The 115,343-nt window shown below is 63.3% G+C and carries 92 protein-coding genes, 2 tRNA genes and 2 pseudogenes (2 of these 96 only partly in view); 59 read left to right on the top strand and 37 right to left on the bottom strand.

Annotated features, from left to right (window positions below; genetic code table 11):
* The 3 genes in view from PHR85_RS05155 to PHR85_RS05165 are tightly spaced (at most 4 nt apart) and all read right to left on the bottom strand, a layout consistent with a single transcriptional unit that may run on beyond the window.
* A protein-coding gene (locus PHR85_RS05155; RefSeq protein WP_300051335.1) for an alpha/beta hydrolase crosses the window boundary here: on the bottom strand, positions 1 to 76 show its 5' end (the start). Its footprint begins 902 nt before the window's first position; the window shows 76 of its 978 coding nt (coding positions 1-76); it begins with the start codon at positions 74 to 76; its stop codon lies beyond the left edge, outside the window.
* A gap of 3 nt (positions 77 to 79) precedes the next feature.
* Positions 80 to 544 carry a DUF1854 domain-containing protein gene (locus tag PHR85_RS05160; RefSeq protein ID WP_300051338.1) on the bottom strand — a complete coding sequence of 155 codons (465 nt, stop codon included), beginning with the start codon at positions 542 to 544 and terminating at the stop codon, positions 80 to 82.
* A 4-nt stretch (positions 545 to 548) separates the two neighbouring features.
* Positions 549 to 2,819, bottom strand: coding sequence for an ABC transporter ATP-binding protein (locus PHR85_RS05165; RefSeq protein WP_300051341.1), 2,271 nt, complete (start codon positions 2,817 to 2,819; stop codon positions 549 to 551).
* A 189-nt stretch (positions 2,820 to 3,008) separates the two neighbouring features.
* Between PHR85_RS05165 and cphA (PHR85_RS05170) the strand changes: the two genes are divergently transcribed.
* Both cphA (PHR85_RS05170) and cphA (PHR85_RS05175) read left to right on the top strand, forming a co-directional pair.
* Positions 3,009 to 5,171 carry a cyanophycin synthetase gene (gene cphA / locus PHR85_RS05170; RefSeq protein ID WP_300051344.1) on the top strand — a complete coding sequence of 721 codons (2,163 nt, stop codon included), beginning with the start codon at positions 3,009 to 3,011 and terminating at the stop codon, positions 5,169 to 5,171.
* 24 nt (positions 5,172 to 5,195) lie between these two features.
* A complete protein-coding gene (gene cphA / locus PHR85_RS05175; protein ID WP_300051347.1) occupies positions 5,196 to 7,772 on the top strand; it encodes a cyanophycin synthetase in 2,577 nt (858 codons plus the stop codon).
* 14 nt (positions 7,773 to 7,786) lie between these two features.
* Here the strand turns inward: cphA (PHR85_RS05175) and PHR85_RS05180 are convergent, their stop codons facing one another.
* Positions 7,787 to 8,713: an LD-carboxypeptidase gene (locus PHR85_RS05180; RefSeq protein ID WP_300051350.1), complete on the bottom strand. Its 927-nt coding sequence runs from the start codon at positions 8,711 to 8,713 to the stop codon at positions 7,787 to 7,789.
* Positions 8,714 to 8,720: 7 nt separating this feature from the next.
* On the bottom strand, positions 8,721 to 9,824 hold the full coding sequence (gene tadA / locus PHR85_RS05185) for a tRNA adenosine(34) deaminase TadA (RefSeq protein ID WP_300051352.1): 1,104 nt from the start codon (positions 9,822 to 9,824) through the stop codon (positions 8,721 to 8,723).
* 156 nt (positions 9,825 to 9,980) lie between these two features.
* On the opposite strand from tadA, the gene PHR85_RS05190 reads away from it, so the two are divergent.
* A complete protein-coding gene (locus tag PHR85_RS05190) occupies positions 9,981 to 10,253 on the top strand; it encodes a hypothetical protein (RefSeq protein WP_300051354.1) in 273 nt (90 codons plus the stop codon).
* Between the two features lie 36 nt (positions 10,254 to 10,289).
* Here PHR85_RS05190 and PHR85_RS05195 read toward each other — a convergent pair whose 3' ends face one another.
* The 8 genes and pseudogenes from PHR85_RS05195 to PHR85_RS05230 all read right to left on the bottom strand — a co-directional run.
* Positions 10,290 to 10,616 (bottom strand): YdbL family protein, encoded by a 327-nt coding sequence (locus PHR85_RS05195; RefSeq protein WP_300051356.1) that lies wholly within the window; start codon positions 10,614 to 10,616, stop codon positions 10,290 to 10,292.
* Between the two features lie 32 nt (positions 10,617 to 10,648).
* Positions 10,649 to 10,846 (bottom strand): YnbE family lipoprotein, encoded by a 198-nt coding sequence (locus PHR85_RS05200; RefSeq protein WP_300051357.1) that lies wholly within the window; start codon positions 10,844 to 10,846, stop codon positions 10,649 to 10,651.
* Positions 10,847 to 10,899: 53 nt separating this feature from the next.
* Positions 10,900 to 13,137 carry a YdbH domain-containing protein gene (locus PHR85_RS05205; RefSeq protein ID WP_300051359.1) on the bottom strand — a complete coding sequence of 746 codons (2,238 nt, stop codon included), beginning with the start codon at positions 13,135 to 13,137 and terminating at the stop codon, positions 10,900 to 10,902.
* Between the two features lie 36 nt (positions 13,138 to 13,173).
* Positions 13,174 to 13,881 carry an NTP transferase domain-containing protein gene (locus PHR85_RS05210; protein ID WP_300051361.1) on the bottom strand — a complete coding sequence of 236 codons (708 nt, stop codon included), beginning with the start codon at positions 13,879 to 13,881 and terminating at the stop codon, positions 13,174 to 13,176.
* On the bottom strand, positions 13,871 to 14,917 hold the full coding sequence (locus PHR85_RS05215; protein ID WP_300051363.1) for an XdhC family protein: 1,047 nt from the start codon (positions 14,915 to 14,917) through the stop codon (positions 13,871 to 13,873). The genes PHR85_RS05210 and PHR85_RS05215 overlap by 11 nt, the downstream gene beginning before the upstream one ends.
* A 13-nt stretch (positions 14,918 to 14,930) precedes the next feature.
* A complete protein-coding gene (locus tag PHR85_RS05220) occupies positions 14,931 to 17,165 on the bottom strand; it encodes a xanthine dehydrogenase family protein molybdopterin-binding subunit (RefSeq protein ID WP_300051365.1) in 2,235 nt (744 codons plus the stop codon).
* 16 nt (positions 17,166 to 17,181) lie between these two features.
* Positions 17,182 to 17,655 carry a (2Fe-2S)-binding protein gene (locus PHR85_RS05225; protein ID WP_300051368.1) on the bottom strand — a complete coding sequence of 158 codons (474 nt, stop codon included), beginning with the start codon at positions 17,653 to 17,655 and terminating at the stop codon, positions 17,182 to 17,184.
* Between the two features lie 221 nt (positions 17,656 to 17,876).
* Positions 17,877 to 18,737 (bottom strand): annotated as a pseudogene (locus PHR85_RS05230) (IS5 family transposase); the annotation flags it as partial.
* Between the two features lie 607 nt (positions 18,738 to 19,344).
* Between PHR85_RS05230 and PHR85_RS05235 the strand changes: the two are divergent.
* Entirely contained in the window at positions 19,345 to 20,259 is a 915-nt protein-coding gene (locus PHR85_RS05235) for a PEP-CTERM sorting domain-containing protein (protein WP_300051371.1), read from the top strand.
* 89 nt (positions 20,260 to 20,348) lie between these two features.
* On the opposite strand, the gene PHR85_RS05240 is transcribed toward PHR85_RS05235, so the two are convergent.
* Positions 20,349 to 21,719, bottom strand: a complete 1,371-nt coding sequence (locus PHR85_RS05240; protein ID WP_300051373.1) for a hypothetical protein — start codon at positions 21,717 to 21,719, stop codon at positions 20,349 to 20,351.
* 290 nt (positions 21,720 to 22,009) lie between these two features.
* Here PHR85_RS05240 and prsK point away from each other — a divergent pair, with 290 nt between their 5' ends.
* From prsK to PHR85_RS05265, 5 genes are all read left to right on the top strand, one after another.
* Positions 22,010 to 24,094, top strand: coding sequence for an XrtA/PEP-CTERM system histidine kinase PrsK (prsK, locus tag PHR85_RS05245; RefSeq protein ID WP_300051376.1), 2,085 nt, complete (start codon positions 22,010 to 22,012; stop codon positions 24,092 to 24,094).
* A gap of 44 nt (positions 24,095 to 24,138) precedes the next feature.
* Entirely contained in the window at positions 24,139 to 25,491 is a 1,353-nt protein-coding gene (prsR, locus tag PHR85_RS05250) for a PEP-CTERM-box response regulator transcription factor (RefSeq protein ID WP_300051380.1), read from the top strand.
* A 236-nt stretch (positions 25,492 to 25,727) separates the two neighbouring features.
* Entirely contained in the window at positions 25,728 to 26,702 is a 975-nt protein-coding gene (locus PHR85_RS05255; RefSeq protein WP_300051382.1) for an EDSAP-1 family PEP-CTERM protein, read from the top strand.
* A 150-nt stretch (positions 26,703 to 26,852) separates the two neighbouring features.
* A complete protein-coding gene (locus PHR85_RS05260; RefSeq protein WP_300051383.1) occupies positions 26,853 to 27,017 on the top strand; it encodes a hypothetical protein in 165 nt (54 codons plus the stop codon).
* A gap of 72 nt (positions 27,018 to 27,089) precedes the next feature.
* A complete protein-coding gene (locus PHR85_RS05265; protein ID WP_300051385.1) occupies positions 27,090 to 28,214 on the top strand; it encodes an RNA methyltransferase in 1,125 nt (374 codons plus the stop codon).
* On the opposite strand, the gene PHR85_RS05270 is transcribed toward PHR85_RS05265, so the two are convergent.
* Genes PHR85_RS05270 through PHR85_RS05295 form a run of 6 tightly spaced genes read right to left on the bottom strand, consistent with a single transcriptional unit; the run spans position 28,100 to position 34,295 of the window.
* Positions 28,100 to 28,645: a molybdenum cofactor biosynthesis protein MoaE gene (locus tag PHR85_RS05270; RefSeq protein WP_300051388.1), complete on the bottom strand. Its 546-nt coding sequence runs from the start codon at positions 28,643 to 28,645 to the stop codon at positions 28,100 to 28,102. The two genes, PHR85_RS05265 and PHR85_RS05270, sit on opposite strands and share 115 nt — an antisense overlap.
* 2 nt (positions 28,646 to 28,647) lie before the next feature.
* Positions 28,648 to 28,899: a MoaD/ThiS family protein gene (locus tag PHR85_RS05275; protein ID WP_300051391.1), complete on the bottom strand. Its 252-nt coding sequence runs from the start codon at positions 28,897 to 28,899 to the stop codon at positions 28,648 to 28,650.
* A 5-nt stretch (positions 28,900 to 28,904) separates the two neighbouring features.
* On the bottom strand, positions 28,905 to 30,245 hold the full coding sequence (gene glp, locus PHR85_RS05280) for a gephyrin-like molybdotransferase Glp (RefSeq protein ID WP_300051393.1): 1,341 nt from the start codon (positions 30,243 to 30,245) through the stop codon (positions 28,905 to 28,907).
* A gap of 19 nt (positions 30,246 to 30,264) precedes the next feature.
* The gene (gene thrC / locus PHR85_RS05285) at positions 30,265 to 31,695 is read right to left on the bottom strand and encodes a threonine synthase (protein ID WP_300051396.1); all 1,431 of its coding nucleotides are present in this window, start codon (positions 31,693 to 31,695) and stop codon (positions 30,265 to 30,267) included.
* Positions 31,695 to 33,017 (bottom strand): homoserine dehydrogenase, encoded by a 1,323-nt coding sequence (locus tag PHR85_RS05290; RefSeq protein WP_300051400.1) that lies wholly within the window; start codon positions 33,015 to 33,017, stop codon positions 31,695 to 31,697. The genes thrC and PHR85_RS05290 overlap by 1 nt, the downstream gene beginning before the upstream one ends.
* A gap of 36 nt (positions 33,018 to 33,053) precedes the next feature.
* On the bottom strand, positions 33,054 to 34,295 hold the full coding sequence (locus PHR85_RS05295) for a pyridoxal phosphate-dependent aminotransferase (protein ID WP_300051402.1): 1,242 nt from the start codon (positions 34,293 to 34,295) through the stop codon (positions 33,054 to 33,056).
* A gap of 53 nt (positions 34,296 to 34,348) precedes the next feature.
* Here PHR85_RS05295 and PHR85_RS05300 point away from each other — a divergent pair, with 53 nt between their 5' ends.
* The 4 genes from PHR85_RS05300 to PHR85_RS05315 all read left to right on the top strand — a co-directional run bounded on the left by PHR85_RS05300 (position 34,349) and on the right by PHR85_RS05315 (position 38,040).
* Entirely contained in the window at positions 34,349 to 34,723 is a 375-nt protein-coding gene (locus PHR85_RS05300) for an Mth938-like domain-containing protein (RefSeq protein WP_300051404.1), read from the top strand.
* A 158-nt stretch (positions 34,724 to 34,881) separates the two neighbouring features.
* A complete protein-coding gene (locus PHR85_RS05305) occupies positions 34,882 to 35,358 on the top strand; it encodes a peroxiredoxin (protein ID WP_300051406.1) in 477 nt (158 codons plus the stop codon).
* Positions 35,359 to 35,501: 143 nt separating this feature from the next.
* Positions 35,502 to 37,337, top strand: coding sequence for a PhoH family protein (locus PHR85_RS05310; protein WP_300051409.1), 1,836 nt, complete (start codon positions 35,502 to 35,504; stop codon positions 37,335 to 37,337).
* Positions 37,338 to 37,485: 148 nt separating this feature from the next.
* Positions 37,486 to 38,040: a transcription termination/antitermination NusG family protein gene (locus PHR85_RS05315; RefSeq protein WP_300051411.1), complete on the top strand. Its 555-nt coding sequence runs from the start codon at positions 37,486 to 37,488 to the stop codon at positions 38,038 to 38,040.
* A gap of 15 nt (positions 38,041 to 38,055) precedes the next feature.
* Here PHR85_RS05315 and PHR85_RS05320 read toward each other — a convergent pair whose 3' ends face one another.
* Positions 38,056 to 40,218 (bottom strand): YjbH domain-containing protein, encoded by a 2,163-nt coding sequence (locus PHR85_RS05320; protein WP_300051413.1) that lies wholly within the window; start codon positions 40,216 to 40,218, stop codon positions 38,056 to 38,058.
* Positions 40,219 to 40,496: 278 nt separating this feature from the next.
* Between PHR85_RS05320 and PHR85_RS05325 the strand changes: the two genes are divergently transcribed.
* From PHR85_RS05325 to PHR85_RS05485, 33 genes and pseudogenes are all read left to right on the top strand, one after another.
* Positions 40,497 to 41,741, top strand: a complete 1,245-nt coding sequence (locus PHR85_RS05325; RefSeq protein ID WP_300051416.1) for a polysaccharide biosynthesis/export family protein — start codon at positions 40,497 to 40,499, stop codon at positions 41,739 to 41,741.
* A 126-nt stretch (positions 41,742 to 41,867) separates the two neighbouring features.
* Positions 41,868 to 44,066 (top strand): polysaccharide biosynthesis tyrosine autokinase, encoded by a 2,199-nt coding sequence (locus PHR85_RS05330; protein WP_300051419.1) that lies wholly within the window; start codon positions 41,868 to 41,870, stop codon positions 44,064 to 44,066.
* 8 nt (positions 44,067 to 44,074) lie between these two features.
* Positions 44,075 to 45,352: a Vi polysaccharide biosynthesis UDP-N-acetylglucosamine C-6 dehydrogenase TviB gene (tviB, locus tag PHR85_RS05335; protein ID WP_300051422.1), complete on the top strand. Its 1,278-nt coding sequence runs from the start codon at positions 44,075 to 44,077 to the stop codon at positions 45,350 to 45,352.
* Between the two features lie 7 nt (positions 45,353 to 45,359).
* Positions 45,360 to 46,382, top strand: coding sequence for an NAD-dependent epimerase/dehydratase family protein (locus PHR85_RS05340; protein ID WP_300051425.1), 1,023 nt, complete (start codon positions 45,360 to 45,362; stop codon positions 46,380 to 46,382).
* 46 nt (positions 46,383 to 46,428) lie between these two features.
* Complete coding sequence (locus PHR85_RS05345) at positions 46,429 to 47,538, top strand: acyltransferase (RefSeq protein WP_300051428.1); 1,110 nt, start codon at positions 46,429 to 46,431, stop codon at positions 47,536 to 47,538.
* 61 nt (positions 47,539 to 47,599) lie between these two features.
* Positions 47,600 to 48,370 carry a glycosyltransferase family 2 protein gene (locus PHR85_RS05350; protein ID WP_300051431.1) on the top strand — a complete coding sequence of 257 codons (771 nt, stop codon included), beginning with the start codon at positions 47,600 to 47,602 and terminating at the stop codon, positions 48,368 to 48,370.
* 20 nt (positions 48,371 to 48,390) lie between these two features.
* Positions 48,391 to 49,251 carry a glycosyltransferase family 2 protein gene (locus PHR85_RS05355; RefSeq protein ID WP_300051434.1) on the top strand — a complete coding sequence of 287 codons (861 nt, stop codon included), beginning with the start codon at positions 48,391 to 48,393 and terminating at the stop codon, positions 49,249 to 49,251.
* Entirely contained in the window at positions 49,248 to 50,393 is a 1,146-nt protein-coding gene (locus PHR85_RS05360; RefSeq protein WP_300051437.1) for a glycosyltransferase family 4 protein, read from the top strand. Before PHR85_RS05355 ends, PHR85_RS05360 begins: the two co-directional genes overlap by 4 nt.
* Positions 50,390 to 51,451 carry a glycosyltransferase family 4 protein gene (locus PHR85_RS05365; RefSeq protein ID WP_300051440.1) on the top strand — a complete coding sequence of 354 codons (1,062 nt, stop codon included), beginning with the start codon at positions 50,390 to 50,392 and terminating at the stop codon, positions 51,449 to 51,451. Before PHR85_RS05360 ends, PHR85_RS05365 begins: the two co-directional genes overlap by 4 nt.
* Entirely contained in the window at positions 51,448 to 52,557 is a 1,110-nt protein-coding gene (locus PHR85_RS05370; RefSeq protein WP_300051442.1) for a glycosyltransferase, read from the top strand. Before PHR85_RS05365 ends, PHR85_RS05370 begins: the two co-directional genes overlap by 4 nt.
* Positions 52,554 to 54,317 carry an ABC transporter ATP-binding protein gene (locus tag PHR85_RS05375; protein WP_300051444.1) on the top strand — a complete coding sequence of 588 codons (1,764 nt, stop codon included), beginning with the start codon at positions 52,554 to 52,556 and terminating at the stop codon, positions 54,315 to 54,317. The genes PHR85_RS05370 and PHR85_RS05375 overlap by 4 nt, the downstream gene beginning before the upstream one ends.
* Positions 54,318 to 54,320: 3 nt before the next feature.
* Positions 54,321 to 55,088, top strand: coding sequence for a glycosyltransferase family 2 protein (locus PHR85_RS05380; protein WP_300051447.1), 768 nt, complete (start codon positions 54,321 to 54,323; stop codon positions 55,086 to 55,088).
* The gene (locus PHR85_RS05385; protein WP_300051450.1) at positions 55,081 to 55,950 is read left to right on the top strand and encodes a hypothetical protein; all 870 of its coding nucleotides are present in this window, start codon (positions 55,081 to 55,083) and stop codon (positions 55,948 to 55,950) included. The genes PHR85_RS05380 and PHR85_RS05385 overlap by 8 nt, the downstream gene beginning before the upstream one ends.
* Positions 55,947 to 56,876: a polysaccharide deacetylase family protein gene (locus PHR85_RS05390; protein WP_300051452.1), complete on the top strand. Its 930-nt coding sequence runs from the start codon at positions 55,947 to 55,949 to the stop codon at positions 56,874 to 56,876. Before PHR85_RS05385 ends, PHR85_RS05390 begins: the two co-directional genes overlap by 4 nt.
* Before the next feature lie 14 nt (positions 56,877 to 56,890).
* Positions 56,891 to 58,057: a glycosyltransferase family 4 protein gene (locus PHR85_RS05395; RefSeq protein WP_300051454.1), complete on the top strand. Its 1,167-nt coding sequence runs from the start codon at positions 56,891 to 56,893 to the stop codon at positions 58,055 to 58,057.
* Positions 58,035 to 59,138 (top strand): glycosyltransferase family 4 protein, encoded by a 1,104-nt coding sequence (locus tag PHR85_RS05400; RefSeq protein WP_300051456.1) that lies wholly within the window; start codon positions 58,035 to 58,037, stop codon positions 59,136 to 59,138. Before PHR85_RS05395 ends, PHR85_RS05400 begins: the two co-directional genes overlap by 23 nt.
* On the top strand, positions 59,132 to 60,403 hold the full coding sequence (locus PHR85_RS05405; protein ID WP_300051458.1) for a hypothetical protein: 1,272 nt from the start codon (positions 59,132 to 59,134) through the stop codon (positions 60,401 to 60,403). The genes PHR85_RS05400 and PHR85_RS05405 overlap by 7 nt, the downstream gene beginning before the upstream one ends.
* Complete coding sequence (locus tag PHR85_RS05410; RefSeq protein WP_300051463.1) at positions 60,400 to 61,215, top strand: polysaccharide deacetylase family protein; 816 nt, start codon at positions 60,400 to 60,402, stop codon at positions 61,213 to 61,215. The genes PHR85_RS05405 and PHR85_RS05410 overlap by 4 nt, the downstream gene beginning before the upstream one ends.
* Positions 61,212 to 62,177, top strand: coding sequence for a GNAT family N-acetyltransferase (locus PHR85_RS05415; protein ID WP_300051466.1), 966 nt, complete (start codon positions 61,212 to 61,214; stop codon positions 62,175 to 62,177). Before PHR85_RS05410 ends, PHR85_RS05415 begins: the two co-directional genes overlap by 4 nt.
* Positions 62,174 to 64,234: an acyltransferase family protein gene (locus PHR85_RS05420; protein ID WP_300051468.1), complete on the top strand. Its 2,061-nt coding sequence runs from the start codon at positions 62,174 to 62,176 to the stop codon at positions 64,232 to 64,234. Before PHR85_RS05415 ends, PHR85_RS05420 begins: the two co-directional genes overlap by 4 nt.
* Positions 64,231 to 65,310 (top strand): glycosyltransferase family 4 protein, encoded by a 1,080-nt coding sequence (locus PHR85_RS05425; RefSeq protein ID WP_300051470.1) that lies wholly within the window; start codon positions 64,231 to 64,233, stop codon positions 65,308 to 65,310. Before PHR85_RS05420 ends, PHR85_RS05425 begins: the two co-directional genes overlap by 4 nt.
* Entirely contained in the window at positions 65,310 to 67,253 is a 1,944-nt protein-coding gene (asnB, locus tag PHR85_RS05430) for an asparagine synthase (glutamine-hydrolyzing) (protein WP_300051472.1), read from the top strand. Before PHR85_RS05425 ends, asnB begins: the two co-directional genes overlap by 1 nt.
* Complete coding sequence (locus tag PHR85_RS05435; protein WP_300051474.1) at positions 67,232 to 68,023, top strand: transglutaminase domain-containing protein; 792 nt, start codon at positions 67,232 to 67,234, stop codon at positions 68,021 to 68,023. Before asnB ends, PHR85_RS05435 begins: the two co-directional genes overlap by 22 nt.
* A 68-nt stretch (positions 68,024 to 68,091) precedes the next feature.
* Positions 68,092 to 69,219, top strand: coding sequence for a glycosyltransferase family 4 protein (locus PHR85_RS05440; RefSeq protein ID WP_300051477.1), 1,128 nt, complete (start codon positions 68,092 to 68,094; stop codon positions 69,217 to 69,219).
* Entirely contained in the window at positions 69,216 to 69,809 is a 594-nt protein-coding gene (locus PHR85_RS05445; RefSeq protein WP_300051480.1) for a sugar transferase, read from the top strand. Before PHR85_RS05440 ends, PHR85_RS05445 begins: the two co-directional genes overlap by 4 nt.
* Positions 69,806 to 70,432, top strand: a complete 627-nt coding sequence (locus PHR85_RS05450) for an acetyltransferase (protein WP_300051485.1) — start codon at positions 69,806 to 69,808, stop codon at positions 70,430 to 70,432. Before PHR85_RS05445 ends, PHR85_RS05450 begins: the two co-directional genes overlap by 4 nt.
* A 49-nt stretch (positions 70,433 to 70,481) precedes the next feature.
* On the top strand, positions 70,482 to 71,729 hold the full coding sequence (locus PHR85_RS05455) for a DegT/DnrJ/EryC1/StrS aminotransferase family protein (protein ID WP_300051488.1): 1,248 nt from the start codon (positions 70,482 to 70,484) through the stop codon (positions 71,727 to 71,729).
* A 4-nt stretch (positions 71,730 to 71,733) separates the two neighbouring features.
* Entirely contained in the window at positions 71,734 to 72,519 is a 786-nt protein-coding gene (locus tag PHR85_RS05460; protein WP_300051491.1) for a YdcF family protein, read from the top strand.
* 136 nt (positions 72,520 to 72,655) lie between these two features.
* Complete coding sequence (locus tag PHR85_RS05465) at positions 72,656 to 74,647, top strand: nucleoside-diphosphate sugar epimerase/dehydratase (protein WP_300051500.1); 1,992 nt, start codon at positions 72,656 to 72,658, stop codon at positions 74,645 to 74,647.
* Positions 74,648 to 74,683: 36 nt separating this feature from the next.
* Positions 74,684 to 75,601: an archaeosortase/exosortase family protein gene (locus tag PHR85_RS05470; protein ID WP_300051501.1), complete on the top strand. Its 918-nt coding sequence runs from the start codon at positions 74,684 to 74,686 to the stop codon at positions 75,599 to 75,601.
* Complete coding sequence (locus tag PHR85_RS05475; RefSeq protein ID WP_300051503.1) at positions 75,594 to 76,274, top strand: hypothetical protein; 681 nt, start codon at positions 75,594 to 75,596, stop codon at positions 76,272 to 76,274. Before PHR85_RS05470 ends, PHR85_RS05475 begins: the two co-directional genes overlap by 8 nt.
* A gap of 86 nt (positions 76,275 to 76,360) precedes the next feature.
* Complete coding sequence (locus PHR85_RS05480; RefSeq protein ID WP_300051505.1) at positions 76,361 to 77,806, top strand: hypothetical protein; 1,446 nt, start codon at positions 76,361 to 76,363, stop codon at positions 77,804 to 77,806.
* Positions 77,807 to 77,914: 108 nt separating this feature from the next.
* A pseudogene (locus tag PHR85_RS05485) lies at positions 77,915 to 79,102 on the top strand (ISAs1 family transposase); the annotation flags it as partial.
* Between the two features lie 131 nt (positions 79,103 to 79,233).
* Here the strand turns inward: PHR85_RS05485 and guaA are convergent.
* Positions 79,234 to 80,853, bottom strand: coding sequence for a glutamine-hydrolyzing GMP synthase (gene guaA, locus PHR85_RS05490; RefSeq protein ID WP_300051507.1), 1,620 nt, complete (start codon positions 80,851 to 80,853; stop codon positions 79,234 to 79,236).
* A gap of 85 nt (positions 80,854 to 80,938) precedes the next feature.
* Positions 80,939 to 82,408: an IMP dehydrogenase gene (gene guaB / locus PHR85_RS05495; protein ID WP_300051509.1), complete on the bottom strand. Its 1,470-nt coding sequence runs from the start codon at positions 82,406 to 82,408 to the stop codon at positions 80,939 to 80,941.
* 77 nt (positions 82,409 to 82,485) lie between these two features.
* On the opposite strand from guaB, the gene PHR85_RS05500 reads away from it, so the two are divergent.
* Positions 82,486 to 83,067: a hypothetical protein gene (locus PHR85_RS05500; protein WP_300051511.1), complete on the top strand. Its 582-nt coding sequence runs from the start codon at positions 82,486 to 82,488 to the stop codon at positions 83,065 to 83,067.
* Here PHR85_RS05500 and PHR85_RS05505 read toward each other — a convergent pair.
* Positions 83,061 to 83,393 (bottom strand): RnfH family protein, encoded by a 333-nt coding sequence (locus tag PHR85_RS05505; RefSeq protein ID WP_300051512.1) that lies wholly within the window; start codon positions 83,391 to 83,393, stop codon positions 83,061 to 83,063. The two genes, PHR85_RS05500 and PHR85_RS05505, sit on opposite strands and share 7 nt — an antisense overlap.
* 3 nt (positions 83,394 to 83,396) lie before the next feature.
* Positions 83,397 to 83,843, bottom strand: coding sequence for a type II toxin-antitoxin system RatA family toxin (locus tag PHR85_RS05510; protein WP_300051513.1), 447 nt, complete (start codon positions 83,841 to 83,843; stop codon positions 83,397 to 83,399).
* Positions 83,844 to 83,899: 56 nt separating this feature from the next.
* Here PHR85_RS05510 and smpB point away from each other — a divergent pair, with 56 nt between their 5' ends.
* Positions 83,900 to 84,385, top strand: coding sequence for an SsrA-binding protein SmpB (gene smpB / locus PHR85_RS05515; protein WP_300051514.1), 486 nt, complete (start codon positions 83,900 to 83,902; stop codon positions 84,383 to 84,385).
* 108 nt (positions 84,386 to 84,493) lie between these two features.
* Here the strand turns inward: smpB and typA are convergent, their stop codons facing one another.
* The 6 genes from typA to rimP are packed head-to-tail and all read right to left on the bottom strand — an operon-like array spanning position 84,494 to position 92,680.
* Positions 84,494 to 86,317, bottom strand: coding sequence for a translational GTPase TypA (gene typA, locus PHR85_RS05520; RefSeq protein ID WP_300051516.1), 1,824 nt, complete (start codon positions 86,315 to 86,317; stop codon positions 84,494 to 84,496).
* Positions 86,314 to 87,285, bottom strand: a complete 972-nt coding sequence (gene truB, locus PHR85_RS05525; protein WP_300051518.1) for a tRNA pseudouridine(55) synthase TruB — start codon at positions 87,283 to 87,285, stop codon at positions 86,314 to 86,316. The genes typA and truB overlap by 4 nt, the downstream gene beginning before the upstream one ends.
* A 1-nt stretch (position 87,286) precedes the next feature.
* On the bottom strand, positions 87,287 to 87,655 hold the full coding sequence (gene rbfA, locus PHR85_RS05530; RefSeq protein ID WP_300051520.1) for a 30S ribosome-binding factor RbfA: 369 nt from the start codon (positions 87,653 to 87,655) through the stop codon (positions 87,287 to 87,289).
* A 3-nt stretch (positions 87,656 to 87,658) separates the two neighbouring features.
* Positions 87,659 to 90,532, bottom strand: coding sequence for a translation initiation factor IF-2 (gene infB, locus PHR85_RS05535; RefSeq protein WP_300051521.1), 2,874 nt, complete (start codon positions 90,530 to 90,532; stop codon positions 87,659 to 87,661).
* A gap of 29 nt (positions 90,533 to 90,561) precedes the next feature.
* Positions 90,562 to 92,061 (bottom strand): transcription termination factor NusA, encoded by a 1,500-nt coding sequence (gene nusA / locus PHR85_RS05540; protein ID WP_300051523.1) that lies wholly within the window; start codon positions 92,059 to 92,061, stop codon positions 90,562 to 90,564.
* Position 92,062: 1 nt separating this feature from the next.
* Complete coding sequence (rimP, locus tag PHR85_RS05545) at positions 92,063 to 92,680, bottom strand: ribosome maturation factor RimP (protein WP_300051526.1); 618 nt, start codon at positions 92,678 to 92,680, stop codon at positions 92,063 to 92,065.
* A gap of 287 nt (positions 92,681 to 92,967) precedes the next feature.
* Here rimP and PHR85_RS05550 point away from each other — a divergent pair.
* The 5 genes from PHR85_RS05550 to PHR85_RS05570 all read left to right on the top strand — a co-directional run bounded on the left by PHR85_RS05550 (position 92,968) and on the right by PHR85_RS05570 (position 94,143).
* A tRNA-Pro gene (locus PHR85_RS05550) sits at positions 92,968 to 93,044 on the top strand.
* A gap of 45 nt (positions 93,045 to 93,089) precedes the next feature.
* Positions 93,090 to 93,166: transfer RNA gene (locus PHR85_RS05555), tRNA-Arg, on the top strand.
* 246 nt (positions 93,167 to 93,412) lie between these two features.
* A complete protein-coding gene (locus PHR85_RS05560; RefSeq protein WP_300051529.1) occupies positions 93,413 to 93,715 on the top strand; it encodes a collagen-like protein in 303 nt (100 codons plus the stop codon).
* A gap of 30 nt (positions 93,716 to 93,745) precedes the next feature.
* The gene (locus PHR85_RS05565; protein ID WP_300051531.1) at positions 93,746 to 93,904 is read left to right on the top strand and encodes a DUF3309 family protein; all 159 of its coding nucleotides are present in this window, start codon (positions 93,746 to 93,748) and stop codon (positions 93,902 to 93,904) included.
* Positions 93,905 to 93,927: 23 nt separating this feature from the next.
* Positions 93,928 to 94,143 carry a glycine zipper 2TM domain-containing protein gene (locus tag PHR85_RS05570; protein ID WP_300051533.1) on the top strand — a complete coding sequence of 72 codons (216 nt, stop codon included), beginning with the start codon at positions 93,928 to 93,930 and terminating at the stop codon, positions 94,141 to 94,143.
* A gap of 66 nt (positions 94,144 to 94,209) precedes the next feature.
* Here PHR85_RS05570 and PHR85_RS05575 read toward each other — a convergent pair whose 3' ends face one another.
* Together PHR85_RS05575 and PHR85_RS05580 are read right to left on the bottom strand one after the other, a co-directional pair.
* Positions 94,210 to 102,888, bottom strand: coding sequence for a glucoamylase family protein (locus PHR85_RS05575; protein ID WP_300051535.1), 8,679 nt, complete (start codon positions 102,886 to 102,888; stop codon positions 94,210 to 94,212).
* 3 nt (positions 102,889 to 102,891) lie between these two features.
* Positions 102,892 to 103,152 (bottom strand): hypothetical protein, encoded by a 261-nt coding sequence (locus PHR85_RS05580; protein ID WP_300051537.1) that lies wholly within the window; start codon positions 103,150 to 103,152, stop codon positions 102,892 to 102,894.
* Between the two features lie 266 nt (positions 103,153 to 103,418).
* Here PHR85_RS05580 and map point away from each other — a divergent pair, with 266 nt between their 5' ends.
* On the top strand, positions 103,419 to 104,234 hold the full coding sequence (map, locus tag PHR85_RS05585) for a type I methionyl aminopeptidase (RefSeq protein ID WP_300051540.1): 816 nt from the start codon (positions 103,419 to 103,421) through the stop codon (positions 104,232 to 104,234).
* 22 nt (positions 104,235 to 104,256) lie between these two features.
* On the top strand, positions 104,257 to 106,905 hold the full coding sequence (locus PHR85_RS05590; protein ID WP_300051542.1) for a [protein-PII] uridylyltransferase: 2,649 nt from the start codon (positions 104,257 to 104,259) through the stop codon (positions 106,903 to 106,905).
* A 25-nt stretch (positions 106,906 to 106,930) separates the two neighbouring features.
* Here PHR85_RS05590 and def read toward each other — a convergent pair whose 3' ends face one another.
* Positions 106,931 to 107,470 (bottom strand): peptide deformylase, encoded by a 540-nt coding sequence (gene def, locus PHR85_RS05595; RefSeq protein ID WP_300051544.1) that lies wholly within the window; start codon positions 107,468 to 107,470, stop codon positions 106,931 to 106,933.
* Between the two features lie 49 nt (positions 107,471 to 107,519).
* Entirely contained in the window at positions 107,520 to 109,802 is a 2,283-nt protein-coding gene (ligA, locus tag PHR85_RS05600) for an NAD-dependent DNA ligase LigA (protein WP_300051546.1), read from the bottom strand.
* 177 nt (positions 109,803 to 109,979) lie between these two features.
* Between ligA and PHR85_RS05605 the strand changes: the two genes are divergently transcribed.
* The 4 genes from PHR85_RS05605 to phnE all read left to right on the top strand — a co-directional run bounded on the left by PHR85_RS05605 (position 109,980) and on the right by phnE (position 113,332).
* A complete protein-coding gene (locus PHR85_RS05605) occupies positions 109,980 to 110,849 on the top strand; it encodes a putative selenate ABC transporter substrate-binding protein (RefSeq protein WP_300051549.1) in 870 nt (289 codons plus the stop codon).
* A gap of 17 nt (positions 110,850 to 110,866) precedes the next feature.
* Positions 110,867 to 111,694: a phosphonate ABC transporter ATP-binding protein gene (locus PHR85_RS05610; RefSeq protein ID WP_300051552.1), complete on the top strand. Its 828-nt coding sequence runs from the start codon at positions 110,867 to 110,869 to the stop codon at positions 111,692 to 111,694.
* Positions 111,688 to 112,500: an ABC transporter permease gene (locus PHR85_RS05615; RefSeq protein ID WP_300051554.1), complete on the top strand. Its 813-nt coding sequence runs from the start codon at positions 111,688 to 111,690 to the stop codon at positions 112,498 to 112,500. The genes PHR85_RS05610 and PHR85_RS05615 overlap by 7 nt, the downstream gene beginning before the upstream one ends.
* A gap of 73 nt (positions 112,501 to 112,573) precedes the next feature.
* Entirely contained in the window at positions 112,574 to 113,332 is a 759-nt protein-coding gene (gene phnE, locus PHR85_RS05620) for a phosphonate ABC transporter, permease protein PhnE (RefSeq protein WP_300051610.1), read from the top strand.
* Positions 113,333 to 113,354: 22 nt separating this feature from the next.
* Here the strand turns inward: phnE and mnmH are convergent, their stop codons facing one another.
* Positions 113,355 to 114,470 carry a tRNA 2-selenouridine(34) synthase MnmH gene (mnmH, locus tag PHR85_RS05625; RefSeq protein WP_300051557.1) on the bottom strand — a complete coding sequence of 372 codons (1,116 nt, stop codon included), beginning with the start codon at positions 114,468 to 114,470 and terminating at the stop codon, positions 113,355 to 113,357.
* On the bottom strand, positions 114,470 to 115,343 hold the 3' portion of the coding sequence (gene selD, locus PHR85_RS05630) for a selenide, water dikinase SelD (RefSeq protein WP_300051560.1). It continues 161 nt past the right edge of the window; 874 of the gene's 1,035 nt are visible here — the last part of the coding sequence; its start codon lies off the right edge, out of view; its stop codon occupies positions 114,470 to 114,472. The genes mnmH and selD overlap by 1 nt, the downstream gene beginning before the upstream one ends.

Below are 115,343 nucleotides of genomic sequence, written 5' to 3' on the forward strand. Positions count from 1 at the left end.
GGTTGGCGCGCGCGATGCGGTCGAGCACGCCGCGCATCGCCGGCTTGAGCAAGGTCCGGGGATTGTGGTGGTTCATGACTCAGAGGAAGCGGTCGAGCAGCTTGCGGCTGGCCTTGTCGAGCGACAGCGGGTCGCGGATCATGAACTGCACCCCATGGCTGTCGTGCACCAGCAGGGTGGTCGGATTCAGGCGCCGGATGTCCTCCTCCCCCTTGAGCACGAACTGGCAGCGGCCGCGATCGGTCTCCACCGTCCAGGTGCTGGGCGTGGCGAAGGAGCTGACTTCGAGCAGGCGCTGGATCAGCGGCATGAACTCGCGCTGGTGCAGTTCCTGTTCGAGCAAGGCGCGCTGCTCGGGCGGCAGTTCGGCCAGGTCGGCAATCCAGGCGACCTCGTGGCCGCTGGGTCCCACCAGCGAGATGTTGGCCGCTGGCGTCTGGATCGGGAAGGCGCGCACGGCCGTGACCGGCTCGTGGACGGTGCCGTCCGGCGTATGGACCTTGAGTCGGCCCAGCGGGTTGCGTTGAATGCGTAGGGTGGGCATGGGTTCAATCCTCCGGCAGCATGTCGCGATTGGCCTCGGCCTGGCGCTGCTGCGCCTGGTAGAGACGGAAATAGGCGCCTTCGCGCGCGATCAGCTCGTCGTGCGTGCCCTCCTCGACCTTGATCCCCTTGTCCATCACGACCAGGCGGTCGGCCTTGCGCAGGGTGGACAGGCGGTGCGCGATGGCGATCGTGGTGCGGCCCTTGACCAGGTTGTCCAGCGCCTTCTGGATCTCCTTCTCGGTCTCGGTGTCGACGGCGGAAGTCGCCTCGTCGAGGATCAGGATGCGCGGGTCGATCAGCAGCGCGCGCGCGATCGAGATGCGCTGGCGTTCGCCGCCCGACAGGCCCTGGCCGCGCTCGCCGACCAGCGAATCGTAGCCCAGCGGCAGCCGCAGGATGAAGTCGTGCGCGTGCGCCGCGCGGGCCGCCGCGACGATCTCCTCGCGGGTTGCGTCGGGCTTGCCATAGGCGATGTTCTCGGCGATGGTGCCAAAGAACAGGAAGGGCTCCTGCAGCACCAGGCCGATGTGGCGCCGGTAGTCGGCAATGCCCATCTGGCGGATGTCGGTGCCGTCGACCAGGATCGCGCCTTCAGCCAGGTCATAGAAGCGGCAGATCAGGTTGACCAGCGTGCTTTTTCCCGAACCGCTGTGGCCGACCAAGCCGACCATCTCGCCCTCGTTGAGGGTGAGGTCGAGGTCGCGGATCACCGCGCGGTTGCCGTAGCGGAAACCCGCGCCGCGCAGCTCGATCTTGCCGCGCATCCTGGGCAGCACCACCGGCTGGGCCGGCTCGGGCACGCTGGAGACATGGTCGAGGATGTCGAAGATGCGCTTGGCGCCGGAAGCGGCCTTCTGCGTCACCGAGACGATGCGGCTCATCGAGTCGAGCCTGGTGTAGAAGCGGCCGATGTAGGCGATGAAGGCCGTCAGCACGCCGACCGAGATGCTGTCCTTGGACACCAGCCAGATGCCAAAGCCCCAGACCATCAGCAGGCCGATCTCGGTCATCAGCGACACGGTCGGAGAAAACAGCGACCACAGGCGGTTCAGCCGGTCGTTGACTTCCAGGTTGTAGCGGTTGGCATCGCGGAAACGCTGCGCCTCGCGGTCCTCCTGGGCGAAGGCCTTGACCACGCGGATGCCGGGAATGGTATCGGCCAGCACGCTGGTGACCTCGGACCAGACCCGGTCGATCTTCTCGAAGCCGGTGCGCAGTCGGTCGCGCACGGCGTGGATCAGCCAGCCGATGAAAGGCAACGGCAGCAGGGTCGCCAGCGCCAGCGTCGGATTGATCGAGAACAGGATGCTGGCCGTCATCAAGATCATCAGCACGTCGGTCGCGAAGTCCAGCAGGTGCAGCGACAGGAAGACGTTGATGCGGTCGGTCTCGTTGCCGATGCGCGCCATCAGGTCCCCGGTGCGCCGTCCGCCGAAGTATTCGAGCGAGAGCTTGAGCAGGTGCTCGTAGGTGGTCGTGCGCAGGTCGGCACCGATGCGCTCGGACACCAACGCCAGGATGTAGGTCTTGATCCAGCCCAGCGCCCAGGCCAGCACGGCCGAGCCGAGCAGGCCGCCGAGCAGCAAGGTGACCAGTCCGGTGTCGATCGGCTGGCCGTTCTGGTACGGAATCAGCACCTTGTCCATCAGTGGCATGGTCAGGTAGGGCGGCACCAGCGTCGCGGCGGTCGAGGCCAGCGTCAGCAGGAAGCCCGTCAGCAGCTGCCAGCGATAGGGATGCGCGAAGCGCCACAGCCGCAGCAGGGTCCAGGTCGACGGCGGCGTGTGGATCACCCGGGCACAGATCTCGCACTCGTCGAGTTCGGGGTCGAGCGGCGACTGGCATTGCGGACACAGACTCAGCGGTGCCAGCTGCATCGGCTTGCCGTGCAGCAGGAACTCGCGCCTGGCCTCGAACTGCTCAAGCAGCCGATTCGCCTGCACATGGGCGCCCAGCGTGTAGCGCCAGGTGCCGATGCGCTCGTCACCCTGCACCAGTTCCAGCAGACCGATCCCGTTGTGGTCGCTGCACAGCAGCTTGAGGTCCTGATCCAGCGCCCAGTGACGCAGGACAGGCTGCGCGGTGCCACCTTCCAGCGCCCACAGTTCGTCGGCCGTGACCAGCAGCAAGCCGGCACCGAAGCGCAGCTGCTCGTCGAGGTCGAGCTCCAGCCAGGCCTGGATCGGGACGCGGCCCAGGCTGGCCGTGACCACGGAGCGCCAGGCCAGCGGGAAACCCGATGGCAGTTCAGCCTGTTCCTTGTGTGACGTCATGTTGCAATAAATTTTTAGGGACTGTTCGCGAAGGAGACGAAGTGAGTGGAAAATCCAGCGCAGAAGGCTGATCCGCCGGACTGGTTGACCGACTAATCCCAAGACCAGCCTGATTCAGTTTGTTCAGATTGTAAAGCTGAGCCGATTCAGAAAATCCGCCCACATCAGCGCATTGCATCCGGCCTCGACATGAAGCATCAACCCATACAGATCCTGCGAACCAATCACCTGCGCGGCCCCAGCATCTGGACCTACCACCAGGCCGTCGAAGTCCTGATAGACATTGGCGAGCTGGAGGATTGCCCCTCCCACACCCTGCCCGGCTTCACCGACCGGCTGCTGGCCTGGCTGCCCGGACTCCATGAGCACCACTGCGGCCTGGGCTATCGCGGCGGTTTTGTCGAGCGCCTGCGCGACGGCACCTGGCCGGGCCACATCATGGAGCATGTCTCGATCGAGCTGCAGAACCTGGCCGGGCTGCCCTCGGCCTTCGGCAAGGCCCGCTCGACCGACCAGCGCGGCGTCTACAAGGTGGTGGTGCGCACGGGCCAGAAGGAAGTCGGCATCCGGGCGCTCAATGACGCCCGCGACCTGGTGATGGCCGCCATCAACGATGAGCCCTTCGACGTCGCCGCCTGCGTGCAGCAGCTCAAGACCCTGATCGAGCTGCACGCCCTGGGCCCGAGCACGCGCGCCATCGTCGAGGCCGCCACCCAGCGCAAGATTCCGCATATCCGCCTGATCGACGACGGCAACCTGGTCCAGCTCGGTTACGGCGCCAAGCAGCGCCGCATCTGGACCGCCGAGACTGACCGCACCAGCGCCATCGCCGAAGGCATCTCCAAGGACAAGGAACTGACCAAGGAGCTGCTCAAGTCCTGCGGCGTGCCGATTCCCGCAGGCCAGGAGGTCGACAACGCCGAGGAGGCCTGGGAAGCGGCGCAGGAGATCGGTTTTCCGGTGGTGGTCAAGCCGTCGGACGCCAACCGCGGCCGCGGCGTGGTGCTGGACCTGCACACCCGCGAGCAGGTCATGGCCGCCTACGAGATCGCGGCCAAGGTCAGCTCCTACGTCATGGTCGAGCGCATGGTCGAGGGCGAGGAGCACCGGCTGCTGATCGTCGGCAACAAGCTGGTGGCCGCCGTGCGCGGCGAGCTGTCCTACATCACGGCCGACGGCCGGTCCAGCGTCGCGCAGCTGGTCGACGCCCAGATCAATTCCGATCCGCGCCGTGGCGTCGAGGAGCATTTCCCGCTCAACCCGGTGCTGTTGCCGGCCAACCGCAAGGTCATGCTTGAGCTGCAGCGCCAGGGACTGACGCCCGAATCCATCCCCGAAGCCGGCCGCCAGATCCTGCTGGAGCGCAACGGCGTGCTGAACCAGGACATCACCGATCTGGTCCATCCTTCGATCGCCGAACTCGCCGCCCTGGCCGCGCGCATCGTCGGCCTGGACATCGCCGGCGTCGATGTGGTCGCAAACGACATCTCGCGCCCGCTCGAATCCCAGGGTGGCGCCATCATCGAGGTCAATGCCGGCCCAGGCCTGCTGATGCACCTTGAGCCCGCCGTGGGCCAGCCTCGCCCGGTCGGCGAGGCCATCGTCGAGCACCTGATGGGCACCGAGGACAGCGGCCGCATCCCGGTGGTTGGCATCAGCGGGGTCGAGCACACCACGGCGGTCGCCATGCTGACCGGCTGGCTGCTCTACCGGGCGGGGTATGTGACGGGCCTGGCCTGCAACGCCGGCCTGTACCTGCAGATGGACAGGATCGAGACCGCCTCCCCCGGCGAGTGGGAATCCGGCCAGCGCATCCTGATGAACCGCACCACCACGGCGGCGGTGATCGAAAGTTCGCCGCGCAGCATCCTCGAAAACGGCCTGGCCTATGACCGTTGCCAGGTTGGTGTCGTCACGGGTCTGCCACTGCCCGACGGGCTGGAAGACCACCACATCCGCACCCATGAGCAGATGCGCAATGTGTTGCGCACCCAGGTCGACGTCGTGCTGCCTGGTGGCTGCGCCGTGCTCAACGCCGATGACGAGGCTTGCGCCGGCTTGACCGAACTCTGCGACGGCAAGGTGCTGTTCTACACCATCCATGCCGACCACGAGCTGCTGGCCGAGCATTGCGCCGAGGAAGGCGGTCGATTCCTGGTCGTGCGCGACCAGCGCATCGTGCTGCTCGATCACCGCAGTGACACCACCGTGATGGACCTGCGTCATCCGGTGGTCGAGCGGCTGTTGCAGCAGCACCTGCCCTTGCCCGCCCTGCTGGCCGCCGTCGGTGCCGCGCTGGCGCTCGAGATGGACCCGGCCCTGGTTCGCGCCGGGGTCGAGACCGCCGAATAAACCTTTTCTGGTTGATCAAGCAAGATGGAAGTTTCCCGCATCAGGGCCCTGCGCGGCCCCAACCTCTGGTCCCGCCATACCGCGATCGAGGCCGTAGTCAAGCTGGAGCCACAGGAGTGCAATCTCGCGCTGCTGCCTGGCTTCGTTGACCGCCTGCGCCAGCGCTTCCCGCAACTCGGCGCCCTGCCCCATCCGGGTGGAGCGTCCGGCCTGTCGCTGGCGCACGCGCTCGAGCGCGCTACGCTGGCGCTGCAGGCCGAAGCTGGCTGCAAGGTCAGCTTCGGCCGCACGTCCAAGGCGCCCGACACGGGCGTCTACCAGATCGTGATCGAATACACCGAGGAAGCCGTCGGGCGCATGGCGCTCGACCTCGCGATCGAACTGGTCGAGGCCGCGCTGGAAGAAAAACCCTTCGATCTGGTCGAGGCGATCGCGCGCCTGCGAACCACCGACGAGGATGTGCGCCTGGGCCCTTCGACTGGCTCCATCGTCGACGCGGCGGTCGCGCGCGGCATTCCCTATCGCCGTCTGACCCAGGGCAGCCTGGTCCAGTTCGGCTGGGGCAGCAAGCAGCGCCGCATCCAGGCAGCCGAGGTCGACCGCACCAGCGCGATCGCCGAGGGCATTGCCCAGGACAAGGACCTGACCAAGAAACTGCTGCACTCGGCCGGCGTGCCGGTGCCGCTGGGCCGTCCGGTCAAGGACGAGGAAGACGCCTGGGCGGCCGCGCAGGAACTCGGTGGCCCGGTGGTGGTCAAGCCGCTGGACGGCAACCAGGGCAAGGGCGTGACCGTCAACGTCGAGACGCGCGAGCAGGTCATGGCCGGCTACCGCAACGCGCGCCACTACCGCGAGGAAATCTTGGTCGAGCGCTTCCTGCCCGGCATCGACTACCGTTTCCTGGTGGTGGGTGACAAGCTGGTGGCAGCGGCCAGGCGCGACCCGCCCTTGGTGATCGGCGACAGCTCGCATACCGTGCGCGAACTGGTCGAGATCGTCAACCGGGACCCCAAGCGCGGTGACGGCCACGCCACCCCTCTGACCAAGATCCGGCTCGACGACATCGCGGTCGATCGCCTGCGCGAGCAGGAGCTGACGCCCGAATCGGTGCCGGCGCTGGGCCAGCGCGTCGTGCTGCGCAACAACGCCAACCTTTCGACCGGCGGCAGTGCGACCGACGTCACCGACGAGGTCCACCCCGATGTGGCCGCGCGCGCCGTTGCTGCGGCCCAGATGGTGGGACTCGACATCTGCGGCGTCGACGTCGTGTGCCAGAACGTGATCGAGCCGCTTGAGCAGCAGTCCGGCGGCGTGGTGGAAGTCAATGCCGCGCCCGGCCTGCGCATGCACCTGAGCCCGAGCTTCGGCAAGGGCCGCAACGTGGGCGAGGCGGTCATCAATCACATGTACCCGGGCGGCGACGACGGCCGCATTCCGATCGTGGCGGTCACCGGCACCAACGGCAAGACCACCACCGTGCGCCTGACCGCCCATCTGCTCAAGGGCAATGGCCTGCGCGTCGGCATGACCAACACCGATGGCGTCTACGTCAACGGCCGCCAGACCGACAGCGGCGACTGCAGCGGTCCGCGCAGCGCGCGCAACGTGCTGATGCACCCGGACTGTGACGCGGCCGTGTTCGAGACCGCGCGCGGCGGCCTGCTGCGCGAGGGCCTGGCTTACGACCGCTGCCAGGTCGCGGTTGTGACCAATATCGGCGCCGGCGACCACCTGGGTCTGAATTTCATCACCACGCTCGAAGACCTGCGCGTGCTCAAGCGCGTGATCGTGCTCAACGTCGCACCCAGCGGCATGGCGGTGCTCAACGGCACCGACCCCGAAGTCGTCAAGATGGCCAGGCACTGCCCGGGCCAGATCACCTACTTCGGCTACGACCCGCACCACCCTGTGATCGCCACCCATCGCGCCTTGGGCAAGCGCACGCTGTTCGTTGACCAGGGCGACATCGTCGCGGCCGAAGGCGGCCGTGAAATCCGCCTCCCGCTGTCGGGGGTGCCGATCACCGCCAATGGCGCGATCCGCTTCCAGGTCGACAACGCGATGGCCGCCATCGGCGCTGCCTGGGCGCTGGACATACCCTGGGAGCGCATCCAGGCCAGCCTGGCCACCTTCGTGAGCGATGCCCAGGCCGTGCCAGGTCGCTTCAACCTGTTCGACTACAAGGGCGCCACGCTGATCGCCGATTACGGTCACAACCCGGACGCGATCCAGGCCCTGTGCGATGCGGTGGTCAACATGCCGGCTCAAGAGCGTGTGGTGGTGATCAGCGGCGCGGGCGACCGCCGCGACGAGGACATCCGCGACCAGACCAAGATCCTGGGCCGGGTCTTCGATGAGGTCATCCTGTATCAGGACGCCTGCCAGCGCGGCCGCGCCGATGGCGAGGTGCTGGCGCTGCTGCGCGAAGGCCTGGTCGGTGCGAGCAAGACCCAGCGCGTGCAGGAGATCCAGGGTGAGTTCGTCGCCATCGACACCGCGCTGGCCGCGCTCAAGCCCGGCGACCTCTGCCTGATCCTGATCGACCAGGTCGAGGAAGCGCTGGCGCATATCGCCCAGCGCTGCGAGCAAGCCAAGGCCTGATCAGGCGCGCGAGGTCAGTCCCAGAACAGGATGGCCTCGCGCCCGCTGACCATCAGGTCCAGCTTGGCTCCAACCGGCAGCAGCACCTTGGTCGGCACATGGCCGAAAGGCAGGCCGGTCAGCACCGGGACCGGCAATTGGCAGCGCAACCATTCCACCACCGAAGTGAGCTTGAAGCCCTTGTCGTGTGGCACCAGTTGGAAGCGGTTGAACTGGCCCAGCACCACGGCCTTCTGACGTCCCAGCACGCCTGCATGCAGCAGCTGCGTCAGCATGCGCTCGATCCGATAGGGATGCTCGCCCACGTCCTCCAGGAACAGGATGCCGCCCTCGACCTGCGGGAAGTAAGGCGTGCCCAGCAGGGATACCAGCACCGACAGATTGCCGCCCCAGAGCATGCCCTGCTCGACGCCCCAGCCTTCCTCGCCGCTGAGCTCGGGGTGGGCGCGCAGGTCGGACAGTGGCAGGCGCCAGCCCGTGCCCTCGCCCTGGCCGACCAGCAGGTCATCGAAACAGGCCTGCATGATCTCGTCGGGTTCTTCTTGCACACCAAAGTCCGCCAGCAGCGCGGGACCAGCCCAGGTCTGGCTGCCGGTCTGCGCCAGCAGGGCCAGCTGCAGCGCGGTGAAGTCGCTCAGGCCCACGAACTGGGTCCCGCGCTCGACCGCCTGCTGCAAGGCGGCGTAAGGCAGGCGTGGCAGCAGGCGCGTGAGGCCGTAGCCGCCGCGCGAGATCAACGCGACCTGCGCGCCGCTGGCGGTGGCACGCGCAATCGCCGCCAGGCGCGTCTCGTCGTCGCCTGCGAAACGCTGATGGCTGCTCAGTGCATCCGGGTCGAGCTCGACCTCGTGCCCCTGGGCCTGCAGGCGTTTGACGCCGCGACGGAAGGCGGCCTTGTCGCGCACCGCGCCGCTCGGTGAATAGATGTAGATATGGGCCATGGGCCGATTATCGGGCGTCCCAGCCATGAGCCCGCCAGGCCCGCCGTCCCGCCTCGTGTCCCGCATCGGGATAAGGCGCTTTTGCCAGTTCAGGTGTCCAGGGGGCCAGATCAGTTTCACCCAAGGACCGAAATTGCTTGATTCGTTGCGGCGCAAGCTCCAGCAGCCGCTGCGCCAGCACCCGCTGTCCTGGCGCGTAAGCGACGTCGAACTGCCCGACTCCACGTGACTCCAGCCAGGCCAGCAGCAGGGCCGCGTGCTGGTCGAGCCGGTGCCAGGCCGTTCTCTTAGGTTTGTCACTCTGGCCAAAGCCGATCAGGTCGGGCAGCAACACGCGCGCGCCCTGCCCGGCCCTCGCAGTCGCCCACGCCGCCAGCTGCGGCCACCAGGCATCAGGCCCGTGCAGCGCCAGCCATTGGCTGTCCGCCTCCCTTGGCCCCAGGTCCAGGCCATGCAGGCGCAGGCCCTGCAGTTCGGGCAATGCCTGCTCGTGATTCGATGCCTCGTGCAGTTTTGGCCAGATTTTCCAGGCCGACTCGAAGCGGCGTTCTGGCGTGCGCAGCGCATCGTCGCGCAAGGGAATGGCGGACTTTTTCGCGGCGCGGCGTCGCCCAGCGAAGAAATCCTGCATCAGCGCGCCGCACTCCTCGGCAAGCACCCCACCCACGACCTCGGTCTGGTGGTTGAGTTCGCGGTAGGCAAACAGGTCCAGCACCGAACCCGCCGCGCCAGTCTTGGGCTCGCGCGCGCCATAGACCACCCGCTTGATGCGCGCGTGCAGCATGGCCTGCGCGCACATGGCGCAGGGCTCCAGCGTGACATAGAGCTCGCAGTCGTCGAGCCGGTAATTGCCCAGTTGGCGGGCCGCCTCGCGCAAGGCCAGCATCTCGGCGTGCGCCGTCGGGTCGTGCAGGCCGATGGGCTGGTTGTGCGTGCAAGCGAGCAACTCGCTGACAGCAACGGTGTCTATCCCGGGTCTTGCACGCACCAGTACCGCACCGACGGGAACTTCGCCCTGCTGCGCGGACCGGCGCGCCGCATCGAGTGCCCAATGCATGAACTCGACATCGCGATCCTGGGCCGATGACGCCGATTCATTGTGGGGCGGCATGGAAATGATTGGATGCGCAGGCATGACATGGGGAGCGTCCAGGCGACTGACGCAGCAATATAGTGATCAACGGGATTATCCCTCCTGCGCTGACCAGCAGACATGAGCGAAAATCCCGGCTCTCCCCGCCATCCAACGATTCACACAGGACAAGCCATGGCCAGTGCCCTGCCCCCTACCCTCGCCCTCAAGCTGCCCGAAGAGCATGTCTTCGAGGACCTCAAGCTGCGCCGCTGCGCCGACGATGCGATCGACCTTGACATGGATCTGGTCAGGAAGGTCTGCCAGCTCAACGGACTGGACTTCGACAAGGTCCAGTCCAACCCGGGGCCGGTGGTCAGCACCATCCTGACCGTCTGGTACAAGAGCCACCTGGCCGAGGGCGGCTCGCCCGACCCGGTGATGGAGCAGCTCAAGCAGGGCCGCTGACCAGAATAGATCCGGTTGCTGCTGGTGCGGCTGGCCTCACTTCTTCATCCAGTCATTCTGCCCCTGGATGTAGTTGCCCGGCTGGGTGCGCTGCGCCGCTTCGCGCGCAAAAACGGCCGCAGCCTCATCGACCGAGATGCCATTGCGTGACGCGATCTGCTCGAACTGGGTACGGCGCTGGCGGTTGACCTGCTCCAACAGCTGCCTGGCTTCTGGCGGCACATCGGTCCTGACCAACCCTAGGTAACCGTCACGCTGCTCGCCCAGCCAGCCCTGTGATTTGGCCCCTGCCAGGTCCAGCGCGTGCACGACGCCAGCGAGCAATGCGAGTCCCAGGATGGCGGCCTTGATGGTGTTTTTCATGCTCGATGTCCTTTCTGTGTGGCGACGGCGGATCAGAACAGCCCCTTGTCGGATTGGAACAGCTGCTGCACGTCCTTCTCGACCTTGAGCAGGATCTCGTGCTTGATGTTGACGTTCATGTTGATCTCGATCGGCTTGTCGGGGGCCTGCAGCTTGACCGTAGGGGAACAAGCTTCCAGCACCAGAATCGGCAACACCGCCATCCAGGTAATATGTAAATATTTGTTCATTGACGATTCCTCCGTGATCTTGCAGTGTAGAAGCCGCAGTGGCAGCTTCTACCTTACTGCAGTTTTCCTTGCTGCAGTTGTTTCAACAGGTAAGCACTGAAGTCGCCTGAAAGCAAAGCACCCTGGAACAGACCAGGCAAGGCCCCATTTATATTCACTTTGAATTCGATTGGGTGGCCACTGTAGAGTTGGGGGTTGTGGCCGTCTAGCTTTAGCACGAGTCGATACTTGCCAGCGGCGTCGTAGTTCACCCCGAGGTCGAGCCGGCTGTAGCGGAAGTCGCGCAGCGCTTGCAGCCCGATGTTGTCACTGACGGGCGTGGACGGCTGGTAGCGCAACTGCCCCGCGATCGTGGATTGCAGCTGTCCATCAAGGACTACGACCTGGCTATTGGTCCAGGATACCGGCAGCCTGCCCGTTAGCCTACCCGTGCCAGCGAGACCCGGTAGATCGATCATGGTCAGCAGGCGTTCCAGGTCCACCTGCTTGACATTGAGCACCACCGTACCGCTGCGTGGCGGCATCGGCAGTGTTGCGGGCTCGCTCACTATGCTTCCGTCCAGCAAGCCAGCTTGGAACTCGCGCAAGCCTAGGCGGTTGTTGGCTAGATCCAGCTTCAGCTGGACCGGGCTCAGTTGCAGGCCGGCGGCGAGCTCGACCCGTTCCAGCTCGGCCGAGAGCGAGCCTTTCCGCCCTTGCAGGTCATCGATGCGCAGCTTGAGATCAAGACCCGACGCAAGGGTCTTGGCCCAGCCCAGCTTGCCCTGGCGGATTTCGAACTCTCCGGAAAGGCTGATTGCCCTGTTCGTCCCCGAGCAGTAACGCCCAGTCAGCCGGCCCTCGCTGCTGCCCGACTGCAGCGTCAATGGCATCAGGGCGGCAGGCCTGGTGTGCAGCAAGCCATTGAGCTGCGACAGTTGGCCAGCATGCTTGAGCTCGAAATTCGCGCATCCACTCTTGCTGGCATAGTCACCGCGCCAGTCAGCCAGCACCAGCTGGTCTTGGGATGCCAGCTTGCCGTCAACCTTACCGTCCGCCTTGAGTTGACCAGCATGCCAGCGCCAGTTGGCCGAGATCCCCACTTGTGGCCAGTCAGGGTGGAAACTGCTGGGCAGCATGCGCAGTTGTCCGCTGGCCTCGAATTGAGCGGGGTTTTCAATATTGAGCAGCCTGAGGCGTTCAATGACGAACTTGAGCGGCTTGGCTGCTCCCAGCCACAGCGTCATGGGAAGCTTGTCTTGGCTGGCACCTGAATGCAGCGTATAGACCTGGTCCAGCTTGAGTCTGGCCTGCCAAGACTTGGCCTTGGCTGCTGGGTCTGTCTTGATGACGGTGATGGCCAGCCCAGGCTTGAGCCTGGCTGACCAGGCTGGCTTGGCCGCCGCCATCCGGTTGATCTCGATACTCAGATTCCCATCGATCTGCAATGCGGTCTTGCCTGAATCCTTGAACTGAACTTGTACGTCGCTCGTTTTCAACTCTGCAGCCAAGCTGTTCCACTCGCCGAGCTGGTTTCCTAGTATTGCTTTGGCATTCAGATTTATCTTGCCTTTTGCTCCAACAAATGATCGAGCTGGGAAAATTCTATTGAGCAGCACTGCCGTGCTTTCCAGATCAATTTTTCCTGACACCTTGATTCTTTTTGATTCTGTTTTACAATTTGAATTGTTTTTAATTGCGTAAGTTACATTTAAAACGGAATCGACGGAACCAATCTGGGTCGGCCAGCTCAGCTCGGCTGCGGTCGACTCACCCGTCTGCAGCTTGGTCTGGACGGGCTGACCAGCGACCTCGAACGTCACCACATGGCGTCCCACCGAGGACTGCTCCAGCTGCACCGGGGTCGAGAAGATCCATTGCCTGCCGTCGGCCAGATCAACGCGCAGGTCCAGCGTATCGACCTGGAGGCGATCCAGGGGCAGGGCGATGGCCGGCAGTTCGGGCCATGAAGCTGGGGCACTGGTCCTGGCCTGCTGCCAGTGCAGGCCAACCCGATTGGTCTGGAGCAGGCTCAGGCGGCGGCTTCGCCATGAAAACTCTGCCTTGACATCGCGCAGATCCACCGCGATGGTGGAGCCCCCCTCCCCGGCCCGGCGCAGGACCAGGCTGTCGAGAGCGAGTTGTCGCAAGCCTGTCCGAGGCCCCTGCATGGATACCAGCTGCCAACCCTGCTCGGCCAGCAGGCGCATCAGCCCCTGCTGAAGCAGCTTCGGCCAGGAAATGACCAGGAAAACCACGAGCGACAGGACGAGCGAAGCGGCCAGCCACCAGAGATATGATCTTGCTTTCATCCAAACAACTTGCCGGGCAAATGCCCTGGCCACAGTCTAGCGGTCTTCAGGCTGTGCGCATGGGCTGGGCCAAAGTACTGGCAACGGATGGACCTGCTGCTGCAAGCGGATCACATCGTCGGGTGTGTCCAGGTCGGTGACATAGGCCGGGTTGGCCATGGACAAGGGTTGGACGGCCCCAGGGTTCTGCTTCATCCAGTCCCGGACACCCAGGTGACGCGGCATGGCAGCCACCTGCGCCACGGCATGGCGGGACAGCAGCAGCGGATGGCCGCGCGTGCCGTCGACCAGCGGCATCAGCGCATGCACCGAAGTCGCACGCTGGTGCCAGGCCGACACCAGCGGCGCCATGTCTGAGGCGCCCAGCAGCGGCAGGTCAGCCAGTACCAGCAGCAGGTCATGGCTGCCGAAGCGGGTCTGGTGCATGTCCAGCGCCAGCCGCTGCGAATCGATCAGGCTGGGGCTGGCCAGGCGATGCGTCAGCGCCAGCGCCCCACTGCGCTCGATGAGGGGCAACAGCTGCTCGCGGTAGGGGCCGATCACCACGCTCTCCGCTGCCATGCCGGCCTGCTGCAGTGCCGACACCAGCCGCTCCAACAGGCTCATACCGTCAATCTGCAGCGTCGCCTTGGCGCGCCAGCCCAGCCTCTGCCCCAGTCCAGCCGCCAGGATGGTCGCGGCCAGCGGAGGTGGCGCTACACCGGATGTATTGCCCTTCTGCGCCGGACCCAAATCAGACTCCACAGGTCGGCGCGGTGAAAGCCGACGCCCCCGGCTGCGGCTGGCGGGACTTGCCCGTGGCAACCGGAACGGGCTCGCGCACGGGGACACCGTTCTTCACCGCGACGACCTCGGCCATGATCGACAGCGCGATCTCGGCTGGCGTCTTGCTGCCGATGTACAGCCCGGCAGGACCGCGCAGTCGCTGCAGATCCGCCTGTGACAGGTTGAAGTGGGTGCGTAGCCGCTCGCGCCGCAGTTCACTGTGCCGGCGCGAGCCGATGGCGCCGACGTAGAAGGCTTCGGACTGCAAGGCATCGATCAGCGCCAGATCATCGAGCTTGGGGTCATGGGTGAGCGCGACCAAGGCGGTGCGGGTATCGGGCTGGAGACGCAGGATCAGGTCGTCGGGCATCTCATGGCTCAGCTGCACCCCCTCCAGCTTCCAGCTGGCCCGCTGCTCCTCGCGCGGGTCGCAGACGATGACCTCGAAGCCCAGACCCAGGGCCATCTGGCTCATGAAATGCGAGAGATCGCCGGCACCGATCAGGATCAGGCGGGCCTGGGGCCCCAGGTAGGTGATCAGCTGCGCGTCGGTGAGTCGCGGCACGCCGTCGCACCGGCCGCTGCGCAGATCGACCTGACCGGTCTGCAGGTCCAGGCAGCGCTCGCTGCTGTGGCGCTGCTGGCAGGCCAGCAACAGCTCCTGCAGCCGGCTGCGCGCCGATACGGGTTCGAGCACCAGCTCCACCGTACCGCCGCATGGCAGACCGAAACGATGCGCCTCGTCGGCCGAGATGCCGTAACGCAGCACGGCCGGTGCGCCGCTGGCACAGACGGCTGGCACGCCACCGGCGCGGATGCGCTCGATCAGGTCGTCCTCGATGCAGCCGCCCGAGACCGAGCCCACCGTGTCGCCCTGGCCGTTGATGGCCATGAGCGAGCCCGGCGGACGGGGGGATGAGCCCCAGGTCCGGGCCACGGTAACCAACAGCACCGGCAGGCCTTGGGCTTGCCAGCCCGAGGCGGCGCGCAAGACCTGGGTATCAAGGTCTTCCATGGTCGAGCCCGGTTCAAGCCAGCTGGAACGGCAGCGCGCGCAGCGGCTTGCCGCTGAGCTGCGCGATGGCGTTGGCAAACGCGGGCGCCAGCGGTGGCAGCCCCGGCTCGCCCATGCCGGTGGGGGCATCGGCGCTGGGCACGATATGCACCGAAAACTCGGGCATGTCGCTGATGCGCGGGATGGCAAAGTCACCGAAGTTGCTCTGCTGGACCACGCCATTCTTGAGCGTGATGGCGGCACCGGGCAGGCACATCGACAAGCCCATCAGGGCGGCACCCTGGATCTGGGCTTCCACGCTGCGCGGGTTGATCGCCAGGTTGCAGTGCACGCCTGCGGTGACCTGATGCAGCACGGGACGACCGTCCTGCAGCGACGCTTCCACCACATAGGCCACCACGGAGTCGAAAGACTGGTGCACGGCCACACCCCAGGCGCGACCTGCCGGCAGTGAACGCTTGCCATAGCCGCTGCGGTCCACCGCCAGTTGCAGCGCTGCGCGGTGGCGCGGGTGCTGGTCCCCGAACAGACTCATGCGGTAGGCCACCGGGTCCTGCCGGATGGTGCGGGCGATCTCGTCGAGCAGCGTCTCCATCACGTAGGCGGTATGGGTGGAGCCCACGCTGCGCCACCACAGCACCGGCACGTTGAGCCGGGGATGGTGCACGCTCAGCCGCATCGGGATCGGATACGGCTCGCGCATGCCTTCGGTGGCGGTGGAATCCACGCCGTTCTTGATCATGCCTTCGAACAGGGTGCCGGCAGCGATCGACTGGCCGACCAGCACATGGTCCCAGGCCAGCACCTGGCCGCGCTCATCAAAGCCGATGCGCGCGCGGTGCAGGTGCATGGGGCGGTAGTAGCCACCTTGGATGTCGTCCTCGCGGCTCCAGACGGTCTGAATCGGAACCTGCAGGCCAGCGGTGCGCGCAACCTTGGCCACCTCGCAGGCCAGCACCACGAAGTCGCTGCTAGGCACGCCACGGCGGCCGAAGCCACCACCGGCCATCTGCACGTTTACCTTCACCTGCTCGGGCTGCAAGGCCAGCACACGGGCCGCCGCCATGCCATCCAATCCGGGGAGCTGGGTGCCGGCCCAGATGTCGGCGCGGCTCTCGCTCAGCTGCACGGTGCAGTTCAGTGGCTCCATGGGCGCATGAGCCAGGTAGGGAAAAACGAATTCCGCCTCGATCCGGTGCGGGGCACTGGCCAGCGGACCCATGTCGGCATCGAAGGCCAGCGCGCCCGGTTGATCGGCCAGCTGGCGGTACTGCGCCAGCTGTCGTTCGCTATCGACTTTTTCCACGGCGGCGCTGTCCCATTGCAGCTTGAGGGCGTCGCGCCCCTGCTTGGCGGGCCAGTAGCCGTCGGCAATCACCGCCACGCCCACGGCCCCACGCTCCAGCGGCACCCGCAACACCGCCTTGACGCCGGCAATCGCACGGGCGGCACGGTCATCGACCGATATCAGCCTGGCACCAAAGACCGGCGGCCGGGCCACCACGGCCGTGAGCTGACCGGGCAGCCGCAGGTCGAGACCGAAGTCCTGGCGACCGCTGCTCTTGACGCGGGCATCCAGGCGAGTGGTCGGACGGCCGATGATGCGGAAATCCTTCGGATCCTTGAGGGTGACTTGCTCGGGCACTGGTTGCGCCATCGCGGCCTCGGCCAGTTCGCCGTAGCCGGCCTTGCGACCGTTGGGCCCCAGCACTTGCCCTGCTTCGGTGCGCAACGCCGATACATCGACCTTCCAGCGCTGGGCCGCGGCCGACAGCAGCATGGCGCGCGCGCGGGCGCCGAGCTCGCGGTACTGCATGAAGCTGTGCTTGATCGAGTTGGATCCCCCGGTCAGGTGCATGCCGTAGCGCGGGTCGACGTAGGCTGGGTCGTTGCTGCCGTGGCGGCTGCGCACCAGGCTCCAGTCGGCGTCGAGTTCCTCGGCCAGGATCATCGGCAGGCCCGTTTCCACGCCCTGGCCAAACTCCAGCCGGTTGATGGTGACGGTGACTTCGCCGTTGGGTGCGATCTGGACAAAGGCCGAGGGCTGCTCGGTCGGCTTGACCGCGTTGGCCGCAGGAGCGGCTGCCGCCTGAGCCGTGGCCAGCTGCGGAAAGGCGCCGAGCGCCAGGCCACTGACACCGGCCAGCTTGAGGAAACTGCGGCGCGGCATGGGCGCCTTGGCATCGGAGTTGCCCTGCAGGTGCTGGATGGCGCGCGGGACTTCAATGCCGTGGGGGGCAATCAACATGATGGGATTCCTTCCTTCAGGCAATGGTGCGGGCGGCTTCGGCCACAGCGGCACGGATGCGGGCATAGGTGCCACAACGGCAGAGATTGCCGGCCATCGCCGCGTCGATTTCGTCGGTGCCGGGCTGCTTGCCACGCGGCAAGGACTTGATGAAAGCGGTGGCGCTCATGATCTGTCCGCTCTGGCAGTAGCCGCATTGCGCCACATCGTGCTTGACCCAGGCAGCATGCACGGCAGCGCCGACCGGATCGGCCCCAGCGGTGACGGATTCGATCGTGACGATCTTCTTGCCACTGGCGGCCGCGATGGGCGTGACACAGGAGCGGACGGCTTGGCCGTCGATATGCACGGTGCAGGCGCCGCACAGCGCGACACCACAGCCGAACTTGGTGCCGGTCAGGCCCAGCGCATCGCGCAGGGCCCAGAGGATGGGGGTGCCGGAATCGACGTTGACCCGGTGGTCACGCCCGTTGACGTTCAAGGTGTTCATGTTGTGGGGGTCTCCTTCGGGTTTGAATTGATCAGCTTAACCCACCATAGCCGCAAGCGCATGCCCATTTCAGTGGTGCAGCCCACCGTGGGTGACACGAAGCATGGATCACCGAATGGGGCAACACCTTGGATATCGGCATAGGTGGCAGCCATATTGGCTGCGCCCCTGCCACACCACCCAGCATGCGGGTCCGCACCGGGCGGTTCGAGAGTTTGAGGACGGTCGAAGTCCCGAGCCATGACACGCTCGTCCATCAGCTTGACGCAGCGCATCTTGGTCTCGACCAGGCGACGTCGGTGATATCCACTCCAGCGCTTCCAGATCGCTCGACCCAGTCGCTGCGTCGCGCGCAAGATTTCGTTGCGCGCGATCGCTCCAGGCCGATTCTCCTTCCAGGGCTTGCTGGCGTTCTTCCGTACCGGGATGATCCCCTGGGCCTTGCGCAGCGCAATCGCCTCGTGGCAGGCCTTGGTGTCGTAGGCACCGTCGCCGCTGACCGACAGCAGCGCTTCGTCTGGATCGATCTGCCCGAGCAGACTGGACAGCACCGGTGCATCGCCCACCGAGTTGGGCGTGACCTCGATAGCCCGGATCTCCAGCATCTGCGCATCAAGCCCCAGGTGCAGCTTGCGCCACTGGCGCCGGTACTCCGCACCATGCTTCTTCCTCTTCCACTCGCCTTCACCCATCATCTTCAGGCCCGTGCTGTCGACCAGCAGGTGTAGCCCTTGTGCAGCTGGCCGATAGGGAATGCGGACCTTGAGCGTCTTTCGGCGCCTGCAGACCGTGCTGTAGTCAGGCTCCTGCCATGACAGGCCAGCGAGCTTGAGCAGGCTTTCGACCATCCCCATTGCCTGCCTCAAGGCCAGACCGAACAGGCCCTTGATCGTCAGACAAAACTGGATCGCCGCGTCCGAGAACAATGACGGGCGGCCGCGTTCGCCGTTGGCCAGGCCTGACCACTGCAGGTCTCGATCCAGCCAGATCATGAGCGCACCGCGCGCCTTCAGGGCCTGGTTGTAGCGCCTCCAGTTGGTCGTCTTGTACTTGGCGGGCTCTGGCCTGACGCGGTCACTCATCGCAGAAGCTTACCGCAGCACGCCAGCGACTTCGTTTGGCAATTTGATTTCTGCAACAAAGCCTTTTGCTGTCGATGAATTTTTCAGTCAATTAAATTAACTTTTTTAATTTCATTTCAATTTAAATAAAATACAATAAAAACAACAACTTAAAAAAATTTGAAAAGTTTGAGTCGTGGAATGGATCGTGCTTTCTTCTGCTGGTCAAATCGCTATTGGTAATTAAATGATGAAATTAAATAAGATATGAAAAGTATTTAGCATATTGCGCCGGAGGCAGTGCGGCAGCTGAGGCTCTGGCAGTCTTGTCCAATCTGTCGGGATGCGGTTCGGCTTGGGTCGGGGGCGTGGCATGACGTCCTGCCAGGATTTTGCCGGTCCGACTGTTGAAAAATTTGTCATTGGCTGCTGGTCTGATTCCGGGTCCGGCAGCGATCTACTTGAATGACATTTAAAAACAATGGCTTGCCGATGAGCTTTCCACTTTCATGATGATTGGCACGAGTTGTGCTTGCTTGCGGGATGCGGCCTGAGATACATCAGTGGTGGCATGTCTGACAAGACAGAGGGGGCTGCATCATTAATCAATTAACGCAAGGAGTTCGAAGTGAACATCTCATACGCAACATTCAGGAAACCCCTGCTGGGCTCTGCCTTGGCACTGGCGGGTCTGGGTGCGGTTGGGCAGGCGCATGCAACCGCCTATTCATTTGCCCATGTTGAATTGAAGGACTTCAAGGTGGTATTCGACCCCACCTTGACCACACCAACCTTGAATCGTACCCGTGACACCTATTCGGCAGCAAGTTACAGCGGGTATCTGCCGGCCTCTGACACCGATCCACAGAGGTTGTTCGTCACCTCTGATGCGTTCCAGTCTTTTTCTGGTCCCGGCACGGCCCCCGCCGAAAACACATGGACTCCATTCCTGACAGGCACCAACTATGGGGCGCGAGCAGATGCCTACTCCGTCACCAACCTGTCGCAACTCGCCAGCGTTGCCGAAAGCAATGTTGTCAATAAAGCAGCGGCACTGGAGTCGGGGGCTGAATCTGCCAACAACACCGGTCTCATTACCTTCAGTCTCGCTACCGGACAAAAAGCGAAGGTGGCTTTCAACATGCAAAAATTCTGGGACCTTGCTGCCAACGTCACCCAGCCTGATGATTTTGCCAGTGCCTCGGGTTCTGCTTTCTTCATCTTGAGCAAGACAGCGGGCGGCATCACTACCAATTTGTTCAGGTTTGATGCATTAGATGTATCTTGTGCATCGGGTGCTGGCGATTCCACGTCTTGTGTCAATCAATCAGGTGGTTTCCTGACCGCTGACAGTGGTTGGAGCCCTGAGATCGGCGCTGGTACCTATCGCATCAATTTGAGGTTGGAGGCCACGGGCAGCGAGACAGCACTGCCAGCGGATGCGCCCGAGCCCGCCACCATCTCCCTGCTGGGCGCTGGCCTGGTCGGCCTGGTGGCAGCACGCCGCCGCAAGGCCAAGGCCGATACCGAAGCCCAGGCTTGATCAGCTGTCAGGCAAGCTCGTTGGAGTTGAACCAGCAGTCTCCAGCAAAAAGCCCCCGCACCGCACCGGGGGCTTTTAAACAAGGCCGATCAGCGCAGTATCATGCCAGTAGCCAAGGCGCCTGCGGTCAACAGTCCCAGAATGGGAACTGGCAGCCAGCGCCGATCTTGACCCAGTTGCGCCAGCTTGCTGTGCCGCCAGACCCAGGCCAGTGCCAGACCGAATGCCAGTCCAGCCGCTCCAGCCAGCGCCATCACCCATTGCGGCAGTCGACTCAATGCCTCCACGGACTGCAGCCATATCAGCGCCAGGCAGCCTACCAGACACAGCAGCACCAGTAATTTTCCATGCCACGCTGCGCCAGTATTTTCCAGCTTCGGGGAAGCGGCTGCCAGCGCCTGTGCCAAGGCCTCTCCTGCTGGCTGGGGCGGCACCAGCTGGTTGAGCAGCGGAATGCGTTGCAGCCAATCCGGTGCATCAGATCGGTGTGAGTTGCCCGTCCAGTAGCGCCAACTCGTCATCAAAAGTAACACCAGCAGTGTGCTGGCGGCCGCAACGCCAGCTGCAATCGCTATCTTTTGACTGCGGCTGATAGGTGCCGAGTAGATTGAGCTGCCCAGCAGTTCCGCGTCCAGGCTGGTTTGGCCACCTGATTCAACGCCCTGGTAGACGCCGAAATAATTGACCTTGGCCGCATTGACGAATGCATTGATGCTGTTCACTCGGGTGGCTTGCAATTGTCTGCGCTGCAGCAGCTGGCCTGCGACGTTGACCGCCTCGTTGCCGGTCAGAGGCGCAGGTGTTGCCGAGCGCACCAGCATCACCATACCACGCTGCTTGTCATCATCAAATTTGATCACCGCTGTCTTGAAGGGTTTGCTGGTCAAGGCATTCTGCAATTCGGCTGGCAGTGTCTCGCTGGTAGTCTGCAACACCCGGCGCTGCGAATTTCCTTTGGCTTCACGTACCAGGCGTTCCATTTTCTCGAAGCTGGAGCCATCGTTCGAGGCCTGGTCCAGACGGACAAGCAGTTTCTCATCTGGTGTGCTCAGGTTCATCACCTCCAGCGTCAGCAACTGGCGCTCCGCAAACAGGCGCGGGTTGGCATTGACAAAATCCAGCGCCTGTTGTGCGGTAATGCGCTGTGCACTGCCCAGGATCTGCTGTTCGACCTTGCCAGCCAGCATGGACCTCTTGGCCAAGGCCATTTCCAGCTCGAAATCGGGAGACTGGTCCAGCTTGTTTGTCGCGGCCCTTTGTGCCAGCACCTCGGCGCGCACCAGCTCGGACAGGATGGCACGCTTGCGAGCCAGGACGACTTCTGCTGGCAGGTTGGGCGGGGCGGGTTGCCGACTGTACAGGTAGTCCACCTCCTTGCGCAGGATCTTGACGCCGTTGACTTCGGCTGCCACCGGGTGGGTGTTGGCATCCGTTTGCGCGAGTGGGGCGTCTTGGGCCAAGGTTGTGAGTGCGAAAATTGTCAAAAACAGTCCGGCCCAGTATGATTTATTTTTGTATTGCGTTAATGGTAATCGTGACATACCAAAAAACCTCCCTTATCTGATTTGAATGAAAAAATCGCTTTGAGTGGACGGATAGGTTCTTGGTCCGAATTTATCCTGCTCGCACCCGATAACCAGTGTACTGACCCGTGACGGCTAGAATTCAACAATATTTGTCAATTGTCAAATTTTTTGGTGAGGCAGAACAATACGATGCTTGGGCTATTCGCTGCTCCTAGGAGCCACGCTTGACTGAATCTGTGCTGACGGCGCAGTCGTTGTCGCTGGCCGGAATGGCGCTGACCGCGCTGGTGCATCTGGCATTAAGCGTCGGGTTGAGCTGGCAGCTGCTGCGCCGCCAAGTTGCCTCTCGGCCAGCCTGGTTTGTCCTGCTGGCCGCCCTGTTGACGGTGCTTTGGTCGGTGGGGTCGCTGTTGCCATTGCCACAGGAACGCCGCTTGGCTACTGTGTTGCTTGTGCACGTGGTTGATGTACTGCGTTATGGCGCCTGGTTTGGCTTTTTCTGGGCAGCGTTGGTGCAAGGGCTCGATCAGGCCGTGGCCAGCCGCAGGCCGCGCTGGATGCTGCCGCTCTCGCTGCTGCTGACCCTGTTTGCGCTGGGCGGGGGTTTTCTGGGCATGCTGCTGCTGCCCCTGCTCGGACTGATCCTGCTGGAGCAGTGGTTCCGCAACCTGCCCGATGACAGCCGCTGGCAGGCGCGCGCCCTGTGTCTGGGGCTGTTGGGTGTCTTCCTGTTCGACAGCTATCTGTTCTCGCAGGCCGTGCTGTTCCAGGGTATCGAAGCCCAGGATATTGCAGCCCGTCCCATCGTGCACGGTGTCATGGGCCTGCTGCTGCTGGCCGCTACTTGCCTGCGTGTCGACTGGTTGCCTCGGGTGCGCGTTTCGCGCCGGCTCGTTTTCCATGGGGCCAGCTTGTTGCTGGCCGGCGCTTACCTGCTGCTGATCTCCGCTGCCGGTTACTACGTGCGTTACTTCGGAGGAGATTGGGGACAGGTGTTGCAGGTGGCGCTGGTCTTCATCGCCATCATTGTGTTGGCGGCGCTGGCCAGCTCGCGCCGGCTGCGTGGGCAGCTCAGGGTGGTGCTCGCCAAGCACCTGTTCCACTACCGTTATGACTATCGGGATGAATGGCAGAAATTCACCCGTGCGCTCGCCAGACACCAGCGACCCGAGGATCTCAATCTGAGCGTTATCCGCAGCCTGGCCGACATGGTCGAAAGCTCGGCCGGCAGCCTTTGGTGGAGTCGGCCGCAGCGCGAAAAGGACCCACAAGACGAGCAACCATTTCACCAGATTGCGAGCTGGAACCAGCCTCCGATCACTGCAGTCGAGCCCTTTGCTTCGCCCTGGATGCGCTTCATGCGCGAGCGCGCCTGGGTAATGAATCTGCAGGAGTTCCGTCAGCATCCGGAACGCTACGCCCACCATTGTCAGCCCGACTGGTTGACGCAATTGCCTCAGGTCTGGCTCATGGTGCCGCTGTTTGTCGGCTCGGAGATGAAAGGCTTTGTGCTGCTGGATCAGTCACGCATCAAGCTCGACATCAACTGGGAAGTGCACGACCTGCTCAAGACCGCCGCACGCCAGGCAGCCAGCTTCCTGGCGCAGGCACAGGCGACCGAGGCGCTGCTGGAAGCCCGCAAGTTCGAAGCCTTCAACCGCATGTCAGCCTTCGTGGTGCACGACCTCAAGAACATCGTCACCCAGCTGTCGCTGATGGCCAAGAATGCGCGCCGCCACGGACATGACCCCGAATTCCAGGCCGACATGCTGATGACGGTCGAGAACTCGCTCGAGCGCATGCGCCAGCTGATGGCGCAACTGCGTGAAGGGGCCGCACCCGCGGGCCAGACCGTGGGCGTCGACCTCGCCGCGCTGGCGCGCGAACTGTCACGCCAGGCGCAGGCGCGCGGCCGTCGGGTCGAACTGCTGCTGGCAGCTGATCTGCACACGCGTGGCCAGCCCGAGCGGCTGCAGCGCATCATCGGCCACTTGGTGCACAACGCGCTTGATGCCACCGAGTCCGGTCAGGGCAGGGTCTGGATCGAAACCAGCCGCCACGGTAGTCAGGCCGTACTGACCGTGGGCGATCAGGGCATGGGCATGAGTCCTGACTTCATCCGCGAGCGCCTGTTCAAGCCTTTCCAGTCGACCAAGGCGGCTGGCATGGGAATCGGCTTGTACGAATGCCTGCAGTATGTGCAGGAGCTCGGTGGCAAGATCGAAGTCGAGAGCCAGCCCGGCCAGGGAACGCGCATGATTCTGCTACTTCCCGCCATGGACGCCATCCACACCTCCGATTTGCAATAGACTACTTACTGATAAATAAATCTGATATTCAGGCAGGAGGTAACTTGGACAAGCCCCAAACGCTGCTGGTGGTCGAAGACGACCCAGCACTGCAAAAGCAGATCAAATGGTCGCTCGACCGCTTCGAGGTCGTTACCGCCACCGACCGCGAATCCGCCTTGGTACAGATGCGCCGCCACGCGCCCGCCGTGGTCACGATGGACCTGGGCCTGCCGCCCGACGCTGACTCGGTCTCGGAAGGCTTCGCGCTGCTCGAGCAGATCTTGGCCGACCAGCCCGACACCAAGGTCATCGTGCTGACCGGCCAGAACGGGCAGGACAACGCGCTGCGCGCGGTCGCTCTGGGCGCCTACGACTTCCTGGCCAAGCCCTTCGAGCCCGAGGCGCTCAACCTCATCGTCGAGCGCGCCTTGCGCCTGGCCGAACTGCAAGCCGAAAACCGCCGCCTGCGCGAGATCCAGCCGCCCGATGCCTTCCTGGGCCTGATCACGCGCGACCCCGGCATGCTGCGCGTCTGCCGAACTGTCGAAAAAGTTGCCAACTCCAACGCCACCGTGCTGCTGCTGGGCGAGAGCGGCACCGGCAAGGAAGTGCTGGCGCGCGGCCTGCACCAGGCCAGCCCCCGCGCCAAGGGACGTTTCGTGGCCATCAACTGCGCCGCCATTCCCGATAATCTGCTCGAAAGCGAACTGTTCGGCTATGAGAAGGGCGCTTTCACCGGCGCGGCCAAGACCACGCCCGGCAAGATCGAGTCGGCTCATGGCGGCACGCTGATGCTCGACGAGATCGGTGACCTGCCGCACTCCCTGCAGGCCAAGCTGCTGCGCTTCCTGCAGGAGCGCGTGATCGAGCGCCTGGGTGGCCGGCAGGAAATCCCGGTCGACGTGCGCATCTGCTGCGCCACGCACCAGGACCTCAAGCGTCTGATCGGCGAAGGACGCTTCCGCGAGGACCTCTACTACCGTCTGGCCGAGATCGTGATCGACATCCCGCCGCTGCGCGACCGTGTCGGCGATGCCGCGCTGCTCGCGCACGCCTTCGCGCGCAAGTTCGGTCAGGAGCAGGGCGGCGCCTGCCTCTTGTCAAGCGACGCCGTGCGCGCGATTGAATCGCACCTCTGGCCGGGCAACATCCGCGAGCTGGAAAACTGCCTCAAGCGCGCCTGCATCATGGCCGACGGCAAGCAGATCACGGCCCAAGACCTGGGCCTGAACCCCAGCGATCCGCCAGACCCGGATCGCACGCTGGACCTGAGACAGGTGCGTGACGAAGCGGAAAAGAAAGCCGTGATCGCCGCCCTCGCGCGCGTCAACGGCAACGTGCTGAAAGCCGCCGAACTGCTGGGCGTGAGCCGGCCGACGCTCTACGACCTCATGTACCGGCTGGGGCTCAAGTAGCGCATGTCGGGTGTTTTTACAGTGGCGGGCCTTTGAGAGATGGGCGCCATCTGCCAGATTGTTGATTGCAGAAAAAACCAATAAAAATCAATGGTATAGAATTTTTACCCTGAAATTTCTTTACCTGGCACGCATCATGCTTGCTTGCTGAGTGCGGTTAGGGAGGTGTGGGATTCACTGAATTCCGTGCCAATAGGTAGGCCGCAAGCTCTTCAACAATCATCTCGGAGTGCAACATGAACATCTCACGCACAACATTCGGCAAGCCGCTGCTGGCTTCCGCGCTGGCGATGGCGGGTCTGGGTCTGGCAGGTCAGGCGCATGCCGTTGCGGTAGCTTACTCATCGGTTCAGCTGTTTGAGTTCCAGGTACTACCGCAAAACGGAGCAACCTTCACGCCGACCCCCAACGCCCGTCAGACTTCTAGCAACGCTTCTTATCCTGGTTATCCGTCTATTTCTAACACGGTGGGACCGAACCTTCCTGGTGGGGGATCCGATGTGCCACAAGCAAAGTCGGGTCCTGGTTTGTTTCCTGCCGAAAACACCTACTCACCTTCCCCAGTTACTAATGCGGCTTCCTTGACCATCACCATGGCCGGTGCTCGTGGCGATGCCCGAACCGCTGATATTGTCGGTGACACGCCTGATCGTGGTCTGTTAGTTCAAAACGTCAGCGAAGTCAAGCTCGACAATATCTCTGGATCTACCCAAGGCGGTAGCGCTAACACCAACTCCGGGACTTTGGGTATCCTGAGTCTGACTGCACCTGCAGATACGCTGAATCTCTCCTTTGATGCTCTGGTCCGGCGTTATGCCAGCACCACGGAAGCTGGTGAGTATGCCTTTGCTTCGACAAACGTGAGCTTTACCCTGACACCTACGGGTGGTGGTGTTGCAACTCCAATGCAGATGTCGGGTACAGACTACGCCAGGTTGACGGGGCAGTGTGATTCTTCAGCAGGCGAAGGTTCACTAAACTGTGACAGTATGGTGGATCTTTCTTCCGCTGGTCAGTATTTCACTTTGACACCGCTAACTGCTCTGGCTGTGGGTGATTATTCCTTGAGCCTGAATATTGCCAGTAGCGCCAATGCCCGCGATGTGCCCGAGCCGGCCACCATGTCGCTGCTCGGCGCAGGTCTGATGGGCTTGGCTGCCGCCCGCCGCCGCAAGGCCAAGGTCAAGGAGCAAGAACAGGTTCAAGCCTGACAGCGCTTAGCAAAAAACCCGCGCAAGCCCAATGCCAGTCAGTTGATTCTGACTGGCTTTTTTTGTGTGCGCCCAACATGGGCGCACACCTGCGGGTGCAAGTCCCGCCACGCCACCGACCGTTTCAAGTTTTTCAGCTACTAGGAACTGATGGCCCGTGACAAAGCCAGTCTAGACATCTTCTGGCTGAAGGACGAGAGCCTGGATAACCTCGACGATTTGCCGCCGCCAGATGTGCTGCAGCAGGAGATCATTGAGCATCTCGAAGCGGCATTGGCTGCATTCCGAGACGTGGCGGTTGGACTGCGCAACTGAACCCTGTTTGCAATTTATACCGATTTCACTTGATGGGCACAGGCATCCAGTCAGTGCTAGCATTCCCGCTCCATGCAGATCCAAAACATCAGGCAGCGCCTGCGCGCGCTCGCCGCCCGCCCCGTCCACGAAGACCGCATCCTGCGCGCCTGGCTGCAGGCGCGCCCGCTCGACCAGCGCACCAAGCGCCAGTCCGAGCATTACTATCCCGTCAGCCTGCGCGAAGGCCTGCCCGCGCTGCAGGCCGATCTCGATGCACTCGCACGCATCCGCAGCCTGCACCCCGGCAGTGACGGCTCGGCCCGGCTGCTGGTCGAGCTGTCGGATGGCCAGACGGTCGAGAGCGTGCTGCTGCCGCGCGGCGGCGTCTGCGTCTCGACCCAGGTCGGCTGCGCGGTCGGCTGCCAGTTCTGCATGACGGGCCAGAGCGGCCTGCTGCGTCAGATCAGCTCGGCCGAGATCGTGGCCCAGGTCGTGCTCGCGCGCAGCCAGCGCCAGGTGGACAAGGTCGTTTTCATGGGCATGGGCGAGCCCTCGCACAACCTGGACAATGTGCTGGCGGCGATCGAGCTGCTCGCCAGCCATGGCGCGATCGGCCACAAGAACCTGGTGTTCTCGACCGTCGGCGACCCGCGCGCTTTCGAGCGCCTGCCGCAAGGCAGCGTCAAGCCAGCGCTCGCCGTGTCACTGCACACCACCGATGCCAGCTTGCGCGAGCGCCTGCTGCCGCGCGCCCCGCGCATCAGCCCGGCCGAACTGGTCGAGCAGGCCGAGGCCTACGCGCGCGCCACCGGCTACCCCATCCAGTACCAGTGGACGCTGCTCGAAGGCGTCAACGATGGCGACGAGGAAATCGAACGCCTGGTGCCGCTGCTGCAGGGCAAGCTCGCGATGATGAACTTCATCCCCTTCAACTCGGTCGAGGGTTCGGGCTTCCAGCGCCCGAGCGAGGAACGCGCCTGGGAGATGACCCAGGCCCTGCGCCGCCATGGCATCATCGCCTGCCTGCGCGACTCGGCCGGCCAGGACGTGGATGGCGGCTGCGGCCAACTGCGCGCCCGCGCGTTGGGCCAGCAGCCGGATCAGGCGTTGCCGATGGCAATGCCCCAGCGCGCCAACGCGGCGTCGTCGCTCACGCGCGCATCGACCCAGCGCGCGCCCTCGGGCGTGACTTCCTTCTTCCAGAACGGCGCCTGAGTCTTGAGGTAATCCATCAGGAACTCGCAGGCCTGGAAGCTCTCGCCGCGGTGCATCGAGCTCACCGCCACCAGCACGATCTGGTCCTGCGGCTGCAGCAGCCCCACGCGGTGCACCACGCGCGCGCCCAGGATGTCGAAGCGGGTAAAAGCCTGTTCGATCATCGCCTCGATGGAGCGCTCGGTCATGCCAGGATAATGCTCCAGCTCCATCGTCGCGACCGATGCGCCCTCGTTGCGGTCGCGCATCGTGCCGACGAAGGCACAGACCGCACCCACGGTCGGCTCGCCACGGCGCAAAGCTTGCACCTCGGCACTCAGGTCAAAGTCCTCATGCCGGATGCTGACGCTGGCGCGGCGCCCATCCAAGCCGGTACCGCCCCCTTCAACATCGCTGGAGGCATCGGTCTGGGTTGCCGACGGCGTACTCATGCTCAGCCCCCCGTCACCGGCGGGAAGAATGCCACCTCGGCGCCTTCGCGCAAGGCGGCCTCGTCGCCGACCATGTGCTGATCGAGCGAGGCCCGCACGGCGCGGCCACGCGCCAGCGCCTCGGCCCAGACGCCACCGCGCGCGATCAACTCGTCGCGCAGTGCGCCCACCGACGCGGCCTCGGTCTGCCAGCTCAGGCTGGCCAGGTCCAGCGCCTCGCGGATGGAGGCAAAGAATCGGAGCTCGATCTGCATGTGATTCAGCCCAGCAGGGCCGCCAAGGAAATGAAATTGACGCTGTCGCCACGCGCGACGGTGCGACCCGCCGGCAGATCGACCAGCCCGTCGCACCAGGCGACCGAAGTCAGCACGCCCGAGCTCTGATTCGGGAACAGGTCCAGCCCGCCCGCCGCATTGCGGCGCGCGCGCAGGAACTCGCGCCGGCGGTCGGCGCGCGGCCAGTCGAAATGCGCCGGCAAGGCCAGCCCGGGCGGCAGGCCGTCGGCGCCGGGCTGGGCTTGCACGCCCTGCCCTGCGCTGATGCCCTGCAGTCGCAGCAGCAAGGGCCGCACCAGCAACAGGAAGGTTACGAAACTCGACACCGGGTTGCCCGGCAAGCCGACGAAATGGCAGCGGCCCGCCGCATCACCCGGGTCGCCAGTCTGGTCCGATGGGTCCGCCTGGCCCGAACGGGCAATCCAGCCATGCGCAAAAGGCTTGCCCGGCTTGATGGCGATCTGCCACAGGTCCAGGCCGCCGAGCTGCTGCACCGCTGGCTTGACATGGTCCTCCTCGCCGACCGAGACGCCGCCGCTGGTCACGATCAGGTCATGCGCCTCGGCGGCAGCGCGCAACGCCTCCAGCGTGGCCTCGCGCCGGTCCGGCACGATGCCCAGATCACTGACCTCGCAGCCCAGGCGCCGCAGCAGCACGCTCAGGAAATAGCGGTTGGAGTTGTAGATGGCGCCGGGCGCCATGTCTTCAGGTGCCACCTCGCCCGGCATGACCAGCTCGTCGCCGGTCGAAAACAGCGCCACGCGCACGCGCGGGCGCACCGGCAATGCCGCCAGACCCAGGCTGGCGGCCAGGCCCAGCTCGGCCGGCCCGAGCCGGGTGCCGGCGGGCAGCACCGTGTCGCCCTGGCGCATGTCCTCGCCACGGCGGCGGATGAACTGACCAACGGCGGGCGCTTGCTGGAAGCGCACCGATCCGTCAGCCTGGGGTTCAGCCTCCTCCTGCATCACCACCGCGTCGGCACCAGCAGGCAGCGGCGCGCCGGTGAAGATGCGCGCCACGCTGCCGGGCTGCAGCACCAAGCCGAAATGGCCGGCCGGGATGCGCTGCGACACCGCCAGGGCCTGGCCGGCCGCGATCGCAGCCGCCACCTCGGCGCTGTTGACCGCGTAGCCATCCATCGACGAGTTGTCGAAGCCCGGCACGTCCAGCCCGGACCGGATGTCCTGCGCCAGCACGCGGCCGTCGGCCTCCAGCGTGGCCACCGACTCCTGGCCCGCCAGCGGCTGCGCCGCGCCCAGCAGCTGGGCCAGCGCATCCTCCAGGCTCATCAGGCCAGTACGGCGGGGGGCTTCGGTGTGGCTCATGATGATGACGGCTCCGCGCTCAGTCGGCGCAATGTTCGGCGATATAGGCCTTGACCTGCGCGACATCGGCCGGCATCACCAGCACGCGCTTCGGCAGCGCCTCGATGCCCTCGAACTTCGCGGGACGGTTGGGCTCCTGGCCCAGCGCCTCGACGATGGTGGCGGCAAACTTGATCGGCAGCGCCGTTTCCAGCACGATCATCGGCACGCCCGCCGTCAGATGCTCGCGCGCCACCTTGACGCCATCGGCGGTGTGGGTGTCGATCATCTGGCCGAAACACTCGTGGGTATCACGGATGGTGTCCAGCCGGTTCGCGTGCGTGCTCTTGCCGCTGACAAAGCCGTAGCGCTGGGCAGCCTGCGCGAACTGTGGGTCGGCGCTCAGGTCGAAGCGGCCGTCGCGGTTCAGCGCGTCGCCAAACAACGCCTTGACGCGCGCGCCATCGCGGCCCAGCAGGTCGAACACGAAGCGCTCGAAGTTGCTCGCCTTGGAGATGTCCATCGACGGGCTCGAGGTCTCGAAGGTGTCGGCGCTGCCGCGCACGCGGTAGACCCCGGTGCGGAAGAACTCGTCGAGCACGTCGTTCTCGTTGGTCGCGACCACCAGCTGGTGGATCGGCAGGCCCATCATGCGCGCGACATGTCCGGCGCAGACGTTGCCGAAGTTGCCGCTCGGCACCGCGAAGCTGACCTGCTGCGCGTTCGATTCGGTCGCGTACAGGTAGCCGGCAAAGTAGTACACCACCTGGGCCAGCAGGCGCGCCCAGTTGATCGAGTTGACCGTGCCGATGCGGTACTGGCGCTTGAACTCCAGGTCGTTCGAGACCGCCTTGACGATGTCCTGGCAGTCGTCGAACACGCCGTCGATCGCGATGTTGTGGATGTTCGCGTCGAGCAGGCTGAACATCTGCGCCTGCTGGAACGGGCTCATGCGTCCGTTCGGGCTGGTCATGAAGACGCGCACGCCCTGCTTGCCACGCATCGCGTACTCGGCCGCGCTGCCGGTGTCCCCGCTGGTGGCGCCCAGGATGTTGAGCTGCTCGCCGCGCCGGCCCAGTTCGTACTCGAACAGGTTGCCCAGCAGCTGCATCGCCATGTCCTTGAAGGCCAGGGTCGGGCCGTTGGACAGGGCTTCGATCAGCACGCCGTCTTCAAGCTGGCGCAGCGGGACGATTTCCTTCGTGCCGAACACCGCCTCGGTGTAGGTCTTGGCGCAGAGCGCGCGCAGGTCGTCGGCCGGGATGTCGTCGATGTAGAGCGACAGCACTTCGAACGCCAGCGCGGCATAGCCCTGCTCGCGCAGGATCTTGCGCCAGGCATCGAGCATCGCGCCATCGACCTGCGGATAGGACTCGGGCAGATACAGGCCGCCATCGGGCGCCAGGCCCTCCAGCAGGATTTCGCAGAACCGCTTGCGCTCGGCGTGGCCTCGGGTGGAGAGATAACGCATCAGGCCAGTTCCTCCTTGCGGATGCGAGCGATCGGCGCCAGCACCGTGGGCAGCGCCTGGATCTGGGCCAGGGCGTCGTTCATCGTGCCTTCGCGCGTGTCGTGGGTCAGGATGATCAGGTCGGTCTGGGTCGCGCCCTCGCCGGCCACCTCGTCGGCCTCGCGCTGCAGCACCGCGTCGATGCTGATGCCCAGGCCGGCCAGGATGCCGGTCACCTGGGCCAGCACGCCGGCCTTGTCGGCCACGCGCAGGCGCAGGTAGTAGCTGGTCACGACTTCGCTCATCGGCAGCACCGGCAGGTCGCTCAACTCGCTGGGCTGGAAGGCCAGGTGCGGCACGCGGTTCAGCGGGTCGGCGGTGTGCAGGCGGGTGATGTCGACCAGGTCGGCGATCACGGCGCTGGCGGTCGGCTCGCTGCCAGCGCCCTTGCCGTAGTACAGCGTGGTGCCGACGGCATCGCCCTGCACCACCACCGCGTTCATCGCGCCCTCTACATTGGCGATCAGGCGCTTGGCCGGCACCAGGGTCGGGTGCACGCGCAGCTCCACGCCCCCCTCGACGCGCTTGGTGATGCCCAGCAGCTTGATGCGGTAGCCCAGCTGCTCGGCATACTTGATGTCGGCCGCGCCCAGCTTGGTGATGCCTTCGACATAGGCCTTGTCGAACTGGACCGGGATGCCGTAGGCGATCGCGCTCATGATGGTCGCCTTGTGCGCCGCGTCCACGCCCTCGATGTCGAAGGTCGGGTCGGCCTCGGCGTAACCCAGACGCTGCGCTTCCTTGAGCACCACCTCGAAGTCCAGGCCCTTGTCGCGCATCTCGGACAGGATGAAGTTGGTGGTGCCGTTGATGATGCCGGCCACCCACTGGATGCGGTTGGCGGTCAGACCCTCGCGCAGCGCCTTGATGATCGGGATGCCACCGGCGACGGCGGCCTCGAAGGCCACCATCACGCCCTTGGCCTGCGCGGCGGCAAAGATCTCGGTGCCATGCACGGCCAGCAGCGCCTTGTTGGCGGTGACCACATGCTTGCCGGCGGCAATCGCTTCGAGCACCAGCGCCTTGGCGATGCCGTAGCCGCCGATCAGCTCGACCACGATGTCGATCTCGGGGTTGGCGATCACGGCCCGCGCATCATTGACCACCTGCACGCCCTCGCCCACCACCGAGCGGGCGCGCTCGACATCGAGGTCGGCGACCATGGTGATCTGGATGCCACGGCCAGCACGGCGGGTGATCTCTTCCTGGTTGCGCTTGAGCACGTTGAACGTGCCGCTGCCCACGGTGCCTATGCCCAGCAGGCCGACTTGGATCGGTTTCATTGAATATGTTCCAGTTTCAAAAATCAAAAAAGGGGATCAGGCGCGGTCAGTGCCGTGGCGCTTGCGGAAATTGGCCAGGAAGCGCCCGATGCGGCCGACCGCATCGGTCAGGTCATTCTCGTGCGGCAGGAAGACCAGGCGGAAATGGTCCGGCGTCGGGAAGTTGAAGCCGGTGCCCTGCACGATCAGCACCTTCTCCTCGGCCAGCAGCTCGTAGGCGAACTGCTGGTCGTCGGTGATGGGATAGATCTCGGGGTCGAGCCGCGGGAACATGTACAGCGCCGCCTTGGGCTTGACGCAGCTCACGCCCGGAATCTCGGTCAGCAGCTGGTGCGCCAGGTCGCGCTGGCGGCACAGGCGCCCGCTCGGCGCCACCAGATCATCGATGCTCTGGTAGCCGCCCAGCGCGGTCTGGATCGCCAGCTGACCCGGGGTGTTGGCGCACAGCCGCATCGACGCCAGCATGTTCAGGCCCTCGATGTAGTCGCTGATGCGGCGCTTGTCGCCCGAGATGACCATCCAGCCGGCGCGGTAGCCGCAGCTGCGGTAGTTCTTGGACAGGCCGTTGAAGGTCACGAACGGCACGTCATCGGCCAGCGAGGCAATCGAGGTGTGGACGTTGCCATCGTACAGCACCTTGTCGTAGATCTCATCGGCGAACACGATCAGGCCGTGACGGCGCGCGATCTCGACGATCTGCAGCAGCACCGCGTCCGGGTACAGCGCGCCGGTCGGGTTGTTCGGGTTGATGATCACGATGCCCTTGGTGTGGGGCGTGATCTTGCGCTCGATGTCGGCCAGGTCCGGATTCCAGTCCGACTGCTCGTCGCACAGATAGTGCACCGGCGTGCCGCCCGACAGGGAAATCGACGCGGTCCACAACGGGTAGTCCGGCGCCGGCACCAGGATCTCGTCGCCCGGGTTCAGCAGCGCGTTCATCGACATCGCGATCAGCTCGCTGGCGCCGTTGCCGAGGTAGACATCGTCGACCGTGACGCCGGCAATGCGCTTTTCCTGGCAGTAATGCACGACCGACTTGCGCGGAGCGAACAGGCCCTTGCTGTCGGTGTAGCCGGCGGCCTGCGGCAGGTTGCGGATCATGTCCTGCACGATCTCCTCGGGCGGCTCCAGCCCGAACACCGCCAGGTTGCCGATGTTGAGCTTGATGATCTTGTGGCCGTCTTCCTCCATGGCGCGCGCCTTGTCCAGCACGGGTCCACGGATGTCGTAGCAAACGTTGGCCAGCTTGGCCGATTTCTGGATATGAGGGGCGGGCATGGATCTCGACCTTGGTGAAACCTATAATTTCACCACATTTTCGAGCCCCTCCCATGAAACTGCAGCCCGACCGCTTCGACACCCTGTTCATCAATGCCTACGCAGAGGACTGGATCGCCGTCAGCGGCGAGAAAAAACACCACAGCGTGGTGGTCAGCTCGCAGGGCCAGTGCAGCGACTGGTCATGCCGCAGCTTCGCCGAGCTCAGCCAGGACCATTTCGACCGCCTGGCGGCCGACCGGCCTGAAGTCGTGATCTTTGGCAGCGGCGCCAAGCTGCGCTTCGTCTCGCCCGCGCTGCTGCGCGGCCTGATCGAACGCGGCATCGGCGTCGAGACCATGGACACCGCCGCCGCCTGCCGCACCTACAACATCCTGGCCCAGGAAGGCCGGCGCGTGGTCGGCGCCCTGCTGCTCGCATCGGCCTGAAGCAAAGCAGAGCCCTTACCCCCGGGGGATGGTCCGCTTCGGGGTAAAATGGCGGGCTGATTCCCGTAGCCGTGCACATGCGCCGGACCCCAGACAAGGTCCGTCCACCTGTGCACGGCGGCATGTTACCTTACTCGATCCAAGCAGGGAGCCGAACAATGGCCGTTGTCGTCAATAAACTTATTCCTGAATTCGAAGCCAACGCGACCGGAGGCGTCAAGGTCACCAACCAGTCGCACAATGGCCAGGTCATGGTGCTGTACTTCTACCCCAAGGACAACACTCCCGGCTGCACCACCGAAGCCCTGCAGTTCCGCGACCACTACCCGCTGTTCGTCGAAGAAGGCGCCGTCGTCTTCGGCGTCTCGCGCGACAACATGAACTCGCACAACGAGTTCAAGCAAAAGCTGGAACTGCCGTTCGAGCTGATCGCCGACACCGAAGAGAAGATGTGCCACATGTTCGGCGTGGTCAAGAACAAGATCATGTACGGCAAGAAGGTCAAGGGCATCGAACGCAGCACCTTCCTGATTGGCGCCGACGGCCAACTCAAGCAGGAGTGGCGCGGCCTCAAGGTCCCCGGCCATGTCGAGGAAGTGCTCGCCGCCGTCAAGGCACTCAAGCAGCCGGCCTGAACCCGCTGCCGACGGCTGCCAGCCGTCACGGTGCTGGTGCATAATGGTTCGCATGCTTCAAGGCGTAGTACCCAGCTTTTTTGCCACCCCACCCTCCCTAGCCGCCCGGTGATCCTGGCGGCTTTTTGCTTTCTGGTCCGACCATGCCCCTGCCCCCCGCTCCCTCCCGCAAAGCCGCCCGCGTCCCCACCGAGGCCTTCGAGATCAAGGCCAGCCGCAAGGCCGTGGCCAGCGCCAAGACAAACGCCAGGTCCAGCGCCACCGACGAGCTCGACGCCAGCCCTGAAGTCCTGGACAGCGCCGTGCTGACAGCCACCAGTCCGGCCCCCAAGCCCGCGCGCAAGACGGCGGCACGCAAGAAATCCGCTGTCGTGGCGGATATCGTGGCTGTCTTGCCCGCAGCGGAGGTCGCGGCACCGGTGGCAGCCGAGCCGGTCACGCTGGTCGTGGCGGCAGAACCAACCGAACCGGCCGCCCCCGTCAAGCCCGTCAGATCCGCACGCCCGGTCGCGGCCAAGACCAAAGCCGGCCAGGCCAGCGCCCAGCACGCCGTCTCCGACGCGCCCCAGGCCACCCCGCGCCAGGGCCGCGCCGCCTCCTGCCTGTTCGTGCTCGACACCAATGTGCTGATGCATGACCCGATGTCGCTGTTCCGCTTCGAGGAGCACGACATCTACCTGCCGATGGTCGTGCTCGAAGAGCTCGACGGTCACAAGAAGGGCATGACCGAAGTCGCCCGCAACGCGCGCCAGGTCAGCCGCTCGCTCGACCAGCTCGCCGCCAAGAGCGGGGGCGACATCGCGCTGGGCCTGCCCCTGGCCGCCATCGGACACAAGGAAGCCACCGGCCTGCTGCTGTTCCAGACCGAGCCGCTCGACGTCACGCTGCCTGCGCTGCCGCAGGGCAAGGCCGACAACCAGATCCTCGGTGTGGTACAGGCCCTCATGAAGCGCTACCCCGAGCGCGGCGTGGTGCTGGTGTCCAAGGACATCAACATGCGCGTCAAGGCCCGCGCGCTCGGCATGCAGGCCGAGGACTACGAAAACGACAAGGTCCTGGGCGACGACGAACTGCTGTACTCGGGCGCGCTGGCGCTGCCAGCCGACTTCTGGACCCACCAGAGCAAGAAAGTCGAAAGCTGGGCCCAGGGCCCCTATACCTTCTACCGCATCAGCGGTCCAGTCGCCGAGCAGATGAACCTCAACCAGTTCGTCTACTTCGAAGCCCCTGGCGAACCCTCGCTGTACGCCCGCGTGACCGAGGTACGCGGCAAGACCGCCGTGCTGCGCACGCTCAAGGACTTCGGCCACCTCAAGCATGCCGTCTGGGGCGTGACCAGCCGCAACCGCGAGCAGAACTTCGCGCTCAACCTGCTGATGGACCCGGAAGTCGACTTCGTCACGCTGGCCGGCACGGCAGGCACCGGCAAGACGCTGATGGCGCTGGCCGCCGGCCTGACCCAGGTGCTCGACGAGCGCCGCTACACCGAAATCATCATGACCCGCGCCACCGTCAGCGTGGGCGAGGACATCGGTTTCCTGCCCGGCACCGAGGAAGAGAAGATGGGTCCCTGGATGGGCGCGCTCGACGACAACCTCGAATTCCTGGCCAAGGGTGAAGGCGGCAACGCTGGCGAATGGGGCCGCTCGGCGACCAACGAGCTGATCCGCAGCCGCATCAAGATCAAGAGCCTGAACTTCATGCGCGGGCGCACCTTCATGAACAAGTACGTGATCATCGACGAGGCGCAGAACCTGACCCCGAAGCAGATGAAGACGCTGATCACCCGCGCCGGCCCCGGCACCAAGATCATCTGCATGGGCAACCTGGCGCAGATCGACACCCCCTACCTGACCGAAGGCAGCTCGGGCCTGACCTACGCGGTCGACCGCTTCAAGGGCTGGCCGCATGGCGGCCACATCACGCTCGCGCGCGGCGAACGCTCGCGACTGGCCGACTACGCCAGCGACGTGCTCTGAACAGAGCACTCATTCCACGAAATTGCACAACCCGGGTCCCCCCGGGTTTTTTTCGCCTGGCCGGCCAGGGTCATGACTGCGATGACGGCGACCCGCGAGACCGTAGAATCACGGCTCAGAGTGACACCCATGCCACCGCAGGAAGGCCATGACAGACAGCAAGACGCAACACCCCGTCCTCGATGCGACACAAGAGACGGACTGGTTCCTCGCCTACAGCAAGCCCCAACTGGAGGATGTCGCCCTCGAGAACCTGCTCAAGCAAGGCTTCGAAGCCTGGTGCCCCAGCATCAAGAAGGTCGCCGGCAAGCGCCGCAGCCAGGCCGCAGCTCAGCTGTTCGACCAAGAGGTTCTCTTTCCGCGCTACATCTTCTTTCGCCCGGCACACGCGCGGCAGTCGATCACCACCGTGCGTTCGACGATCGGCGTGAACAACCTGGTGCGTTTCGGCATCGAATTCGCTCATCTATCGCACGCCAAGGCAGTCCAGATCGCGCGCTGGGTCCAGCAACAACAGGGCCTGGGTGCGGCCGAACTCATGGGCCTCAAGCCCGGCTCGCAGGTCAAGGTCAACGCCGGCCCGCTCAAGGGCCTGGACGCGCTGGTGCGCATGACCGCGCAGGACCGCGTCGTCGTGCTGCTGCAACTGCTGGGCAAGGACCACGAGGTCGCCATTCCTTACACCGATCTGACTCCCCGGTAAGCCCGGAGAATCCGTTCAACGCTGCGTCGCCAGCTGTTCGCTCAGCACGGCGCGCAAGCGACGGTACTGCGCCAGCAAGTCGGACTGACCATTGCGGTCATGGTCGCTCACGTCACTCATCACGCCATGGCGTACGCGCGGAATTTCACCGTAGCCATAGGCCAGGCTGTTGTCATTCTCGCCCACCTTGGTCTCAAGACCCAGCACCAGCCGGTCGGCACCGCGCACGGTGACCGGACCAACCGCATAAGCCGCCTTTGGCCCCAGAGGAAAGCTGAGGCTGAAGCCCACGAACTTGCGCTGCGCCGCCTGGGGCGTACTACCGGCATCAATCTGGCTGTCACGGTAGTAGAGCTTGAACAAGGTGTCGCCAAACCAGTGATTGGACGCCAGCCGGTAACCCTTGTCGCCCCCCAGGAAGCGGCCCGCCGTGGCCTCCAGCTGCCAGACCCCTGGCACCAGGCTCCAGCGTGCGCTGCCCAGCAAGGGATTCTGACGCTCGTGGGTCGTATCGTGCTGGAAAGCGCCAGCCGTCGCGCTCAGGCGTAGCCGACCGTCATCATTCATCCACACCGCATCGACCATGCCCCCCTTGTAGCGGCGGTCTATGTAGCCCGCGCTGGCCTGTGCCGCCACGCCATGGGGCAGCGGTTTCCACCAGCTCAACAGGCTGCTATCCAGACCCAGCTTGGGATGACGATTAGCTGCAAACGGCTCACCATCGTCATAGTCGTCAGAATGCGCCACTGGCGTCGACAGCACGCCCTGCCAGAACAGGCCCGGGGCCAGGTTCACCTCGGCGCCCACTTCCAGCGCCGCCGAATAGTCCAGCAAACCCAGCTCGGTGCCCACGTTGTAGCGCAAGCCAGGGCCGATCTCGAACTGCGGCATCCAGGCCGGGCCGCCATTGGCTCGCGCTTGCGCGTCTGATGCCTGGCGCATGCGCGCCTCGACGCCGGCCAGTCTCGGACCCAGCCCTTCACGATCACGGCTCAATTGCAGCGCCCGGCCATAGGCCAGGCCGGACTGCGGGCCCAGCTCACAGCGGGTCCAGCCCTCGCGCCAGCCCTCCAGGCAGCGTGCGCTGGTGTAGGCGTGCAGTACCGGCTCGCGCTGCCAAGTCAGGGTCAGCAGCAGCTCGTCAGCCGGGCGGCTGCCACTGGCCTCCCCCCCCTGCTGCCTGAGCCAGGCAGCCAAGGCCACCCCCATCGCCTCGATCTGGCTCTGGCGCCAGCGACGGGACTCGGCGCGCACGCTCCATAGCGCGGGCTGCATCGCCGTCGCAGCCCAATACCGCACCTCGACCTGAGCAAAACCGCGCTCGACCAGCCCCTGAGCCACCGATTCGGCCGTGGGGACCGCCACAGGCACTGTCGCCAGCTCAGCGGAAGGCGCAACAGATGCGGAGGTGTCAGCCGACAGCGGTGCCGCCGATGCCAGGGGCGCGCTGGCCTGTGTGGACACAGGTGTGGATGCCGATACCGATGCGAAAGCCGGCGCGACCCTCGGTGCCGACTCGGCCACACGGCCCAGGCTCACATTCAGGACCGCCGAGGCCTGCCAGCGCTTGAGTTCGGTGTCCTGGCTCAAGAGACGGCTCACACCCAGCTGCAACACAGCATCCCGGAACACCGGCAGGCTGTAGTGCAGGCCGGCGCGCGCGTTGCGCGAATCATGCTCGAGCGCGGCACTCCAGCGATCACTCACGCGCAGTGCCACGCTGCCAAACGGCCCATCCATCAGCGCATCAGGCGCGCGCGCGCGGCTGTAACCCAGGCTCAGATCCAGCGGGCCCCAGGTCGAGGTCGCCGCGCCATAGAGCTGCCTGAACTTGGCCGTTGGCCCCCCATAGTCCGTGAAACCCACAGCCACCCGGGTATCAAAAGGCAAGGCCATTGGCAGCTGGTACTTGCCACTCAGCGACAGGTCACGCAAACCATGGCGGCATGCTGGATCGAAGGTACTGCAGTCCACCTCCCCTTCATAAGCCAGCCGACCCACCAGTTCGAGCCCCGGAAGCAAACCGAAACCCGCATTCATGCTACCGAAATGGCCCGCTGCAATCGTGCGTTTCTGCTCCGGATTGTTGTTGCTCAGGCCAAAACTGGCGCCGCCCCAGGGCACGACATCGGCCGTCGGCGTGTTGATCGCGCCGATGTAGCCCGATGGCGAAAGCACGGCGGTCGGCCAGGGTTCGGCACCGGACCAGGCCAAAACAGGCAGCCCTGACAAAGTCAGCACAGTCACAAGCGATTTCAGCATATGAGTTGATTCATTCTGAGTGTTTTTTTCAAGCGAAAAAAGATCATTTATATGATTCATACTATGGGACAAGTGGGGCTAGAATGCGGTTCATGGAACAGCAATTTAACCACGCTGACCATGCGGTAGCCATGGAGAAGGACGTTCATGATGTCCTACCAACAGGCCATAACACCGATCAAATTTAAGCACTTATGTCCCACATATCCGGCGACAGCCAAGAGCCCCAGTTCCAGCGCAGCGCCCAAGGTCTGGGCTTGAGCCTCCTGATCGCAGCCACGCTGAGCGGATGCGCCTGGGCTCCCGGCCTGCACATGTCGGGCGCGGCCGACCAGGAAGCTGGCAGGCGCACCACCCTGCTCACGCTGTTGAACCAGCCGGCGGAAGACGACACCCCGCCACCCGGCGCGCTGACCGAGATCACGCCGCAACTCATCCGCCAGCAACGGGCCATCCAGGAAATCCACTCCGTCGAGCAGGTCAAGCACCTGTTCGGCAAACCACAGCCCTACCGAATAGGCCCGGGCGACGTACTCAACATCGTGGTCTGGGGCCACCCCGAATTCGCCATGGCTTCGGCAGCGGGCGCAACACCCGGCGGCATGGGCGCTCCCGCCTATCAGCCAGGCGTCACGGGAGCGCCCGAGACCGGCGCCACTTCCCTGGGCGGCCAGTACGTCAGCGCCGAAGGCACGATCCAGTTCCCCTATGTCGGCAGCCTGGAGGTCAAGGACCTGAGCGAAGCCGAGGCCCGCGATGCCCTGGTCAAGAAGCTGTCGCGCTACATCAAGGACCCGCAAGTCACGCTGCGCATCCAGGCCTATCGCAGCAACCGCATCTACATCGAAGGCGATGTGCGCGTTCCCGGCCTGGTCGCGCTCAACGACCTGCCGATGACCCTGCCCGAGGCACTGGCGCGCGCCGGCGGCCTGCTGCCCTCGGCCGATCGGTCGGCCATCAGCATCACGCGCGGCGACAAGACCACCGTCGTCAACCTGCAGAAGCTGACCGAGGAAAACATCAACCCCAACCAGATCCTGCTGGCTGCCGGCGACATGGTGCGGGTGCTGGGACGCGAAGACGCCAAGGTCTACGTGCTCGGCGAAGTCACCGCGCCCAGGCCAGTGCCGATGCGCTACGGCAAGCTCACGCTCAACGAGGCACTGGGCGAAGCCATCGGCATGAGCCAGATCAGCAGCGACCCGAGCCAGATCTACGTCATGCGCAACGAAAAAGGCGACCAGCCCGAGATCTACCACCTCAACGCCTCAACGCCTTACAACTACATCCTGGCCGAAGGTTTCCAGCTCAGGCCACGTGACGTGGTCTACGTCGATCCGGCATCCATCGTGCGCTGGAACCGCGTAATCAGCCTGCTGCTGCCCAGCGCCGGCGCCCTCACCACCACGCGCAGCGCCGTCAACCCGACCAATCGATGATGCGCATCCTCACGCTCTGCGTGGGCAGTGTGACCGACCGCTCCCATCGCATCCGGAAACTCAGCTGAGACATCCCACCAAATGACCTCGATTCAAGCGGCTCAAGCCCCTGTTCCCGCCGCCCCCATGGCCGAAGAAAGCAGCTTCAACCCGATCGAACTGCTCGACTTGGTGCTTGAGCAGAAATGGGTGATTGCCGCTGTCACGGCCGTCGGCCTGGCCGCCGGCTTCGTTCAATCCAAGCTGGCCGTGCCGATCTACGAAGCCAGCACCCTGATGCAGATCGAGGAACAGGGCAGCAGTCTGGGGCCGATGTTCGGCGGCGAGGGGAAAAATTCGACGGCGACCGAAATCGAGATCATGCGCTCGCGCTCAGTGATAGGCCAAGCCGTCAACAACCTGGTACTGGACCTCAGCGTGCAACCCAAGTATCTGCCGGTGGTGGGCAACTGGCTGTCGCGCATTTCCAGTCAACCCTCCAGCCCGGGTTTTCTGGGTTTCAACGGCTATGTGCATGGCAATGAAAAGCTTGAAATCGAACAACTTGAACTGCCCCCCTCTTTCATCGGCCAAAGCCTTGTCGTGCGCCTGACCGGCAAGGGCTATCTGCTGCTGCGCGAAGACGGAGGACAAATCGGCCAGGGCGAAATCGGCAAGCCGCTGAGCTTCGACTATCTTGGCGAGCGCGGCACCCTGCTGGTCAAGTCGGTCATCGGGCGGCCCGGCGCCGAGTTCATCGTCAAGCGCGAATCCCATCTGGCGGTGACCCAGGAGATCCAGAACAACCTGCGAGTCGTCGAAGTGCGCAGCGGCACCGGCATCATCACGGCGAACCTGGAAGACCCCGATCCCGCAAAAGCCGCCAAGGTGCTCAACGAGATCGCCAGCATCTTCGTCAGCAACAGCACCAAGCGCAAAGCCGCCGAAGCCGAGAAATCGGTCGAGTTCCTCGGCGAATTGCTGCCACAACTGCGCAAGGAAGTCGAAGCCAACGAAGACAAGCTCAACAAATACCGCATCGAACGCGGCATCTTCGAACTCAGCGAAGACGCCAAGGACCTGATGCAGCGAAGTGCCAGCCAACGCATCCTCCTAGTCCAACTGCAGCAAAAACGCAAGGAACTGGAAAAGCTCTACACCGATGAGCACCCGGCCATGCAGACGCTGGACAACAAGATCAAGGAATTGTCCGCCCAGATCGGCAAGATCGAATCCGCCGCCAGGAACCTTCCCGCCGTGCAGCAGGAAATGCTGACGCTCGAGCGCGAAGTCAAGATCAGCGACGGCATCTACACCCGCCTGCTCGAAACCTATCACCAGCTGCGCCTGACCAAGGAAGGCAAGCTCGGCAACGTGCGCGTGGTCGACCCGGCACTCAAGCCGCAAACATCGAGCAAACCCAACCGCCCGGCCATGATAGGCATCGGCGCCGCCATCGGGCTGGCACTGGGCCTGGGCCTGGCATTCCTGCGCCACCGCCTGCGCCCCGGGATACAGCACGCCGACGAACTCGAGCAAAAACTGGGCCTCAATGTTTTCGCCACCGTCCCCTTCAGCCCGATCCAGGGCCTGCTGGCACAGGCGATCAAAGCCAAGCAACCCGGCCAGCACCTGCTGGCGCTGACCAAGCCGGACGACCCAGCGGTCGAAAGCCTGCGCAGCCTGCGCACCGCCTTGCAGTTCGCGATGCTGGATGCGCCCAACAACATCGTGCTGCTGACCAGCCCGACGCCGGGCATAGGCAAGTCCTTCACCAGCGCCAACTTCTCGACCGTGCTGGCCGCTGCCGGCAGGCGCGTGCTGCTGATCGATGCGGACATGCGCAAGGGCCATATGCACAACATCTTCGGCCAGCCGCGCGGCGTGGGCCTGAGCGAACTGATCGCTGGCAGCCAGACGCTGCAACAGGTACTCAGGCAGAACGCCACCCCCGGCCTGGATTTCATCTCCGCCGGCACCCTGCCGCCTAACCCGGCAGAGCTGCTGATGTCCCCGACCACCGTCGAACTGCTCAAAGCCTTGTCGGCCCAGTATGACGTCGTCATCATGGACACGCCGCCGGTGCTGGCGGTCTCCGACACCGCCGTGCTGGCACCGCAAGCAGGCACGGTGTTCCTGTTGGCGCGCGCCGAAGTCACCACGCTGCCCGAAATGCAGGAATCGATCAAACGACTCGAGCAGTCCGGCGCCAGCTTGCGCGGGGTGATCTTCAACGGTCTGGACCTGTCACGCCGGACCAACCGCTACGGCTACCAGTACGGCCACAAGTACGGGCGCTACCGCTACCAGTACAAGGCCTACGACTACAACTCCCCATCGACATGAACCACCCCATGCAACTTGACCATGCCACCCTCGCCATCATCGGCCTCGGCTATGTCGGACTGCCACTGGCAGTCGAGTTCGGCAGACATCGCCCAGTCATAGGCTTCGACATCAACTCGGAACGCATCGCCGAACTGCAGTCGGGCCAGGACCATACGCTGGAATGCAGCCACGATGAGCTGCAGGCCGCCAAGCAGCTGCGCTTCAGCAGCCGACTGGATGATCTGAAGGAGGCAAGAATCTTCATCGTGACCGTGCCGACTCCGGTCGGCCAGGCCAATCGGCCCCTGTTCACACCGCTGGTCAAGGCCAGCGAAACAGTGGGCAAGGTCCTGAAGGCGGGCGACGTGGTGATCTACGAATCCACTGTCTACCCCGGTGCCACCGAAGAAATCTGCGTGCCGGTGCTGGAAAAGCTCAGCGGCCTCAAGTTCAACCAGGACTTCTTCTGCGGCTACAGCCCCGAGCGCATCAACCCCGGCGACAAGGAACACCGCCTGCCCTCGATCAAGAAGGTCACCAGCGGCAGCACGCCCGAGGCTGCCGAGGCCGTCGACCAGCTCTACCGCCAGATCATCGTCGCCGGCACGCACAAGGCCAGCAGCATCAAGGTCGCGGAAGCCGCCAAGGTGATCGAGAACATCCAGCGCGACATCAACATCGCGCTGATGAACGAGCTGTCGCTGATCTTCCACAAGCTCGACATCGACACGCACGAAGTCCTCAGCGCATCGGGAACCAAATGGAACTTCCTGCCCTTCCGTCCCGGACTGGTCGGTGGCCACTGCATCGGGGTGGACCCCTACTACCTCACCTACAAGGCGCAGCAAGTCGGCTACCACCCCGAAGTCATCCTGGCCGGGCGACGCATCAACGACAGCATGGGCTCACATGTGGCTGACAAAACGGTCAAGCTCATGCTGAGCAAGGGACATGCCCCCACCGACAGCCGGGTACTGATACTGGGATTGTCGTTCAAGGAGAACTGTCCCGACGTGCGCAATACCAAGGTCATCGACATCGTCAACACCCTGCGCAGCTACCACACGGAAGTCGACATTTACGACCCCTGGATCGATATCGATGAAGCCCGCCGCGAATACGATATCGAGTGCATCAAGGAGATCCCGGCAGCAGGCCAGTACAACGCGATCGTGATCGCGGTCGCGCACCGGCAATTCATCGAACTGGGCGAGACCGGCATCCGGTCGTTCGGAGCCCCCGATTCGGTCGTGTTCGATGTCAAGGGCATCTTGCCCATGGGGACAGCGGATGGAAGACTGTAAAACCCCCATGAACCGCTTTGAACAAGTCCAGGCCGAACTGCGCCTGACCCCCAAGACCTGGCTTGTCACCGGCGTGGCCGGCTTCATCGGCAGCAACCTGCTGGAGGCCGTGCTCAAGCTCGACCAGCGCGTGGTCGGACTGGACAATTTCGCCACCGGGCATCAGCGCAACCTGGACGAAGTCCAGACCCTGGTCACGCCCGAGCAGTGGATGCGTTTTCGCTTCATCCAAGGCGACATCCGCGCGCTGGACGACTGCCACCAGGCCTGTGAAGGCGTGGACCATGTGCTGCACCAGGCCGCGCTCGGCAGCGTGCCGCGCAGCCTGGCCGACCCCATCACCACCAACTCGGCCAACATCACGGGCTTCTTGAACATGCTGGTGGCAGCGCGTGACGCCCAGGTACAAAGCTTCACCTACGCGGCCAGCAGTTCCACCTACGGCGACCACCCCGCCCTGCCCAAGGTGGAGCAAAACATCGGCAAGCCGCTGTCACCCTACGCCGTCACCAAATACGTCAACGAACTCTATGCCGACGTGTTCGCGCGCAGCTACGGCTTCAACTGCATCGGGCTGCGCTACTTCAACGTCTTTGGCAAGCGCCAGGACCCCAACGGCGCCTACGCGGCGGTCATCCCCAAGTGGACGGCGGCCATGATCGCCGGCGAAGACGTCCACATCAACGGCGACGGCCAGACCAGCCGCGACTTCTGCTTCGTCGACAACGCCGTGCAGGCCAACTTGCTGGCCGCCACCAGCACCGACCCGGCGGCGCGCAACCAAGTCTACAACGTCGCTGTCGGCGACCGTACCAGCCTGAACCAGTTGTTCGACGCACTGAAGCAGGCACTGGCCGCCAATGGCATTGCCTACGGCAAGAACGCCCTGCATCGAGACTTTCGCGCGGGCGACGTGCGGCACAGCCAGGCGGACATCGGCAAAGCCGAGCGCCTGCTGGGCTATGTGCCCAGATTCGATATCAACCGTGGAATTCTGGCGGCCATGAATTGGTACATCTCAAGAAAATAACCTGATCCAAAAATCCGGCAAAAAGTCAGCAACAAATCACTTAGACATGACAGCAAGTAGATACACATTCCTGGATGGAATTCGAGGCTTGGCTGCAATTTTTGTCGTGACAAGACATACCACTGACCTATGGGAATTCTCATTCTTTAGAAGCTATCTCGCCGTTGATCTGTTTTTTATATTGAGTGGATTTGTTATTGCAAACGCATACGAGGAAAAGTTAAGCTCCAAATCCATTTCAACAAAATCATTCATTATCATAAGATTGATTAGGTTATATCCAATTTATCTACTCTCGCTTCTGATCTGTTCGATATTGTATCTAGCAAACATCACAGACACTCAGAATTCAAGCGGAACAACATCCAACCTGATATTAAGCATTGCCCTCGCAACTGCAATGCTACCGTCGAAAATTCCTGGTTCGCCATCGCTATTCCCAATGAACGGACCATACTGGTCACTTTTCTTCGAACTCATCATCAATTTAGTTTACGCAGCAATACGACCGATTTTATCAAGAAACATTCTGGTAGCGTTGATTGCAATTTTTGGGATTTTAGTTTCTGGAGCATCCTTGCTTCGCGGAGATCTGGATGTTGGTCATACATGGGGCACTGGCTCCATCGCCGCTGGATTTTCAAGAGCAGGATTTGGAGTCTTCCTCGGGGTATTTATCTTCAGAAATATTGATTCATTTGCAATGAGGTTTCAAAGAATTAAATTTCCATGGATTGCAACGATATTAGCCATTGGAATATTGGCATCCCCATCTTTCGGACGACTTGATCCGATAATTGACATAATATCCGTAATCGCAATATTTCCCATGCTACTTATTGTTGCATCCCAGGGCAAAAGCAGCAAGGCAGAAAAAATTCTCACTACTCTAGGTTCAGCAAGCTACCCGATTTATGTACTCCACCTTCCCCTAGGGTTGATTTTCTCTTCATACCTAAAAGAACAAGGGATCCAGATAGCTCCAACTAGCGGCATCATTTTCTTAATTATACTGATACCCATTGCATTGGCATCGGAAAAAATCTACGACATCCCGGTGCGCAAATGGCTCATAAATAAATTTATCAAAAATAATCCGCATCACTCAAGCCACCCACAAAAGATAAAACAAGAAGAATCCGTCAATCTCAATTAAATATTTACACCGAGGCATTAGATAACCTAAAAACCACAGCTACCGCAACAAATAATTCATCATGCCAAATTCAATCTCACATAAAATATCCGTAATAACAATAAATCTCAACAACAAAAATGGACTGGAAAAAACCATACAAAGCATCACTAAACAAACCTATGATTATTTTGAATACATCGTAGTAGATGGACTATCCACCGATGGCAGCCTTGATGTAATAGAAGACCACAAACACAAAATAACAAAGAAAATAATAGAAAAAGACTCTGGAATATACGACGCAATGAACAAAGGAATAAGAATGGCAACAGGCGAATACTTGCTATTCATCAATAGTGGCGACTGGCTTGTGTCAGAGGACACTCTAGCGCTTCTAGTCTCTTACACGAATGATGACACCGACATCATCTACGGAAACCTTTCTTTCCACGACCCTTCCAATGGATCAGAAACCATTGGCAGCTATCCGGAAAAATTAACTTTCAAATATTTCACCCACAGATCATTACCGCATCAGGCCACCCTTATAAAGAGCATCCTATTTGAAGAAGTAGGCCTCTACGACACCTCTTACAAGATAGTCTCAGACTGGGGATTTTTTTGCCTGGCAATTTGCAAACATCAGAAATCATACAAAAAGATCCCACTGACTGTATCTAATTTCCCGCTTGATGGAATAGGATCAACCCAAGTCAATCTACGATCACAGGAAAGAAAAGACTTCCTTGAAAAGCATTTCAAATTATTCATAGATGATTATGCCACCCATAAAAATCTACTACTATCCCCCCCGGTAAGAATCATCAACAAGATATTTAAAATTGCGTAACAGCAAGATTTTGCAGTCTCATGCTTAAAAGATTCATATCAAAGATTAGATTCAACTGGCTCATTGATAAAGAGCTAAAAAGAGTCTCAGAAAGCCTGTATTTCCCCCAAAAAAACCATGCGGATGGCACTTGGGCCGTCACCATGGTTCGGAATGAATCCACTACCTTGCCTGCAATCGTCGAGCATTTTCGTCAACAAGGCATTTCGCGCGTACTGGTAGTCAACCATCTTTCCACCGATGACACTGTCGAGTCTCTCGCCCCCTTCGGTGACTTCGTTCAGATTGCCCAATACGACCATGCGGCTTATGAGCAACGGGCTGTCATGACCCTTGCTTCACGCTTTGCGACAGAATGTGGCGCAAGCTGGATCATCCCTTTCGATGCCGATGAAATCTGGTGGCCTACCCATGGAGCCACGATCGCAGAACTACTGGAATCCAGCACGGCGGACAAGATACCGGCCCCCCACTATGACTTTCTTCCGCCCAGCAATCCACTAGCAAAATTCTCCCCGAAAGCTTTTCATCTTCGTCGACTCCAACCCAACCCAATGCCCAAAACGGCTTTCCGCGCTTACCCAAAAGCGATTGTTCTGATGGGAAATCACTGGGTACAACGTCCTGGCAGCAATGGTGACGGATTGGCAGTCGCACATTACCCCTACCGGACCAAGGATCAACTTCGAAAAAAGGTGAAAGAAGGAGCTCTGGCCATAGATGCCCTGGGTAATTCGAAAGGCTTGGGTACACACTGGCAGCAGTGGAACGCCATGAGCGATGAAGACTTCGACATGTTCTGGAGTTCCATTCAATCAAGTTCCGATGTCGTGGAAGACCCGGGACTTCGCTCACTTCGTGCAGACAAGAGGCAGTCGTGAAAATTCGGGCTCTCGATTTCGTCGGTCGATTGAGCCAGCAAGGCGGCATTCAAACGGTCGTCCGTCAACTCTTGCGAGGACTCGACACAGAAGAGTTTGAAAGTCATGTTTGCACCATACGGAGTCACAGCCCGGATGAAGGACTTCCTTCCTTAGGCCAGCATCAACTGCACAGCTTGCGAATTGATGGTCCATTAAAATCATGGAACCGCTTGCTTGTGATCTTCCATTTGCGCCGTCTTATGCTTCGCGTACGTCCGGATGTGATGCATATTCATAGTGGACAAGCTTGGTACGCATTCATCGCCGGAATCGGGTTGGGCATACCCTATGTCCTGGAAATGCACTACGCCCCAGGCAGCAAGCAGGCTTCTCGTGCAATAGACTGGATCGAGCAGAAAATGGCAAGGACTTCATCCGTCCTGACGGTGGTACATTCAAGCGAGGTTAAGGAACGCACATATTCATTCCTCCCAAATCCGCCCAATCGAATGAAATTGATGCCTCTGGCGATAAATTTTTCTGACTTTAATAATTATCTAATCGCACCCCATGCGTGGCGTGAAAAAATCAACCTTCCAATAAAATCCACCCTGGTATTTTGTGCTGCCCGGCTAGTTCCAATAAAAAATTTCCGCATATTTCTTGATACAGCAAAACTTGTCATCAATGATTCCCCCGATACGATATTCGTGATCGCAGGATCTGGACCTGAGCTTACGGAACTTGAAAATCATGCGCGACAGCTAGACATAACTGGTAATGTGCATTGGCTTGGCCCACTCCACGGCAAGGAGTTGGTAGATGCCTACCATGCTGCTGACGTATTCCTCTCGACTTCTGACTACGAAGGCTTCGGCCTGACGCTGGTGGAAGCCATGGCAGCGGGCAAGCCGGTGGTCAGCACTGCGGTGGGGGGTACCGTCGATATCGTGGTCGATGGAGGAACAGGACGACTATGCCCGGCAGGTAATGCGGAGTCCTTGGCCGCTGCGGTGCTGGAACTACTGAACGATCCCGTCAAGGCCAAAACCTGGGGCCAATGCGGGCAGGAGCGGGCACGCGCACGCTTCGACCTGCCGGCATTTCAAGAAGGTTTTCAATCGATCTACAGGCAGGCTGCTGGTCGATCAGGAAAATGACACTTCACGCTCTGCGCCTGCACTGGCTCAAGACCGAACCATCCGACAGTCCCGCTGCCATGCCCTATGGCGCCCAGCATGCTGTCGTTCAGGGCGTCATCTGGACCGAATCGCCACGCTGGGCCTACCAACTTTTGAAATGGTGGCAACACTGTCGTCGTGTCAGTAACGGTCGCCTGCCACACCTGCACGGACCCACCTTGCATACGCTGGCCAGTTTGTGGCTGATCTGGCGCGCTGATGCCACGCTGGCATTGTTCGAAAGCGAAGGCCACGCCTTGGCAGCACTCAGGACTTGGCTGCCGCCACTTCGTCGCAAGCCCCTGGTCATCGTCGCCTGCTGGTTGGCCCAGGATCTGAAGACGACCACGCCAGCACGTCGCGACCGCTTGCGTCGCTTATATCGTCAAGTCACCCGGGTCGTGGTGTTTTCCCGCAACCAACGGACGATTTTGCAGGAATATCTGGGCCTGTGCGACGATCAGATCGCGGTCGTGCACTTCGGCATTGACACCGACAAAGCCGACCAACTGCTTCCCAATGAATCGGATAGCGGTGCCTGGCTCAGCGTGGGCCGCGATCTGGGCCGCGACTGGCATACCCTGGTCGATGCCATGGCCCTGACAGGCCTGCCCTGTCATGTCATCGCGAGGCCTGGCGTGCTGCCGCAAGCGCTGCCGTCCAACATCACCCCTTTGCCGGCCATGCCGGAATCCGAATACTGGCAGCGTTTGGTCTCTTGTCGCGGTCTGGTACTGGCCGTGCACGAACTGGCTTATCCCAGCGGCCAGACGGTGCTGCTGCAAGCCATGGCGCTGGGTAAACCCTGCGTGATTACGGCCACCCCTGCCCTGGCTGACTATCTGCCGTCGGACGCCGTAATGACCACACCGCCAGGCGACGCCAAGGCAATGGCCGACGCGGTACGGCGACTCGATGCTGATGAAGCATTGCGCCAGCGATTAGGGCGGGCAGCCAGAAAATTCGTGCGCCAACAATGCGATGAAAAAATGATGTGGGCCGGAATTGCCCGCGCGGTGAGAGGGGTGTCCAGATGACAGACTGGGACGTGATGCTGGTCAGCCACGAGGCCAGTCGAACCGGTGCGCCACGGGTGGCGGTCGAACTCGCCAAGGGCTTTGTGGATGCCGGCTTGCGTGTATTGGTGGTCCTGCGCTGGGATGGACCCTTGCATACCGATTTCGAATCCACTGGCGCGACGGTGGTGACAGAACCTGGTAGCCATCTGAGAGTGCTGTTGCGACGATTCAGGGCTGGCAAACGCTGGGCACTCAGTTGGGAAAATCTGATGGCGCGCTGGGCCATACGACGTTATCGTCCCGGAACCGTCTACCTGAACACGGCCTTGTCCATTGCTTACGCTGTACCGGCCATCGACATGAAACTGCCAGTCGCAGTGCATTTGCACGAAGTCGACGACTGGTTGCTCCATGCTCTGGCCCGCTACGCCCTGACACAGGAACAAGCCAAGGCCATACGGTGGGCACACTGCGCGCAGCGCAGCGCAGACTTGTTAAATGAGCGCTATCCCAAGGTACATAGCCTATTCATTCCTTCGGGGATAGATGCCGATAGGGTACGCGAAGCCGCAATCGAACCCAGCCATGAGAACCTGCCAAGGCGATACATCGTCAACTGTGCGACGGCAGATCATCGCAAGGGTGTCGATATCTGGTTGCGCTTGTGCGAGGCGCTTTACGCAACCTCGAACTGGCCCGATCTGCACTTCGTTTGGGTGGGAAAGATCACGCAAAACGACTTGATTGAGCCCTTCCGCAAACAGCAATTTTTCAAAAAGGTTCACTTTGTAGGCGAGATGGCCAACCCCCATCCGCTACTGAATCGGGCAAAAATGATGGTTTTTCCTTCCAGGCAAGACGCCTACCCTCTGGTAATCCTGGAAGCTCAAGCGCTGGGCGTTCCGGTCGTGGCATTCGACGTCGGGGACATCAAGGATCAGGTTCCGCCTCATCACTTGGTTCGCGCCGAAAACGAGTCCGAACTGCTGGCAACGGTGCTGCAGGTTTTGCATGAGCAACCACCCGCGCTGGCCTTCGACAACAGCCGTCATGGCATTGCCGTGGCACGCCAGCGTGCACTGGACTTGCTTGCCCTGACACCCAACCAAAGGATTAATGCGTGATTTCCGAAGCCAGAAAGATCCTGTCTGTCCTGCCTCCTCGCCTACGTCGCCTGCTGCTGGCTCTAGCCTTGCTGATGCTGTTGGGCACGGTAGCCGAAGTGATTTCCCTAGGGGCCATTGTTCCCTTCCTGGCCGTGCTGGTCGATCCGCAGGGTGCGGCGCGCCTTCCCATGATCGGTGCTTGGCTGTCCGCTCAGCCCTTGCTTGAGCAGCGCCTATGGGTGGGCGGGAGTTTTCTGCTGGGATTGGGCCTTGCAGCCATGATGCGGATCATCCTGCTCTCGGCCAACATCCGCTTCACCCATGCAGCGGGCTTCGCCCTGTCCCGCGCGGCTTTCGGCAAGACGTTTTCGCAGTCATACGACTGGCACACGCAACACAACAGCAGCGATCACATCGCCAATCTGGAGCGTGTCAACAGCTTCGTCGGCCGCAACATCGGCCCGATGCTGAACCTGCTGACAGCGGTAGTCCTGGGCTGCGGGATTCTGACCCTGCTGTTCCTGACGCATCCTGAGATCATGCTGGTCTTGCTGCTAGGCGTCTCTGCATTTTATGCATTGGTCGTCCATGTGACCCGGCGTCGCCTGCTGCAAAACGGACAAGCCATCAATCGTGCCGCAAGTGAAAGGGTACGCGTACTGCAGGAAAGCTTGGGGGGCATCCGCGATGTGATTCTAGACGACTCTTATGCGGTGCACCAGAAACGCTTCGAACGGGAGGAAATGGCTCTCCGTGCAGCCATGCGACAGAATGAATGGGTCAGCCAGTTGCCGCGCTACCTGCTGGAATTCATCGGCATGACCACCATCGTGGCGGTTGCCACCACAATTGCAGCCACGCAAAAGGAAGGCGCACTGACCACCTTGGGCCTCATTGCCTTCGGCAGCCAGAAACTGCTGCCGCTGGCACAGCAGATTTATTATGCCTGGGGTACGCTGAAGACCGCAGGCCCTGCACGCGCAGACGTGCTGAGAGTGTTGTCGTTGCCTGGTCGCAGCGAATCGGCCATCAAAAAAGGGCTGTCTTTCGAATCCGGAATTGAACTGTCCGATGTCACCTACGCTTACCCTGGGCACAAGAAGAAAGTGCTCAATCACATCAAGCTGCAGATTCCGCGCGGTGCCAGAATAGGTTTCGTCGGCCCGTCCGGCGGTGGAAAATCTACATTGATCGACCTCATCATGGGCCTTTTGACACCCAGTGGAGGTGAAATGCGTGTTGACGGTGTGTCCCTGACGGAGAAAAACATAGCGCAGTGGCGAAAACATGTCGCTCATGTACCGCAGAGCATCTATCTGCTTGACGCCAGCGTGCGAGAAAATATCGCTTTTGGCATTGCACCCCATGAAATCGACGAGGCCCGCATCCAGCGCTGCATCGCGATGGCGCAACTGACCGAGACCATGGCGGGCCTGCCCGAAGGCCTGGATACGGTCATTGGCGAGCGCGGCGTGCTGCTGTCCGGCGGACAGAGGCAGCGCATTGGCATAGCACGCGCGCTCTACCGCCAAGCCGACATCCTGGTGTTGGACGAAGCCACGAGTGCCCTGGATAATGCCACCGAACAACGCGTCATCAGAGCGCTGCAAGAGATCGGCCCCGGTGTCACCGTTCTGATGGTTGCGCACCGCCTGACCACATTGGCGCAATGCGATCGCATCGTTCACATTGAAAACGGGCGTATCACGCGACAGGAGAGCTACTCTGAGCTCATGGGCAGATCCGAGGAAGTCAGCCATGCAATGTCCGCGAGGTAAACCTTGAGCCTGGCCGTCATCATCGCTTCGTGCAATCGTGAGGAGCGTGCATTCGCCACGGCACAGTCCCTGCTGGATGCAGAAATGGGAGAGGTCATCATCATCGATGATGATAGTCTGGTGCCGTATCAGAGTCGAAACAGCCAGGCAGGACTTAAGCTCTTTCGACTACCGGTGAACAGCGGCCCCTCTGCCGCCAGAAACCATGGGGTTCGTAACAGCCATGCCGAATGGCTGATATTTCTCGACGATGACGACAGTCTGGAACCCTGCCTGATTGACTGGATACGGGCCCACGCGAACACTGGCCTCAACGACCTTGATCTGGTGCATTTTGGCCATAAAACAGTAGACCAGAACACCAAGGCGAGTTCTGCCATCACCCTCAGCAGCAATGAGCAACCCACCGTCCTGGCAGGATCATGGATGATGCGTCGCGCATTCTTCTTGAACCTTGGCGGCTACGAAGATCGATTGAGGTACAGCGAAAATAGTGATCTGATCGAGCGAGCCGCCCTTGCAGGTGCTAGGACGCTTCACGCCGGCTTCCCTACACTTTGCTATACGGTCGGACGCCCCAAGAGGAGAGAGGAAATGGCGGCACGCCGTGCTGAAGCCTGTGTTTTCTACCTGAGAAACAGGTCGCATTGCAACCGGAACCAGACCTTGAAAATCGGCCTGATGAACAGTTGGTGGGACAAGAATCCACTGCTTGCATTTCGACTCGTTGCTGCTTTCTTTGCGACTCGTCGCGATGCGAACCATGTCTGACGTTTTCATGCGCCCGAAAATCAAGAAAGACACCATGACGCCACTCAAAATCCTGATCGATTCTCCACTGAATTTCAGGCAGCTTCGAGCCCAGGATAACCTCCAGATCTCCCAGTGGCACAAGCTACTCCAAAGTGAACTAGGCTACGCTCACCCGGCATCTGAATTGAAAAAAAAACACTTTGGCTCTCCTCTTGGGGAATCAGTTGTCTTCGCAGCCCTGAACGAATCCGGTGACCTGATGGCGGTCAGCAGCTTCTTCAGGATGCCCGGAAACCTAAGGACGAAACAAGCAGTTTGGCAACCAGGCGATATTGTCACATCCCCCGCAGCAAGAGGAAAGGGTCTATTCGCCGAGGTCAACCAAAGAATTCTGAATGAACTATCAAGGGAAGATCTTGTCATCGGGTTTCCGAATAGTGCAGCCCTTAATCCCTGGAAAAAACTGGGTTGGCCAGTTTTGATGGAAACCATGACCGTGCGTGGATTCGGCTGGCGACCATCCAGACGCCTGAAGCTGGAAGCCTTGTCCAGCCTTTATGGCGCGAGCGACTCAGGACTGATTGCATACATCCAGCATCGCTTCAATCAGCCAGACTACAGATTTTCCGTTCACCCAGAATATTTTTTTGTGCATAGGGGGCAGCTGTGTGGCGTGTTCTCACGCCACGGTGCTGCGACTTCCCGGGCGCCCATGCCTCTAGGCTACAGAATAGTCTTGGCGCCTGCGCAAGATCGGCCCATGCTGCCTCGCTACTCACGGCCAAGCGGCCATGTGATCGGCCGCCCAGGCCAGACATATGAACAGACGCTGGTGGTGCTGAACCAGATCAGCCCTCTGGCCTTCCTTGACACGCTATGACCAAAGTCTTTCTGGCCGCACAGGCGTTAAGGATACTGGGCACTCTGCACGACTGGCTGTTTGGGACCTCGTTTCGCGTCCTCTGCTACCACACCATCAGCAATGCCCAACGTTTCAGCCAGCATCTGGCCGTTCTGAATATATCCGCGGAGGTATTGGGATTGGGACAACTGCTAACGCAGAAGGACAAGCGTTACAGTCTATCGACCAAGCCCCGGGTACTCATTACCTTTGACGATGGTGATCCGTCCGTTCTTGACCGGGCAGCACCGGTTCTCGCGTCTCATGGCATGCCGTCAGCCTTGTTCGTGGTCACAGACTGGGTTACGTCTGAAACCGAACCTTGGTGGGTGACCAGCAGCCGTGCATGGCAACATAACTCAAACCTCGAAATTCACGGGGAACGGTTTTCCAGCAACCAGGCACTTATAGCCAGACTGAAGACGCTACCCGACACTGATCGGAAAGCCTTTGTTTCAGAACATTTCTCTGCGGCTCGCCCAGCCAGGAATCCCGAATGGAGCGAATTGAGTGCAGCGATGAAGCAGGGCATGGAGATCGGCGCACACAGCGCCAGCCACCCTTGTTTGGACATGTGCTCGCCAGAGCAGGTGCAGCGCGAGGTCAGCAGCAGCATCGCTACGGTACAGAAACGACTTGGCCTTGCACAGGTAGCCTTTGCCTTGCCCAACGGCAATGGCAATCCAGATGCCTTGCAGGCGGCGGCCGATTTCCAGGCCTCCTCTGTTCTGCTGTTCGACCATCGCACCATGCCAGCCTCACGGCTCAATGTCAGCATGCCCTTGATCTCGCGACTTCGCATAGATGACTACGCCTCGGTCTGGCGCTTCGTCTTTATCGCCTCGGGCTGGCACAGCCGCATCTATCACCTCATTCGTCGCGACACCCAGTCGCGCACACTCTAGAACAACTGACAACCGTGAAAATCTGCTTGCTGATTGATGGTCTCGGCCCGGGTGGAGCCGAACGCTCGACCGCACATCTCTCCGTTTGGCTAAAGAAGCATGGGCACGATGTCCACGTCGCCATGCTCCACGATCGACGCCCTGGCTTTGCCGATGAAGTCGTCAGCCAAGGAATACCGATGATTTACCTAGGAAATACTTGGTGGCAGCGGTTTTATGGGCTAAAGAAGTTGTTAACCAACGGCGATTTCGACTTATTGCACAGTTGCCTCCTTTCCAGCGACCTGTTAATGCGTATCGTCTCGCTTTTGTCGTGGGGCCATAGGTGGAATCTTTCATTCAGCATCGTCAGCAACTCATATGGATCGCATCGATACAAAGATGCATCAATCAAGCCTTGGAAGCTGCGTGTCGTGCAATGGATAGATGCGATTTCCCTTAAGCTGTCATCACCTTTGGCTCATGCCGTCACCCAATCGGCCAAGCTAAACGCCATCGAACATTTAGGAATAAATCCTGGTTATGTCACTGTCGTATACCGCGGCAGACCAGAGGTCCTACCAGTCGAGTCCCGCCAAAAGTACCGCCAGATACTGAATTTACGTGCGGAAGCACGGGTTTTTGTCCATGTGGGCCGACAGGAGTATGCAAAAAACCACATCGGCTTGATCGCCGCATTCGAGCAGGTCTGGCAAAAACACCCGGTGGCACGACTGCTGCTAGTCGGCCGTGAAGGCAACACCAGCGCCGAGGTTCAGCAACGACTTGGAGTCAGTCCGGCGCGCGATGCCATCCTGTGCCTGGGTCACCGCAGTGACGTGTCTGAGCTGCTGCGCTGTGCCGATGTCTTTGTGCTGCCTTCCCACTACGAGGGCCTGAGTGGCGCCATGATCGAGGCCATGGAGGCTGGGCTGCCGGTGATCTGCTCCGACCTCGACGGCTTGCGCGAAGGCTGCGAGCCCGATCGCAGCGCACTGCTCTGCGACCCCAAGCGTCCCGAGACCGTTGCCGCCGCCATGAATCGGATGCTGGATGAACCGGATCTGGCCCAGCGCCTGGGGGCCCGGGGTCGCGAGATATTCTTGCAGCGCTTCACGCTCGAGGCATCCTGCCAGGGCATGCTGGCATTCTTTGAATCTGTCGTCGCCAAGAGCAGTCGTGCAGGTCATACAGCTCATTAACCACCGCGAACGGCGTGGCGCTGAACTGTTTGCCGCCCGCCTGGCGGAAGAACTGCCCCGCCACGGCGAGCCTGCGGCACCCGTTGATGTGCAACTGGTCGCCTTGGCAGAGGGTCGCGGGGAATTGCCCGTTGATGCCTGCCTGCTGCAAGGCCGCTCGCTGTCGCTGCCACGCTGTCTGCTGGCGGCGACCCGCCTGGCAGCTCGCTTGGCCGCATTGCCGGCTAGCGAATCTCTGATCCTGCAGGCCAATGCCGGTCGCACCCTGTGGGTCGCGGTATTCACCGCCTGGCTGCTGCGCTTGCGCGGTCGCCACGCCGCCATCGTCTACAGACAGGCCAGCCTGGCCTCGCCTTGGCTACGCGATCGCAGAGTCGTCACTGCCGTGCAGGATTTCTTTCTGAATCGCTGCCAGGCGGTTGCCTCGATTGCGCAGGCTTGCGCGGACGACCTGCGTTCCATGCACCCCGGCTTGCTGCCTCCCATCGAAGTCATTCCCAATATCGTACCGCTCGTCTCGGGTGACGTCAGACCGTGGCACGAACGCCCCCAGGTGCTGCTGATGGTAGGCGCCTTCACGCCGGAAAAGGACCATGGCCTGGCCCTACAGGCTGTTGGCCCCTTGCTGGCCAGGAATCCTGCATTACTCCTATTTTTTCTAGGGGATGGACCAGAAAGAATTAGATGGAATAGCGTGTTAGCATCCTATTCATGGGCATCGCAAGTAGCATTTGTTGGCAATGTATCGGCGGACACCGTGGCTGAACACATGCAGCGCGCGCGCGCCTTGGTCCTGAGCAGCCGCATTGAAGGCCAGCCCGGTGTCATCGTCGAGGCACTGGGCGCCGGCCTGCCGGTCGTGGCTACCGGCGTCGGTGGCGTGCCCGAACTGCTGGCCGACAACCGCGGCATGTCAGTAGCTGCGGGCGATGCCGATGCATTGCGCGCAGCGCTCGACCGGGTGCTGGCGGGCGAGCTGCCCGACCTGCATGCGGCGCGCGACTATGCCAGCCAGACTTTTTCCCCAGCTGTCGTGGCCGCTCAGTTCGCCCAACTCTATCGAAGGCTTGCCGCTTGCTGATACTGCTTTTTTCCCTGACCTTGCTGGTGGCACTGGCCTTCGGCATGCGCTATCCGACGATCCGGGGCGTCATGCTGACGGCCTGGGCCGTGCGGATGCTGCTGCTGCTGATCCACCATCAGATCTTCGTGCTGCTGCCTGGGCGCGGCGACGCCAGAACCTTTTTCATGGAGGCGCAGAACTTTTCCCGCTTGGGCTTCGACGGTGCACTGGCTGAATTCACCGTCACGCACAGCACCGGTTTCAGCGCCCTGATGGGGGCCATGCTGTCGCTGTTCGGCAACTCCATCCTGGTGATGGAACTGATCAACATCAGCATGGGCTTGGCAATCGTGGCCCTGGCCTATCGCCTGGCGCTCAACTGCGGTGCCGACAGAGGGCAAGCCAAACGGGCCGCACTGATCATGGCCCTGGTGCCTTCGACCGCGCAATATTCGATCGTGGCGCTGCGCGAGATGATCCTGGTGCTGCCCTTCATGCTAGGCTTGGTCGCCTTGACTGCCCAGCGCAGTCACGCCACCGCCACGGGCATGTTGCTGTTCACGTTCTGGTGCAGCGTGGCGGCCATGTTCCATGGCGGCATGATCGTCGGCATTGGCGGGCTGGGGGCTGGTGTCTTTGTGTTCCAGATGTTCGCGAGCCGCCTTCCGGGCCAGCCCAGGCCCAACATGATCTGGAACCTGGTGCTGCTGGCCTTGTTCTTGGCCTTGGTCAGCATGGCCGGAGGCTTGGTTGGCGAAGTCGGTCTGAACAAGGTGAGCGAGGTCGGCAGCGGCAATCTGGTCAACCAGCTCAACACCGCTTCGCTACAGGCAGCAAGAGGCGGCTCTGCCTACTTGCAGGATTTCGCCGTTGAGGGCTACGGCGATGTGGCGGCCAGCGTGCCGCTGCGCCTGCTCTACTTCTTCTTCTCGCCACTGCCTTGGGACATCCGATCGGCGGGGCATGTGCTGGGTTTTCTGGATGTGCTGCTGTACGCCTTCTGTTTCCGGGAATTGTGGCGCACCTACAAGGCCAACGCCTTGTCCCCCAAGGTGCTGATGGTGCTCGGCGTGGTGATGACCATTGCGCTGGCTTACGCCTTCGGCTCCAGCAACGCGGGCACAGCCATCCGCCACCGCGCCAAGTTCAGTTATGCTCTGGTCGCCATCGCCTACGCCGCGCGCACCGCGCGCTACCAACAAGCCGTGCTGTCTGGCCAGAACCCAGGCTTGTGGATCCGGCGCCCCCAGCAACCACAACGCGACTCCCGGAGCACGGCATGAGCCTGGGCCGTCAGCTCAAGTCCCTGGCCTGGCATGGCGTCAAGGCCTTCAGTGCCATGGCACCCTCGCCGTCGCGGCGTTCTTCGGTGACGGTGTTCACGCTGCACCGCCTGATACCCGATGCCTGCAGCGAACTCGAGGTCACCCCGGCACAGGCGGAATCCTGGCTACGCAGCATCACCGCGCGCTATCGTGTCTTGCACGGCTCGGAGTTCCTGTCTCCTGCACCAGATGATCGTCCATTCGCACTGATCACGGTCGACGACGCCTTCAGCGATGCACACGACCACCTCTGGCCGCTGCTGCAGCGCTTGCAACTTCCAGTCGTGCTCTTCGTTCCCACCCACTTCATCGACACCGGGGAGCCCCCCGTCAGCTTTGCTGTCGAGCGCAGCCGCTACAGGCCCTGCAGCTGGGAGCAACTGCGCGCGATGGCCGCCTCGCCCTGGATCACCCTGGGAGCACACTCGCATGCCCACAGCGAAGCGCCAACCCAGCGCACGGCCGAACTGGCCGCCGACACCGAGGCGGCGCTGGCCCGCTTCACCGCCGAAGGCCTGCCGCGCCCTCACCTGTACGCCTACCCAAGGGGCAAGTTCACTGCCGAGGCGGCCAGCGTGCTCGGCAACTACTTTGACGCCGGGTTTGCCGGCCTGCCACATCACAGCCTCCCGGGTGACCTGGCGCGCATGGCCTGGCCCCGTGTCCCCTTGCGCGGCAGCGATGCTGGTTTCTGGGGCGAGAGAAAAATAAGAAACGGCATCAGCCACGAAGAATACTGGGTGGAACGCATCAAAGGGAGGCTCAAATGATCATGCGCGAACTGAGTGAACCGGACCAGCCGGCGCTGCTGGAACTGGCCACCGAATCCCTGGGCGAAGGCCCTCAAGGCTCGCGCCAGGCGGACTGGTGGAGCTGGAAGCATGTCGACAACCCCTTCGGGCGCAGCCTGGTACTGGGTGCGTTCGAGGATGACCAGCTGATCGGCCTGCGCGCGTTCATGCGCTGGCGCCTGGTCGATGCAAAGGGTCGTCGCTGGGCCTGCGCGCGCGCGGTCGACACCGCCACCCATCCGGCCCACCAGGGCAAGGGCATCTTCAGCAAGCTGACGCTGGAAGGCCTGGAATACCTGCGTGCCGACGGCACCGACATCGTGTTCAACACGCCCAATGGCAAGAGCGGCCCGGGCTACCGCAAGATGGGCTGGCTGGCTGTTGCCCCCCTGTCAGCGGGCATTCGTCCCAACGGCCTGACTGGCGCGTTGCAACTGTCACTGCGAGCGGCCGGCAAGCCGGTCCAGGATTTACCTCTGCCGCCTGCCGCCGACTGGTCGGTTTTCGATCACGGCGACTGGGCCGAGCTCGCCAAGGCCTGGAAAGCCCCGGGTCTCGGCACCGACTGGAGCCCGGAGACTCTGGCCTGGAGGCTGTCGGCATGCCCGGTGGCCAGCTACCATCCCGTCATCGTCAAGGACAAGCTGCTGGGTGCCGTTCGCGTGCACAGCCGCAAGGGCTTGCGTGAAGGCGTCTTGTCGCTGGCACCGGGACTGCATTTATCGCAAGCCGTGCGCTCCATGCCTCCGTCCGTGCGCCAGGGCGTCGATTACTGGGTGTGGCGCCCCACCCACAGTGCTGCCCGCTGGCCCGAACTGCTGCAAGGCGGAAGCCTGCCGATACCGAAACCGGTGCTGCACCTGCATTCACGCGAGGTCAACAGCCCGGTGCCTACGGCCGAGCAATGGCATCTGCGTTTCTCTGACCTGGAGTTGTTGTGACAGGCAAGGTCTATCGACCCGACATAGACGGCCTGCGCGCCGTGGCCGTGGTGTCGGTCATCCTGTTCCACGCTGGCGTCTCCTGGGCGGGCGGCGGCTTCGTCGGCGTGGATGTGTTTTTCGTGATCTCGGGCTACCTGGTCGGAGGCATCGTGCTTTCCGGTCTGGCTCGCGGCGATTTTTCGTTCCGGCATTTCTTCGAGCGCCGCTTCCGCCGCATCGTGCCGCCGCTGCTGCTCACCATAGCCTTGTGCCTGCCGTTCGCCTGGTTCTGGATGATGCCGGACCCGTTCCAGAACTTCGGCCAGAGCATGGTGGCCGCCACGCTGTCGGCCAGCAACCTGCTGTTCGAAAGAACCATCAACTATTTCTCGCCTGGCGTGGACGAGATGCCCTTGGTCCACACCTGGTCCCTGGGGGTGGAGGAGCAGTTCTACCTCAGCTTTCCGCTGCTGGCCTGGCTGCTGTACCGGTGGGGACGCAATGGCAAGCAGCGGTTGGCGGATGCGGTACTCCTGATCGTGATGATGGCATCGCTGGCCTACGCGATCTGGCTCACGCGCAAGCCCGAGCTCGCCAGCTTCTACCTGCCGCTGCAACGCTTCTGGGAGTTGCTGATCGGCACGCTCTGCGCCAAGTGGACGGCGGGCCGCTTGACAGGGAACCGTCCCCAACGCGAACTGCTCGCTGCCGCTTCGCTGGGGCTGCTGCTGTGGGCTATCCTGGGCTTGGACGAACACACCCCATGGCCTGGCCCATGGGCACTGCTGCCGGTGCTGGCAACAGCCGTGCTGCTGGTGACGGCACCCGGCACCCTAGTGGGCAATGTACTGTCCTCAGCGCCACTGGTCTGGATCGGCCTGCTCTCTTACGGGCTTTACCTCTTGCATCAGCCGGTCATGGCTTTCGCGCGGCAGCGCTTGCTCGATGCACCCAGCCCTGGGTTGCTGCTGGCCCTCATGCTACCCACGGTGGTGCTGGCACGCCTGTCCCTGGTGCGCTTCGAGCAACCGGTACGAAATACCCAACGAGTGCTGATCAAGCCCTTGTTATGGATTTGTGGTGTCGTGGCTGCATTGTTGACAGCGACTGGCCTGCTGCTTCACAAGACAGACGGTCTGCCGCAGCGACTCACGCCACAGGAACGCGCCTGGCTAAGCTACGCAGGGGACGGCGTGACCAGACTGACCAGAACCAGCCATGAAGTAGGTGGAGTGCGCATCGGCCGGTTCAGCGACAACATTGGCGCCAATACTCCCCTGCACCGCTTCGCTTGGTGGGGAGATTCGCATGCCGACATGCTCAATCATGGCATCCAACAAGTCTTCCCGGCTTCCACTTGGGGGGCGCATTACATCCGTTTCGACGACTGCAAGAACATCCCGACCCTGATGGCACCGCAAGCCGATTTTGCCGATTGGAAACGCTGCGAGAACTTCTTTTCCCGTGATTTCGGCCCATTCCTGCGCGACAAGCAGATCGATTCCGTCGTGGTGTCGCTGCGCTGGAGTTATGGCTTGTCAATCATGGGAGCAAAAGACGAATCTAAATGTCTTTTCGACAACACAGTCGGTGGTCGCGAAACTACGCGCTGCCCGCTCAAAGTCGGCGTCACCCAAGACAACCGGCGTGGTCACGACAGAAGCCATAAGGCCGAAGCCCTGCAGACCTGGCTGAGCTGGCTGGACGGACTGGGCGTACCCGTAGTGCTTGTAGCACCAATCCCTGAAGTCGGCTGGCATGTACCCGAGCAAATGATCAAGCGGTCACGCTACGGTGGCGGCCCGGTTCAGACCCCCTATTCCGCTTATGTGAAGCGGCATTCCTGGGTACTGGAGCAGTTCGAGTCGGCAGTGCGCAAGCACCCCAATCTGCGTTTGATGCCGGTATCCGACCTCTTCTGCGACACCCGACCCGATGGCTGGTGCCGCGCCGAGGCCGGCGAGCAGCCGCTGTACTTCGACGACGACCATTTGAACGAGCGTGGTGGCTTGCTGGTGGCAGGTCGGCTCCTTGAAACCCTGGACGGCCTTGCTGTCGCCAAAAAGCCTTTATGAGATTGTTGCTGTTGATCAAGGGCCTGGGGCTGGGTGGCGCAGAGCAGCATGTGCTCCAGCTTGCTGTCGCCATGCGCGACCGTGGCCATGCCGTTTGCGTCGCCTACCTGCTGCCGCACAAGGGCGAGTTGAGTGCTGCATTGACTGCCGAGGGCATAGAAACCGTCTGCTGGGGCAGCGGTGGCGGCCCCTGGTGGCGCTCGGCATGGCGCCGGGCCTGGCAAGACCTGCATTCCTTCCAACCGGATACGGTCCACGCCCACCTGCCGGTGACCGGCATGCTGGCGCGCCTGTTCAAGCCCTTGCTGGGCTACCGCCTGGTCTATACCGAGCACATCACCTATCCCCTGCTGCACCCCTTGACGCGTCTGCTGCACCGGGCGAGCTGGTGGCTGGACGACGCTGCGGTCAGCTGCTCCCAAGGCGTCGCGGACAGCCTGCCGCGCGCCAGTCTGGTCGTGGACAACGGCATAGCCGCCAGCCTGCCGACCCGCGCTACGGTTACCATGCGTGTGGCGCTCGGAATCCCCTCCGACGCCAGGATTCTGCTTTGCGTCGCCAACTTACGGCCACAGAAGAACCACCCCCTGCTGCTGCGCGCCTTCGATCGCGCCAGCCAGACGAAGCACATGAACGACTGGCATATCGTCCTGGTGGGCCAGGACGCGAGCGAGCGCCCGACCTGCGAGGCGCTGGCAGCCAGCCTGGACAGCCTCGCCCGCATTCACTTCGCCGGCAAGCGCATCGAGGCCGCCGCCTGGATGGGCGAGGCCGATGCCTTTGTGCTCTCCTCCGACGAGGAAGGTTTGCCCTTGGCCTTGCTAGAGGCCATGCGCGCGGGCCTGCCGGCCGTGGTCACCGCCGTCGGCGGCATGCCCCAGGTGGTCACGCCGGAGACCGGCATCGTCGTGCCGCGCGGTGACGAGGCCGCATTGGCCACCGCACTGCAACGCTTGGCCAGCGACGAAGCGCTGCGCACACAAATGGGCTCGGCGGCGCGCCTGCGCTTCACGAGGCATTACACGCAGGATGCCATGCTGGATCAGCTAGAACGCCTGTACGAGGAGAAAAACTGATGTGTGGCCTGGCGGGAGCGCTCTCACTTAGCGGCATCACTTCACCCGAGGTGCTGCAGGCCATGGCCCAACGGCTGCATCACCGTGGCCCTGATGACCAGGGCCTCTGGTCCGATGAGATGGCAGGGATCGCCCTGGTTCACGCGCGCCTAGCCATCCAGGACCTGAGTGCGGCCGGCGCCCAGCCCATGCATTCGGCCTGCAGGCGCTACGTCATCGCCTTCAATGGCGAGGTCTACAACCACCAGGATTTGCGCAAGCGGCTGGAGAGCGAAGGGCGCGCGCCGGTCTGGCGCGGCCACTCCGATACCGAAACTCTGCTGGCCGCCATGTCGGCCTGGGGACTGGTGGCCACGCTGAAGGCAGCCGAAGGCATGTGGGCCATGGCGCTGTGGGACCGGCAGACCAGGACGCTGCAACTGGCGCGCGACCGTGCCGGCGAGAAGCCGCTGTACTGGGGCTGGCAGGGACAGGGAACTGCCCGCACCTTGCTGTTCGGATCCGAGCTCAAGGCCTTGGTCGCACATCCCTCCTGCGAGCGTCGCATCGACCGCAATGCGCTCACGGCCCTGTTCCGCTACAAGAACCTGCCAGCGCCGCTATCGATCTACCAGGGCATGCACAAACTGCGCCCGGGCCAGATCTTGACCGTCACGCGCGCACGAGCCGAGCCGGTGCTGACGTCCTACTGGTCGGTCACCGAACGTGTTCGGCACGCGCTGGCTCATCCTTTCCTTGGCGACTTTTCCGCGGCAGTGAACGCGACCGAATCGGCCTTGATGGCTGCCGTCCAGGCCCAGCAGCTGAGCGATGTGCCGCTCGGCGCCTTCCTGTCCGGCGGCGTGGATTCGTCCCTGGTCGTGGCCTTGCTGCAGGCTCAGAGCCAGCGGCCCGTGCGCACCTTCACCATAGGCTTCGAGGCTGCAGGCTTTGATGAGTCGCCGCATGCCGAGGCCGTGGCACGGCACCTGGGCACCGATCACAGCAGCTGGCGGATCAGCGACAGGGAGGCGCGCGAGGTCATCCCAGAGCTGCCCTCGATCTGGTGCGAACCCTTTGCGGACTCGTCGCAGATCCCCACCTTGCTGGTGTCGCGCGTGGCGCGTCGTCATGTCACCGTGGCACTGAGCGGCGACGCTGGCGACGAACTATTTGCCGGCTACAACCGCTACGCGCTGACCCACAGCCTTTGGCACAAACTGTCCCGCCTGCCACGCCCCTTGCGCAAGCTGATGGCTGCCACGCTGACAGCGGTGCCACCCGCACGCTGGACCGCGCTGGGGCAGTGGCTGCCCGGTGGCGCACCACTTTCACAACTGGGCGACAAGCTGCACAAGGCCGCTGGCGTGCTGACCGCCGCTGATGTGGCCGAACTGCACCGTCGGCTGCTTTGTCACTGGCCTGATCCCGCTGCATTGGTACTGGGAGCACGGGAGCCGCGCACCGTGTTCGACGAAACGGCAGACGCCTTGAGCGGCATGCCCGACATCCTTAGCATGCAGGCTCTGGACTTTGCCGGCTACCTGTCGGACGACATCCTGGCCAAGGTCGATCGCGCCGCCATGGCCACCAGCCTGGAAACCCGGGTGCCCTTCCTACACAACGGCGTGATGGAGCTGGCCTGGTCGATGCCGACCGCCTACCACCTGCAGCAGGGGCAGTCCAAGGCCTTGCTGCGCCAGGTGCTGTATCGACATGTGCCACGTGAACTGATCGAGCGCCCGAAGATGGGATTTGGCGTGCCGCTGGCTCAATGGCTGCGCGGCCCCTTGCGCGCCTGGGCTGAGGAATTGCTCAATGAGTCCCGCATGAAAGTCGACGGCTACCTGAATCACATCCCGGTGCGTGCCGCCTGGCAGGAACACCTGAGCGGCAAGCGCAACCATGCTTATCGACTGTGGGATGTACTGATGTTTCAGGCATGGCTCAGGAAAACCCAATAATTATCGCAAACCTGTCACTAAAAAGTGCAATCTCCGCCGGAATTAAAATCTTCCAAATGGAAATCAATAAATCAAGGATTGCAGTGAATAAAATAAAATTAAGTGCGTTAATTTTTACAACCGCACTCTCCTACTTATATTTCACCGGATCAGTCGACAACTCACTGACTGCATCCGACACGGCTGCCATCAAAAAGCTCAATATAGGAAATCAATGCTCGGATACATCCACGTTCAACAAAGAAATTTATTGCATCAAGGAAATCCAATCATCCTTGCAAGCAACCGTGGCCGACTACAGGTGTCCAACGTTAGGGACAAAAATTGAGCCCATGGAGTTTCTACAGCGAGGATATGGATGCTGCTACGACCGTGCCAGATTCATCGAAAAAACCCTGCGCTCACATGGATTCAAAACTCGCCATGTTGCCATTTTTCACAAGCACGAAAATTATGGAATCCTCAGTATTTTCGTGAGGAAGATTGCCTCGCATGCCGCATCCGAAGTCTTGACGAAAAAAGGCTGGATGGGCGTTGACAGCAACGAGCAGTTCATCCTGCTCACAAAATCGGGAAATCCGCTCACCTACAGCAAATTCCAGGAAATAATAGAGCAAATCGCCGAACCCAAACCGCAAGCTACATTATTTCAACATAAGTTGATTTTCATATACGGGCTTTACTCTCGACACGGCATGTTTCATGGCTGGAAAATACCCGCTCCTGAGTTCGTCCTTAGCGAATTACGGTACAACTTCATGCCAAACTAACGCCACAACACCATAGATCCAAACTCGTCATCTATTTTTTGCAAAACCCTATCTGAAGATATCATATCTTGCGAATAATCATTATTGCAAGCTTCGCAGACTCGCTGCTGTCCTTCAGAGGAGCGCTGCTGCGAGCCATCTCGGACGCAGGACATGAAATTCATGTTGCAGCACCTGGCCTATCGGGCAAGAAAAATACGATCAAGACTCTTGCATCTTGGGGAATTACTGCACACGAAGCCCGAATCAGCCGTACCGGAACGAATCCACTGCACGACTTGCACACACTATTGACTTTACTAATACTGATAAGAAACGTGAAACCTGATGTAGTATTATCCTACACTGCCAAACCAGTCATCTATGGGACCTTGGCCGCTGCTTTGGCAGCCGTTCCAAAACGTTTTTCTCTTATTACAGGTCTGGGCTATGCCTTCACGGGACAAGCTCGTGGTTTGCGCGCCGGAATCAAGGCCGTATTAATGATGCTGTACCGCTCGGCACTGGCACGTTCATCGCTTACATTTTTCCAGAATCCCGACGATCTCGCACTGTTCCGGCAATTGGATTTGCTGCCAGCGGGTGCCCAGACAAGGATCATCAACGGCTCAGGCATCGACGTGGAAAGCTTCAATCTGTCACCAATGCCCCCAGCTCAGTCATTGACCTTCCTGCTGATTGCGCGCCTGCTGGGCGACAAGGGAGTACGCGAATATGCCAAAGCAGCCAAAGCACTGCGCAAGCTGCACCCGAATATTCGTTGCCAGCTGGTCGGCTGGATTGACGGAAATCCTGACGCCATCTCTCAGGTTGAACTCGATGACTGGGTGGCCTCAGGTGACATTGAGTTTCTGGGACGTCTCAGCGACGTTCGCCCAGCGATTTCGGGCTGTCACGTCTATGTCCTTCCCAGCTACCGTGAGGGCACCCCACGGACCGTGCTTGAGGCCATGGCCATGGGTCGCCCCATCATCACTACCGACGCGCCCGGCTGCCGTCAAACCGTGATGGATGGCGACAATGGATTCCTGGTCCCGGTACGGTCTGCTCAAGCCTTGGAGCAAGCCATGTCGCGTTTTATCGAATCTCCCGATCTGCTCGCACGCATGGGGCGTCGGTCACGCGAGATAGCCGAGGACAAGTTCGATGTGCACAAGGTCAACCAAGTGATGATGCAGGAAATGGGCCTGATATGAAGCGTTTTTTTGACCTCTCATTGTCATTACTAGGACTTCTGTCTCTTGGTGTACCATTATTGATACTAACCTGTCTGGTCCGAAGCAAGTTGGGCAGTCCGGTTCTTTTCCACCAGCTGCGCCCTGGCATGAACGGAAAACCCTTCGAGATGGTCAAGTTCCGCACCATGACCGACGAGCGCGGCCCGGACGGAGCACTGCTGCCCGATGCCATGCGCCTGACACCCTTCGGTCGCTTCCTGCGGGCCAGCAGCCTGGACGAACTACCAGAACTCTGGAACGTACTGAAAGGTGACATGAGCCTGGTCGGCCCCAGGCCCTTGCTAATGGAATACTTGCCGCTCTATTCGCCGGAACAGGCGCGCCGCCATGAGGTTCGCCCGGGCGTGACAGGCTGGGCCCAGGTCAATGGTCGCAATGCACTGGGCTGGGAAGACAAATTCAATCTCGACCTGTGGTACGTCGACAATCAATCCCTGTCGCTGGACATCAGAATCCTCTGGTTGACTGTCAGGAAGGTACTGATTCGTGAAGGCATCAGTGCGGCGGGAGAAGCGACCATGAGCAAGTTCACAGGCAACCAACCATGAAACAACTGGCATTGCTGGGCGCCAGCGGTCACGGCAAGGTCATAGCCGATGCGGCCTTGCTGTCAAGCTGGAAATCCGTGACCTTTTTCGATGACATTTGGCCTGCTGCGAGATGGAACGGACACTGGGCGGTTGAAGGCAATACAGCCACCCTGCTCGCCCGACTGGCCAATTTCGATGGCGTGATCGTCGCCATTGGCAACTGCAAGACCCGTTGGGAAAAGCAGCAATTCTTGCAGGCTGCTGGTGCCAATATCGCGAGAGTCATCCATCCTGCCGCGATAGTCAGTGCCTATGCCAGCATAGGTGCTGGCAGCGTCATCATGGCAGGTGCTGTGGTCAACGTAGACGCCGTGCTGGGCAATGCCTGCATTGTCAACACAGGCGCCACGGTGGATCATGACTGCAAGCTAGCCAATAGCGTGCATATCAGCCCTGGGGCACATCTGTCTGGCAATGTCCAAGTAGGTGACTGCAGCTGGATCGGCGTGGGTGCCGCCGTGCGGCAGGGCGTCGTCATTGGCGACCATGTCATGGTGGGTGCAGGCGCAGTGGTAGTCAAACCCGTCGCGAACGGCATGACCGTGGTGGGCTCGCCTGCCATGCCGTTGGCACGACGCTGATATGGGCAGCAAACAAACATCGGATCGATTTTTAACGAGTGTAATCTTCATGCTGAACACACCCTTCTCCCCCTGGCCCAGCTTCACCGCCGAAGAAGCCACCGCCGTGCAGCAGGTGCTGTTGTCCAACAAGGTCAACTACTGGACTGGCACCGAGTGCCGCGAATTCGAAAAGGAATTCGCCGCCTGGGCGGGCACCCACCATGCGGTAGCGTTGAGCAACGGCACCCTGGCGCTGGACCTGGCGCTCAAGGGCCTGGGAATCGGAGCGGGCGATGAGGTGGTGGTGACGCCCCGCACCTTCATCGCCTCAATTTCCTGCGTGGTGATGGCTGGCGCCACGCCGGTGTTTGCCGACGTGGATCGCGACAGCGGCAACCTCAGCGCGGCCACGATTGCCAAGGTGCTGACGCCGCGCACCAAGGCCGTGATCTGCGTGCATCTGGCCGGCTGGTCTTGCGACATGGACCCCATCATGGCGCTGGCCGAACAGCACGGCATGAAGGTGATCGAGGACTGCGCCCAGGCACACGGCGCCCGCTACAAGGGACGCAGCGTGGGCTGCATCGGCCATGTGGGTGCCTGGAGCTTCTGTCAGGACAAGATCATGAGCACCGGTGGCGAAGGCGGAATGGTCACCACCAACGACGAAGCCCTGTGGCGCGCGATGTGGAGCCACAAGGACCACGGCAAGAGCTACGAGGCCGTTTATGAGCGCCAGCCCGCACCGGGCTTTCGCTGGCTGCACGAGAGTTTCGGCACCAACTGGCGCATGCTGGAGATGCAAGCAGCCATCGGCCGCATTCAACTGCGACGCATGGCAGACTGGACCGCGTGTCGACACAGCAACGTGAACGCCTTGAGCGCTGCGCTCGCGCCCTTTGCCGGACCGAAAGGACCTGTACGCCTGCCCGCGCTGGCTTGCGGTGATGGCTGCGCGTCCTTGGGGACGGGCCAGATCTGCTCTGCTGGCTGCGTCCACGCACAGTACAAGTTCTACGCCTATGTGCGCCCGGAAAACCTGGCCTCGGGCTGGAGCCGTGACCGCATCGTCGAGGCGATCAACGCGGCCGGGGTGCCCTGCTACCAAGGCAGTTGCTCGGAAGTCTACCGGGAGAAAGCCTTCGATGGCACGGGCTGGCGTCCAGACTTGCCGCTACCTGTGGCCCGGGAACTGGGCGCAACCAGTGTGATGTTCCTGGTTCATCCCACGTTGACGGAGCAGGAAATACGAAAGACCTGCGAAGTGATCGGGGCGGTACTCGAACAGGCTGCGGCCCGCACGGAACTCACCTGAGAACATGAGCATTTATCTCAACAAGATCCTTCCGGTATTGCTGCTTCCCACCGGCATCTTGCTTGTGCTGCTGATCATGGCTTTGCTGCTCAAGCACCGCTGGCCACTGATAGCGGCGCTGCTGCTGGTCTGGATCGGCAGCACCCCCGCTTTGAGTGAGCACCTGCAGCGCTGGCTTGAAAACGGCGCCATCCGGGTGCCAGCCACCGAGATGCCTGCGGCAGACGCCATCGTGGTGCTGAGCGAAGGCCGGGTGGTCGCACCTGGGCCGGCCAGGATCAGCGAGTGGACAGACGGCGACCGTTTCTGGGGCGGGATCGAACTCTACCGTGCCGGCAAGGCGCCGCTGCTGTTTTTCACCGGCGGCTGGGCACCCTGGCTCTCCAGTGCCAGGCTCGAAGGCGAGATCCTGACGCAAGCGGCATTCGCCCAAGGGGTGCCCGCTGCCGCCATCCGTACGACCGGTCGCGTGACCAATACAGCCGAGGAAGCGCGAGCCGTAGCAGAGATGCTGGCAAGCCACAACATGGGCAAGCCAGATCGCAAGCCTGTCGTGCTACTGGTGACTTCCGCCTATCACATGCCGCGTGCACGCAGACAGTTTGAAAGCGCTGGCCTGAGCGTTCTTCCCTTTCCGGTTGACTTCCAGGTAGGGCAGGAGCGGGAGTTCAGCGTCATAAGTCTGCTCCCCAGCGCCCAGGCATGGGCCAGGACGGAGTCTGCCTGGCGGGAGTTGATCGGGCGTGGCTACTACGCGTTGAGCACATCCGCCCGGCCACCCTCCCCTTGAGGGATACCGCCCGTCGCAACCACAGCGACGAACCAGGTACCCGGGTTCCGGCATCTTTCATACACCTAGTCAGATAAGTATTTTTAACATATAAAACACGTGACATTAAGGAGAATGGGTCTAGAATAACGAGCAAATGGCCAGGGAGGCCGGAAGCCGTGAAATGATAAAAACCATCGTAGCACCTCTACTAGCCCTGCCACGGCCAGCCAAACGACTGCTGGCCTTGGCGCTGGATGCAGCTCTGTGCGCCTTCACGCTCTGGCTGGCATTGAGCTTGCGCCTGGAGCAACCTGCCAGTTGGTCATCGATTTATGGCTGGGTCCTGCTCTCATCGATACTTTTCGCGCTGCCGCTTTTCGTTGTTCACGGTTTTTACCGGGCCATATTCCGCTACGCCGGCTGGTATGCCATGGTGGCCGTGACCCGCGCCGTAGGGTTATATGGCCTGTTGTTCGCGGGGCTCTACACATTGGTCGGCGTCACGGGATTACCTCGCTCGATTGGGGTTTCGCAACCCTTGCTGATGCTGGTGACGGTTGGCGGCAGCCGGGTCTTGGTGCGGCACTGGCTGGGTGGCAATTACCGCAAGGCCTTGGAAATGGGCAAGGCACCTGGCGTGCTGATTTACGGTGCCGGCTGTGCAGGTCGGCAGCTGGCCATGGCATTGGGCGATGCCAGCAAGCCGCAGCGCCTGCTGGGCTTTCTGGACGATGACCCGAAGCTGCAAGGCCACCACGTCAACGGCTGGACAGTCTATGCCCCGTCCGGGCTGCCTGAGCTGGTCAGCAAGCTGAACGTGACGGATGTACTGCTGGCTGTGCCCAGCATGAGTACCCAGCGCAGGTTGGAGGTGCTGGAGCAATTGCGCCCACTTCCTGTACACGTGCGCACCCTGCCCGGGGTCGAAGATTTGGCGACGGGTCGTGTGCAGTTGGGGGACATTCAGGAGCTCGACATCAACGACCTGCTGGGTCGTGCGCCCGTCGAGCCCCAGCACGAACTGATGGACCGCAACAATCGCGACAAGGTGGTGCTGGTGACGGGTGCTGGCGGCAGCATAGGCAGCGAGCTATGCCGCCAACTCCTACACTGTGCACCGCGACAACTTCTACTGATCGAGCGCGGAGAATTTGAACTTTATCATATTCACCATGAATTGATGGATATAAAAAAAGAGCATGGGATGCTGGTCGAAATCGTACCCTTGCTGGCTTCAGTGGGTTCGCGCAGGCGCATCCAGGAGATCATGGATACTTGGCGGCCGCACACCATCTATCACGCGGCCGCTTACAAGCATGTACCGCTGGTGGAGCACAACCCAGCCGAGGGTGTCTACAACAACACCTGGGGCACCTGGGTCACGGCACTGGCAGCCGCGCAGGCAGGGGTGCGCAACTTTGTGCTGATCAGCACGGACAAGGCGGTGCGCCCGACCAACATCATGGGCGCCAGCAAGCGCCTGGCCGAGATGGTGCTGCAAGCGATGGCTGACCGGGCCGCGACTTTGTGCACCGCCGATCGACCAGGCACCTGTTTTTCAATGGTGCGATTCGGCAACGTGCTGGGATCGAGCGGGTCGGTGGTTCCGCTGTTCCGCGAACAGATACGCAAGGGCGGGCCGATCACGCTGACGCACCGCGACATCAACCGCTTTTTCATGACCATACCGGAGGCGGCACAGCTGGTGATACAGGCAGGTGCGATGGCCAAGGGCGGGGAGGTCTTTGTGCTCGACATGGGCAAGCCAGTGCGCATATACGACTTGGCACGCCGCATGGTGGAGCTGTCAGGCCTGCGACTGCGCGACGAGCATTGCCCGGACGGCGACATCGAGATCCAGATCACCGGCTTGCGTCCTGGCGAGAAGCTCTACGAGGAACTGCTGATAGGAGACAACCCGGAGCCCACGCAGCACCCATGCATCATGAAGGCGCACGAGGACTTCATCCCCATGGCTCAGATGGAAGCTGGATTGAACATCCTGCGCCGCGCCATGGACAGCAATGACGTGAAGACCATCAAGGGCATGCTGCGCATGCTGGTGCATGGCTACCAGCCCGGCGGCATGGTGGTCGATCTGGTGTGTCTGGAGCAAGACCGCATATCCGAGCGTCTTGCGGCCTGAATCCAGGCCAGGAACTCGACCCAACCACAGACCCCCATGGAGAAATTCATCATGACAATTAGCATGAAATCCAATATCGCGGCGACCTTGCCTCGGGCCGGCACCATCAAGCTGCCTGCCACACCGCGCGAGCTCTGGATCTGGCTGGCCGCCATCGTGGTCATCAACCATCTGGTTCTGGCCTACCGCATGCAGTCCATCGACTTCGTCGTGCTGGCGGCTCTGACCTGGGGCGGCGCCCTGCTCTGTATCGAGGACAGGCTGCCCGACCTCAAACCTGAGCCCAGCCACCTGAGCCTGGTACTGGGCGGTTTGCTGCTTGTCGCCTGCTTCTGGCGTAGCGCGCAAGTTTTTCACCCTGAACCTGTCATCCACCTACTGGCGCTACCGCAGGCAGTCGGTCTGGCGTTGCTGCTGGTGCCGATCCGACAGCTGCTGCGATTTGTCGCACCCTTGATCGTGGCGGGCATGCTGGTCGTGGAACTGCTGCTGCCCGAACTGATTCCCCTCAAGGCGCTGAGCCGGCTCACCGCCCAGGTTTCGGGCGGAATGCTGAACCTGACGGGATTTGAAGCCATAGTCGCCGCTCAACAAATCTGGTTGCCCAATGGCGGTGTCCACGTCAACAACGCCTGTGCCGGACGGGAAATCATCACCCAGCTGATCTGCGTCGCGACCATCTTCTTGCTGGCCTTTCCGCTGAAACAGAAAGGCTGGCGGGTCACCATGCTGCTGCTGGCACCCCTGATGGCCATACTCGTCAATGCGGCACGCATAGCCCTGCTGGCCTGGATCAACGCGAGCGAGCTGGCAAAAAAGGACTACTGGTTCAAGTTCATGCACGAGGACGACGGCTCGCTGATCTTCGGCGCCATCAGCGTATCGCTTTTCGCCTGGAGCTACCTCAAATTGCTGGACCGGCAACTCGTCAAGAAAGAGGCCCAAGATGCCTGAGTCGATCAGCACTCGCAGCCTTCAATTGGCCTTTGGCGGGCTCCTGCTGCTGGCCATTGCTGCGGCAGCTTACACAGGAGTCCTGAGCAAGACCCCGGCGGCGATTGAGCCAACCTTGGGCAACTTGTTCCTGCCTGGTTTCAAGCTAGATCCCTTGCCCGGATTAGAACCCGCCAGAGAGAGACATCATGCGAACAGCACGCAATATCGCTGGAGCGCAGCACAGACGGTGCCAGGTCAGGCCCCGTTCCAGTTGGAAGCGGTCGTGGTGCACAGCAGCACGAGCGGCGAACTGGAAATCAATCAACTGGTGCGCAACGCGGGGCTTGCTGCGGCCGAGCATGAGGTGCAGACCTTGAGGGCTGACTCAGGCCAAGCGGATGAGGAAGTTGCCATCGCAGAAACCGGCAGCGACTGGGTGCTGCGAACCTGCATCACACCCAAGGGGCGCGCATTGGTTACGGGCTTGAAGAATACCCTTCACGCAGAGCGGACCACCGGTGCCAAAGCCAAGGCCTTGCAGGCACTCGGCCTGCAAGACAACATTCGCTGGGAATGTCTACTGGTTTCGATCAACCTCCCCAAGGGTGAAAGCAGTCAAGCGGCCTTGCTTGCGGCCTGGAAGGACGTGAAAACACCACTTTTCTCCTGGAAAAAATCAGCTCAGCCGTAAGCTGCGTGGATGAATTCCAGACGGCATAACGACAAAGTATCAAGAAGACACATGGGAGGAAATCACAGAAAATGTCACACACTCAATTGAACAAGCCCGTGCTTGCGGCCTGCATGACGCTGATTGCCTTGACAGGCCTGAGTCCTGCTGCCAACGCCGAGCCAGAGAAGGCCCAGGAGATCCCAGCCGTGGCCCCCCCCATCGTAGCCGTGGTTAACGGGGTTGAGATCACGAGCAAGGAACTCGACTACCTGTACGCCCGCACCTCCCCTCCCAATCTGCCAGCTGAAGTGGTCTTGGCGCGCAAGCGTGCCATCTTGACCGAACTCATCAGCAGCGAGGCGCTGGCACAGAAAGCCATCGAGGTAGAGCTGGACAAGACGCCAGAATTCGCCATGGAAATGGCGATTGCCAAGCGATCAGCGCTCGCGGAAAAAGTCGAGCGCCAGATCGTGCGCAAGGGTCCCCAAGTCACGCCACAAAATGCCTTGGACTACATCAACACCAACCCGGGAATGTTTACCGAACGCCAGTTGCTGACACTGGAACGCCTGGACCTGATCAAAACGGACGAGGGACTGCTGGACAAACTGGACAAGGCCAGTGACAACGGTGCCGGCTTGCAGCGGCTCGAGAAGCTCGCACAGGAATCGCGCGCGGAGACAAAACGCCAGGTGTTCAACAGCTACAGCGACCGCATGGAGCCTCAACTGCTCAAGGTCATGCTGGCCAAGCCCTACAAGCCAGTCGTTATCAAATTCAATGACGACAAGACCCGGAGCAGTGTGTTTTATGTCCACTCCGCAGTACCCGCCCCGCTGACGGGACAACAGGCTCTACGGGCAGCCGGCCTGGCACTCATGTCGAAACAGGCTCAGTCGACAAGGCAGCAAGGCAGGCAAGCCATCGTCGGCGCGGCCAAGGTCTCCTTTTACGGCGAGTTTGCAGGCACGAAGTTGCAGTCCACAACAGCAGACGGTGAAGACTTGAAGATGGCTCAACTTTTTACCAAGCCGGTCAGCTTCCAGCGCAAGCTGGCTATCGCTGGTGGGCTGACTGCCGCCGCTACCCTGCTGGTGCTGACCCTGTTGACGGCCTCACGTTACTGGAGAAGCAGCACGGGCGACCCGAAAGGGCCTGGCACATTGCGGCAGACGCTGCAGGCCATGCCGCTGATGGGTCGCTTGTTCGGAAAACCTCTCGCTGCGGATGAACTGGCTAAGGTGCTGGCCGCCAGCTCAGCACGCCACCGTGATGAACCAGCCAGCTGGTATGGCAAGCTGCTGGTACTGGCGGGCCTGGCGGGTGGCTCGGCCATGCTGTTGATCCAGATTTCAGGGGCTTGGCATCGTCTACAGCCGTGGCAGATCGCAACAGTGCTGACCGCAGGCTTGTTCGCTGGCGCCTTGTTCGGCCTGATCTATGTACGAAGCAGCCTGCGCGACATCAAACGCGAACGCCGCTGGATTCCCGTGTCTGTGACCAGCGCTCTCCTGATGGGGGTATCAGCGGCAGGCATTGCAATCAACTGATAAGTTAGACCGTTGAAGTTTTCCGAGCTTGAGGTTTATGCAAGCTGTTGATTTTACTAATCTTTAAGAGCTTGAAGCTAGGAAAACATCGGCCGCTCAACTTACGGATCACATGAAATTCTGAGAGAATGGCGGCGAAAGCAGCGACGAGGATGCGTGATGAAGGTGCTCGATGAGCCCACTCGAGACGGCCTGACCCAGCTGAACTTGTGGAGCAACCTGCCGCCCGAGGTCACGGCTCAACAGATTGCCGACCTGTACCGCCGCCGCTGGCGCATCGAAGGTCTGTTCGGACGGCTCGAATCGGTGCTGCATAGCGAAATCCGCACGCTGGGCCATCCACGCGCGGCGCTGCTGGGCTTTGCCACGGCGGTGCTGGCCTACAACGTGTTGTCTCTGCTCAAGCGCTGCATCGAACAGGCTCACCGCGAGCAGGCTCCCGAGCTGGAGGTCTCGACCTATCACCTGGCAGTCGATGTCGTGAGCGACTACAAAGGCATGCTCATTGCGCTACCGCCTTCGGCGTGGTCTTCGTGGTCCGAAGCCAGCCCGGAGCACATGGCTGATTATTTGCTGCATCTGGCCCGGTTCGTCTCGCCGCGCAGCGTCGCCACCTCCAAGCGAGGCCCCAAGAAACCCAAGCCCAAGGGCTGCATCGTGACGATCGATGCGATCGGCTGCCAAAAGGACATTGCCGCGCAGATCGTGGCCGCCGGCGGCGACTATGTGCTGGCGGTCAAGGACAACCAGGGCGGGCTGAGCGAGGCGGTGCAGGACTTCTTCGATGAAGGACAGCGCAGCGGCTTTGGCGACACGCCGCTCGACTGCGTCGAGACGGTGGAGAAGGACCATGGCCGGCTGGAGACGCGCCGCTACACCTGGATCCCGCGCCTGGACTGGATGGAGCGCCCGCTGCGCAGTCAGTGGAAGAAGCTCGCCGGCGTGGGTCTGGTCGAGCGCCGGCGTGAGATCGCGGGCAAGGTCAGCGTCGAGCGCTCGTTCTACATCGGCTCCCAGGGCGTCGACTCGGCCCAGACCCAGGCCAAAGCCGCACGCGGGCACTGGGGGGTGGAAAACCAGTTGCACTGGGTGCTCGACGTGGTGTTTCGCGAGGACGACTGTCGGGTACGGCGTGGACATGCGGCGCGCAACTTCTCGGCGTTGCGCAAGTTCGCGCTGTCCTTGTTGCGCCAGGACACCCAGTACCCCAAGCGCAGCCTCAACAGCCGGAGTCAAACCGCTGACCGCAATGCCAGCTACCGCGCGTCTCTGCTCGGGCTACAGCCCCGGGAGTAAGTGCGATTGCCCCGCTTGATGATGCCTGCCGATGCCAGATGCCGCCAGGCGCAGGCAAGAAAAAAGCCCCTGATTTAAGGGGCTTGCTGGGGTTTTCTGCCTGGCGCCGCCAGTCAGTGCCAGATGCTAGATCATTCCCACTCGATCGTCGCCGGCGGCTTGGAGCTCACATCGTAGGTGACGCGGTTGATGCCACGCACTTCGTTGATGATCCGGCCCGAAACCCGCTTGAGCAGGCTATAGGGCAGTTCGGCCCAGTCGGCGGTCATGAAGTCGCTGGTGCAGACCGCGCGCAGCGCCACGACATAGTCGTAGGTGCGGCCGTCACCCATCACGCCCACGCTCTTGACCGGCAGGAAGACGGTGAAGGCCTGGCTGGTCAGGTCGTACCAGCTCTTGCCACTGACCGAGTCGATGGTCGAGCGCAGCTCCTCGATGAAGATCGCGTCGGCGCGCTGCAGCAGCTTGGCGTACTCGGGCTTGACCTCGCCCAGGATGCGCACACCCAGGCCCGGACCCGGGAAGGGGTGGCGATACACCATTTCGTGCGGCAGGCCAAGCGCCACGCCGAGCTCGCGCACCTCGTCCTTGAACAGGTCGCGCAGCGGCTCCAGCAGCTTGAGGCCAAGCTGCTCGGGCAGGCCGCCGACGTTGTGGTGGCTCTTGATGGTGACGGCCTTCTTGCTCTTGGCGCCGCCCGACTCGATCACGTCGGGGTAGATCGTGCCCTGGGCCAGGAAGGTCGCACCCTTGGCGCCATTGCCGGCGGCCTTGAGCTTGGCGGCCTCGGCCTTGAAGACGTCGACGAACAGTCCGCCGATGATCTTGCGTTTCTGCTCCGGGTCGGTGACGCCGGCCAGCTGGCCAAGGAACAGTTCGCTGGCGTCGACACGGATGACCTTGGCGTTGAGTTTTCCCTCGAACATCTCCATCACCATGTCGCCTTCGTTGAGGCGCAGCAGGCCGTGGTCGACGAAAACGCAGGTCAGCTGGTCGCCGATGGCGCGGTGGATAAGCGCCGCCGCGACGGATGAATCGACGCCGCCCGACAGGCCGAGGATGACTTCCTCGTCACCGACCTGCTCGCGGATCTTCTGGACCGCTTCGGCGACATGATCGCGCATGACCCAGTCAGGGTTAGTACCGCAGATGTCGAGCACGAAGCGCTCCAGCATCGCCCTGCCCTGCACGGTGTGCGTGACTTCGGGGTGGAACTGCACGGCGTAGTAGCGGCGCGCCTCGTCGGCCATGCCGGCGATCGGGCAGCTCGGGGTGCTGGCCATGAGCTTGAAGCCCGTCGGCAGCTCGGTGACCTTGTCGCCGTGGCTCATCCAGACCTTGAGCATGCCGTGACCCTCGGGGGTCGTGAAGTCGGCGATGTCCTTCAACAATGCGGTGTGACCATGGGCGCGCACCTCGGCATAGCCGAACTCGCGCTGGTGGCCGCTCTCGACCTTGCCGCCGAGCTGCTGCGCCATGGTCTGCATGCCGTAGCAGATGCCCAGCACCGGCACGCCGAGCTCGAACACCGCCGCGGGCGCGGCGTCGGTCGACTCCTCGTAGACGCTGGCATGGCTGCCCGACAGGATCACGCCCTTGAGCTGGCCATCGGCGGCGTACTGGCGCACCCAGTCGTCGCTGACGTCGCAGGGATGGACTTCGCAATAGACATGGGCCTCGCGCACGCGGCGCGCGATCAACTGGGTGACCTGGGAGCCGAAGTCGAGGATGAGGATCTTCTGGTGTTGCATGGCGTGGTAAGGATTGAGCGCTGCAAGAAAAGCGAAAAGGCCGTCCAGACTGGACGGCCCCCTGGGGCCAGTTCAGTCGGCCCGGTCAGTCGGCGCGATAGTTCGGCGCTTCCTTGGTGATCTGCACGTCGTGGACATGGCTCTCGCGGATGCCGGCCGAGGTGATCTCGACGAACTCGGCCTTGTCGTGCATCTCGGCGATGGTGGCGCAACCGCAGTAGCCCATCGAGGCACGGATGCCGCCAGCCATCTGGAAGATGATCGACACCACCGAGCCCTTGTAGGGCACGCGGCCTTCGATGCCTTCGGGCACCAGCTTGTCGGCGTTCGGGTTGCCGGTGCTCGATTCCTGGAAGTAGCGGTCGGCGCTGCCCTGCTGCATGGCACCGATCGAGCCCATGCCGCGGTAGCTCTTGTAGCTGCGGCCCTGGAACAGCACGATCTCGCCCGGCGCCTCTTCGGTGCCGGCGAACATGCCGCCCATCATGACGGTGTTGGCGCCGGCAGCCAGTGCCTTGGCGATGTCGCCCGAGTAGCGGATGCCGCCGTCACCGATCAGCGGCACGCCGGTGCCCTTGAGCGCGGTCGCGACGCTGTCGATCGCCATGATCTGCGGCACGCCCACACCGGCGACGATGCGGGTGGTGCAGATCGAACCCGGGCCGATGCCGACCTTGACGCCGTCGGCGCCGGCCTCGACCAGCGCCAGGGCAGCGGCGCCAGTGGCGATGTTGCCGCCGATGACCTGCACCTGCGGGTAGTTCTGCTTGACCCAGCGCACGCGATCGATCACGCCCTTGCTGTGACCATGCGCGGTGTCGACCACGATGGCGTCCACGCCGGCCTTGACCAGCAGCTCGACGCGCTCCTCGGTGCCGGCACCGACACCGACGGCGGCACCGACGATCAGGCGGCCCGACGGGTCGCGCGCCGCGTTCGGGAAGTTGAGCTGCTTGGTGATATCCTTGACCGTGATCAGGCCCTTGAGCTCGTAGCTGTCGTTGACCACCAGCAGGCGCTCGAGCTTGTGCTTGTTGAGCAAGGCCTTGGCCGCCTCGGGCGTGGTGCCATCGGGCACGGTGATCAGACGCTCCTTGGGCGTCATGATCTCGCGCACCGGCAGGTCATAGCGGGTCTCGAAGCGCAGGTCGCGCCCCGTGACAATGCCGACCACCTTGCCGCCTTCGACCACCGGGAAGCCGGACACGCCGAGTTCCTCCGACAGCTGCATCACCTGGTAGATGCTGGTGTCTGGGGTGATGACGACCGGGTCGCGCAGCAGGCCGGACTCGTAGCGCTTGACCTTGGCCACCTGAGCCGCCTGCTCCTGGGCAGTCAGGTTCTTGTGCACGATGCCGATGCCACCCTCTTGCGCGATGGCGATCGCCAGTCGTGCTTCGGTCACGGTGTCCATCGCGGCGGACACCAGTGGCAGGTTCAGGGTGATGTCTCGCGTGAACTGGGTCGCGAGCGAAGTGTCCTTGGGCAGGACCTGGGAGTAGGCCGGCACCAGCAACACGTCGTCGAAGGTGAGGGCTTTACCGAGTAGGCGCATTTGTAAGGCTCCAAAAGCGTTATTGTACTGGCGCTAAACTGTACCATCCGCACAAAGACGGATCCAGGGAGGACGGTATGAAGGAATTTTCTTCGCTTCGCAACACCAATCGCGCGGGACCGCCTGGCGGCAAGCGGGCCTGGCTGGTGCTGGCGGCGAGTTGCTGTCTGGCTGCCAGCCCGCTGGCACGGGCCGATTCCGGCTGGCTGTGGCTGGACAGCAGCGGGCACAAGGTCTACAGCGACATGCCGCCCCCGCCCTCGGTGAGGTCCAGGAACATCCTGCGCCGACCAAACGCCGACATGACCACGCCGCTTCCGCTGTCGGCGGCAGAACCAGCCAACGCCGCTGCGAGAGCTCAAGCCCCTGCTGGCCAGAATGGTACCGCCTCAAGCCTCGACCGGCCCGCCACGCCAAGCGCGGCGCTGTCGGATGCCGAGCTGCGAACCGCGGTCGACAAACGCAATGCCGAGATCCGGCTGCAGAACTGCCGGCAGGCGCGCGAGGCGCTGACGACGCTGAGCTCGGAGCTGCCGCTGATCACGACCGACGCCCAAGGCGAGCCGGTGGCACTCAGCGACGAGGCACGCGCCACCGAGATCCGTCGCCTGCGCCAGGCCGAACAGGACAACTGCAGGCCAAAGGCGGCCGCTCAGTAACCCCACTTGGCGCCTGGGCGGCGCTGCGCGAACAGACCCGCCGTCTTGGCACCCTGGAACTTGAAACGCTCGCGCCGGGCCACCTTGGGGTCAACGCGCAGCGGGCGCCAAAACTCGACGCGGTCGCGCTCGCGCAAGACCGCCTCGCGCGGCGCCTTGCGTCCCCAGATGCCGCAGCTGACCGATGCCTCGCAGCCCAGTTCAGGATGCGGGTCGAGCCAGCCGCTCAGGCGCAAGGCGTCATCCAACGTGCTGCCGGTGGGCAGTTCGAGTTCGCGCTCAAGCACTTGGCGCGCTGCCGGCGAGTAGACCAGGGTGACCTTCATGCTTCAGGCTTCGCCATAGACCTGGTCGGCGCGCTTGACGAAGGCATCGACCAGGCTGCCGGCGATCTTGTCGAACACCGGCCCGACCAGCGACTCCAGCGTGCGGCTCGAGAAGGCATAGTTGAGGGTGAACAGGATCTTGCAGGCCTTTTGCTCCGGGCCGCCCAGCGGGATGAACTCCCAGGTGCCGTCCAGCTGCGAAAACGGCCCATCGACCAGCTCCAGCTTGATGCTGCGCCCCTCGACATGGGTGTTGCGGGTGGTGAAACTCTTCCTGATGCCGCTGATGGACATGCCGACGCGGGCGACGACGACCTCGCCCTGCTCCTCGAGCACAGCGCCTTCGTTGCACCAGGGCAAGAATTCGGGATAACGGGACACATCGGCCACCAACGCGAACATTTCGGACGCGCCGTGCCAGAGCAATACAGTTTTGTTTACGCTTTTCATACAATCGCCGATCGCCCCGGCATTGTATGGGTCCGAGGCACCCCCATTTGAGCAGCATGGCTACAAACAAGAAATCCACCGCCGCGAGCGACTCGCGCATCGCCGACAACAAGAAGGCCGTCTTCAACTACCACATCGAGGAGCGGTACGAGTGCGGCATGGTGCTCGAAGGCTGGGAGGTCAAGGCCCTGCGCGAGGGCAAGGTCCAGCTGACCGACGGCTATGTGCTGATCCGCGAGGGCGAGCTGTTCCTGATCGGCTGCCAGGTCAACCCGCTGCGCGGCTCCTCGGCCTTCGTGAGCACCGACAGCGCCCGCATCAAGAAGCTGCTGCTGCACCGCGAGGAGATCAAGCGCCTGGTCGGCAAGGTCGAACAGAAGGGCTACACCCTGGTGCCGCTCAACCTGCATTGGAAGAACGGACGGGTCAAGTGCGAGATCGCGCTGGCCAAGGGCAAGGCCGAGCACGACAAGCGCGACACGATCAAGGAACGCGAAGGCAAGCGCGAGGTCGAGCGCGCGCTCAAGAGCCGCAACCGCTGAACGCGGACCAGCCCCTTGGACGGCATCGGACCACCGATGCCACCACAGGAGGCAGGAACCCGGTCGGGGTGCGCTGCACAGCAGCACGCCCCGGCCGGTAGAGGACCATCAACCGCGGCTGGCGCGCTTGCGGTCGTTTTCCTTCAGGTGGCGCTTGCGCAGACGCACCGACTTCGGGGTGATCTCGACCAGCTCGTCGTCCTCGATGAACTCGACGCCGTATTCCAGCGTCAGGTCGATCGGCGGCGTGATCTTGACGGCATCTTCCTTGCCCGAGACGCGGAAGTTGGTCAGCTGCTTGGTGCGGGTCGCGTTGACGATCAGGTCGTTGTCGCGGCTGTGGATGCCGACGATCATGCCTTCGTACACCGGATCATTGGCCTTGACGAACATGCGACCACGGTCGTCGAGCTTGCCCAGCGCGTAGGTGAAGATCTCGCCATCGTCCATCGAGATCAGCACGCCGTTCTTGCGGCCGGCGATGTCGCCCTTGTGCGGCTCGTAGCTGTCGAAGATGTTGGAGATCAGGCCGGAACCACGGGTCAGGTTGAGGAACTCGTTGGTGAAGCCGATCAGGCCACGCGCCGGGATGCGGTATTCGAGGCGCACGCGGCCACGGCCGTCCGGCTCCATGTTGACCAGCTCGCCCTTGCGCTCGCCGAGGGCCTGCATCACGCCACCCTGGTGGGTTTCCTCGATGTCGGCGGTCACCAGCTCGATCGGCTCGCACTTGACGCCGTCGATGTCACGGAACACCACGCGCGGCTTGGAAACGGCCAGCTCATAGCCTTCGCGGCGCATGTTTTCCAGCAGGATGGTCAGGTGCAGTTCACCCCGGCCCATCACTTCGAAGATGCCGTCTTCGTCGGTCTCGCTGACGCGCAGCGCGACGTTGTGCTGGAGTTCCTTTTGCAGGCGGTCCCAGATCTGGCGACTGGTGACGAACTTGCCTTCGCGACCGGCCAGCGGGCTGGTGTTGACGCAGAAGTTCATGGTCAGGGTCGGCTCGTCGACCTTGAGCATCGGCAGCGGAGCCGGGGTGGCCGGATCGGTGATGGTGACGCCGATGCCGATGTCGCCCAGGCCGTTGACCAGCACGATGTTGCCCGGACCGGCTTCGGTCACCTGGACCCGGTCCAGACCCTGGAAGGTCAGCACCTGGTTGACGCGGCCCTTGACGGACTTGCCGTCCGGACCTTCCATCACGACCACGTCCATGCCGGGCTTGATGGTGCCCTGGCTGATGCGGCCGACGCCGATGCGACCGACGAAGGTCGAGAAGTCCAGCGCCGAGACCTGCAGCTGCAGCGGTGCGGCCGGATCACCCTTCTGGGCCGGCACATGCTTGAGGATGGTGTTGAACAGGGCCGACATGTCGGGGCCCCACTGCTCGCCCGGAGCGCCCTCTTCCAGCGAGGTCCAGCCGTTGATGCCCGAGGCGTAGACGACGGGGAAGTCGAGCTGCTCGTCGGTCGCGCCGAGCTTGTCGAACAGGTCGAAAGCGGCGTTGACGACCTTGTCGGGGTTGGCGCCCGGCTTGTCGACCTTGTTGACGACCAGGATCGGACGCAGGCCCAGGGCCAGTGCCTTCTTGGTCACGAAGCGGGTCTGCGGCATCGGACCTTCCTGGGCATCGATCAGCAGCACCACGCCGTCGACCATCGACAGCGCGCGCTCGACTTCGCCACCGAAGTCCGCGTGGCCGGGGGTATCGACGATGTTGATGTGGGTGCCTTCCCAGCTGACCGCGCAGTTCTTGGCCAGGATGGTGATGCCGCGCTCGCGTTCGATGGCGTTGTTGTCCATCACGGTATCGACGACTTTTTCGTGTTCGGCGAAGGTGCCGGATTGACGCAGCAGTTGGTCAACCATGGTGGTCTTGCCGTGGTCGACGTGGGCGATGATGGCGATGTTGCGAATCGGGGTGCTCATGATTGGCTCTCCAGGATTTGTTGAATTTCGATAGGGCTCAACAGACGCCCTGGGATCAGTTCGCCGGCCTCGACCTGGGCGGTGCCCAGCAAGGCGGCAGGATGATCGGCATAAACGGCGACCTGCGCGGCATCGGGCCAGGGGCCGCGACGGCGCATGCCGCTGAGGAAACGGCCTGCATTTTGCTCGTCGAGCGTGACGCGCTCATGGCGAGCCAGCAGGCGGTCGACCGGCAGCAGGGCGCTCAGGCGCTCGCTATCGGCCATGGATTCGATGGATTCGATCGAAATGCACTGTGAAAGTTCAAATTCGCCCGTTTGGGTGCGGCGCAGCGCCGACAGGTGAGCCCCGCAGCCCAGCGCCCGGCCGATGTCCTCGGCCAGGGTGCGGACGTAAGTGCCCTTGCTGCAGAGCACCTGCAATTCGAGTTCGATCTGCTCGCCCTGCCCCTCTGTCTGCGGCAGCAGGCGCAGCGACAGCTCGCGAATCACGATCTGGCGCGGCTCGCGCTCGACTTCGATACCGGCGCGGGCGTACTCGTAGAGCGCCTTGCCGTCCTTCTTGAGCGCGCTGTACATCGGCGGCAGCTGGCTGATCGGACCCGTGAAGCGGACCGCCAGCGCGTGCAGCCTGTCTGGTGTCAGCAGATCGAGGTCCACCGCGACGGTCGAGCTGATCTCGCCCTCCAGGTCACCGGTGCTGGTCGTGGCGCCCAGGCGCAGCACGGCCGTGTAGCCCTTGTCGGCGTCGAGATGCAGCTGGCTGAACTTGGTCGCCGCGCCGAAGCACAGCGGCAGCACGCCAGTGGCCAGCGGATCGAGGGTGCCGGTATGTCCGGCCTTCTCGGCCCGCAGCAGCCACTTGACCTTCTGCAAGGCCTGGTTGCTGGAGAGACCGATGGGCTTGTCGAGCAGCACCACCCCGTGCACGGGGCGACGCTGCACCCGTGCGCGAGGTGCGGTCGTCATCTCAGTCCTCGTCCTTGGAACGGGATGCGACCGCCTTGGCGATCAGGGAACTCATGTCGGCCGCACGCTCGGAGGTGCGGTCGAAATGGAAATGCAGCGTCGGCACGGTATGGATGTGCAGGCGCTTGAACAGGCCGTTGCGCAGGAAACCGGCGGCCTGGTTCAAGGCCGCCTCGGTGTCCTGCGGATTACCCGTCAGCAGGCTGAACCAGATCTTGGCATGAGCGTAATCAGGCGTGACTTCCACGGCCTGCAACGTGATCATGCCCAGACGCGGGTCCTTGAGCTCGCGGATCAGCTCGGTCAGATCACGCTGGATCTGATCGGCGACCTTGAAACTGCGGTGGGTCGATGACTTCTTGGTGGCCATGACTTACAGCGTGCGAGCGATTTCCTTGATCTCGAAGACTTCGAGGATGTCGCCTTCCTTGATGTCGTTGTAGTTCTTGAGCTTGATGCCGCACTCGAAGCCTTCCTTGACTTCCTTGACGTCGTCCTTCATGCGCTTCAGGGACTCGAGCTCGCCGGTGTAGACCACCACGTTCTCGCGCAGCAGGCGGAAATGCGCGTTGCGGGTGACATGACCGTGGGTGATCATACAGCCCGCGATGGTGCCGATCTTGGTCGCGACGATCACGTTGCGGATCTCGGCGGTACCGATGATTTCCTCGCGCTTCTCCGGAGCCAGCATGCCCGACATCGCGGCCTTCAACTCATCGACGGCGTCGTAGATGATGTTGTAGTAATGGATCTGGACATCGTTGCCCTCGGCCAGCTTGCGCGCGCCGACTTCGGCCCGCACGTTGAAGCCGATCACGATCGCCTTGGAGGCGATCGCCAGGTTGATGTCCGACTCGCTGATGCCGCCCACGCCGGCGTAGACCAGCTGGACGCGGATCTCTTCGGTCGAGAGCTTGAGCAGCGAGGCGGCCAGCGCTTCCTGCGAGCCCTGCACGTCGGACTTGATGATGATGGGCAGGGTCTGGACCTCGCCGGCCGACATGTCGGAGAAGATGTTCTCCATCTTGGCGGCCTGCTGGCGGGCCAGCTTGGTGTTGCGGAACTTGCCGGCGCGGTAGGTCGCGATTTCACGGGCACGGCGCTCGTCGAGCATGACCATGAAATCGTCGCCAGCCTGCGGCACTTCGGCCAGGCCCTGGATCTCGACCGGAATCGACGGACCGGCTTCCTTGGTCGGCTTGCCGTTCTCGTCGAGCATGGCGCGCACGCGGCCCGAAGTCTGGCCTGCCAGCACCACGTCGCCGACCTTGAGCGTGCCGGACTGCACCAGCACGGTCGCGACCGCGCCCTTGCCCTTGTCGAGGCGGGCCTCGATCACCAGGCCCTTGGCGTTGGCGGCCACCGGTGCCTTGAGCTCCAGGATCTCGGCCTGCAGCAACACCTGCTCCAGCAGCGCATCGATGCCTTCGCCGGTCTTGGCCGACACGCCCATGAAAGGCACGTCACCACCGAATTCTTCCGGCACGACGGATTCAGCCACCAGCTCGGAACGCACGCGCTCCAGGTTGATGCCGGGCTTGTCGATCTTGGTCAGCGCCACGACCATTGGTACATTGGCCGCCTTCGCGTGCTTGATGGCTTCCTTGGTCTGCGGCATGACGCCGTCGTCGGCGGCACAGACCAGGATCACGATGTCGGTCGCCTGGGCACCGCGGGCACGCATGGCCGTGAAGGCCTCGTGACCCGGGGTGTCGAGGAAGGACACCATGCCGCGCGGGGTTTCCACGTGGTAGGCGCCGATATGCTGGGTGATGCCGCCGGCTTCGCCGGATGCCACCTTGGTGCGGCGGATGTAGTCGAGCAGCGAGGTCTTGCCATGGTCGACGTGACCCATGACGGTCACGACCGGGGCGCGCGGCAGCAGCTCGGCGTGGACGGCCACGTCCTCGTCGGTGAAGGCTTCCGGATCATCCAGTGCCGCGACGACAGCCTTGTGGCCGAGTTCTTCCACCAGGATCATGGCGGTGTCCTGGTCCAGCGGCTGGTTGATGGTGGCCATCTGGCCCAGCTTCATCAGCTGCTTGATGACCTCGGACGACTTCAGGCTCATCTTGTGGGCCAGTTCCGCGACCGTGATGGTCTCGGGCACATGGACCTCGATCACCTTGGCATCGACCGCCGGCACGAAGGACGATGCCCCCTGGTTGCGGTCATCACGGCCGCCACGGCGACCGCCACCCTTCGGGCCGGCACGCCAATTGCTGCCGCCCGGGCGGCCACCACCGGTGTCGCCACGGGTCTTGATTTCCTTCTTCTTGTTCGCATCGTCCTTCCAGGTGGAGGACAGATTCTCGGACTTGACTTCCTTCTTGCCTGCGGCGCCGGGTGCGGCGGCAGCAGCGGCAGCGGTCTGGCCGGGCTTGGCGCCGCCAGCGGGCTTGAGCGTGCCCTTTGCAACAGCCGGAGCCGCGGCGGGCTTGGGCTCCTCGGGCTTCTTGGCCACCAGCACCTTCTTGGGCGCGGACATCATGGCGCGGATGGCTTCGGCCTCGGCCAGTGCCTTGCGGCGGCGATCCTCGAGATCCTTGGCGCGGTCGGCCTCGGCCTTCTTGGCGGCATCGGCCAGGGCCTTGGCCTCGGATTCAGCCTTGGCCTTGGTGGCGGCGATCTGGGCGGCGTGCTCGGCGCGCTCGGCGGCCAGCTTGGCCTGGGCCTCGCGCTCGGCGGCAGTGCGGGCTGCGACTTGCTGCAGGTACTCGGCCTCGCGGCGCGCGGCGGCCTCCTCGGCTTCGCGCTTGCGGGCAGCAGCGTCCTCGGCATCACGCTGGACGGCAGCCTTCACCTCGGCTTGCTCGCGCTGCTGACGCTGCTGAGCCAGCTCGACTTCCTGCAGCTCGATCGACTCGGCTTGGCGACGCGCTTCTTCTTCGCGGCGCACCAGCTCCTCGGTCTGGGCGGCGTTGGCTTCACCCTCGACCGGCTCGTCGTCACGCTTGATGAAAGTGCGCTTCTTGCGCACCTCGACCTGGATGGTGCGAGCGCGGCCGGTGCCATCGGCCTGCTTGATCTCGCTGGTGGACTTCTTGGTCAGAGTGATCTTCTTTCGTTCGCCACTGGCAGTGCCGTGGGCGGCCTGCAGGTAGCCCAGCAGTTTCTGCTTGTCGGTCTCGGTCAGCATGTCGTTGCCGGCACGCTTGTCGACGCCAGCATTGGACAGCTGTTCGAGGAGGATGGAAGTGGGTTTGCCGAGTTCGGCGGCAAATTCTGCGACGGTATTGCTAGACATATGAATAATTCTCCGTAAGGCCTCCGCGATCAGGACTGGCTTTGTGCCGAGTCACCCGAGAACCAGTGTTCGCGGGCTTTCATGATCAGCGCCGTGGCCTCGGCGGGCGTCTGGCCTGTAATTTCGCACAGCTCATCAGTGGCCAGGTCGGCCAGATCGTCGCGTGTGTGCACGCCGGAACCGGCGAGCTTGGCGATCAGCTCGACGGTCAGGCCGTCGAGTTCACGCAGATCCTGCGAGGCGTCGTCGACGCTCTCTTCCTTGGCGATCTCCATCGTCAGCAGCGCGGCCTTGGCGCGAGCGCGCAGTTCGTTGACCGTCTCCTCGTCGAAGGCCGCGATCTCGAGCATCTCCTGCAGCGGCACATAGGCCACCTCTTCGAGGCTGCCGAAGCCTTCCTCGATCAGGATGTCGGCCAGATCCTGATCGACATCGAGCTTCTCGATGAACAGCGCGCGGGTCGACTCGGATTCGGCGGCCTGCTTCTGGGCCGACTCGTCGGCGGTCATGATGTTGATCTTCCAGCCGGTCAGGTCGGAGGCCAGGCGCACGTTCTGGCCGCCACGGCCGATCGCGATCGCGAGGTTTTCCTCGTCGACCACCACGTCCATGCCGCCGCGCTCCTCGTCGACGACGATGGACTGCACGTTGGCCGGAGCCAGCGCGCCGATCACGAACTGGGCCGGATCCTCGCTCCACAGCACGATATCGACGCGCTCGCCGGCGAGCTCGTTGGTCACGCCGTTGACGCGCGAACCACGCACGCCGACGCAGGTGCCGATCGGGTCGATGCGCTTGTCGTGCGAGACGACGGCGATCTTGGCGCGCGAACCCGGGTCACGGGCGCATTTCTTGATATCGAGCAGGCCCTGTTCGATCTCGGGCACTTCCTGACGGAACAGCTCGATCATGAACTCGGGCGCCGAACGCGACAGCAGGATCGGCGCACCGCGCAGGGTCAGATCGACCTCCATGATCATGGCGCGCACGCGGTCGCCAGAACGGAAGTTTTCCTTCGGGATCATCTCGCTGCGCTTCAAGCGGCCTTCGACACGACCGCTCTCGACGATCACGTCGCCCTTGTCCAGACGCTTGACGGTGCCGACGAAGATCTTGTCGCCGCGACTCATGAAGTCGTTGAGCAGCATTTCGCGCTCGGCGTCACGGATGCGCTGCAGGATCACCTGCTTGGCGGCCATGGCACCGATGCGGCCGATCGGCACGCTTTCGATCTGCTTCTCGATGAAGTCACCGACCTGGATGCCAGGGTTTTCGTCGGCCACGTCGGAGTGGAGCTCCTCGGCGTCCGGATTCTGCAGCCCGGCCTCGTCGGGAACCACCAGCCAGCGGCGGAAAGTGTCGTAGGCGCCGTTATCCGGATCGATCGCGACACGGATGTCGACCTCGCCCTTGTACAGCTTCTTGGTGGCCGAGGCCAGTGCGGTCTCGACGGCGCCCAGCACCAAGTCGCGTTCCACATTCTTTTCGCGCGAGATCGCATCGATCAACATCAACATTTCGCGATTCATTTCACTCGCCTGCCTTTCCGTGCTCTGCTGCTGTAGGGTTCAAATCTGTATCGGCCGCGGGCTCTGCGCCCCGACCCTTGAAGCTCACGATGGGCGCCAGCCGCGCCTCGCGGATTTCGTCGAGCGTGAAGCCCAGCACCTGCACCGGCAAGGGCTTGGCCTTCTTGCTGATGCGGGCACCCGGCTTGCGGGCGGGCGCATCGCTCCAGACGATCTGCCAGCCTGCTCCGCTTTCCGGACGCTCCAGCGTGCCGCGAAATTTCTTGCGATTGGCCGCGATGTCGGTACCGGTGGCGCCGATCGGGGCCTTGAGCGTGATGTCGACCTCATGACCCAGGAAGCGGGTGAAGTCGTTTTCGTTGCGCAGCGGGCGGTCAATGCCGGGCGAGCCCACCTCGAGGCGCTTGTAGTCGACGTTTTCGACCTCAAGCAGGTACTGGAGCTGTCGGGTGATTTTTTCGCAGTCCTCGACCGTGACGAACTGCTCAAGACCCGCCCGGGAAGGGTCCCATGGCATGTCGATGGTCACGCGCAACAAACCGCCGGCGGACCGGTCCAGATCCACCAAGTCATACCCCAAACCCGTGACGGTTTGCTCTACGGTCTGCTGCCAACTCATCAATATCTTGCCGCTTTAAAACAGTCCCAAAAAGGGACAGCCAAAAAAAAAGGGCCGGTATTACCCGCCCATCTGGTCGTGAAGCCAGTATTCCAGCACTTTATTCTTAGCAAGAACAGAACTGAAAACCGACTTCGTTAGTATATACCGATATGCCAGCGTAAGCAAGCGCCTCGCGCCAAGCTTTGACCAGACGACGCCCAGGAAGAAGGCAAACCGTCGTGACGATGAAAAATACCGATCGACTCCAAAATCCCCCTCATCACAGGATACAATCGCGGCTTAGTCGGAGCGTAGCGCAGCCTGGTAGCGCATCTGCTTTGGGAGCAGAGGGTCGCGAGTTCGAATCCCGCCGCTCCGACCACCCTACATAAGGCCCACTCGTTGGGCCTTTGTTTCGTCAGGCGCACTGCCCGTAGCTCAACTGGATAGAGCAGCTGCCTTCTAAGCAGCAGGTCGGGGGTTCGAGTCCCTCCGGGCAGGCCAGCGTTTCCCCATGAAACCCATGGCTCATGCCGCAGAGCCATGGAAAGCCTGGGGCGTCCATTCAGCCAGCCCTCCCCTCCTCTTGATCGTCCCCGAACAACGCTTATGTCTGCCACCGAACGGAAGCGGGCTTCAAGCACTGTCACGCTGACCCTGTGCCAGACATGACACAAGAGAGCGGCCCGGGGGATCGAGAATGGCCACCATCCTTCAGGTTGATCATTCATCTGTTTCAAAGGATTAACCATGAAACGTTCGATGCTGATGCTGGCTTTGCTGGCAGCACTGGGCCTCAGTGCTTGTGAAAAGCCCACCGTGATCAACATGCCCGCCCCGGCTCCCGGACCCGCTGGCCCACAGGGAGCCACAGGTGAAACCGGCAGTACCGGCTCGACTGGCGATACCGGATCGACCGGATACACAGGCAGCACGGGTGCGACAAGCGCCACCGGCGGCCAGGGCATGACAGGCGACAAGGGCAGCACGGGTGCCACAGGCAAGACTGGCAATACCGTGATCGTGGTGCCGCCGGCAGAGCCTTCGCGCTGAGCCCGGACACCACAACGCGAGAAACAAGTCATGAGCCTTGGAACGATACTGTTGATCGTCCTGATACTGATACTGGTCGGTGTTTTTCCGAGCTGGCCGCACAGTCGGGGCTGGGGCTACGGACCCAGCGGCCTGCTCGGTCTGATAGTGGTCATCATCCTGGTGCTGGTCTTGCTTGGCAGACTCTAGGCAAGCAAAAAAGGAGCAATTGCATGAAAACGATTATTCATCTGGCACTCACTGCGGCAAGCATCGCCACGGTTCTTGCCTTGGGGGCTTGCGCTGGCATGACGCAGCAAGAGAAGAACACGGCCATCGGTGCCGGCGCCGGCGCCATCGGTGGCTCGATCCTGAGCGGCGGCAGCACGGCTGGCACCTTGGGCGGCGCCGCCGTAGGCGGTCTGATCGGCCACGAAGTCAACAAGTGAGGCAGCAATAAGACCCGAGCATCACAGCCTTCAGCCCGGCCATCGAGCCGGGTTTTTTTGCGCCGGTTACCCAGCTGCCTCGTCATCGAGCAGCGGTATCACGAAGGTGGCATCCGACTCCAGTTCAGACCAGGCCAATGGCTGGCCAGGCAGCAGCAGTTGCGCCGCAAGAGACTCGGTGGCAGCGAGAGCCTCGGACGCCGTGGCGCGCACCAGGATGAAACGCAGGCTGCGACCAGCGCGATGCAACGTCAACTCGACACGCGGCCAATGCCCAGGCAGGCAAGGCCTGAAGTGCAGCGTCTTGGCCTCCAGTTGCAGGCCGCAGATCGACTCGATCGCGGCCCGGTGCAGCCAGGCGGCCGCCCCGGTGTACCAGCTCCAGCCGCCACGCCCTACATACGGCGGTTGGCTATAGATGTCGGCCGCCACCACGTAGGGCTCCAGGCGGTAGCGCGGACCCCATACCGGGTGGCTGGCCCGATGGGCCGGGCTCAGGTAGGTGAAATAGTCATAGACGAGATCGGCCAAGCCGCTATCGGCCGGGCGGCGGCTGGCCAGCCCGGCCTGCGCCATCAGCGTCCACACGCCAGCGTGGGTATATTGGGCACCGTTCTCGCGCACACCGGCTGGATAAGCCTGGATATAGCCCGCACTGGGGCTGGCATGCGCGAAGGGGGGATCAAGCAGTCGGATCAGCCCGGCCTCGCGGTCCACCAGGCAAGCCCGCACCGCTGCCAAGGCAAGGCGCTGCAAGTCGGGGTCGGCGGCGCCCGACAGCACGCTCCAGGCCTGCGCGATCAGGTCGATGCGGCATTCGGCGTTGGCCTGGGAGCCCAGCGCCCGGCCGTCATCGAAATAGGCGCGCTTGAACCATTGGCCGTCCCAGCTACTGCCATTGAGCACGGACTGCCAGCCCTGCGCGGCGCTTTCCCAGCGCGAGGCACGGGCTTGATCGCCACGCGCGCGCGCCAGCGGCGCGAAATCGGCCACCAGCCGGCACAGGAACCAGCCCAGCCAGACCGACTCGCCACGGCCCTCATGACCGACGCGATTCATGCCGTCGTTCCAGTCGCCGCCGCCCATCAGGGGCAGGCCATGAGCGCCCACCCGCAAGCTGCGGTCCAGCATGAGCGCGCAATGCTCATAGACCGAGGCCTGCCGGGCGCTGACGGCGGGTACGCCATACCAGTCTTCCGCCTGCTCAGGGATTGCCGGGCCTTCGAGGAACGGCAGACTCTGGTCGAGCAAGCTGAGGTCGCCGCTGGCGCGCAGGTAGTGGACACAGGCGTGCGGCAGCCAGAGCAGATCATCCGAGCTGTGCGTGCGCACGCCCGCCCCGGTCGGGGCATGCCACCAATGCTGCACATCGCCTTCGACGAATTGGCGCGAGGTGTGATGCAGGATCTGCTGGCGCAACAGATCCGGGGCAGCCCAGGCCAGCGCCATCGCATCCTGCAACTGGTCCCGAAAACCAGTGGCCCCGCCGGCCTGGTAGAAACCCGCCTTGGCCCACAAGCGGCAGGCCACCGCCTGATAGAGCAGCCAGCGGTTCACCATCACGTCGAACAAGGGGTCGGGCGTCTTGACCTGGACTGACCCCAGCAGGCCGTCCCAGCTGGCGCGCACCTCTTGCTGGCGCTGTCCGGCCGGCTTGAGCACCGCCGAGCTGGCCAGCTGACGGGCCGCCTCGGGATCCGCGCCATAGCCCAGCAGGAACACCCGCTCCACCATCTCGCCAGGGGACAGCGACACCAGCATGACCAGCGCCGCGCAAGGATCGAGTCCGGCGCCTTGGCGCTGGCCCAGCGGGTCGGGCCACACCAGCGCACCGCTCGCATCGAAGAACTCGCGCCGGTCACAGGTCCAGTCCGGCAGCTGAGACTCCGGGTGGAAGGCCGCCAGGAAGGCCGTGCCCTGGCCGAATCCACTGGCATGCTCGCTTTGCGTACCCAGCAAGGCCGTGAGCGTGGACGCCGGTACGGCTTGATCCGCCAGGCCCGCTCCCTGCAGGCTGGGCAGCCGCTGGCGATGCAGAGCGGTATGAACCGTGTTGCGATCGACCCGACTCGCACCCAGCATCCACTCGGCCATCGCCATCACGCGCAACTGCAGCGGGCGGCGACCCTGATTGACGAGCCGCAGGCTGATCTGCTTGACCGAGGTCAGGGGATCCACGCACCAGGATGCCGTCACCTCCAGCTCGCCACGGCGGTGGCTGATCCGGCTCTGGCCTGGTCCGTGCGAGACGCGATAGGTCAGCGTCCCGTCGCCCCAGGCGGAAGCGGTCACGCTCCAGATCTGGCGGGTGGCCAGGTCCTGCAGCAGGAACCACTCCGCGGGCGGGTCGACCACCGGGTCATTGGACCAGGCGGTGAGCTGGTTCAATCGGCTGTTGACAGCCCAGCTGTAGCCGCCACCGGCCTCAGACAACAGGGTACCGAAGGTCTGATTGGCCAATACATTGACCCAGGGTCGGGCCGGACGCCGCCCGGCCCCGGTCTCGAAGCGGAATTCACCCGAATCCGGATCGAAGGCCCCACGCGGCTCGGGCGGGACAGCCGGCCGAGCCGCTGCCACGGTCACCCCGGCGACTGACTTCTGACGCCGATCGGCGCGGTCCTGCTCGTGCTGTGCCGTCCATTCGCGCATATGCTGCTGCAGCGGACGACCGTCGGCATGGAAGACCAGGCAGGCCAGACGGTTGAGCGTGCTGGCTTCAACACTGCCGACCTCATCGGCGCGCAGCACATGAAAGCCCGTGTTGATGGGACCTGCGTTACCCGAAAGGGCTGGAATATTGGCCTCATAGCGCTCGCGCAGCGTGGCGATATCGCGGTGCAAGGGCATCTGGTAAGAGCTGGGTTCGGCGCTGACCACCACCAGGTCGCAGGCCACGCCACCCCAGGTCCACCAGCGAAGCGCTTGCGCCAGCGAACGCAGCAGCCCGAGATTCTGGACCACGCTGACCCGCACCAGGATGATGGGCCGGTCGCCCGAGATGCCGAAGCGCCACAGCAGGCGACGGTCGCAGCGCTCATCGATGGCCTGCTGCGGCGGTTGCGAACGGGCCTGCGGGCGCGTCAGGCTCAGCAGCACGGCCGTGGTCATGGTCTGGATCAGCGCGAAGTTTTCGGCCGTGATACCCAGAGCGTCGAGGCGAATGCGGCTCAGCGTGGCCGACATCAGCGAGGCGCGTTGCACATGGCTGCGCTGGCGGTACTTGTCGACCACGGCCCGCAGCGTGGCGGCCTGGTCGGAAGCCGCCGTGGCGAAGGTCAGGCGAGCCTTCGCGTTGGGCGCAATGCTCAGGCGTACGGACATGGCGCAGACCGGATCAAGGCCGGTTTCCAGCGCCAGCGGCTGCGCATCGTCCAAGGGCGCACCGACGTCGGCCGAGGCAGCGGGCCAGGGTGGGAAATCGGCCAGCGGCTGGCTGCAAGCCCGGTTACGGCCGCGCCAGCGCTGCCGATCGGCGAGGACGCGCAGATCCACCCCTTGCGTACCACTGCAGACCAGGAAATGCGCGATGCTCAAGGCCGGCTCGCTGGGCAGACGCGGCTGGCGCTCGAACCAGAGCGCCTGGTGCTGGGGCTGCCACTGGGCGCGCACAAACAGGCTGGTGAAGGCTGGGTGGGCTTCATCGGCACGCGGGTCGGTCAGGGCCAACTCGAAAGCCGACATCAGTTCGAGTTCCAGCGGGCGATCGCTCAGGTTGCGCAATTCAACCTCGCGGAACTCGATGTCATCCTCCGGGCTGACCCATACCATCAGGTGTGCGGCCAGGTCCGGCCAGCTGGCATCAAAGCAGATGCGGTCGGCATGGTGGGTACTTTTATAGTGCGCGCCCGAATCGGGTGCGGGGTGCTGTGTGAGCGAGACCGGCCGGCTGGTGGCTCCATCCTGGCCTGGCTCAAGCCGGCGCAGGTAGAAGAAATGGCCATGGGCATCGCGCAGCGCATCATCACGCCATCTGGTGATGGCGGCCTGGCCCCAGCGGCTCCAGCCGGCGCCGTTGGCGCGCAGGGTCACGTGATAGCGCCCATTCGAGAGCAGGTGCGTGGATTCCACGGCCGCCTGCCCCGGAACCACCTCACGCAGCAGACGCTGTGCCGGGCGCGGCAGCGGCTGGGCTGGCAGCCTGGGCGCATGTGCACAGCAAGCGGGAAGCTCGCGCGGGGCCCGCTCATGCAGCAGCGACGCCACGGCCTCGATATGGGCATTGGCCATGCCCCAGCGCTGGGCCGGAGCGTCCAGCAGCAGGTTGGCCAAGGCGATCAGGCTCATACCCTGATGGTGTGCCATGAAGGTGCGCACCGGCCGAAACGGCTGCTTGCCGACTTGCCGTGCCGGCGAGAAATCCAGCGCCTCCATGAAGCCATAGCGCGCGCGACCGGCCCGTTGTTCCAGCGCAGCGAAATTGGCGGCTGCGAGCTGGGGCGCGCGCTGTGCAGCCAGCGCCGTGGCATAGGGTGCGATGACCAGCTCGTCTGGCGGAGTGCGGCGCAGCGCCAGGCTCGGCACGCCTTGCGGTGCGTACTGGTAGGCCAACGTGTAGTCCTGTCCGGCATGGGCCGATTCCGAGATGCCCCAGGGCAGGCCTTGTGCTGCGCCAAACGCCATCTGTTCGCGCAGCGCCAAGGCGCAGGCCTCATCCAGGGCACTGCCTGGCGGTTCGGCGAGCACCAGTCCCGGCATCAGGTATTCGAACATCGAGCCCGCCCAGGAGCGCAAGCCGGCCTGGGCACCGCTGGCGTAGAAGGGACGCCCCAGTGCGGCCCAATGCCTGACCGGCACATCGCCCTTGGCAATGGCCAGCAGGCTGGTCAGGCGCGACTCCGACGCCAGCAGGTCATACAGGCCCGCATCGAGTTGCTGCTCGGCGACCCGGTAGCCAATGTGGAACAGGTGGCGCTGGCCGTGATAGAGAAAGGCAAAGTCGGCCTGCCAGGCGAGCAGGCCGAATTCATGCGCGATGGCCTGCAGGCGCTGTGTCGCACCCGAGGTTTCGCCGCAAGCCTGGGCCTGGGTATCGAGCCAGGCCGAGCGCAGCGTAGCGAGGTGGTCCGACAGCAGCCAGCGCAGCTGATCGTGCAGCCCCGGCTTGAGGGTAGGGTCCTGGGACGGCTCACGAGTCGCATCAGGCCGCCACGCGGCCAATTCATCGCTGGCGGCCCGCAGCAGGCGTTCGAACTCGGCGTTCTGGCATGCCTGCAGCGGATCAGGCAGGGCCAGCAGCTGCGCCAGGGCCTGGTCGCCCGCCAGATCCGGCCACTGCTCCAGCAGCGGCGCGAGCCGTTGCCGGGAGGCCTGGAGCGCGCGCTGCGCGGCGCCAGTCTCATGGGGCGCCTGCGCCAGCTCCAGACAGGCCTGCCCGACCGCGAGCAGATGGCCGCTGAGATTGCCGCTGTCCACGGTCGAGACGTACATCGGCAGCAGCGGCGCCAACGTCTGGGTATCGTACCAGTTGAAAAAATGGCCGCGATGGCGTTGCAGACTCTGCAGCGTGGCCAGCGTCGCCTCCAGGCGGGTCAGCAGTTCCCGGGTACCGATCCAGCCGAACTGGCGCGCGCAGGCCACGCTCAGCAGATAGAGGCCGATATTGGTCGGCGAGGTGCGGTGCGCCACCATGTCATAGGGCCAGGTCTGCAGGTTGTCGGGCGGCAGGTGGTGATCCTGGGCGCCGACACAACGCTCGAACAGGCGCCAGGTGTCGCGCGCGATGCCTGCCAGATAGGCCTGTTGCTGCTGCGGCAAAGCCTCCTGACGCGCCGGTCGCGGCCGACTGGCCCACCAGGTCGCGACCGGCGCCGAGGCCCACAGCAGGCACAGCAGGATGGACAGTGCTGGCCAAGGCGTGGCGGCGAGCCACAGCCCCGCCAGCAGGCACAGCGCCAGCAGCGGCTCTTTCCAATGCAGGCGCAGCAGCGCAGCGAATTGGGTCCTGGCCTGGGCCTGGGCCGCCGCCGCCGTGGTCCACTGCAACAGGTGGCGCTGGCTGATGCCCATGCGGTAGAGCGCCCGCGCCATCGCGTCGAGCGCCAGCAGCGCCTGCTGCTGCAGCTGAACCAGGAGCCAGAGTCCGCCCCACAGGGCGCGCGCCAGATCGTCCAAGGCCTGGCGGTAGAAGCGGGCCCTGGCCACATCGGGGCGACCTGGCGACAGGCCCGCCAACGCCCCCAGCAATGGCCCGGCCGAGAAGGCGGCGAGCACCAGGAACAGCGCCGCCCAGGGCGACAGGCTGGCACCGGCCAGCGTCAGCAGCAACAGCGCCAGCGACATCGGTGCCACCAGCGCACGGCGCAGGTTGTCGAACATCTTCCAGCGGTTGATGGCGCGCAGCCGGTAGCGTCCCGGACGACACAGGAAGGGCAGCAACTGCCAGTCGCCACGGGTCCAGCGGTGCACGCGCGAGGCCGCCACATCGGCGTGAAACGGGGCCTCCTCGACGACGGTGATGTCGGTCAGCGCGGCGCAGCGAGCCAGCGCACCTTCGAGCAGATCGTGGCTCAGCACCCAGCCTTCGGGCAGGCGACCCGAAAGCACCGCGTGCATCGCCCTCACGTTGAGCAGGCCCTTGCCGGTAAAAGTCCCTTCCCGGAACAGATCCTGATAGACCTCGGAGCTGGCGGCGCTGTAGGGGTCTACGCCGCACTGGCCGGCAAACAGCCAGTGAAAGCGGGTCAAGTCCCTGGGCTCGGGCAGCGGCGTGACGATGCGCGGCTGCAGGATGCCGTAACCGGCCACCACGTGGCGGCCATCGGCATCAAGCTGGGGCTGGTTATGAGGATGGGCAGCGACGCTGACGAGCTCGCGCAGCCGCCCGGGCGGCAACTGGGTGTCGCTGTCGAGCGTGACCACATAGGCGGCCTCCCAGTCGAGGCGGGACACCTCCCCCAGATTCATGAAGGCGCTGGACTCGCCCTGGGCCAAGGCAGCGATCAGGCTTTCGATCTTGCCGCGCTTGCGCTCCCAGCCGATCCAGCGTTGCTCGGTCTCGCTGAACTGACGCTCCCGATGCAGCACGATGAAACGTGGCGGGATGCCGGCCTCCTGCGCCGTCCTGGGGTGGCGCGCGTTGAGCGCCATGATCTGCTGTGTCACCCGGTTCAGCGATTGGGCATCGGCAGGCATTTGTGCCTGATCGGCGTCAACCCAGTCGCTTAGCAGGGCAAACTGGGCGTGGCGCTCCGGGTTGGCGAGGTAATGCAGGCGCAAGCGGTGCACCAGCACGTCGATCGAGGCCTCGCTGCCCAACATGCAAGGGATCACGACCAGCACCCGGTGTTCGGGTGGAATCCCCTGCGCCAGGGCCAGGCGCGGCAGGCGGTCGGGCGGCAAGGACTCGCTGATCAGGCGGTTGATCACCGCGACCACCGCTTCCGAGGCCGGAAACAGCATCAGCAGCACCAGCGGCATCATCCAGACGGCGTCCTCCACGCCAGCCACTCCGGTACGGTAGCGCGACAGCAGCCAGGTGACCAGTCCCAGGCTGCCCAGCAGCAACGACCCCAGGTAGACGGGCAAGGCCAGCGGGCGGCTGACGACGCGCCAGGACAGCGCCGCGCGCGCGGGCAGGCCGAGCGCACGCACCAGCCTGGGCCGGCCGGCACCCGTCAGCCAGTGGCCGGCCACGGCTTGGGGCTCGCCCTGGGCCGAGTGCATCAGCTCCAGCAGCGTCTTGCCGACCTCGTACTCGCTGCGCCCACCACGCCGGGCCAGCCGCTCGATGCCATGCAGGGTCTGGTCGCGCGTGGCGCCGTCCTCGGCCTCGAACAAGGGTGAAGTCAGCATCAGCTGCATCAGGGGGTTGGTGCGGGCAACGATCTCCGGCCATTCGGCCGCGCCGATCGTGCGCAGCGAAGTGAGCGCGTTGCTGACGCTCAGGTTGTCGGCGGCCTGGTCGACGCCTTGCTGCGTCTGCAGAGCGGCCAGGTCCGGCAGCGCGTTGTGCAGCCACTCCTGATGCAAGGCGTGATCGGTGGCGCGGCGCACCTGCAGGCGTTGCGCCATCTGCAACAGGAAGGCCCGACCGACGCCGCGCCGCTCAAGCCAGGCGAGCAACTGGTCCAGCGCGGCCAGACTGAAACGGTCCAGGCGGTCACAGCACAGGTTGGCGACCTCGCGCGCCGCCTTGTGGGTCGCCTCGCGTTCGGCCAGGCGGCGCAGGTTCTCGATCAGGACCACGCGCAAGGTGATCGGCAGCGCCCAGACCTCGCACAGCCTGAGCTCACGCGCCTGCTGATAGGCGCCCAGGAACTGGATCAACAGCTCGTCGTCGAAGGCGCTGTCGGTATGGGCGACGAAAGCCCAGGCCACGCCGTAGACGCGCGGCAAGCCGGCCAGCGGCGGGTTCAGCAGCTTGGGCAGGGCCTGGAAATAGCGGCGCGGCAAGCCCTCGTGGATCTCCTGGAGTTGCGCCTCGATCACATGGGAGTTGTCGAGCAGCCATTCGGAGGCCGGGCTGACGTCATAGCCCTTGCCCGCTTGCGCGCCCAGATAGGCGCAAGCCTCGCGCAACATGCGGATATTGTCTTGCAGGCGCGGAAAGAAGGTCTCGCCGCGCGTTCTGGCTTCGGCCACGAGATGCGTGTCGCCCAGGCTTTGTCCATGCTGGGCGAAGCGCTGCAGACCAAAGATCTCGGATCGGATCGGAGACTGAAGCTGGCCTTCGGCGGGATCGAGGATGCGGCACAAGTCCGGTGACGCATCGGGTAACAGTCGCCACAGTTCGGACCTGGCCATGCCTCATCGCACCTGCGCGCTGACACCGATCAACAGCGCCATCGTCACCAGCGTGGTAACAAAGCGGCCCGCCACAAAACCCTCCAGCGCCTCGAACATGCAGCGCAAGGCGAACAGTCGGCCGGACGAGCAGCGGCACAGCTGCAGGTGCTCGACCAGGGCCGACAGCTCCAGCGGCGAGAGGCTCGCTTGGCCCCCCAGCGCGGCGGTGCTCCAGCGGGAATTGGCGCAATTGGCGCAATTGGCGCAGACAGGTGTATCCATCCCAAGCTCCTTGAAAATTCAAAATGAAGATGACGCCAATTCAACCGCCAGTCTGTGCGCGAGCGCACCCAGAACCCGCAGCGCTGCGGGACCCGACGACCCTGACACCCAGGTTGTTTCCAGGGCAGGAACGCAGCGGCCGCGGCTTCGAACGTAAAATCCGGTCATCTATCGCACCCACCCTGGCTGCTCGTCGAGCAGCTTTGTTTTTTCACTCAGGCCTTGCCAGGCAAGACTGGCAGGCCCTTCTGGATAAGGTCCCGGCCATGACCGTCACCATCAAGGATGCCGCCGGCATCGCCGCCATGCGCGTCGCCTGCCGCCTCGCGGCCGAGGTGCTCGACTACCTCGAGCCCTTCATCAAACCCGGCGTCACCACCAACGAACTCGACCGGCTCGCGCACGACTACATGGTCGATGTGCAAGGCTGCATCCCGGCGCCGCTGAACTACGCGCCGCACGGCGGCACGCCCTACCCGAAAAGCATCTGCACCTCGGTCAACCATGTGATCTGCCACGGCATCCCGAACGACAAGCCGCTCAAGAAGGGCGACATCGTCAACCTGGACATCACGACGATCAAGGACGGCTGGCATGGCGACACCAGCCGCATGGCCATCGTCGGCGAGGCTTCGCCAGCGGCCAAGCGCCTGTGCCAGATCACCTACGAGGCGATGTGGAAGGGCATCGAGAAGGTCAAGGCCGGCGCACGCCTGGGCGACATCGGTCACGCGATCCAGGTCTTCGCCGAGGGCGCCGGCTACTCGGTGGTGCGCGAGTTCTGCGGCCACGGCATCGGCGAGAAGTTCCATGAGGACCCGCAGGTGCTGCACTACGGCAAGCCCGGCACCGGCATGGAGCTCAAGGCCGGCATGACGATCACGATCGAACCCATGATCAACCAGGGCCGCCGCGAGCTCAAGGAGATGAACGACGGCTGGGGCATCGTGACCAAGGACCGCTCGCTGTCGGCGCAGTGGGAGCACACCGTGCTGGTGACCGAGACCGGCTACGAGGTGCTGACGGTATCGAGCGGCATGCCGCCGGTGCCGGCCTTCGTTCAGCACGGCATCGGCGCCTGATCAGATACCAGGCCAGCACGACATGATCGCCGAGCGCATCGACCTGCCCGCCCTGAAACAGCATTACCGCGAGGGCAAGTCGGCCGTGCTGGCCGAGATCGCCGCGCTCGGGCCCAATTCGCGCGCTGTCCGTGGCCTGTTGCGGCGACTGAGCCGCTGCACCGACGAGTTGCTGCAGCAACTGTGGCAGGCGTCCGGATTCGAGCCCGACATGGCCCTGGTGGCGGTCGGCGGCTATGGCCGCGGCGAGCTCTTTCCCTACTCCGACGTCGACGTGCTGCTGCTGCTGCATGATGGCGCCTTGCTTGAGCAGGACGAACACTTGAGGAGCCGGGTCGAGTCCTTCATCGGAGCTTGCTGGGACGTCGGGCTGGAGATCGGGTCCAGCGTGCGCACCCGCGCCGAATGCCTGGCCGAGGCGGCGCAGGACATCACGGTGCAGACCTCGCTGCTGGAGAACCGTCTGGTCGCCGGCCAGCACAGCGCCTGGCAGGCGCTGGAGCGGGCGCTGAGCGCGGCCATGGAGCCGGCGGACTTCTTCACCGCCAAGCTGCTGGAGCTGCAGCAGCGCCACCAGAAATACGAGAACACGCCCTACTCGCTGGAGCCCAACTGCAAGGAGTCCCCCGGCGGGCTGCGCGACTTGCAGGTGCTGCTCTGGACCACGAAAGCGGCCGGACTCGGCCGCAGCTGGGACGAGCTCGGCCGCAACGGGCTGGCCACCGCGCTCGAAGTGCGCCAGATCAAGGCCAACGAGGCCCTGCTGAGCCTGATCCGTGCCCGGCTGCATCTGCTGGCGCGCCGGCGCGAGGACCGGCTGGTGTTCGACCTGCAGGCTGCGCTGGCCGAATCCTTCGGCTATCGCGCCACCTTTCCCGAGGAGGGACAGGTGGCCAGCACCAAGGGCGCGCGCCGCGCCAGCGAACAGCTGATGCGGCGCTACTACTGGGCGGCCAAGGCCGTGACCCAGCTCAATCAGATCCTGCTGCTCAACATCCAGGAGCGCATAGGCCAGCGCGGCAGCGACGCCTGCCCTGAAGCAAGTCCGATCAACGAGCGCTTCCTCGACAAGGGCGGCATGCTGGAGGTGGCCTACGACGCGCTGTACATCCAGCATCCCGAAGCGATACTGGAGACCTTCCTGCTGCTCCAGAGCCAGCCGGGCATCCAGGGCCTGTCGACGCGCACGCTGCGCGCCCTCTACAACGCGCGACCGGTGATGAATGCGGCCTTCAGGCGCGACCCGCGCAACCGGGCCACCTTCCTGCAGATCCTGCAGCAGCCCGAGGGCCTGATGCATGCGCTGCGGCTGATGAACCAGACCTCGGTGCTGGGACGCTACCTCTGGGTGTTCCGCGCCATCGTCGGGCAGATGCAGCACGACCTGTTCCACGTCTACACGGTGGATCAGCATATCCTGATGGTGCTGCGCAACATGCGCCGCTTCTTCATCGCCGAGCATTCGCACGAGTACCCGTTCTGCTCGCAGCTGGCCGCCGGCTGGGACAAGCCCTGGCTGCTCTACACCGCGGCGCTGTTTCACGACATCGCCAAGGGGCGCGGCGGTGACCATTCCCAGCTCGGCGCGGTCGAGGCGCGGCGCTTCTGCCGCGAGCACCAGATCGCGCGCGAGGATGCCGACATGATCGCCTTCCTGGTCGGCCAGCACCTGACGATGAGCCATGTGGCGCAGAAGCAGGACTTGAGCGACCCGGACGTGATCGACGCCTTTGCGCGCCTAGTCGGTGACGAGCGCCATTTGACGGCGCTGTATCTGCTGACGGTGGCCGACATCCGTGGCACCAGCCCCAAGGTCTGGAACGCCTGGAAGGGTCGTCTGCTGGAAGACCTGTACCGGGCCACGCTGCGCGCCTTGGGCGGGCGCGCGCCGGACCAGGGCGCGGTGGTCGAGGGGCGCAAGCGCGAGGCGCTGACGCTGCTGGCGCTGCATACCCTGCCGCACATGGCCCACAAGGCGCTGTGGGATCAGCTCGACGTGAGCTACTTCATGCGCCACCGGGGTGACGAGATCGCCTGGCACACCCGCATGCTGTCGCGCCCGCTGTCTCAGCTGGGCGCGGGCGCGGCGCATCCGACCTTGGTGCGCGCGCGTCCCTCGCCCGAGGGCGAGGGCCTGCAGGTGCTGGTCTACACCGCCGACCAGCCCGACCTGTTCGCCCGCATCTGCGGCTACTTCGACAGCGCGGGCTTCAGCATCCTCGACGCCAAGGTCCACACCACGCGCGACGGCCATGCGCTCGACACCTTCCAGCTGGTGTCGCCCGAGCTGTCCGAGCATTACCGGGAGCTGATCGCCATGGTGGAGGTCGAGCTCGCGCGCACGGTCGACTTGCGCGGCCCGCTGCCAGCGCCCAGCCGCGGCCGGCAGTCACGCCGGGTCAAGAGCTTCCCGGTCATCCCGCGGGTCACGCTGCATCCCGACGACAAGGCGCAGTGCTGGGTGCTGACGATCTCGTCAAGCGACCGGGTCGGCCTGCTCTACAGCATCGCGCGCGTGCTGGCGCAGCACGAGATCAACCTGCAGCTGGCCAAGGTCACGACGCTGGGCGAGCGGGTCGAGGACATCTTCCTGATCAGCGGCCCGGCACTGCGACACAACCGCGAGCAGATCGAGATCGAGACCGAACTGCTCGAGGCGCTCAAGGACTGAGGGACCGGACGACCGGGCGCGGGCTTCAGTCGTCGGGCAGCGTGTCAAGCCCCGGAAACAGCACGTCGGTGTAGCCAAACAGGCTGAAGTCGCGCATGCGCATCGGGTAGAGCTTGCCGTCGAGGTGATCGCATTCGTGCTGGACCACGCGGGCGTGAAAGCCCTCGACCTCGCGCTCGACGGGCTGACCATAGGCATCGAAGCCACGGTAATGCACGCGCAGGTAACGCGGCACCTTGCCGCGCAGACCCGGCACCGACAGGCAGCCCTCCCAGTCGAGGTCTTGCTCGTCGCCGAGCGGGATGATCTCGGGGTTGATCAGCACGGTGCGCGGCACCGGCGCCTGCTTGGGGTAGCGCGGGTTGTGCTGACCGCTGCCGAAGATCACGACGCGCAGGTTCTCGCCGATCTGCGGCGCGGCCAGGCCGGCGCCATGGGCCGCCGTCATCGTGTCTTGCATGTCCTGCAACAGCCGATGCAGCTCGGGGGTATCGAAATGGGACACCGGCAAGGCCTGGCGCAGCAGGCGCGGGTCTCCCATCCTGAGGATTTCACGTACGGGCATCTGGGTCTCCTCCTGCAGGCCGCGTCTGATGCGCAGCCTCCAGACAAGTTTACGCGCTCGCGGCCGGATTCGCCAAGAGGCCGAGCAGGCCGACCTCGTCGATCACGCGCACCCCAAGCTCCCTGGCCTTGTCGAGCTTGCTGCCGGCTTCCGCGCCGGCCACGACGCAATGCGTCTTCTTGCTGACCGAGCCCGCGACCTTGGCGCCGGCGGCTTCCAGCATGGCCTTGGCCTGATCGCGGCTCAAGGTCGGCAGGGTGCCGGTCAGCACGAAGGTCTGGCCGGCCAACGGCAAAGCCGTCGAGGTGGCGGGTTCGCCCTCCTGCCAATGGACGCCGACCGCGCGCAGCTGTTGCACCACCTCGCGGTTATGTGGCTGGGCGAAGAAGGTCGTGATGCTGTGTGCCACCACCGGACCGACATCGGACACCTGCAGCAATTGCTCCTCGCTGGCAGCCATGACGGCATCCAGACTGCCGAAGTGGCGGGCCAGCGCCTTGGCCGTGGCCTCGCCGACATGGCGTATTCCCAGACCGAACAGGAAGCGCGGCAGCGTGGTGCGGCGCGAAACGGCCAGCGCCTCGACCAGGTTCCTGGCCGACTTGTCGGCCATGCGGTCCAGACCGGCGAGCTGCTCCACGCCCAGGCGATACAGGTCGGGCAGGACACGGATCAGGCCGGCATCGACCAGTTGCTCGACCAGCTTGTCGCCCAGACCCTCGATGTCGAGCGCACGCCGCTGCGCGTAGTGCAACAGCGCCTGCTTGCGCTGCGCCGGGCAGAACAGGCCGCCGCTGCAGCGGTGATCGACCTCGCCCTCCTCGCGCTCGACCGCACTACCGCAGACGGGGCAGGCCGAAGGCATGGTGAAGACGGGGCCGCGCGCTGGTGCGGCGGCGAACAGGTCGGCCTGTGGTGATGCTGTTTCGGCTACCGAGCCAGCGTCAGCAGCCGGTGATCCAGTCGCTTCATCGACGGTCTCGGCGACCAATGCCCTGTCATCTGCGCCAGCCGGCACCACAGCAACCACCTCCGGGATCACGTCGCCGGCGCGGCGCACGATCACCTGGTCGCCGACGCGCACGTCCTTGCGCCTGACCTCGCCCTCGTTGTGCAAAGTCGCGTTGGAGACGGTGACGCCGCCGACGAAGACCGGCGCGAGCTTGGCCACCGGAGTGAGCTTGCCAGTGCGGCCGACCTGCACCTCGATCGCGAGCACCTCGGTCATCCGCTCCTGCGCCGGGTACTTGTGCGCCATCGCCCAGCGCGGATCGCGTACACGAGGGTTGATATCAAGCTCGCGCTGCAGCGCGAGCGAGTCGACCTTGTAGACCACGCCGTCGATGTCGAACGGCAGGCTATCGCGCAGCGCGCCGATGCGGCGGTGGTAGGCCACCAGCTGCTCGGCGCCGCCACAGCGCTCGACCAGCTCGGACACCGGTAGGCCCCAGTTTTTCAGCGCCTGCAGCAGCTCGTGATGGCTGGCAAAATCGGGACCGCCCTGCTCCGCTGGCGTGACGTCGCCCAGGCCGTAGGCGAAGAAGCTCAAGGGACGCTCGGCCACGATCGCGGGGTCGAGCTGGCGCACCGTGCCGGCGGCGGCATTGCGCGGGTTGACGAAGGTCTTTTCGCCCTTGATACCGGCGGCGATGCGCGCGCGCTGGCGCTCGTTGAGCGCATCGAAGTCGTCACGCCGCAGGTAGACCTCGCCGCGCACCTCAAGCACGGGCGGCACCGGCAGTGCACCGCTGGCTTGGGCATCGAGCCGCAGCGGAATCTGGCCAATGGTGCGGATGTTCTGGGTCACGTCCTCGCCCTGCTCGCCGTCGCCACGGGTGGCGGCCTGCACCAGCACGCCGCTCTCATAGCGCAGGCTGATCGCGAGGCCGTCGAACTTGGGCTCGGCCACATATTCGATCGGCGCGCCATCGATGATTTCTCGCGCCAAGGGCGACAAGGGCTGCTGGGGCTGTCGTTCGCCGAGCTCGAATCTACGCTGCTCGGTTGCCAGATAGGAGCGCAGCTGCTGCTCGAATTTCTCGGCACCACTGGCCTCGGTATCGGTCTCGGTCCGGATGCTGAGCATCGGCACGCGATGGCGCACGGTGGCAAAGCCGTCGAGTATCGGGGCGCCGACGCGCTGGCTGGGCGAATCGGGCGTCACCCAATCGGGATGAGCGGCCTCGATCGCCTGCAGTTCGCGGAACAGGCGGTCGTATTCGGCGTCGGGGATCTCGGGCGCGTCGAGCGTGTAGTAGCGATGGGCGTGGTGGTGCAGCAGGGCGCGCAGCGCTTGCAGGCGGCGCGCCAGGACGTCGGGGGACGAGTCCATAGATATGGGGAATCAGGAAAAACAGGGAAATCGGATGCCGGAACCCGCAACGGGCCCGGACGCTGGCCCGCATTATCCCGCTCCGGCGCCAAGGTCGGCTGGCGCTGGCATGGCGACGTCGGGATTCTCCTGCGGTATGCTCCCGGATCTTGGCTCTATTGAACGGCTGAACCCATCATGACGAAACTGACTTCCCGCGCGCGCCGCACCCTGCTCGGCGCTGCTTTCCTTTGCGCCGCCGGCATGAGCCAGGCCCAGACCTCGCCCCAGGTGCTGCGCGTGACGGCCATCCCCGACGAATCCCCGACCGAGCTGGCACGCAAGGCCGCGCCGCTGGTGAAGTACCTCGAAAGCCGGCTCGGCATGAAGGTGGAGTTCACCCCGGTCAGTGATTACGCCGCCGCGGTCGAGACCCTGGTCAACAAGAAGGTCGACCTGGCCTGGTTTGGCGGCTTTACCTTCGTGCAGGCCAAGGTGCGCTCGGGCGGCAAGGTGATCCCGCTGGTGCAGCGCGAGGAGGACGAGAAGTTCCGCTCGGTCTTCATCACCGCCGACCCGGCGATCAAGCAGCTGGCCGACCTCAAGGGCAAGGATGTGAGCTTCGGCTCGCAGAGCTCTACCAGCGGCCACCTGATGCCGCGCAGCTTCCTGCTGCAGGCCGGCCTCGCCCCCGAGAAGGATTTCAAGCGTGTCGCCTACAGCGGGGCGCATGACGCGACCATCGCGGCGGTGGCCTCGGGCAAGGTGCAGGCCGGCGCGCTCAACATCTCGGTCTGGGACAAGTTCGTCACCGACAAGAAGGTCGACACCAGCAAGGTGCGCGCCTTCTACACCACGCCGGCCTATTACGACTACAACTGGACCGTGCATGCCGACATGCCGGCCGCACTGCGCGAGAAGATCGCGCAAGCCTTCCTGAGCTTGAGCAAGGCCACGCCCGAGGGCAAGGAAATCCTCGATCTGCAGCGCGCGACCCGCTTCGTGCCGACCAAGGTCGAAAACTACCAGGGCATCGAGGCCGCCGCGCGCAGCGCCGATCTGCTCTGAACCGTTCGGGGGCTGGTTTGAAGCTCGAACTGCATGGCGCCTGCGCACGCCATCCGGCGGCGCGCGCCGACTCGGAGCCAGCGCTGCGGAATCTGGACTTGAGAATCGCTGCTGGCGAGCAGCTGGCCGTGATCGGCCCGTCGGGCGCCGGCAAGACCACGCTGCTGCAATTGCTGGCCTGCGCGCAACCTCCTTCGGCTGGGCAGATACTGCTCGACGACGTCAACCCCTCGGCCTTGTCACGGCGTGACTTGCAACGACTGCGCGGCCACCTGATCCTGGTACCGCAGCAGCCACCATTGCCGCCGCGCCAGCGCGTGGTCACGGCCGTGCTGGCCGGCCGGCTGCCAGCAATGAGCCTGCTAGAAAGCCTGCGCTCGCTGCTCCATCCAAGCGACCTGCCTGCGGCACAGGCGGCACTTGAGCGCTTCGATCTGGCAGACAAGCTGTTCGAGCGCGTCGACAGGCTCTCGGGCGGCGAGCGCCAGCGCGTCGGACTGGCACGCGCCCTGCTCGCCCCGGCCAGCCTCTGGCTGGTCGACGAACCGCTGTCGGCGCTCGACCCCGCGCGCTCGCGCCAGGCGCTCGCCACGCTGCAGGACTTGGCCCGCTCGCGCCAGGTCACCTTGGTCGCGACGCTGCACCAAGTCGAGCTGGCCCTGCAGCATTTCCCGCGCATCATCGGGCTGCGCGGCGGCCGGCTGGCCTTCGACCTGCCGGCGTCCGAGGTCACGCCCGAGCGGCTGGCCCAGCTCTACGCGCAGCACGAGCAGGAATTGCTTGAGCCCGCTCCGGTGCCGCAGGAAACGCCCGCTACCACCCGCGTGGCGGTGCCGCGATGCTGAGCGCTGCACAGGCCGCGACTCATCCCCGGCAGGGCGATCCAGCCTGGCCGGGCCGGGTCGCGTTCCTGCTGGCGCTGCCCGTGCTGCTGTGGCCGCTGCTGGTCGCGACCGAATTCCGGCCCTGGCTGCTCTGGCAGCCCGAGAGCCTGCAGCTCAGCGGGCGCTTCCTGGCGGACTTCTGGCCACCAGCACATGGTCCTGAATTTCTGCTGCTGGTCGCGCAGGAAAGCTGGCGCACGGTCGCGATGGCGACGACGGGCGTCTTCCTCGGCCTGCTGCTGGCCGTGCCGCTGGCGCTGCTGGCCTCAAGCGGCCTGTCCATCTCGGCGCTCTCCGGACGCATGGCGGCGGGTCCGTTCTGGCTGCGCCAGGGCGTGCGCCTGCTGCTGGCGATTCTGCGCAGCATCCCCGAACTGGTCTGGGCACTGGTGTTCGTGCGCGTGGTCGGACTGGGGCCGACGTCAGGCGTGCTGGGCAAGGTCTATGCCGAGATCCTGGAAAGTTCGGACGCGCACGCGACCACCACGCTGCTGCGCAACGGCTGCGGCCACTTGCAGGCTTTCTTCTATGGTCAACTGCCGGCCAGCGCGTCCGAGCTGCTGAGCTACACGGTCTACCGCTGGGAATGCGCCATCCGCAGCTCGGTGGTGCTCGGCTTCGTCGGTGCCGGCGGACTGGGACAGCTGCTCGACGGCTCGATGAAGATGTTCAACGGCGGCGAGGTCGCGACCATGCTGCTGGTCTTCATGGGCCTGGTCGCGCTGGCGGATCGCATCAGTGCCTGGCTGCGTAGCGGACTGGGGTGATGGATTGAAAACATCCTTCAAGCAGAACTCCGACATCGCCGTGCCGCCCGAGTGGCGCGCGGCACGGCTACGCCTGATCGGTTTTTCCGCGCTGGCGCTGGCCTTCCTGCTGGCCTGTTTCCTCACGCTGGACCTGCAGCTCGCGCAGTTCCTGTCACCGCAGGCGGCGGCAAGCATGGGCGCCTTCGTCGCCGAGTTCTTTCCACCCGAGCGCTCGCCGGTTTTTCTGCGCAAGGTGCTGCTCGCTGGCTGGGAGACGCTGGCGATGTCGGCGCTCGGCACGCTGCTGGCGGCGCTGTTCGGCCTCGCGCTCGCGCTGCCCGCCGCCAGACTGCACCCCGACGATCGCGCCCACGCCCAAGCGCCAACCCGGCTGCTGCTCAATGCGCTGCGCTCGGTGCCCGAGCTGGTCTGGGCCGCGCTGCTGCTGATCTCGGCCGGGCTCGGTCCCTTCGCCGGCACGCTGGCGCTGTGCCTGCACACGACCGGGGTGCTGGGCCGTCTGTTCGCCGAAGCGCTGGAAAACGCGCCTCCCGGCCCCGCGCAGGCGCTGCGCGTGCAGGGCGTGGACGAGGACCGGATCCTGCTCTGGGCCACCCTGCCCCAGCTGCTGCCCCAGCTGCTGAGCTACACGCTCTACCGCTGGGAGAACAACATCCGCGCCGCCGCCGTGCTGGGCGTGGTCGGCGCAGGCGGTCTGGGTCAGATGCTGTCCTTTCACCTCGGACTGTTCCACATGCCCAAGACCGCGACCATCCTGCTGGCCATGCTGCTAATGGTCGGACTGGTCGATGCCACGAGCTGGCTGGCCAGGCGCTGGCTGACCCGCTGAGGCCGGCGGCTTCAGGCCCGGATCAGGCGGACTGGCGCGCGCGATCCACGCGCTCGCGCAGGAACTCGACCACCGCCGCCTGTTCGCCCGCGAAGACGATGCGCTCGCCCTTGCTCTCGCGCTGGAAGGCGTACATCGGGTCGTAGTACTCGCGCAGCAGGCCGGCGATCCAGTCGCGGTGGCGCGCCACCTCGCCGCTGGCCTGCTGCTGCGCCAAGGCGTCCTGCATGATGGCGTGCAGGCGCTGGTAGCGCTCGCCACCGAGGCGCTTGGTGATGCCGGCCAGGCTTTTCAGCAGCTGCTCGGCATAGCGCTCGAAGCCCTGCTCGGGTCCGTGCAGCGCATTGTGGTCATCGAGCTGGCTCACGACATAGTCGCGCAGGATGCGTTCGACCCGGTTGTCGAAGCTGTCCTCCAGCCAGACCAGCGGCGCGGTCTGCATCGCGGCGTGCAGCGGCAGCGGCAGCGAGCAGCTGCCGATCGCGCGGCTCTCGTCCTCGAGCACGAACTGATTGCAGCCGGCGGCGCGCTTGCCGAGGAAGTCGATCGCGACCTGGTTCTCGAACCCGATATTGGTCGGCTGCGGCGTGCTGCGCTTGCCGAAAGCCGAGCCACGGTGATTGGCCAGGCCCTCGAGATCGATCGCGTGCTCGAGCTGGGCGATCACGTCGGTCTTGCCAGTGCCGGTCATGCCGCCGACGACGACCAGCTCGCACTCGGCCACCGCCCGCTCGATCGTCTCGATCAGGAAGGTGCGCATCGCCTTGTAGCCACCGACCACGAGTGGGTAGTCGATGCCCGCCTCGTCGCGCAGCCAGCGCTGCACGGTCTGCGAGCGCAATCCGCCTCGGAAGCAGTAGAGCACGCCATCGGGGTGCTGGCGCGCGAACTCGGCCCAGGCCGCCATGCGCTGCGCCTTGATCGATCCCGACACCAGTTGATGCCCGAGCTTGATCGCCGCCTCCTGGCCCTGCTGCTTGTAGCAGGTGCCGACCTTGGCGCGCTCCTCGTTGCTCATCAGCGGCAGGTTGACCGTGCCGGGGAAGGCGCCTAGCGCGAACTCGACCGGCGCGCGCATGTCCATCATCGGCGCGCCGCGCAGGAACAGCGCGCGGAAATCGGTGACGTTCTCGGCCATCAGATCACCTCGACCGCATGCGCGCCGCGCGGCTCCAGGCTGCCGATCGGCGCCAGGGTCAGACCCAGTTCGGCCGCGACGGCCAGGAACTCGGCCTCGCCCTCGGGTGCGACCGCCACCAGCAGGCCGCCGCTGGTCTGCGGGTCACACAGCAGCTGCTTCTGCTGTTCGCTGATCGGAGCGATCTGGTCGCCGTAGCTGTCGAAATTGCGCAAGGTGCCGCCCGGCACGCAGCCCTCGGCCAGGTAATGCTCGACGCCAGACAGGCGCGGCACCGCCGAGTAATCGAGGCGGGCCGTCAGGCCAGCACCGTCCGCCATCTCGACCAGGTGACCGAGCAGGCCGAAGCCGGTGACATCGGTCATCGCCTTGACCCCGGCCAGCTTGCCGAAGCGGGCGCCGGGCTGGTTGAGCGTGCACATCCAGTCGCGCGCCAGGCCGACATCCTGCGCTCGCAATTTGGACTTCTTCTCGGCGGTGGTCAGGATGCCGATGCCCAACGGCTTGCTCAGGTAGAGCTTGCAGCCGGCGGTGCCGGTGTCGTTGCGCTTCATGTGGCGCTTCTCGACGATGCCGGTGACGGCCAGGCCGAAGATGGGCTCGGGCGCGTCGATCGAGTGGCCACCCGCGAGCGGGATGCCAGCGGCGTCGCAGACCGCGCGACCGCCACGGATAACCTCGCGCGCGACCTCGGGCGCCAGCACATTGACCGGCCAGCCCAGGATCGCGATCGCCATCAGTGGGTCGCCGCCCATGGCATAGATGTCGCTGATCGCGTTGGTGGCGGCGATGCGGCCGAAGTCGAACGGATCATCGACGATCGGCATGAAGAAGTCGGTGGTCGAGACCACGCCGCGCTCCTCGTCGATGGCG

It is taken from the genome of Malikia sp., assembly GCF_028687635.1.
In the GTDB taxonomy this organism is placed as follows: domain Bacteria; phylum Pseudomonadota; class Gammaproteobacteria; order Burkholderiales; family Burkholderiaceae_C; genus Malikia.

Coding starts and splice junctions, on each gene's coding strand:
- PHR85_RS05160 (WP_300051338.1), bottom strand. CDS start 544: ATGCCCACCCTACGCATTCAACGCAACCCGCTGGGCCGACTCAAGGTC.
- PHR85_RS05165 (WP_300051341.1), bottom strand. CDS start 2,819: ATGACGTCACACAAGGAACAGGCTGAACTGCCATCGGGTTTCCCGCTG.
- cphA (WP_300051344.1), top strand. CDS start 3,009: ATGAAGCATCAACCCATACAGATCCTGCGAACCAATCACCTGCGCGGC.
- cphA (WP_300051347.1), top strand. CDS start 5,196: ATGGAAGTTTCCCGCATCAGGGCCCTGCGCGGCCCCAACCTCTGGTCC.
- PHR85_RS05180 (WP_300051350.1), bottom strand. CDS start 8,713: ATGGCCCATATCTACATCTATTCACCGAGCGGCGCGGTGCGCGACAAG.
- tadA (WP_300051352.1), bottom strand. CDS start 9,824: ATGCCGCCCCACAATGAATCGGCGTCATCGGCCCAGGATCGCGATGTC.
- PHR85_RS05190 (WP_300051354.1), top strand. CDS start 9,981: ATGGCCAGTGCCCTGCCCCCTACCCTCGCCCTCAAGCTGCCCGAAGAG.
- PHR85_RS05195 (WP_300051356.1), bottom strand. CDS start 10,616: ATGAAAAACACCATCAAGGCCGCCATCCTGGGACTCGCATTGCTCGCT.
- PHR85_RS05200 (WP_300051357.1), bottom strand. CDS start 10,846: ATGAACAAATATTTACATATTACCTGGATGGCGGTGTTGCCGATTCTG.
- PHR85_RS05205 (WP_300051359.1), bottom strand. CDS start 13,137: ATGAAAGCAAGATCATATCTCTGGTGGCTGGCCGCTTCGCTCGTCCTG.
- PHR85_RS05215 (WP_300051363.1), bottom strand. CDS start 14,917: ATGGAAGACCTTGATACCCAGGTCTTGCGCGCCGCCTCGGGCTGGCAA.
- PHR85_RS05220 (WP_300051365.1), bottom strand. CDS start 17,165: ATGTTGATTGCCCCCCACGGCATTGAAGTCCCGCGCGCCATCCAGCAC.
- PHR85_RS05225 (WP_300051368.1), bottom strand. CDS start 17,655: ATGAACACCTTGAACGTCAACGGGCGTGACCACCGGGTCAACGTCGAT.
- PHR85_RS05255 (WP_300051382.1), top strand. CDS start 25,728: ATGAACATCTCACGCACAACATTCGGCAAGCCGCTGCTGGCTTCCGCG.
- PHR85_RS05260 (WP_300051383.1), top strand. CDS start 26,853: ATGGCCCGTGACAAAGCCAGTCTAGACATCTTCTGGCTGAAGGACGAG.
- PHR85_RS05265 (WP_300051385.1), top strand. CDS start 27,090: ATGCAGATCCAAAACATCAGGCAGCGCCTGCGCGCGCTCGCCGCCCGC.
- PHR85_RS05270 (WP_300051388.1), bottom strand. CDS start 28,645: ATGAGTACGCCGTCGGCAACCCAGACCGATGCCTCCAGCGATGTTGAA.
- PHR85_RS05275 (WP_300051391.1), bottom strand. CDS start 28,899: ATGCAGATCGAGCTCCGATTCTTTGCCTCCATCCGCGAGGCGCTGGAC.
- glp (WP_300051393.1), bottom strand. CDS start 30,245: ATGAGCCACACCGAAGCCCCCCGCCGTACTGGCCTGATGAGCCTGGAG.
- thrC (WP_300051396.1), bottom strand. CDS start 31,695: ATGCGTTATCTCTCCACCCGAGGCCACGCCGAGCGCAAGCGGTTCTGC.
- PHR85_RS05290 (WP_300051400.1), bottom strand. CDS start 33,017: ATGAAACCGATCCAAGTCGGCCTGCTGGGCATAGGCACCGTGGGCAGC.
- PHR85_RS05295 (WP_300051402.1), bottom strand. CDS start 34,295: ATGCCCGCCCCTCATATCCAGAAATCGGCCAAGCTGGCCAACGTTTGC.
- PHR85_RS05300 (WP_300051404.1), top strand. CDS start 34,349: ATGAAACTGCAGCCCGACCGCTTCGACACCCTGTTCATCAATGCCTAC.
- PHR85_RS05305 (WP_300051406.1), top strand. CDS start 34,882: ATGGCCGTTGTCGTCAATAAACTTATTCCTGAATTCGAAGCCAACGCG.
- PHR85_RS05310 (WP_300051409.1), top strand. CDS start 35,502: ATGCCCCTGCCCCCCGCTCCCTCCCGCAAAGCCGCCCGCGTCCCCACC.
- PHR85_RS05315 (WP_300051411.1), top strand. CDS start 37,486: ATGACAGACAGCAAGACGCAACACCCCGTCCTCGATGCGACACAAGAG.
- PHR85_RS05325 (WP_300051416.1), top strand. CDS start 40,497: ATGTCCCACATATCCGGCGACAGCCAAGAGCCCCAGTTCCAGCGCAGC.
- PHR85_RS05330 (WP_300051419.1), top strand. CDS start 41,868: ATGGCCGAAGAAAGCAGCTTCAACCCGATCGAACTGCTCGACTTGGTG.
- tviB (WP_300051422.1), top strand. CDS start 44,075: ATGCAACTTGACCATGCCACCCTCGCCATCATCGGCCTCGGCTATGTC.
- PHR85_RS05340 (WP_300051425.1), top strand. CDS start 45,360: ATGAACCGCTTTGAACAAGTCCAGGCCGAACTGCGCCTGACCCCCAAG.
- PHR85_RS05345 (WP_300051428.1), top strand. CDS start 46,429: ATGACAGCAAGTAGATACACATTCCTGGATGGAATTCGAGGCTTGGCT.
- PHR85_RS05350 (WP_300051431.1), top strand. CDS start 47,600: ATGCCAAATTCAATCTCACATAAAATATCCGTAATAACAATAAATCTC.
- PHR85_RS05355 (WP_300051434.1), top strand. CDS start 48,391: ATGCTTAAAAGATTCATATCAAAGATTAGATTCAACTGGCTCATTGAT.
- PHR85_RS05365 (WP_300051440.1), top strand. CDS start 50,390: ATGACACTTCACGCTCTGCGCCTGCACTGGCTCAAGACCGAACCATCC.
- PHR85_RS05370 (WP_300051442.1), top strand. CDS start 51,448: ATGACAGACTGGGACGTGATGCTGGTCAGCCACGAGGCCAGTCGAACC.
- PHR85_RS05385 (WP_300051450.1), top strand. CDS start 55,081: ATGTCTGACGTTTTCATGCGCCCGAAAATCAAGAAAGACACCATGACG.
- PHR85_RS05390 (WP_300051452.1), top strand. CDS start 55,947: ATGACCAAAGTCTTTCTGGCCGCACAGGCGTTAAGGATACTGGGCACT.
- PHR85_RS05410 (WP_300051463.1), top strand. CDS start 60,400: ATGAGCCTGGGCCGTCAGCTCAAGTCCCTGGCCTGGCATGGCGTCAAG.
- PHR85_RS05415 (WP_300051466.1), top strand. CDS start 61,212: ATGATCATGCGCGAACTGAGTGAACCGGACCAGCCGGCGCTGCTGGAA.
- PHR85_RS05425 (WP_300051470.1), top strand. CDS start 64,231: ATGAGATTGTTGCTGTTGATCAAGGGCCTGGGGCTGGGTGGCGCAGAG.
- asnB (WP_300051472.1), top strand. CDS start 65,310: ATGTGTGGCCTGGCGGGAGCGCTCTCACTTAGCGGCATCACTTCACCC.
- PHR85_RS05435 (WP_300051474.1), top strand. CDS start 67,232: ATGGCTCAGGAAAACCCAATAATTATCGCAAACCTGTCACTAAAAAGT.
- PHR85_RS05445 (WP_300051480.1), top strand. CDS start 69,216: ATGAAGCGTTTTTTTGACCTCTCATTGTCATTACTAGGACTTCTGTCT.
- PHR85_RS05450 (WP_300051485.1), top strand. CDS start 69,806: ATGAAACAACTGGCATTGCTGGGCGCCAGCGGTCACGGCAAGGTCATA.
- PHR85_RS05455 (WP_300051488.1), top strand. CDS start 70,482: ATGCTGAACACACCCTTCTCCCCCTGGCCCAGCTTCACCGCCGAAGAA.
- PHR85_RS05460 (WP_300051491.1), top strand. CDS start 71,734: ATGAGCATTTATCTCAACAAGATCCTTCCGGTATTGCTGCTTCCCACC.
- PHR85_RS05465 (WP_300051500.1), top strand. CDS start 72,656: ATGGCCAGGGAGGCCGGAAGCCGTGAAATGATAAAAACCATCGTAGCA.
- PHR85_RS05470 (WP_300051501.1), top strand. CDS start 74,684: ATGGAGAAATTCATCATGACAATTAGCATGAAATCCAATATCGCGGCG.
- PHR85_RS05475 (WP_300051503.1), top strand. CDS start 75,594: ATGCCTGAGTCGATCAGCACTCGCAGCCTTCAATTGGCCTTTGGCGGG.
- guaA (WP_300051507.1), bottom strand. CDS start 80,853: ATGCAACACCAGAAGATCCTCATCCTCGACTTCGGCTCCCAGGTCACC.
- guaB (WP_300051509.1), bottom strand. CDS start 82,408: ATGCGCCTACTCGGTAAAGCCCTCACCTTCGACGACGTGTTGCTGGTG.
- PHR85_RS05500 (WP_300051511.1), top strand. CDS start 82,486: ATGAAGGAATTTTCTTCGCTTCGCAACACCAATCGCGCGGGACCGCCT.
- PHR85_RS05505 (WP_300051512.1), bottom strand. CDS start 83,393: ATGAAGGTCACCCTGGTCTACTCGCCGGCAGCGCGCCAAGTGCTTGAG.
- PHR85_RS05510 (WP_300051513.1), bottom strand. CDS start 83,843: ATGAAAAGCGTAAACAAAACTGTATTGCTCTGGCACGGCGCGTCCGAA.
- smpB (WP_300051514.1), top strand. CDS start 83,900: ATGGCTACAAACAAGAAATCCACCGCCGCGAGCGACTCGCGCATCGCC.
- typA (WP_300051516.1), bottom strand. CDS start 86,317: ATGAGCACCCCGATTCGCAACATCGCCATCATCGCCCACGTCGACCAC.
- truB (WP_300051518.1), bottom strand. CDS start 87,285: ATGACGACCGCACCTCGCGCACGGGTGCAGCGTCGCCCCGTGCACGGG.
- rbfA (WP_300051520.1), bottom strand. CDS start 87,655: ATGGCCACCAAGAAGTCATCGACCCACCGCAGTTTCAAGGTCGCCGAT.
- infB (WP_300051521.1), bottom strand. CDS start 90,532: ATGTCTAGCAATACCGTCGCAGAATTTGCCGCCGAACTCGGCAAACCC.
- nusA (WP_300051523.1), bottom strand. CDS start 92,061: ATGAATCGCGAAATGTTGATGTTGATCGATGCGATCTCGCGCGAAAAG.
- rimP (WP_300051526.1), bottom strand. CDS start 92,680: ATGAGTTGGCAGCAGACCGTAGAGCAAACCGTCACGGGTTTGGGGTAT.
- PHR85_RS05560 (WP_300051529.1), top strand. CDS start 93,413: ATGAAACGTTCGATGCTGATGCTGGCTTTGCTGGCAGCACTGGGCCTC.
- PHR85_RS05565 (WP_300051531.1), top strand. CDS start 93,746: ATGAGCCTTGGAACGATACTGTTGATCGTCCTGATACTGATACTGGTC.
- PHR85_RS05570 (WP_300051533.1), top strand. CDS start 93,928: ATGAAAACGATTATTCATCTGGCACTCACTGCGGCAAGCATCGCCACG.
- PHR85_RS05575 (WP_300051535.1), bottom strand. CDS start 102,888: ATGGCCAGGTCCGAACTGTGGCGACTGTTACCCGATGCGTCACCGGAC.
- PHR85_RS05580 (WP_300051537.1), bottom strand. CDS start 103,152: ATGGATACACCTGTCTGCGCCAATTGCGCCAATTGCGCCAATTCCCGC.
- map (WP_300051540.1), top strand. CDS start 103,419: ATGACCGTCACCATCAAGGATGCCGCCGGCATCGCCGCCATGCGCGTC.
- PHR85_RS05590 (WP_300051542.1), top strand. CDS start 104,257: ATGATCGCCGAGCGCATCGACCTGCCCGCCCTGAAACAGCATTACCGC.
- def (WP_300051544.1), bottom strand. CDS start 107,470: ATGCCCGTACGTGAAATCCTCAGGATGGGAGACCCGCGCCTGCTGCGC.
- ligA (WP_300051546.1), bottom strand. CDS start 109,802: ATGGACTCGTCCCCCGACGTCCTGGCGCGCCGCCTGCAAGCGCTGCGC.
- PHR85_RS05605 (WP_300051549.1), top strand. CDS start 109,980: ATGACGAAACTGACTTCCCGCGCGCGCCGCACCCTGCTCGGCGCTGCT.
- PHR85_RS05615 (WP_300051554.1), top strand. CDS start 111,688: ATGCTGAGCGCTGCACAGGCCGCGACTCATCCCCGGCAGGGCGATCCA.
- mnmH (WP_300051557.1), bottom strand. CDS start 114,470: ATGGCCGAGAACGTCACCGATTTCCGCGCGCTGTTCCTGCGCGGCGCG.